Below are 111721 nucleotides of genomic sequence, written 5' to 3' on the forward strand. Positions count from 1 at the left end.
CAAAAAAGCACTAATGTACATTTTCCCGGCACCCTGCAAAAATAAGTTTTAGACAGACTAAATCAAATAAAAAACGGTAGACTAGGATGTGAGAATAAAATCCTAATCTGCCGTTTTTTATATATCATTTTATCTAAGTTAACCCTCATTTATTCTAGATAAATTTCGTTGATGACTGAATTCTAAAAGGAGAGAAAACTTAATGAAACTTTCAGGAAATACAATACTCATTACCGGTGGAAGTACTGGAATAGGATTAGCTTTTGCAGAACGATTTTTAAAAGCTGGAAATAAAGTCATTGTTTCTGGACGGCGTGAACATGTACTTCAACAAGCAAAAGAGAAATTGCCTAGCCTCATTACTCATGTAAGTGATTTAAATATGGAGTCCGAGCGCATAGCATTGTCGGAGTGGGTAACTGCCAACTATCCAGAAGTAAATGTGTTAGTTAACAACGCCGGTATCCAACAACGTTTTAATGTGTTAAAAACGGATGCAAAAAACAATTGGAATTATTTCAGCAAAGAAATTACCACTAACATTGAAGCACCTTTCCATCTATCCATGCTATTCGCTCCATACTTTGCAACAAAAGAAGAGGCGACTATCATTAACGTCTCTTCTGGGTTAGCTTTTACGCCGTTTGTGATTGCTCCGATTTACTCAGCAACAAAAGCGGCACTTCATTCATTTACAATTAGCATAAGACACCAACTTTCTGATACGTCTGTAGAGGTAATTGAAGTTGTCCCTCCGGCAGTGAATACAGATTTAGGTGGAGCAGGATTGCACACGCAAGGAGAACCATTAGATGACTTCGCAGATGGAATTTTCAAAGGATTAGAAGAAGGTAAAATAGAAATCGGATATGGTACTTCTGTGGCTCGCTTACGCATGTCACGGAATGAAGTCGACGAACACGTAGAAAATATGTACAAGGCAACGAAAAACTCAATTGAATAACTTGCTTAATGAGCCATCCTTTTGCGGGATGGCCCTTTCCTTTATTTCGCTTTTTATTGATTTACCTTGTAGAATTTGCTGGCACGTTATCATAATTCCCAAATCTCATTTCTCACGATTCGTCTTTGTCGAAATAATCATCTGGCAAATGCAGTTCTCGCAAACAACCGATAAATTTTTCTTTGAAATTCGGATTTTTTTTATATTCCGGCCATACCGCCTTATAGTAAGGCAGCAACTTCTCATGTGGAATAATGCCCCAGTATAAAATCATGTTTTTCAGAACCTGCGGGTCGCCCCCTATCAACATCTGTTCAATGATCTGCCAGCTTCCCTGCTTGTTTTCGCAACTACGCGCGGCATAGATGGCAGTGGTCTGCATTTTCGGGTCGGCGTGACACAGGAAAGGCGCAAAGTTCTGGAGCGTAATCGCATCGTAATTCTCCAGGATATATCCTGAATAACGCAACGTTTCCGAATCATGAATCCTGTCAAGACTTTGCAAAATCACTGGAATAAATTCCGTTAAATTTGCTGTTTTACTGGAAGCGTGCAGAATCGTTAAAGCTTGCAGAAAATCCCTATGTTCATCCGATTGCAACAATTCCAGAAGATATTTTCTACCCGTGTCAAAAGAAGTTTTGCAGATTAGCCAAACAGCTGTGGTCCGATTTTTTGGGCTTTGCTCCGCAATGTTTTTCAAAAAACCAAGGGATGGCTGGGCAACTTCCTTAAACTTGAACATTCCATCAAGCGCCTTTGCTTGGATTTCTTCGTTTGGAGCGCTCTGATACATCTGGATCAGTGCATTCTCATCACCCGGCATTCGACTGCCAAACCACCCGATATCATAATCCAAAATAATTTCATCCAGCCAGCGCTCGTACCAGTCCAGAAAGCTGTCTTCATAGACAAAGAAAAAGGGATGATCGGGATGAAAATCGGAGGTGTACACAATTCTCCCCCTGTATTTCCCTTCAAGTACGAGATACATGTCGTATTCGCAGCCTTGGGTACCTATGCACAACATGCCGCCCAGCACCTTGCTACGGGCGTCATCGTATTCCTCATCAGGGATGTCCTCATCCTTGGTCAAGGGCTCAATCAGATGGTTCCATTCCTCTTTGGCCATCCCGGGATGCAAAACGGATTTTGCCAGGAGTGCCTGGTGCTCGGTATAGGAAGTTGCCTTTTCAATCGGATAAATTCCATAATAGGGTCCGGCGCCTCCGTTGCCGATGTTTGTTAAAAACAGCGCGTAAGGCTCGGGTAGGGTGACTTGATTGTGGGCTTGCCAGTCCGCCAGCTCTTTTGCTGTAAGCTTCTCTTTAACCCTGTACTGATGTGAGGATGCTCCAAACACCGAGAAATCCTTGTCTTTGTGCATGGCCTGATTCAGTTTGTCTTTTATTCGATCCAGTTGCGTTTCTTTCTTCCCAAACCACATATTTGAACCCTCCAGTTGACTTAGCCAGTTTCCTTTATTTGCTTATCCAGCAATTTCATTCTTTATGGGTCTTACCTCTTTACATTGATATGTATCTTTTTAAGTAGGTTTTTATAATACGGTGGATACTGTTTAATTGAAGTATGAAAAGTGATCGCGCATAAAATGAGTTAACGTATCCTCCAAATTGTGATGCTGTTTCATATATTGGAACAAGATGGACGAGGTGAGCATGATTTCAGAATCCTCGATACTAATAATCCATGACGGTGGCTCCTCAGGATTGTAACTAAATTCGCTAACGATGCCGTATGCTATACCTAATTTATCCATTCTCTTGTGTAAAATTTGATAGATCTCGTCAGTCAGTTGATGAATATTAATATCATTCTGTTCCAAAACTTTCTCCCTCCTCATTCGTCAATCAATAGATAGTTTAAAATCAACAATCGTCTGTTCGGCCGTAACCTCATAGCCTAAACCCTTGTAAAGTTGTACAGCAACTTGGTTCTCCTTCAGCACTCCCAGATAGACATCTGATGCAAGCGTTCTGCCCAGTTTTGTAAGTTGGCTCGTCAAGTGCTTTGCTAGCCCTTTCCCTCTGTGAGCAGGGCTTGTATATATGTTTCCGAGCTCCACGAGCTTAGAATCATAAAAGTGGAAGCCACCTACGGCAATAAAATGACCACATTCCTTGATCCCAAGGAAAGGATATTGTTCGAGTTCGCTCCTCGTAAAAAATTTCATGCCCCCATTTCGTAAAAAATCCACTATTTCTGGAACTTCGTTTTCCTTAACTAACTCAGCCAAGTTAGAATCAAGCAGTTTCGATTGATCCATATGTTTCATCGTTAAGAAACGTTGTGGGTTACCCGTTATGAGCCCATGAGACTGAAGAAGTTGTAGGTCACGATCACACAGGATTGTACCACAAACGGCATTTTTCTTAAGTTGAATGATTTCCTTCGTAGAAGCAATAAGAGCTGTAAAGTTAAGTTCCTCTCGGTTTATACAGTAGAAAGAAAATGCAGGGAAGGAAAGCCCGCAAAAGTATGCTAAGACCCCTGTCAGCCTGTCATCTACATATTGACCGACAAATTTAGCTTGCTCCTTACGTTGACTTAAATAGCTATAGAATAACAAGTGTTGGTCTCTATGAATCTGGTCCGTTAATTGATAAATAGTTTCGTCGCTAAGCAGTCGATGAGAAATCATGTATTAATCCCTTTCATTCCCATGTGGGTAATATTCTTATTGGCATAATACCACAAATGGAAACGATCCTTCCCGCTTATCCCATGTAGCCTTAACAATCTTGAGTTATACGTTTCAAAAAATATAAAGATTGTTTGCTATCGAAGTATAAAAATCCATAATTTAAGGATGATTTTCTCCGAAATTCATTGTATGGTTCCTGCCTCGCCTCTAATTTATGATGAAATTAAAGAGAGGTGAGGTCCTAAAAAATTAATGACAAATATTGAAAACGCATACAAACGAAGAAAGAATGCTTAAAAATGCAAGCTGGTCCTGAATCACCTGTCATCGATTACTTCAAAGTGTACTTAATATGTACACACTAATGAAAGCGTTTTCCGTAATATGCGTTGCAGGTCAATCGAGCCGGTAACATCTACTAATTCAAGGAGTGAATAATATGCCAGATCCATGGAAAAGAAGGTCTTTCGGTATTCTCAGCTTTGTTCTCTTATCCTTTTTGTTGGTATCTCTCAGTTTAATTCCAAGCTTAGCAAAAGCAGAATCAGCTCCCTTGGTCACCGATGTTGAAGACCGAACGGTGATGAATGCAAGTCAAGATTTATCCACTAACGGCAATTCCTCTCCTATAGTCGTCAGCTCCAAAGATGCAATTCTTCAAGGTTACGGTGTAGAAAAACGGGATACACCCTATACCGGCGATACGCTTTATAAAGGCGATGGCTATGTATCCTTCTTTTATGACTATGACCCTAATTCCGGCAAGTCTGACGGGACGGCTACGTTTAAAGTGAACGTGCCTACAGCAGGTCTTTATAGGCTGAGCCTCGGCTACTACATTCCGGCGGACACCGGCTCCAAGGATACCAGCATCAAGGTCAATGGTACCATGGCTGAAAACATAACGCTGGCTGCTCCTCCGAAAGGTGCGGCGGTGAACGAGAACATGGTAACTAAGATCATGCTGAATGCTGGCACAAACGAGCTGACTTTTTCAAGAGGCTGGGGATATTACGGGATCGAGTATGTGAAGGTTGAATTCGCCAATCTGCCAGCTGCAATAAGCAAAATGGAAGCCGAAGACGGAGCCATTACTGGTGAGGTCAGCATCGAAGCTGCTGATACGGGTTATTCCGGTACCGGTTACGCAGCCTTTAAAGGCACAGGGTCGTTAACCTTTGCCTATAACGCAGCCTCAAGCGGGCTTTACAATCTTGCAATCGGTTACAGTAATCCCAATGGAGACAAAAAGACCCAATTGGTGGTCAATGGCCAGACCAGCGAAACATCACTCCCGACAACAGCAAGCTACACAGAGGTATCTGGCGGTAAACTGATGCTGAGTGCGGGAAACAATACCATACAGTTCAATGTCGATTCGGACCAATATCATATCGACTACGTCAAGCTGTCAGCAGTGTCCCCCCCGAAACTGCATCAGATTGAGAAAAAGCCAGTAAACCCGAATGCGACTGCGGAAACCAAGGCACTTATGGGTTATCTCATCGATAGTTACGGCAGCAACATTCTTTCCGGTCAGCACACTCTTGAGGATGCCCAGTGGATTAAAGACCAAACTGGAAAGTATCCTGCCATATTATCAACGGACATGATGGATTATTCCCCCTCTCGCATCGAACATGGCGCCACCTCAACTGAAGTGGAAAAGGCGATTCAATGGGCCAAAGAAGGTGGAATTGTCACATTCGCATGGCACTGGAATGCTCCTAAGGGACTGCATGATATTCCCGGCAAAGAATGGTGGCGCGGGTTTTACACGGACGCTACTACATTCGACGTTCAATATGCGCTTACTCATCCCGAGTCGGAAGAGTATCAGCTTATCCTAAGGGATATCGATGCTATTGCTGCTCAGTTGAAACGCCTCCAAGACGCTCACGTTCCGGTGCTGTGGAGACCGCTGCACGAGGCGGAGGGCAAATGGTTCTGGTGGGGCGCCCAAGGGCCAGACTCCGCCAAGCAACTGTACCATATCATGTACGACCGCCTAACAAACTACCATCACCTGAACAACCTGATCTGGGTATGGAACTCCGAGAGCCCCGAGTGGTATCCGGGAGACGATGTCGTCGATATTGTAAGTGTGGATATCTACAACCAGGCGGCTAATTATAGCCCAAGTATCGGCAAGTATGACAGCTTGGTGAATCTCGTGCAAGGCAAGAAGCTGGTTGGTCTGTCCGAAAACGGCCCGATTGGCGATCCTGAATTACTTCAAACATATTCAGCACATTGGCTCTTTTTCACCACATGGACAGGCGACTTCATCCGCAACGGACAATATAACTCCCTGGATCATCTCATAAAAGTGTTCAACAGCGATTACGTGATCACGAGGGATGAGCTTCCCCAAGACCTATTTACTTCATCCAAGAATGAAGCGGAGTAAGGCACTCTTATTTCGGATATTCGGACTTTGGGTATGTGATCGAATTCGATAACAACGGTGATAACTTGGTATTACTTTGAACGTGCCCATAACTGTACCGTCCCATCCAGCACCATGAAGCAGCGTAGAAGCCTGTCTCTAAAGAACAGCAGCCACCTCAGAAAGTAACCGGGGTGGCCGCTTTTGATTTATAACCTGAACGAATGCAGTCTATCGCAAACCTTAATGAAAAAGGACCGTCTCCTCTCCAATTGGAAAGTGGAAACGGCCCCGTTCTTTTATGCGAAACGAGTTAGTTAGTGGACCACAGCTTAATTCGGTCTTGGATATGCTTGGTAAAGGATTGTTCCATTTCTTGTACTCCGGCTTTCTCCAGTTCTGCCATATAGTCGTCCCAAACCTTGTCGAAGTTTTCCGGTTTAGTCATGACAGCTTCCGGAATCCGTTTCCATGTAATATCCTTCATCTTGGCTCCGAGAATAACAGCCGGATCGTCATTGGGAAGAGGCATCGTATACGCTGCTCCATATGCTCTCGGTTGGAATTCATCTTCCTTCGGGAATAGATCCTTCCAGTGCTCAATCTTATAGGCCTTAAGCACTTCCTTCTCCGACTTGTTATAAGTCGCTGTCAGCAGTTCCGGATAACTACGAGTAAAATAGTTGCCAGTTGAGTCCTTGATGCCATCACCATAATGGACCATCAAGTTCCAATATAGACCGATTCCGGACTCTTTTTGGAAAGCCGCATTGTCATTGTTCATCCGTTCAAGTACGGCCGGAATAATCGTCCGTTTGCCGTCTTTAACTGTGTAATGCTTGCCTTCAATCCCCCAATTATTCAGGACTTGACCCTCTTCCGATGCCAGAAAGTCGAGGAACTGGATAGCACGTACCGGGTCCTTACACTTGCTAGAGATCGAGATTCCGTATCCCCCATCAAAACCAGGCAGCCAGAAGTTGGTATCCTTGTACTCCTTGCTCATGGTAACTGGATAATGACCGTAAGTCTGATCGAATTTGCCCTCCGCTTTTAGTGCATTTTGTCCGTCTCCATAGTCCCACTCTGGATCAGCCAAGCCCAGTACGCGGCCTGAAGCTACCTTCGCCTTAAACTGGTCTGTCTTCTGTACGAAGCTTTCTGGGTCCAGCAATCCAATGGCATTCATGTGATTTAACCAACGGAAATATTCCTTTTCTTCCGGTCGGCGGAAATGATAAGTCGCTTGGTGAGTTTTTTGATCGATGAAGTATTCGCCGTCGTCTGGTCCCCCGGTCGTTTGAAATCCTGAATTCGTGACTTGGTACATATGCCAATCGTCGGCATTTAGGGACAGTCCGATATTTTTGTTGCCATTTTCGTCCGTCGGATGCTTGGTGATATAGTCCTTAATGACTTTTTCAAAATCCTGTACCGTACGAATGTCCGGGTATCCCGCTTCCTTGACGACACGGTGTTGGAGTTTAAATCCTACGTCGGGTTTGATTTTTTCCTCTTCGACAGCAGACCAGGTCGGAATAACATAGATGGATTGATCATCCAAACTGTACTTCGTCCGAACAAGCTTGTCTCCCAGCATTTTTTTTATATTCGGTGCATGCTTGTCGATCAAATCCGTCAGATCAATAATTGCACCAGCATCGACAAGTTTGCCGACATCCGCCTTAGCAGCGATTAAATCAGGGTAGTTTCCTGTGGCTGCAATCAATGAAATCTTTTGGACCGGGTCTCCGACAGCGAATTCAGCATCTAGTGTTACTCCGGTTTTTTCAGCGATGACCTTACCGACTTCATCCTTCATGTTATTCCAATTTGTACTGGAGTCTTCCGAAAAATAAGTAAGCGTGATGTCTCCTGTTGTTACGGCCTTGGTAGCCTCAGACGGATTATTACCACTACACCCTGCAAGGGTCGCCACTAAAGTTAGTGACATTACGAAAGGTACGATCATTCTATTTTTTCTTGACTTCATGGAGCTAAACCTCCCTGTATAATGAATGTTGCCTCGTTTTAGCTTTTTACCGCTCCAAGCGTCATACCTTTAACAAAATATTTTTGCAGAAAAGGATAGACGATTAGAATCGGTACGGTAACAATGATGGTGATTGCCATTTTGACGGATTCCGGCGAAACCTGTGCCATACGCTCCGCCATATTGGCAGCGTCCTGGGAATTGGTTGCGCTTGTTGTCGTACTTTGCAAAATTTTCATCAATTCATATTGCAGGGTCGTCAACGATTCGTTGGACCCATTAAACAGATAAGTATCGAACCAAGAGTTCCATTGTCCAACCGCCAAGAAGAGCGCTACGGTCGCTAATGCTGGTTTGCAAAGAGGAAGAATAACGCGCCAGTAGATCGTGAAATCGTTGGCACCATCCAGCTTAGCTGATTCCTGTAACGCATAAGGCAGACCATCAATGAAGGAACGAATAATGAAGACGTTAAACGCACTTACAAGGCCCGGTAAAATATAGACGGCAAATGTATCAATTAAATGCAATTCCTTCATCAGGATAAAACCTGGAATTAACCCTCCGGAAACATACATGGTAACAGCAAGAAAAATTGAGATGAACCTTCTGGCTTGAAAATCACTTCGTGCAAGCGTATAGGCAAGCATCGAGCCGCTGACCAAGCCCGCTACAGTGCCAATGACGGTCCGCAGAAAGGAGATTTTGAATCCAGTGATTAACCCCTCATAGGTGAAAATCAAATCGTAATTTTTCAAAGTAAATTGCCTTGGCCAGATGGTGATTCCACCTCTAATGGTGTCCACCGAATCGTTAAAAGAGATAGCCAGCACATTTAAGAACGGGTAGATCGTCAGAACGGTTACCACAATCATGAAAACATAAACAACTACCTCTAGGATTCGGTCTTGTAGTGATTTAGACTTAAGCTTGTTATTTAATCCGCTGACCGGCGTAGTGCTTTTGACAGCCTCCATGTCTATTCTCCTCCTTACATAATGCTCTCGTTGGTATAGCGCTTAAAGATTCCGTTAGCCGCAAACAATAGGACCAGGCTTATCACCGAATTGAAGATATTAATGGCCGTCCCGAAAGAGTAGCGTCCCATCGCCAGACCATAATTAAGCGCATACAAATCAAGTACTTCAGAGTAATCGATGACCAGGTGATTGCCCAACAGAAATTGCTTCTCGAATCCCGTACCGAGCAGATGGCCAATAGACATAATCAGGAGAATGATAATGGTCGGCCGGATCCCCGGCAGCGTAATATGCCACATTTGCTGGAATCGGCTAGCGCCGTCCACCCGTGCAGCCTCGTATAATTCAGGACCAATACCGGCGATGGCAGCCAGATAAATAATAGCGTTCCAACCGGTTTCCTTCCAGATGTCTCCGAAAGTTACAACCCACCAAAATAATTTACCTTGGGCCATAAACTGGACTGGCTGATCGATGATGCCTAGACCCATGAGCATATCGTTTACGACACCGCCATCCGCTGAAAGCATTTTGGTGACAATGCCTGCAGCAACCACCCATGAAACAAAGTGCGGCAGATAAGATACAGTCTGAACAAATCGTTTTACAACCTGAATACGGACCTCGTTGAGCAATAGAGCAAAGACAACCGGTACAATAAAACCAGCGACCAGTCCCATAAGACTCATAGCCAACGTGTTCCGCAGTACTTGGTAAAAATGATCATCTTGGAACAAAGTACGAAAATGCTCCAAGCCCACCCACTTCTGTTCAAAAAAACTCAAACCGGGTCTGTATTTCTGAAATGCCATTGTCCAGCCCCATAGCGGCAAATACTGAAAGATGAAGACCCAGATCACAAACGGAATGGACATATAATAAAGATACCTTTGGCTTTTAAATACCTTCCAAGCATTCCGCTTCGGTTTTTTGTATACGTTTTCCGAATTTACTGTTACCGCTTTCATTTTTTTCATCCCCTCTCTTAAATCCATCATAAAACAGAGGAGAGTCAGAGCCCATACAACGGATTTCGGGAAAAATCATCCACAAATTATGGATTTCTATATTCCGACGGTGAACAGCCTTCGTACCTTTTGAATTTGCTGTAAAAGTAGTTAACACTTGTATAGCCGACGCTTTCAGCGACTTCGTAAACTTTCATTCCCTGGTCCAGCAACTCCTTTGCCTTGTGAATACGGACTCTGTCCAGATAGGTGTTAAAGTACTCCCCAGTCTTGTTCTTGAATAGCTGACCCAAATAGGCAGTACTATAGTTTAGTAGTCCAGCCAGCGTTTCCAGCTTCAGGTTGTCTGTATAATGACTGTGAATGAAGTCGATCATTTTTTTGAATTCCTGCTCCTTTCCACGAGGTTCGGAGTCTTTCGCCAAAGCTAGCAGGAAACGGTAGGTCTCTTCCAAAAGATCATGTAAATGATCATGCTGGTATATCCCATTCAAAAAACGGGAAACTTCCTCCGTCTCTTTCAACTCGATACAGAAACCCGCGGTCAGCTTGTGAATGACCGCATTGGACAGAAAGAAGAACGACTCTTTGATCGACTTCTCATCTTGCCCCTGTTGGAGAAAAAATGCTGCCGCCTCGTTCAACAATGGAAGTATTACAGTCTGGTTCCCTACTTCCAGACTGTAATACAGGCGGAAGATGAATTCCTCCATCGTTTCTTCAGCTTTATCAGCAGATAATCGGGGGGAATCCAGCGCAGGAGAAAAGAAAGGATACGGACCTAGCAGTCGGTTCTTCTCACTGAAAAAGGATTGTTTTACCGCTTCCTGGGCCTTTAAAAAAGATTTACAAATATCTTCAGGAGCAGATACTGCCCCTCCGGTTGCAGCGACGAACCTAACATTATCCGCAGCATTACGAATCTCATTGTGCAGAATTTCACGCCGTTCTCTTCCGCGCAGCGGCGCGTTGAGCAACAGGACTGTATACGGTGGGATTACTGTGACAAGCCCTATCATCTGCCCCTCGATCTTTGCCTTTAATCCATTCGAAAGCTGGTATGCGACATCGGAACGGTCCACTTCAGAAACACGCGGGTAAACGACCACGACTTCGTAGCTGGTCCACAACAAATCCGCTTCTATTGCTTTACTTCTCAACTTGGCGGGATCTTCAGTTTTCTCTTGAGGGACGAGCAGACTGTGCAGGTATAAATCGCGATTAATAACTTCTCTCTTACGCCACTCCTCTTGAAGGCGCTCCTCTTCGATTCGCTCGCGTATCCGTTTTATACTGGACGTCATTTCATCAATGTCGACCGGTTTAAGGAGATAGCCGAACACCCCGTATTTAATCGCTTGTTTGGCATACTCGAAGTCGGCATATCCACTGAGGATAATAAAATGCAAATGATGACCACCGGACCTCAAGTGCTCAATCAACTGTAAGCCATCCATAACCGGCATGCGGATATCGACAATTACGACATCAGGAGCTTTTTCCTCGATGACTTCCAATGCTTCTTTTCCATTGGCTGCCGTAGCTGTAACGATACATCCGAGGCTTTCCCATGGAATCAATGTTTGAAGCCCTTGACGAAGCTTCGGTTCATCGTCAACGATGACTACCTTAATCATTTGGTTTCACCTCCAGGTATGAAAAACTGAATACAAGTGCCTTTTCCAGGCTCGCTCTCAATATGTAAGGCACTAGAGGTCCCATACAGTAAGACGAGACGATCATTTACGTTTCGTAGTCCAATTCGCTGGACCTCCTGTTCATGTACAGATGCAGCAAGCTCTGCTTGTACAAGGACGAGACGATCGTCCGTGAAACCGGCGCCGTTGTCACATACTATAACTCGAACCCCCTCCGGGATTTTCTTAACTTTCACTTCAATGACAGCTCCTTCTGCTTGATTATCCAGACCGTGTACAATAGAATTCTCCACCAATGGTTGAATAATCAGAGGTGGAACCAGTGTTTCCTCCAAATCCGGATCAACCATTAAGCGATACTCCAAACGGTCTTCATACCGGAATTTTTGAAGATCAAGATAACAGCACACTTGCTCAAGCTCTTTACGCAGTGGAATCTTGTCGTTACCGGCCTCCAGACTGCTGCGCAACAACGCGCTCAACTGCCATACGGCTTTAGCGATATCGTCCTGTTGGCGAATGTGGGCCTCCATTCTAATGGACTCTAGAGAATTGAAGAGAAAATGCGGGTTGATCTGGCTTGCCAGCATTTTGAACTTGATCTCGTTCTGTCTCTGCTCCACCAGGCTTTTCTGACGATTCGTTTCTTGAACCTCCTGGACCAAATGGTTTACGTTACTGACGAGCGCGTTAAATTCCCTCGATAGTAGACCAACTTCATCTTTTCCGTCGATATGGAGATAGGTTTCCCACGAGCCCGCTCCTACTTGGGTCATATGCTTGCTCAAGCGGAGAAGCCTTCTGGATAATAGCGAAGCAGAAGCATAGATAAGTAAGGCTGCAAATATTAGACTAGCTGTGATCACGACTCCGCCGAGCCATATCACTTGATTAGCATCTCGGGTAATTTCAGAAACGGTAAAAACGGAAATAATGCGAAGTCCATTCCAGCTGTTCTGTGGAGTTAGATTTCCGATCACCACTTTCGATGCTTTTCCGTTAATGAGTGTGTTGTAACTTCCTTCCTGTTGGAAAAGTATATTTTCGTCGGCATGAATTTCAGAAAGATTCTTCCCAAACAACTCTGCTTCATTGGACGCGACAATCTGATTCCGGTTATCCACGATCAAGGTAGGGAACGATTCCTGATTCAGAATTGAATTTAATTGGCGCTTGTTAACATTTATGACCAGAACCCCTTTGCGCCCTGGTGAATTTACTGAGAATGATCGAATCAGGCTGAGATAATCGGCATTGTACCTCTCATCCTTAATTAAATTCCAGCCAACCAATCCTTTCTGCTCTATGGCCTCCTTGTACCAACCTGCGGTTGTGATTCTTTCGTCCGGCTGGATAAATTCCCAATTATTAAGTGCTCCAGGATTAGGGACATAGACACGAATGCCGGATATCTCTTTGTACAATTGGAGGTAGTCACGAATACCTGTATACTCCCGGTAAGCCTGAATGACTTCGATGTAGCTGTCATACTTTTGGCTGGCCACCATTTTCATCCGATTGTCATTGGTTAGCCGATACGAGATGTCCAGCGGCACTTTAATCAGTTCTTCTGTACGATTTTGGACCCGCTCGACATTGTTGGATGCTTGCATAAAGGCGTCCTTAATGACGGACTCTCGAAGCTTCCCTGTCAGAAACAGGCCGCATAACAGCAAGGGAAGAACAGCTACCGAAATGAATGTAAGCGTCATCTTCTTTCTCAGTTTCATGTCATTCATCATTCGTATAAAAAACATGGCTTGTCCTCCCCAATCAGTACGCTGATGCGCGCAAAATGCCCCTTTTATACAAAAAGGGGCATGCATAACTCAATCAATTGTTTTCTAACTTTCGCCAATTGTACTGTTGTACTGATCCTTTAAGCCTTAAGCCTTGTTGGACCTTAATGCCCGAAGCCTGAACCATCCACTTTCATAGTCTTTCTGTCTGTAGACAAGAGGGAGGCCCAACTTCATAAGCCGATCCCCCCCATGGATAGACTTTTGCCCGCTATTTCCTGACTGAACTTCATATTCAAGCTCTGGATTTAGTCCATCAAGGCGCAGGGCTCGCCAAGGCGCGTTCGGAACAGCCATCACTTGGAAATAGTAGACGATGGCATCCTCTTGGTCTTCAGAAACAAACATCCAAGCCGATTCGTTATCTTCAAACGGGCTCTTTAGGCGATACAAGTCACCCTTCTGTACTAAGCCACGTATCTGCTTATATACTGCGATTTGGCGTTTGACCGTCTCTTTTTCCTCATCGGTGAATTTCGTGAGATCAAGCTCATATCCAAAATTTCCGGACATGGCCACATCACCTCGAAAATCAAGGGGTGTTATGCGTCCAACTTGATGGTTCGGAACTGCTGACACATGCGCTCCGGTGGCGCTTACAGGATAGACAAGGCTAGTTCCATATTGAATCTTCAGGCGTTCCACCGCATCGGTATTATCACTAGTCCAGACTTGAGGCATGTAGTAAAGCATGCCTGGGTCAAAGCGTCCTCCGCCACTTGAACAGCTCTCAAAAAGAATATGCGGAAATTCGGTGGTGACGCGCTCTAGCAGCTCATACAATCCAAGAACATAGCGATGCGCAGTCTCGGATTGACGTTCCGGCGGCAGTTCGGCGGAACCAATTTCCGTCAGACAGCGATTCATATCCCATTTCACATAAGAGACCGGGGCGCTGGAGAAAATGGCAGCCAGCGAATCGTAGATGTAATCGCGTACTTCCTTGCGAGTATAGTCCAGCACCAGCTGCCATCTGGCTTCGCTGCGCCGCCGTCCTGGAACGTGAAGGCACCAATCTGGATGCTTCCGGTACAGCTCACTGTCTGGGGAGATCATCTCCGGCTCGAACCAGAGCCCGAATTTAAGCCCCAATTGATTGATACGTTTCGCGACATCAGCCAGTCCGTCTGGCAGCTTCCGACGATCCTCGTACCAATCACCGAGAGACGAATTGTCAGAATCCCGTTTTCCGAACCAACCGTCATCCAAGACAAAAAGTTCGATGCCTAGCTCTGCCCCCTCTTTCGCTATCGATACCAGCTTATCTGCATTGAAGTCAAAATAGGTAGCTTCCCAGTTATTGACCAGAATAGGGCGTTCTTCATCCCGATATGTCCCTCGGCAAAGCCGAGTTCGATACAAGCGATGATATGTACGCGACATTTCTCCCAGTCCTTGACCAGAGTAAACCATAACGGCTTCTGGTGTCTGGAAGCTCTCTCCTGGGCTCAGTAACCATGAAAAGTCAAAGGAGTTTACGCCAATGCTAAACCGTGTAGAGCCAAATGAATCTAATTCCGCGCCAGCCTCAAAGCCCCCGCTGTACACAAGGCTAAAGCCGAATGCCTCACCATGGCGTTCTGTTGTCTCCTGCGTGACCAATGCAGTAAAAGGATTAAGTTGGTGACTGCTCATGCCCCTTTTACTATCAATTCGGGTTTCACCTTGAAGGATCGGTTTACGGGTAATATTCCCTTCCCGTGCCCATGCTCCCGAAAGATACATGAACTCTAAATCGCTTTTCCCCGAGAAATCGACACTGGCACTTAGCGCACGGAGGAGTCGAAGACTTTGTTCCCCCTCATTACTTAGACGAGCCGAACGAGCGATTACTTTTCGATCCGCAAAAACAGTATAAAGAAGAACCACTTTAAGACCTGAAAAGGCATCTTTTAATTCCAGTTCCAACGTATCCGCTTCAGCTTCATTCTCGGTATATACGGCCGGAAGGCCAGGTAGAGATGGCTTTCCCTTAATAATCCGGTAACCATCGTACTTTAATTCCGTGATGCGAGTTCCATCCTCCAGCTCTACTTGATACGCTGGGGTACGGAAGTCTCCACTTCCATACTGTGGGTATTCTTGCGGCAGCCGATCCAATCCAGCCGTCGTAGGAGTGTGAAGCAATAGATCAGCCATGGGCTCACGGTGCTTCAACCTGTCTCCCCAGTATACATGTACAGGAAATCCATCGACAATCTGAATAATATAACTCATGCCCGACGACTGCAAATGAAACAGCCCCGGTTGCTCTTGAACAATGATAGCCATTGGGAAAAATAACCCCTCTCTTAGATAATAATCATCAGAGATCCACACCAAAAAGGCACTTAGAAGAATCTTTATGTAGCAGGCGTCAACTAAGTTCATATGGTGTAAAGCTTGATAAGATCCAACAATATAGCAGTAGGTTCTACAGAAATCATATATTAACTTTAGATATGAAGTACATGGCATGGTGCTCACTATTTATGTTATAATGCTTGATAATTTACATAAGGAGATTTTACCGTGATAGAGTATTTGCCACGTAGTAAACAGCACTCTGAATTGTATCTAACTCAGTTTGGCATAGAGAAATGCATACCCAGTCACTTTTTTGGACCTGCTATAAGAGATCACTATTTGCTCCATTATGTTTTGGACGGAGAGGGTACCTTCGAGGTTGGCGGGTTCAGTTATCGCTTGCGGAAAGGACAGTGGTTTCTAATCTGCCCGCAAGTCATCACTTATTATCAAGCCGATGCCGTAAATCCCTGGTCTTATTGCTGGTTTGGTTTTAACGGGACACTGGCAGAAACACTCCTCAAGCAAGCAGGCCTCACGATGGCGTCCCCAATCCTCTACTTTGAAGGAGACCATTTGATTTATCAGTATTTGCAGCAAATGAACGAATCAAGTGGATGCCTTAAAGCTCGGGAAACTAGATTGACCGGGCTGCTTTACTTAATGTTATCGGAGCTTATAGAGTTCAGTCCGGCAGCGTCCTCCGAACAAAAAGAAGGTCGGGCAGAAATTTACGTTGAAAAAGTGAAGGATTTTATTGAAATGAATTATGCTCAAAAAATTACCATTGAGCATATTGCACATTTTATCGGTCTCAATCGAAGCTATTTATGTTCATTATTCAAACAACGAGTAAACACAAGCATTCAAGATTATTTGATTCGCTATAGAATCAATAAAGCCTGTGAAATGATGGGGAACGCCGAACTTTCGATAGGCGATATTTCCCGTTCAGTCGGCTATAATGATCCTTTGCTCTTCTCCAAAATTTTTAAAAAGGTAAAGGGATTCTCTCCCAAGCATTATCGATCCGAAACCCATGCTCAAATTCAAAACGACTACTGAAATTACAAGTAGAAACCTCTAACGAACAAAAGAGATCAACCAGAAAAACTGGCTGACCTCTTTTGTTTATTTTGCGGTTTGCCCTTCCAAATAAGAAACAGGTTCTTTAACCTCTACTTTGGTGCCCCCAAATTCATCCTTAATGTATTTTTGGGTATCCTCGTTATGATAGAGATCCGCTAATTTTTGTAGTCCCTTATCGTTTGCCTTATCCGATGAAGTAACCAGGACGTTAATATTGTTCTTTGTTGCCTGACTGATCTCTTCGTGGAACAAGGAATCCTTCAGTACGTTCAGACCGCCTTCTAAAGCAATCGTGTTCCCGATCAACACCAAGCCTACATCCTGAATCACGCGCGGACCTGTTTTGTCGTCGATTAGTTCAAATTTCAGGTTTTTAGGATTACTAGTAATATCATTGACTGTACCTAAAGCATCATTAAAGTCAGCTTTAAGCTTAATTAAACCGGATGCTTCCAACAGCTTCAAACCTCTTGCTGTATTCGCCGGGTTGTCCGCCAAAGCCACCAACGCTCCGTCAGTCACTTCATCGATGCTTTTGAACTTTTGCGAATAAATCCCCATCGGCTCCAGGTAGGTAGTGGCTATCGCCTTCAAATCGGCTTTGCTCTCTTTGTTATAGCTCACCAGATACGCCCATGATTGGAATGCATTCACGTCCACATCGCCTTGTCTAGTCGCATTGTTCGTTTCGATCCCACCGTTAATTTCCTTTACTTCAATATCCAGCTTGGCATCCTTGGCGGCCTGGGATTGGGCAATATGCTTCCAAATCTGCGCGTCAGACCCCATGGAACCAATGACTACTTTTTGCTTTTCCGCACCGGAAGCGGAGCTGGATCCATTACTGTCTGTGCTTTTATTACCGCATCCTGCGGCTACTAGTAACAAACTAATCCCTAATAGTAAAACGAACGATTTTTTCATGTTGTTTTCCCCCAGATCATGCTAGTATGCTAGTGCATCGTCATTCCACCTGTAACATTAATCGCTTGTCCTGTCATATATGCGGAGAGCGGACTTGCCAGAAACAACACCACATTGGCGACATCCTCTACCTCAGCCGTTCTCCCCAAAGGTACCTGCGAACAATCTTCTTCATATATATCCTGGGCGGTCATTCCGCGAATAACGCCCCCTTCAATCCGCTCGCGATGCTTCATCGGCGTTTCTACGATACCTGGACAAACCGCATTCACCAAAATTTGGTGCGGAGCAAGCTCAATGGCCATCACCTTGGTCAAGCCGAGAACCGCATGTTTGGATGCACAATATCCGCCCATGGCCCGATATCCATTTTTACCAGCCTGCGAAGCAATTTGGATAATTCGCCCTGGTTTACGCGCATCCACCATTTCCTTGGCAAACCGTTTGGACGCTACATACAGCCCAGTTGAATTAATCGAAAATACTTTTTCCCAATCAGCCAACTCACTATCAATGACATAATCCATCGTAGAAGTACCTGCGCAGTTCACTAAAATGTCAGGAACTCCCGATTCGCTGATTAGCAGATTGCACCATCTTTCGATATCACCCGGTTTGGATATGTCCAATTGAGTTTCAACTAGCTGTGAATTGTCCACTCTATACGGCTCTTCATAAGAAATATCAGCAGAAATGACTTTAGCTCCACTCTGAATGAACAGCTCTACAATCCCCTTGCCTATACCTGACTTGCCGCCTGTCACTACTGCTGTCTGATGAGATAGGTCTATTGAAATCATAGATTTTAAAATACTCTTTTGAAAGGATCGCGGCTAATGCCAGCCTCCAACACAATCTTCACATATTCCTGTGCTGAAAAAAGAGAATGATCCTTATAGTTCCCGCATTCCAAAGCAGTAACAGCCGGAACTTCTGTCGTTTCCAGAATTCTTTTCAAGGTTTTTTCCAAAGCAAGTGCAATTTCCTCAGGCTCGTGTTCATTCCATAAAATCAAGTAGAATCCCGTTCTGCAGCCCATAGGAGAAATATCAATAATGCCTTTGATTTCGTCTCTCAGATACGTTGCCAATAAATGCTCCAGCGTATGTACAGCTGCTGTTGGCAGTGCGTCTTCATTCGGTTGCAGAAATCTCAAGTCATACTTTTGTACCGTGCTTCCTTTTTCATCATGCTCTACTCCCGCTGCTCTTACATAAGGAGCCTTTACAATCGTGTGGTCTAATTGGAAGCTTTCTACTTTTGCCATTTTTCTCATCCTCATTTTCTGTAATTTTTATTTTTAGTCTAATGACGACTACTCAACATTTGTGCTATTTTTTTAAAAATTTAATGCTTTAAATCAGCATTTTTGCAATTATACATCGGATTACTCGGTTTTACCACTATAATTATTATTTTATTTCTCATTTCTTTGTCCGTCTCTCCTTTGCCTGTACGTTTTGACATAGTGTACAATATATACGGTAATCCATCTTTACGAAATAGATCGAGGACATCGTAAGCCTCATTTAGGAGAATGCTCTGTGAATGAACCGGATTGGAAGCACTTGAATGCTGTCCCTTTGCCCTTGCAGGAATTTCAGCTACAGCTGGACCAGAACAGTGTGGACGCCAAGCAACTAGAGGAGTGGAAAAAAATCCCCGTCCTTTATCAACTAGCTCTGGAGGAATTAAAGAACAAAATTAAGCTGATCCAGACGGAATGGAAGCTGATAGATGGTTTTAGCCCGATTGAGCACATTAAAACCCGGATCAAAGAACCCCACAGCATTGTGGAAAAAGTTCGGCGCAAAGGGCATGAGGTCACCCTGGACAATATATTGCGTGAAATTCATGATATCGCAGGCATGCGCGTGGTATGTGCTTTTGTCAAAGATATCTATCGTCTGATGGATCACCTCCGCACACGTGAAGACATTCGCATACTAGAGGTAAAGGACTATATTGCCCATCCTAAGCCCAACGGCTATCAGAGCCTACATGTTATTGTGGAAATTCCACTGATTCTGTTTGAGGGCACACGCTGGATTAAGGTCGAGATTCAATTGCGCACATTGGCTATGGATTTTTGGGCCAGTATGGAGCATATTTTGTACTATAAGTTTGATAAGAAAGTGCCCGAACATGTCGTTAACGGATTGACCGAAGCTGCACGTGCAACCTACGAACTGGATCAGAAAATGCTCAAGCTGCGCGGGGAAATTTTATCGCTTAGCGAGGAACAGAATGTGGAAGAGTCTCCAGGGAAACGAGCTGAAGAGTCAGCTTTGAAGACACTTTCCCTCCCTGCAGATCACGCCACTTCTCGGTCACAGACTTGCTAGGCACACAGGCACAGGATAACTAAACCATTCAATCGAGGCTGTTCCCCCTTGTGCTGGAACTTAGGAACTTATGTAAAATGTATAAATAAAGAGCCGTCAACACCACTATGATCATGGTTTTGACGGCTCTTTTACACTTTTTTTCAATCAAATCAAATATTACTGCTTCTCATGAATCTCTGTGCTGATTTTCTCAACGATGTCCGCAATGCTGAATGACCCCAGATCGCCTTCACCCCGTTTGCGCACGGCTACAGTACCGGTTGTTTTTTCATTTTCCCCGATAACGAACATGTATGGAACCTTCTCCAATTGCGCTTCACGGATTTTATAACCGAGCTTCTCATTCCGAGTATCCACTTCGACGCGCAGACCCGCTTTCAGCAACGCTTCCTGCACCTCATTGGCAGTCTCAATATAGTTCTCGGATACAGGCAACAGCTTCGCATGAACAGGAGCCAACCACAATGGGAATGCACCTGTAAAATGCTCAGTCAGGATGCCCATGAAGCGGTCAATTGAACCGTAGATGGCACGGTGAATAACGACCGGACGGTGCTTCTGGTTATCCTCGCCCACATAAGTGAGGTCGAATTTTTCAGGCATTTGGAAGTCCAATTGGATCGTACCGCACTGCCAGCTGCGTTTGAGCGCATCGAGAATGTGGAAGTCAATTTTCGGACCGTAAAATGCTCCATCTCCCGCATTAATACGGTAGTTGATGCCCAGGTGATCCAGCACGTTTTGCAGAGCTTGTTCCGCTTGATCCCACAGCGCTGGCTCGCCCATAAAGTCATCTGGACGTGTGGACAATTCCACTGTGAAGTCAAAGCCAAACACACTATACATTTCGTTAATCAGCTTGATTACGTCTGTAATCTCTTTTTCAATCTGACCTGGTGTAACGAAAATATGCGCATCATCCTGACAGAATGTACGAACACGCATCATACCGTTCAGCGCGCCGGACAGCTCATGACGATGCACTTGTCCAAATTCGGATATACGAATCGGCAGATCGCGGTAAGAATGAAGTTCATTTTTAAATACAAGCATATGCCCCGGGCAGTTCATCGGTTTCAAAGCAAATGTAGTTTCATCTACTTCGGAGAAGTACATGTTTTCCTTGTAATGCTCATAGTGTCCCGATTGTTCCCACAGACGGTTGTTCATCATCAGCGGTGTACGTACTTCCTCATAGCCATGCAGACGTTGAATGTCACGGGAATAATCTTCCAACGCAGTACGCACAACCATACCTTTAGGCAGGTAGAACGGCATACCAGGTGCTTCTTCGGAGAACATGAACAGCTCCAGCTCTTTACCCAGCTTGCGATGGTCGCGTTTTTTTGCTTCCTCCAGCAAGTGCAAATGCTCATCCAGTTGTGCTTTTTTAGGGAATGCTGTTCCGTAGATACGTTGCAGCATCTTGTTGTTGGAATCGCCTCTCCAGTATGCACCCGCTACACTTAACAATTTGAAAGCCTTGATACGGCCAGTGGACGGCAGATGCGGGCCACGACACAGGTCAAAAAATTCGCCTTGATCATAAATCGTAATTTCCGCTTCTTCTGGCAAATCACGGATCAGTTCCAGCTTCAATGGATCTTCCATTTCACCAAAAATACGAGTTGCTTCCTCACGGCTAACCACACGACGTGTAATCGGCAGATTTTCCTGCGTGATCTTCGCCATTTCCTTTTCGATCTTCGCCAGATCGTCAACGGACAGTGGGTTTTCGATATCAATGTCATAATAGAAGCCGCTGTCGATGACTGGACCAATACCCAGCTTCACATTTTTCTCACCGTAAATACGTTTGAGCGCCTGGGCCAGCAAATGCGCTGTGCTGTGACGGTAAATTTCCAGACCATCTGCACTGTCCAGCGTAACAATTTCAAGGTCAACGTTCTGATCCAAAACGGTGTTCAGATCGACAGCCTTCCCGTTCACTTTACCTGCTACTGCGTTCTTTTTCAGCCCGGAGCTGATCGAACCCGCCACGTCGGCGATAGTTACGCCCTGCTCGTACTCGCGTACGGCTCCATCCGGCAATTTCACTTGAATACTCACGATTAAAGCCTCCATTTCAAATTGTGTGCTATATCAAAATTGAACGCAAAAAAACGCCTCTCTCCCTCAAGGGACGAGTGCGTTCAGCTCGTGGTTCCACCCTAGTTCGGCCCGCTGCTGTACATACATTCATGTTCATCAAAACATGCTCATGCACGACCTGCGTGGCCCTCCATTGGTATCCGTTAACGGGGATAAATCGGTGGGCGCTTACTGATGTCACTGCCAGCTTGCACAGTTACACGTTCAACGTCACAGCTACAAAGGGGTAACTTCACATGCGGTTGCCGGAAAAGCTCTCAGCCTCGTCTTTTCTCTCTGAACGGCCCTTCAAGGAAATCATGTCTTTGGTCAATGCCTTGAATATTACTATATGCTACAGCATTATAGATCAAATTCGCAGGTATTTCAAGTGGACGTTTATGTAACTTTCTGTCTTATTTATCATCCAGCTATGAAGACGAATAAGCCTATATTTACACCCCACTAAAAACACTGTAGAATATTTCTCATCTAGACGATACCGTACAGAAAGAAGGCGAAAGAGATACCTAAGATCATTGTCACAGAAGAACAATGGATTCAAAAAGGAATGGAACGTTTTGAACAGGGCGGAATTGATCAACTCATTGTTGAAAAAATGGCTACTGCTTTAGGGTGCAGTAAGAGCAGTTTTTATTGGTATTTTACCAATCGCAGCAGCTATATTAGACAAATTGTAGAGACATGGAAGGCACAGACGACACAACAGGTGATGACCGCGTCCATCACCCATGCGACCGCAGATGAGCGAATCCAAGAGTTGCTAACCCAGATGTTTGGCAAGACAAAACGGGGTGATTTTCTGTTTTATCTGCGCAAGCTGTCATTGAAGGATGATAGTTACCGTTCCTTGCTCAATGAAGTCGAACAGATGCGAATGGAGTTTATGAAAGAGCTTTTAGTCCAGAAGGGAATGCAGCCAGAGAAAGCCTCTCAGAGATCATGGATGTTGTACCATTACTATTTGGGTTGGTATGAGCGTCACAAGCAAGAGACGTTAAGTGACGAAGCGATCCAGCAGCATATTCATAAGATTTGGACAGAGTGGATTTCAAATTAAGGGGGATATCAGATGTTGGAGTTACTTACATGGGCAGTTGGCGGAATTCTATTTGTACTGAGCGGTATGCACTTATATTGGGTATTCGGCGGACAAAAAGGTGCTAAGGCAGCGATCCCAAGCACGGGAACGGATTTGCTTTTTAAACCCTCCAAAATAGGGACGTCGATTGTTGCCATTTTACTAGCCTTAGCCGCTTGATTCGTTTTGGAGTTAGGGAGAGTCGTACCAATTCAGTTTTTCCATTTCTTCTATTTCTACGGTGCAGGCTTGTTGTCATGTTTATTTATTTTACGTTCTATAGGAGATTTCAAATGGGTAGGGTTCTTCAAGAGAAAAAAAGGAACGGTTTTTGCAAAATGCGATACTGTGCTCTATTCGCCCCTTTGTTTTCTCTTGGGAACAGCCATTTTAATGATGATGCTTTTACGTACGGCATAGCTCAAAGCTGATCTTTACCCGATTTGTTTCTTTCGTACGTCTCCACCAGTTTCTTTCTCAGTGAAATAGTACAGTAAAGCCAGCACAGGCAAAATGACTCCAATCAGAGCGCTGAAATTCCAACCACCCAACGCATAAGACCAACCACCTAATGATGATCCAATCGCTCCACCTATGAAAAAGATAGACATGAATAATCCATTCAGACGCCCTCTCGCTTCACTTCCCAAGGAGTAAATAACGCGTTGCCCAAGCACCAGGTTTCCCGATACAGCCATATCCAGTGTAATCGCTGAAACAAAGAGAAGGATGAGCGCAGCCGTCGAATGACTTTGGAAAATATAGATGACCAAAAAGGACAAGGCGGCAATGACCATAGCTAGCCCGGTTAAACCTTTGCTCCAACCTTTATCAGCCAATCTCCCGGCAATCGGAGCTGCTATTGCGCCCCCTACGCCTACTAGAGCAAACAGTGCAATTCCTTGCTGGGACATGCCGAAATCATCCGCCAAGCGTAGAGGAACAACCGTCCAAAACAGGCTGAAAGCACCAAATAGGCAGGCTTGATATAAGGCACGGCGGCGCAATGCAGGCGTTTGTTTGAAAAGAGTACCTAGCGAGAGAATCAGTTTACTGTAAGATACCGTAGGTACAGGCTTGCGCTCTGGAAGAGCCCGCGAGAGAAGAATCGTCAACAACGTCAGAACGATGGCTGACATAATAAATACTGCTTGCCATCCCCAAATGCTGGTTATGAAGCTTGCCAATGGACGTGCGAACATAATGCCTAGCAGGAGTCCACTCATGACATTCCCGACAACCCGGCCGCGCTGTTCTTCGGATGCTAAATAGGTAGCGTACGGTACCAGTATTTGGGCTACTACAGATCCAACTCCAATGAACAAGGATGCGGTCAGGAACGACGTGGCATTGGGGGCAAAGGCAGCAACAAGCAATGCACAGACTGTAATGATGAGCGATACGACCATGAGCCGTCGATTTTCAATAATGTCGCTAATGGGTACGATAAACAGCAGTCCCACAACATAACCGATTTGAGTTAAAGTGACAATGAAGCCCGCTGTTGTGGAAGAAAGGCCCATCGCTACATGAATAGGTCCTACCAGGGTTTGAGCATAGTAAAGGTTGGCAACAATAAGGCCGCATGCCGCTGCCAACAGAAACATCATCCAATTTGAAATACGGTTACCTTCTACGGCTTGTTGTTCTCTTTGCATGATAATCCTCCTCAATAATTTAAATACTGAACGTATAGTTCTTTAATTAGATAATCAAATAATATACTGAACGTTTCGTTTTGTAAATAGGCGAATTCAACTTTTTATTCTTACCTGATATTTGATATACTGAACGTATAGTTTATTTTAATGTTTTCTTATATCTATGTAAGAAGGTGAGCATTCCAGTGCAGAGTAAAAGAGGACGTCCGCGTAATGTCGAGTCGCAAAAATCTATCCTTACCGCCTCTTATGATCTACTGTTGGAGCAAGGCTTTGGGGCTGTTACGGTAGAAAAAATTGCTGAGCGAGCAAAAGTGAGCAAAGCCACCATATATAAATGGTGGCCTAACAAAGCTGCCGTAGTGATGGATGGTTTCCTGTCAGCTACCATGGCAAGATTGCCCGTGCCCGACACAGGTCGTGTATTGGACGATATTCTCATTCATGCTACGAATTTAGTGCGGTTCTTAATAAGTCGAGAAGGTAAAATCATTACGGAGTTAATTGGTGAAGGGCAACTTGATCCAGGATTAGCAGAGGCATACCGAACACGATATTTCCATCCTCGGAGACTTGAAGCCAGGCATCTAATTGAGCGGGGAATTGAGCGCGGGGAATTGAGGGAGCATCTGGATGTTGAATTATGTATCGATCTCATTTATGGGCCGGTTTTTTATCGATTGTTGGTAACCGGTTATCCATTAGACGATGCCTATGTACGACAATTAGTCATGAATGCGTTCAAAGGGATTAGCTTGGACTGAATTGCGAATGCCATATAGCGGGGCTGGCAGCCACCACAGAGTATTCTCCGTGGTGGCTGCTTATTTCTTTTTTCCTTTTTCTTTTACCCGCCGATCCTCTATGCTAACTCCTGCTTTATTTATTCGTCAGGATCTATACTAATCTTTTGCAGTAAGTCGATCAGAAGGTCCTCTTCCTCTTCGGATAAATTGTGGACAAGACCGGCATTGAGCTCGTCCAGTATTGCTTGTAGGACAGGAGCGAATTCTAATGCCTTGGCCGTGGGAGACACAAGTTGGGAACGACGATCATTCGGGTCCGTTTTACGTTCAATGTAGCCTGATTCCTCTAATTGTTTTACAGAGCGTGTCGTGGTTGCCTTGTCAAATTTAAGTTCATTCGTCAGCTGCTCCTGTGTAATACCTGGCCGCTGCAAAATAATCTTTAAAAAACTGTGTTGCCCCCCACTGCCGATTCCGTAAGGAGCCAGTTTTTTGGACAGTATTTTTTGATTTCGACGGTACAGGTGGGAAATTAGCTTTCCAATCGGTTTTTTCCTCATTAAATACACCTCATTGGCTTGAAAATGGCAATCCCCAGCTGGGACCAAAACAAAGTTTACAATACTATTGTTGCGCACGCAACTAATTTGCTGTACACTAGAACCGTTCATTTAGTTGCGTATGCAACTAAAGAGGAACTGTCAACGATAAAGAGGTGTTCATAATGAGTTCAACTGCTACAACTGCTGCAACCTATCAAGAGAATATCGAAGTTCAGAAGAAACGTTGGATGATTTTAATTGTTTTAAATCTGTTTACGTTTATGTCCACCTTGGATGGAAGTATTGTTAATATTGCTCTTCCTGTGTTATCTCGCACGTTACATTTACCTGTGGCACAGATTGAATGGGTGACAACCGCCTATTTAATGGCGATATGTACCGCTATTTTATTTTTTGGCAAGCTGGGGGATATGGTCGGTAAAATCAAAATATTCAAAATCGGCACCATCATATTCATTCTTGGCTCCCTATTGTGCGGTCTTAGCTCTTCACTCTCCCTATTGCTGATTTCGCGCATCATTCAGGCAATTGGAGCATCCATGACCATGGCGAACAGCCAAGGGATCGTAACAGATATCTTCCCGTCTACTGAACGGGGCAAAGCGCTTGGCCTCATCGGAACCTTCGTTTCTTTGGGTAGTATCGCCGGGCCGAGCTTGGGCGGTATTATTGTCTCCTCGCTGGGCTGGCAATACATTTTCTGGGTCAATGTACCGATAGGCCTGATCGCTGTCTTTCTGGGCTGGAGGCTTCTGCCTAAGGATCTGATCAAGGTGAAGGATAAGATCGACATTCCTGGCAGCCTGGTGTTTGCTATTTTTATTCTCACTTTATTCGTCGGATTGTTGCTGGGACAGCAGGTCGGGTATGGAGACCCACGTATTATTGCTTCGCTGGTAGTGGCCGTAGTTGCTTTTGCCATATTCATTTGGTTAGAATTGCGTCGTCCACGGCCGCTGTTACAGCTCGCTCTATTCAAAAATCCGTTGTTTTCGCTCAGTATTTTGTGTGCTTTTCTGGTGTTTGTCGCTAACTTCTGCTTTAACATCATTTCGCCTTTCTATGCACAGAATATGCTGAACTTGTCGCCTTTTTATGCCGGATTTCTGCTGATGTTGTTCCCCATCTCTATGGTTATTGTGGCCCCGCTCAGCGGCGCGCTTTCCGATAAAATCGGGTCTGAACTACTCACCTTCGCCGGGCTGGTGGTTATGGTCGTTGCCCAAATCGGATTAGCGGAGCTGCATGCAGGTAGCTCCATCCCGCTCGTCGGTCTGTGGATTGCCATGCTGGGTATTGGCAGTGGTTTATTCCAATCGCCGAACAATTCGCTGATTATGTCCAAGGTACCCCGTACACAGCTTGGCTCAGCCGGAAGTGTTAATTCACTGGTGCGCAACGTCGGGATGGTTGTAGGGATCACGCTGGCCACAACCATTCTCTTTAATGTTATGAGTAAAGAGGCTGGTTATCGAGTCACCGGATTGGTTCCGGGTCACCCTGAAATTTTTCTGGAAGGAATGCATGTAGTCTTTATGACGTCTGCCTCCATCTGTCTTGTAGCGGCATTGTTAACAGGCTGGAGGCTGATTGGGGCAAAACGGGCAAGAACGCAGCAAGAAAAGAGATAGAGCCTTCAGGATGCCAAACAGGCTAATTATAAAAAGATTACTATACTATCTCCTTATACTTCTACTAAACGTCCGTTCTCTCTCCAGGATTGCAGTATTTTCTCAAGTACCCACTGATTGTTGTATCCGTCATCGAACAATGGAGCTCGATCCACGAACTCCCCCCTTGCCAGCTTAACAAAATCGCCATCGGCTGTATGATTATAGATTGGTGGAACAGCCCAAGTCTCGTATTCGGCATCCGGGTGTTCTAGGTCACGCAACACAATGCGAATACTTTCCGGATTATTGAGACTTGCGTGCAGCGTACCGAGTTCGCCGTAGATATCCACTTCGATATCGTGACGTTTGCCGATGGCATTTTTGTGAGTGATGAAGGTACCCACGGTATTATCGCCAATGATGCCATGAAAGGCGGCGAGATCTTCCACATCCACTTTTACAGGCAGACCCGTGACCGGATCGGGCCGCTCAGGTGTAATGATATGTAGCAGCGCCGCGACGCTTTTAAATTCACCAATCAGAAAACGGGCCAGATCAATAATATGTGAGGCCGTATCCCCCACGACTCCAGAGCCGGCCCTGGCTAAATTGTGTCGCCATGTATACGGATGCTGACGATACGGTGAAAATGCATCCATTAGATAACGAAATTGAATATTATAGATTTTGCCCAGCTTGTGCTCATCCAGCAGTTGCTTGGTATATTGGAAGGCCGCGCCGTAGCGATGCTTGTAGTGAACCAGCAAAGGCACCGGATTCGCGGTATACAGCTTTTTCAACTGACCTGCCTCCGACCACGTGAGTGTCAATGGTTTCTCTGCCAGTACAGCTTTGTGTTCTTCCAGCGCAATACGAATAATGTCAAAATGCACATCATTGGGTGTCAGCGACAGAATCGCATCTACCTCTGGGTCACGGATTAATGCTTCATAATGGGAGTACCGCTTGGAGGCAGGCAGTTGCAATTGCTCTCCGATGGCTTGAAGGCGGTTCGCATTTACATCACTAACGGCCACAATCGATACCCCCGACATGCTGTGTAATGATCTGATGTGATATTCAGCGATCAGGCCCAAGCCGATGATACCCATCCGAATGGGTAGGGTTGGGGAGGTGGAGGTACTCATATGTTCAGAATTCCCTTCTCTACAATTTGGTTTGATATCTGGAGCACATTCCTTTTTGCTATGCAGTATCACCCGTACCTTTGTAGAATAGTCCCCATCAGAAGTGATCATCGTAAGTTTTACTTCCACAGACAGATAGCAGACAGTGAATATAATTCGCCATAAAAAAAGGATCTGCAGCTCCGTTGTCCGGTTTTGCAGATCCTTTGTACTTCTTTCTTTATACCGACTACATCGACTACATCAAAAATGTACCTACGACAAAAGATACCCCAATGATGATTGAGCGCAGCAGCTGTGCCAGAGCCACATTGCCTTTTGCAATTTCCTCACACACCTTGGTGCGCGGTGTCACCAGATCAAAAATCACATACACCAGGCACAGCACCACAATGCCCACGGCCGACCAGGTCAGCATATCGAGCCATGAATGGCTGCTATACGACACCATTCCCACGATGATACACAGACCTAGCAGCTTTGCCCCCATATAGATGCCTGCCGCTTCATTGCCGCGTGCGATTTCCTGATTATCGTTATAACGTGTCAGCAAGCTGAACACAAAATAACCTACGATTAAGATGGCAAACAAGATAAGCAGGCCGATACCTACATTGCCCAATGCGTTGCCCAAACTGATATGAGAGTCCAATTTTTTTCCTCCTTATGATACTTATGAATAGGAACAGATCTGTTCGAATATTTTACATTTTACAATTCAGCTTATACAGCGGGTGGATTAGAAGGTTCGTTGGCAACGGCGGCAGCGCAATAGTAGGCCATATCGCCTGTTACCTTTTCACCGATTCGCGGCAGAACCCCCGCAAAACGCCCCCCGATCACGAATATACCTGTCAGTACGTAGCCGTGAAATAGCCCTTCCTCAGTCTGCACCTCTGCGCTCTGCATGGGCCACAGCCGCTGATAAATCTTAGGCTGTCCCTCGTAATAAGCGGCAATATGTGCGGCTTCCTCCTGTTCAGGTGTTAGTGGAGCATCAGCTTGATGATGCAGATCAGGCTGGTCAGCCTTCGCATTTTGGGCCACTCCCAAGACACCTTCCAGTCTCTTCTCGGGCTCAGGCTGCTCAATCAAATGCGTGCCTTTACCCTCTCGGCCCCATATGCCTTTGGCGACATAAGGCTCTTTATTTTGCAGAAACACGGATGGCTCAAAATATGTAGGTAGCAGGTAGGTTCGTATCACCTCCAGCTCCCGTTCGTCAAACAAACGAAAACCGCAGAACGCTGGCGTCTGTTCATTGCGCTCGTACAGCGACCATACGGTTGCGGTGAACCCTTTGCTCTGCGTAATGATATGCTGCGGCGGATTGATTAGTCCTATTTTTCCGTCTGCCACCATATCCATTAACGCCTGCCCCACCTCAAGCCCTGTGTCCTCTTCCCGATCTTCAATCAGATATTCCAGCGGATACAGGCGATAGAGGATGTGAATCTGCTCTCCACGGTGATACAATCCTTCATTCGGGATAATTTCCAGTTCTTCCAATGGCGCATAAACCACTTCAAACCCGGCTTGTTCACATAATCGCATGATATATTTGGTATTCGTCTGATCCTCAATATGCCAATCATAGCAAGTGAAATACACCTTTGTCCCCAAACCCTTACGGCTATAAAAATGAATGAGCTCCGTCAAGGCAGACTGAATCGCCTCATCCATTCCAGATGAGGGTCCATGTAGAGCAATGTCATCCCCTGACATTCTCTCACCATGCAGCACCTCCAGCAGCTTTCCTTCGAGATAAGCCACCTCGGGAATCCCGGTCGGGGTATCGGTGTTATTCTCAATGCACTTGATCCCCGCTTCCCCCACAATCCAGTCCTGACGGGTGATCCCATCCGGCGCGGCTTCCATCCGTGCAGCACGCAGCAAGCCTGGATGAATCCCCAAACGCTCTACCAGATATTCATCCGGCATATAGCGCTGGATAAATTGCTGAACCTTGCGATAAATACGATGTACCGCCTCAGAAGCAGCCTGAAGCTCTGCCAGCTCGCTTTCCCGATACACCGTTAAGGCCGGCACGCAGTAGGACTTGCCGTACATGCGATGATACGGAATCATATGGCTGATTTCACCCTTAAAAAGCTCGTCATGTTCATAAGGTAATTGCCGAATCGTACGCATGCTCATTTTAACCCCCAGAAAAAAAGCCGCTGCGTGAGCCACTGCTGCCAAAACCACTGTGTGAACTGGAAGATGAGGACGAGCTTTTGCGATAAGAGCTGGAGGAAGAACGGCTGCTATGATATGAGGAGCCTCCACTATAATAGGTCGATCCGCCATAATAATACCCGCTGCTGCCTGAATCCCGACAGGCCGTTTGCTCCGATACAGGGAGCTCGTCGCAGTCATAATACTCGTCGTCACCGCAACCCGTCAGAGCGGCCGGGACAGCCAACATCAGGGCAAAGGCCGCCATCCGTGCACGAGAGCCGGGCTTGGATTTCATGGTTTCCCAAGAATGCTCCATCACAGATCGACCTCCTTCACAAACAAATGCACCTTTTTCAACTGAGGGTCCAATACCGAATATATAAATTCGTATGTTTTGCCACCCAATACCGTATAGTGATCCAATAGCCGTTGGGCTAGGTCTAAGGTAAATGCCGAACCTTCCCGCTGATCCATGCTACGGAACGCAGGCTCATGCCATACCCAGTACAATGCGCTGAATGTGGACGTATAGCCTCCCTCACTGGCTAGCACGAGGTCCGTGATCGACGCGCCGTAAGGCTGTGCACGTTCCCCTGTAAATTCGGTCACATAGACGGAATGATCCGTATGCTCCTCACTTTCATTCGAGGTATGCGCCCATAGTTTGTCATGGAGACGCGTAGCGTCTACAAGCTTGCGCAGAAACAGCTCATCTCCCGATACGGATTCCCGTGTCAGGCTGCGCAGTTCCTTTTGAGTGTCTTCTGACCATTCGCGATACGTTAATGAATAATAAATGATAATTCCCTTCCCTTCCTGTACGCTTCTGTCATGAGGTTTACTATAAATTCAAGCTTCTGTCGTCGTTCACTATACGAGATTCTACCTTGAAAAGGTTCAATTTGGAAGAAAAATACGACAAAAAGCCGCAATCCCCAGGATTACGGCTTGGTTGCAGCGCCTATAGCTTGATATTGTTTTCGTCGAAATATTCCTCCAGCGTCAACCCTTGCTTGGCTACATCCTCTGCAATGTCTACTCCCACATAACGGATATGCCAAGGCTCGTACACATAGCCGGTCACATCTTCCTTACCCTGCATATAACGAATAATAAAGCCGTATTCCGGTGCATGTTGTTCCAGCCATTGGCCTTCCTTGGAAGCTCCGAACGATTGCTCCAGCACATTGCCTACGCTGGGGCTGGATACGTCAATGGACAATCCCGTCTGATGCTCACTCGTACCCGGTACAGCGCTGACTTTAGAGGCATATTCCTGCCCCTTTGTCTTTACATTGTTGTCGAAAATAGACACCTGACGCTTATAGGAACGGTATCCCGATACCGCACGCAGCTCAATGCCGTCCTTTTTCGCACCGTCGAACAGCTTCTCCAGTGCCTCTGCCGCTTCCTTACGCAAATGCCGCTTCTCATGCGGTCCCTCAAAGGAAAAAGGCACCTGCGGCTCTACCAGATCATCCGGGACGTAGCCCACAGGCAAGCTGCGCTTTTTGTTCACAACGACTGTATCCGAAGTCGCATTGGTGACAACCGCAGTTCCATCCTCTTCCTTAACTGTGGCCTGCAATGCACTTTGGCTTCGCAACGCCATCACAGGATCAGCCTGTCCACTTCCTGTATCCGCAGAGGCTTGTCCAGCGCTAGTACTGCCATTCCCCGCATCCGTCTGGGTGGAAGGCTGTACATTCTCCTGTACCGTTGTGGATGATTTTAATGGCTCACTTTCCTGTCCACCTGATCCTCCTTGCTGGCAAGCTGCCAGCAATAGCCCTGGCAAGATCAACCCCGGAATGAGCGCTTTGGTCCATCGCTGAGATGTGCGCGTCTGTTGTATATGTCGTTTCATGCTGGTATCTCCTCCAATATTGCAATTGATACATGACTTGCAGTGACTTTTCCGTTCCTCATTGTAACTGAACTTTGGACACTCTTCGAAGCCGTTATCCTATCCAATGAGGGTGAACAGACTCGAAAAAGAAAGCATATACCCGAATTATTACGGATTATGACGTTTTTGCGGGATTGCAGCCTGGGCTCGCTCGGCTACCCGTTCACGTATGAGTTTCAATGCTTCTTCGGCACGGGGTAACCCTGGCAGCAAGGACGTAATATCGGTCTCCTTTTTGGAAGCAAGTTTCTGCGGTAGGCGGATTTCAATGGCATGAAAGCCTGCTCCGGGACGATGTAACGCTCCTTCAGCTGCAGATTCTGCAATCCACTCGCTAATCGCTGCCGTTCCGCTGCGTCCGCCCTCCGCGCGTGAGGTAGGCTCAAGCGCGGGGGATGTTCTCTGCATATGGGATAACTCTCCAGCCCAAGCACTAAACACGTATTCCAGCAGCTCTTCCTGCGTCATTCCGATCAACGCCGGACAGTGTTGTGGCTCGTTTTCCAGTCCGGCCTGAAGAGCTTTCTTCACGTCTTCGACTGCACCCAGCCCATTCTCTCTGCTGGAGATGGCGGTCTCAGCTGCGAGTTGAACAATCTCATCCAGCGACAGGCAAGCTTCCCCTTTCAGAAGACGGTAGATGTCCAAAGGCTCCGCTTTTAACTGCTCCAGCCATGCCCCTCGCTGTTCCAGGTTCAGTACAGGCACTGGGCCAGTCCATTGAACGGGATGTGCGAAAGGTACACCCGTCGATTTACCTTCTGGCCCATTGCCGTCTAATTCCACGATCCATCGACCGTCAGTTACTTTCAGCTTCACTTGCGGTCTCGTCATCGCCTTCATCCTTTCTCTGCTCACTCGATCCATACGTCATTTTGCAACGCAATCAGACCACGCAGTTCATCATCAGACATTTCGGTGAGCCAATGTTCTCCAGAGCCGACAACCTGCTCGGAAAGGGCCTTTTTGCTCTCGATCAGCTCGTCGATTCTTTCCTCCAGTGTCCCCTGACAAATCAGCTTGTGCACTTGTACATTGCGACTTTGGCCAATACGGAATACTCGGTCTGTCGCCTGATTTTCCACCGCAGGATTCCACCAGCGATCATAGTGAATGACATGGCTGGCACGCGTCAGGTTCAGACCCACGCCACCTGCACGCAAGGAAAGTACGAATATATTCGGCCCTTTTCCCTGCTGGAAGTTGTGAACCATTTCGTCCCGTCTGGTTTTCGCCAGTCCTCCATGCAGGAAATATGGCTCTTCTCCCAAAATCTTGGCCAAACGGGATACCAGCAGTTCTCCCATCGACACATATTGGGTGAAAATCAGCGCCGATTCATCGTTCTCGCGAATGGTTTCTACCAATTCCAGCAGTCGCTCCATTTTACCCGAGTTTTCGGTTTTACTGCTGTCAGCACGTCCTGGGATGATCAAACCCGGATGGTCACAGATTTGCTTCAACTTGGTCAGCGATGACAGAACAAGCCCCTTGCGGGCCATACCGACCTGCCCATCCAATGTTCCCAATAATTGATCCACCACACCGCGGTATAATCCGGCCTGCTCTGGTGTCAGTACACAATAGGACTTCAACTCCAGCTTCTCTGGCAAATCCTTGCGAATATCCGGATCGCTTTTGAGCCGACGCAGCATGAACGGGGAGACGAGACGATGAAGCTCACGCAACACGGACCCCCGCTCCTCTCCTGCCAGACTGTACCGCTGGCGGAATGAAGATGCCGTACCGAGGTACCCTGGATTCAGAAATTGAAAAATAGACCACAGCTCGCTTAGCCGATTCTCTACCGGCGTGCCCGTCATGGCAATTCGATGCGGGGCGGACAACTTCATGACGCTTTGTGCCTGCTTAGTGCGTGCATTTTTTATATATTGCGCCTCATCCAACACAATGGAAGACCAGTAGACCGCAGATAAATCGCTGCCGTCCCGGCCCGCCAAATGATAGGTAGTGAGGACGATATCATACTCTCGTACATTTTCCTGAAACAGCTCACCGTGGAGTCGCTGGTTGCCATGGTGAATATAAAGCGACAAATCCGGTGAAAAACGCTTCAATTCCCGCTGCCAGTTGCCAAGCAAAGACGTCGGACAGATAATTAACGCCGGACGCTGATCATCTGCGCCGATGCCACCATCGAGCAAACAGGTAATAACCTGAATCGTTTTACCCAGCCCCATGTCGTCGGCAAGACACACACCAAAGCCCAATCCGCGCATCGCAGCCAGCCATTGAAAGCCGCGCTCTTGATACGGCCGTAGTGCACCATGCAGCGTCTCCGGCACAGGCCGCGGCTCTACGGAACGGAGTACCCCGCCCTCAGCCAACGAGGCAAGCAATCCGGCGGATTCCGCGCCAAAGATGGACAAGCCCTTCCACGAGGCCTCGCCTGCACTTTCATTTTCCGCAGCCAAATGCATCCATTCGGACAAGCTCATTTCACCGTTTTCTCCGCGCTTGATAAACCGCAGCACCTGACGAATTTCCTTGGGATCTACCTCAATCCATTCCCCTCCGAGACGTACATAAGGCAAATTGGCCGCGACGATGCTTTCCAATTCCTCCATCGTCAAGGTCGTATCCCCCAGCACAACCTCGGCATCAAACGAAATCATGCGGTTAATGCCAACCGACGATGTATCGGCGATCACACCATCTGGCTTGGCACCCTGCTCTGTCGAGCGCATTTTAAGCCGCAAGCCTGCACGTCTTCGCCCCTCCCGGCTCCAGCGTGAAGGCATTTGCACAGTGATACCATTCTTTTGTAAAGAAGGTACGGCTTCCGTCAGGAAGCGGAAGAACATCTCCGGCTCCAGGGTCAGTCCCTCGGGATAAGGGCGGTTTAATGCTTCCTGCAATATAGGTGCCGCTTCAGCCGCCTGTCCGAGCCTCGTCAGCAGTTGCGCCTGTACTTGACGGTACACAATTTCACCGCGAACCAGATCACGTTCCGGATATGCCCACAATGCCAAAGCAGGCAGTCGTAATCCGGGCTCAGCATCGCTTTCTGCCCAAAAGGTAATGCGCCATTCCTGGATACTCTCTTCCAAAGAAGGCTCCAAACGAAGGCACAGACGCAATTGCCCTTCAATGGGTTCCTTGGCTTCCCGTTCCGTTACAGGCATCGTGCTTCCCTTAAGAGAGGACGCCTGAAGAACCAGCTCCTCCATCTCAGCAGGCGTTCCCTGAATCGCAACCTGGCGCGAACCTGTCAACAGACTGTTCCACCACAGCTCCGCCAGTGGTGATCCTCCGCGCCGATAATCTGCTCGATATCGTCCCAATTCACGATCTGACGCAGCCAGCACCGCGGTCGTTTCTGCATGAACGACCGCACACAAGAAGGAATACAGCACCATTCCAGCTGCATCCTCACGTGTTTCTGGCTCCTTGCCCGCAAAAACGGCCGGAGCTGCCATACAAACAGCCGGCATCGCAGCTGCCAGCTCATGAAAGCGGCGAATGTCCTCCTCTTCGCGAAGCCGAGGAATCCACACCCCTACCGCCGCATCCGGGCCGCGCCGTCGCGGTCCAGATGGACGCGCCTCTGTAAGTGATGGCACGATTTCGCCCCGCTGCATCAGCTCCAGCGCAAAATAAGCAGCCTTTTGCCAATATTGCATTTCCTCGCCAAGCGTAATGCCCGATGCCGCACAGCCCTTCTCGTCCATGCGAGTCAGCAGAGCCATCGTCTCGCGGGGTTCCAGTGCCAGACCCTCCAGCGTACGCCCCAGCATGGAGCGTCTCTTGCCACCTCTGCCTGCGGTTTCCACGCGAGCATTGTTAGGTATCCGCACCTCGGCAAGACGCAACGCAGCCTGCCGAAACGGCCGAAGGTCTCCCTTTAGCGTCAGCCTGCGGATTACACTGCTCCACGCATCAATACGTGGTTCCGACGTCTCACCAGAAAAGCAAAAAAACACATCTCCGAGCCATATTCCATAAAGCGGTTGATTCATATCTGTCTCCCGTCCAGCCTTTTGAATTATTACTCTTCATCATATACGAAAACGGGCTCATTTCAAAACTTTATCACAAAAATAAATGGAAAGTCATACGTTAATAACCTTAAATATTCATGTGATTAACTATAAGCACTGCCTCTTATTCTTCATTATCCTTCAGATAAGGATTCAGGCTGTCTTGCAGCAATTTCCTGACCAGCATACGCAGTTCTTGCGGATATACGACCTCGGCTTCTGGCCCATACTTTAACAAAAGTCTGGATACATACCTAAACTCTTCAACGGGGATATGTCCGTGCCATTCCTGACCCAGGCCTTCCTGATGGGAGACATTGTGGAAGAGGGTATCTGATTCGGCCAACCTAGCACCCAATGCGGTAAATTTTATTTTGGACGGAATTCCTACACGGGAATCCTCTGAAGCCAACCATGCTTGAAGGGTGGGGAGGCTGTCCAAGGTTTCATCTAGTATCGTGATGGTGATCACCCGATCTGAACGGTACAGAATGATGCGGTCTTTGTTATGCGCTGGCATATACCAATATCCGTGATCAAAATAAAGCCCAATCGGATATACCTGGGTCCACTTTGCCCCGGAAGCGGAGCGGTAGTGCATGTTCACCCTGCGCTTGTTTAGAGCAGCCTCCAAAATGAGTGAGGTGTAGGGTGAGTCTGCGTGAGTAGGTATCATACGAAAAGAAATGTAATCCTTTAATTGGTCAATGCTGTCCTGTACATCCTGGGGAAGCTCGGCATAGTAATGCTCGGACAAATGTCCACGAACCGATCCAAAAGGGATATCCGGAATGTCTTCCAGCAGTTGCAGCATGAGAAAAAGACCCAGTGCCTCGTCGCGCGCAAGATGAAGGGGAGGAAGAAGCCGATTGGGAAGTGCCCGGTATCCGCCATGAGGGCCCGTCTCGGTATACAGGGGTAACCCGGTTTGCTGCAAATAGTCGAGATCTCTTTGTATCGTTCTGACGGAGACGCCAAATCGTTCGGCCAACTCACGCGCCGTATATTTTTTTCGGGAATCCAGTATCCTCATAAGAGCAATTCTGCGTTCGTTCATAAGGTACTCCTCTAATCAAAAATAAAGTTTAGACGATCATTTAACTACGACAAAGTATGTCATAAATAGATTGTAACATAGAGATAGAAAGGAGTGATGAATGATGAAGGATTTGAAATCAAATGAAGTAGCGCTGTATATCGCCATGAGTCTCGATGGGTATATTGCGTTGCCTGACGGGTCGGTGGACTGGCTGTATGATGTCAAAGGAGATGGCGGGGACAATGGATACGCTGATTTTTACGATACTGTAAGTACAGTGCTGATGGGCAGGCTGACGTATGAGGAAGTGTTAAAGCTTTCGGATGATTTTCCTTATGCCGGAAAGCCGTGTTATGTACTCACCCGGTCATTGACGGAGCAACAGCAGGCACCACATGTTACATTTACGGACGAGGCTCTGTCTGAACTGGTTCCGCGTCTACAAAAACAATCGGAAGGTTTGGTATGGTTAGTAGGTGGGGGTCAGTTAGTTCAGGCCTTCATGCAGGCTGGGCTGCTGGAAAAGGCGATCATTGCGATCATTCCCAAAGTACTGGGACAAGGAATACCCTTATTCCCAGAAAGAACGCTGCCAAGTACTTTTGAACTCCAAGAAATCGAACGCCGCGGGGATATTGTTCTACTTCATTATCATTTATAATTATGTTCACAAAAAAACCTTCGTATGCTCAGGATCATGCAATCTCCCTGACATACGAAGGCTCTACTGCGTATTTCATTTCATTATTTGGTCTTTAAATTATCCCATGTTCTCTGGAAATCCTCGAACAGCTTCCCGGCATCCGATTTACCTGCCACATAGGCTTGCATCTGACTTCCGAATTCTTGCTGTGCTCCTTCAGGATAACGGCTAAAGAACCAGCCCAGCAGTTTATTTTCCTGACTATATTTCACTACTTCGGCACCCAGTTGACCCATATCGGCCTCTTCCCCTTTGATGCTCTTGAACGCCGGAATGAACTTAAACTCCTTGGTGATATACTTTTTCCCCTGCTCGGATGTCACTATCCAGTTTAAGAACTCTTTGGCCTCAGCTTTGACAGACGAATTTTTATTAACCACCCAGTTATTGGCAACCCCTACAAACAGCTTATCTCCGGCTGTTGCGTCTTCACCAATCGGCATAGGCAGGATACCCAGATTCAGCTTCGGATTAATTCCATCAATTTGAACCTGAGTCCAGTTCCCTTGCTGCATCATGGCAGCTTTGCCAGTGGCAAAGTTCGTTACCTGCGTATTGTAATCAGTCGTGAGCGGCTTCGAATTGCCATACTTGAGCGTCAGATCGAGCAGCTTAATCCATTCGGCGAACACAGCATTGCCTGGAATTTTGGCTGTACCATCATTCAGTCCCTTGACGAAGGCCGAGGGGTCTGGCTGATTGGCAAATGCCACGTTCAGCAAATGATTACCCAGCACCCAAAACTCCTGGTATCCATTGGAAAAAGGTGTGATCCCTGCGGCTTGCAGCTTTTGCGCAGCAGCCTCCAGCTCGGATAGTGTTTTAGGAGGCTCGGTGATTCCAGCCTTTTTGAACAAATCCTTATTGTAAATAAAGCCGTACCCTTCCAGATTCATCGGCTGACCGTACAGTTTGCCATCCTTGGTCATCGGTTCTTTGGCGACATCGACCACATCACCAACCCAAGGCTGGTCGGACAGGTCCTCCAAATATTCCAGCCACGTATCCAGCTCACGATAACCGCCGACATTAAAAATATCCGGCTGTTCGCCAGAGGCAAACTTGGCCTTCAACGCCGCCCCATAGTCACTCCCCCCGCCTACGGTCTGAATGTCGAGCTTGATCCCCGGGTGAGTCGCTTCATACTCCGCCTTCATGCGATTTAGCGCTTCTGCAATCTCTACTTTAAACTGAAAAATGTGAATGGTTTTTTCCTTCACTTCCTCATTGCCTGCATTTTGTCCACCACTGCTGTTACAGCCCGCCAAAACCAGAGCAAAGGCAGCAAAAAGCAAAATCAGTGCTTGGGCTTTCTTTTTAAAAGTATGCGTTTTCATATTTATGTTCCTTTCTATTCTAAATTTCAAAGTGTTCTCCGTTTGCGGAGTGGCACACCGTGCACATGTTTTCAGTACATCCCACACTCAGCCTTTGACCGAGCCTGCCATGATACCTTGTATAATATATTTTTGCATGGCTAGAAAGAACGCGATGACCGGCAAAATACCCAGCACCAGAGCTGGCAAAGCCAAATCCCACTGCTTCGTGTATTGTCCGAAAAAGGCATAGGTTGCAATCGGAATGGTGCGCAATTCAGCCTTTTGCAGTACCAGAGAAGGCAGTAGATAGTCATTCCAGATCCAAAGTGTATTCAAAATAATAACCGTTACCATCATGGGCAGCATCAACGGATATACAATCCGGAAAAACACCCCGTAAGGCGTGCAACCATCCACTGTAGCTGCTTCTTCCACCTCAACTGGCACACCTTTGACGAATCCGTGAAAGAGAAAGATGGACATAGGAGCCCCGAATCCCAGATAACAGATCACCAGACCACTAATACTGTTCATTAAATCGAGCGTACTTACAACCTTGACCAAAGGAATCATCACCGATTGGAAAGGAATGACCATCGCAGCCACGAACAGGCTGAACAGTACCCGATTGTAACGTGTTGGACGCCGAACCATTCGATAGGCAGCCATTGAGCTGATCAGTACGAGCAGCAGATTGCTGACCACCGTAACCACGAGTGAGTTCCATAACGCTTCAGGAAAACGTGTGATGCTCCAAGCTTTAGCATAGTTGCTCCATACAAAGGTTTGTGGCCAGGCCGCAGAGTCAGTGAGCAGGTCACCAAAGCTTTTGACCGAGTTCACGAACAAAAAGTAAAACGGGACGAGGAATACCAATGCGACGAGGATCATCACCAACTCGGTCGCCCAGGTTCCAACGCGGTAGCGATTGTTTGTTTCCATTTACGATTCCACCTCCCGGCTTTTCGTCAGGCGTACCTGAAGGCTCGTAACGAGAGCAACAATGATAAAGAAAATGAGTGCTTTAGCCGTTCCCAACCCATAACGATTATTGACAAACGCTTCATTGTATATATTGAGCGCCACTGACTCTGTAGAACCAAAGGGACCACCCTTCGTCAATGACAGGTTGAGATCGAACATTTTAAACGACCATGATATCGCCAGGAAGAGACATACCGTAATGGCAGGCATGATCAAAGGCAGTATAATCGACCGCAAGATTTGCATCCGACTCGCCCCATCAATCTCGGCTGCCTCCAGCATATCCCGGGGCACATTGGTCAGGGAAGAGATATAAATCACCATTAAATATCCGGCTGTTTGCCAGATAAACACGATCACAATGCCCCAAAAGGCCGTAATCTCATCTCCCAGCCAGGACAGGTTGAAGAAGGATAACCCCGTACTCTCGCCGATCGCTGCAAATCCCTTGACGAAAATAAACTGCCAGATAAAACCGAGCAACAGACCTCCGATCACATTAGGCATGAAAAAAATAGTTCGAAGCACATTTTTTGTTTTTAGCGGCTTGGTTAGAAAATACGCCAGCAGAAAACCAAAAATATTGGCAGCTACCACTCCAATCACCGTAAAACGGACGGTAAACCAGAACGCTGTCCCGAATTTGTCATCATTAAATAAAATGTGACTGAAATTATCCAGCCCGACCCACTTTGCCTGATTGGCTACCCCATTCCACTCTGTAAAAGAATAGTACATTCCTAGCATGAAAGGGATTACAATAATGATAACGAAAAATAACGTCGATGGCCCTACAAAAATCCATTGCTGGAGCCATTGCGACGACTTGGCGCGATTCAAACCGATCCCCCCTTTGTTCTCTTTGGTGTCTGGAACGCTCCTCTACGGCATCCTTGCAAGCAGTGTGGACGTTGAATCCGTATGGATATGCGATTCACATGTTCATTATGTCGAATAAGCGCTCTGGAGAACACGCAAGATCGTGAACCATTAGGGGGGAAAATATTGACCTCTGGCTTGCCTTGAATTGTGAAAGGAGCTACCTGCATGAAATTTCATAGCATTCGTTCTCGTCTAATCTGGTTTCTACTCATTGCGGTCACTCTTCCGTTGCTGCTTTCAATGACCATGACCTTCATCCTCACCAAGCAATCCTTACGGGAACAGGCCACCCAGGAAAATGAACGACTTATTTTTCAGGGAATTACGAATCTGGATAACTATTTGCAGGGATTAAATCGTGCATCGATCGGAGTCTATAATGACCCTCATTTTCTGCGCAACCTGGCTAAAATTCCGGATGATTACCGGGCCGTTGCCGAGATTTACACCACGCTGCAAACAATGATGAATGCTTCCTCAGGCATTGACCAGGTGTACTTGCATTCGTTTGAGGCTGGGCAATCTACACTGATTACCAGCACGGTCCCTCTACGGGAGTTCCGGCTGGAGCCCTTCACCGGTTCTATCCATTACGGCCCTTCCGGACTGTTCATACAACCCTCGCATATAAAGCATTTGTACGGCTTTTCGGCGGTTTCCTATGCGGAGCACAGCACAGAGCGGCAGGTATTTACACTCCACCGGGCGATTCGGAACATTCCGTCTTCAGAAACGCTTGGGGTACTGGCTATAGACGTTGATCTGGAGGCACTGCGCAGTATTTGCCGTCAATTGTATGATGCAGATACAGAGGAGCTGTTTTTAATTGATCGGAACGGAACGATCATCTATAGTGGAAAAGAATCATCCATTGGAACACACTGGAAGGAATCTGGCCTACTCAAGCGAATTTCTAAAGAAGACGAGCACGGTGTAATTGAAGATGATACAGCACTGCACGTATATGGCAAACTGGATGCCAACCTGTCAGGCTGGACACTCGTCAAGAAAATCCCTCATCGGACGCTTTATATGCGGGCTACCCAACTGACCCAGATCAATGCGGTCATTACAGGCGCAGCATTGCTGCTCGTTATTGTCGCCACGTTATGGATTTCAATAAAAATTACGGAACCGATTAAGCGGCTGACTCGCTACATAAACCAGATTCAGTCCGGTCAGCTGGATGTAGACATCCGGGCCATGAGCAACGATGAGATTGGAGTGCTGTCGCGTCGTTTCAGACAGATGATGGATACCATCAACAACCTCATTTTGCGGGAATACAAGCTGGAACTGGCAAACAAGACGCACCAATTGAAAGCGCTTCAGGCACAGATTAATCCTCATTTTTTATATAATACGCTACAGTCTATTGGAACACTGGCTCTACAGCATGAGGTGCCGCGAATCTATTCGCTGCTCTCTTCCCTTGCCAAAATGCTCCGCTATAACATGCGGGACCATACGATTGTTACACTCAAGGAAGAGGCTGAGCATGTAAAACAATATCTTGATTTGCAAAAGGAACGCTTCGGTGAGCAATTAGAGGTCACCTATCAATGGGATGATCAAGTTCTGAATGATCGGGTGCCTAAAATGATTCTCCAGCCGTTGGTGGAAAACTACTTTAAACACGGTGCCGATCCCCGGCTGGGACCCGGTAAGATTCGTATTACAGCCTGCCGAATCCGGGAAGGCATTGTGAGGATTGAAGTAGAAAATAACGGCGCTTCGATTCCACCAACCGAGTTGGAGCAGCTCCAGTATATGCTGCAACGTCCGCTGAAAGCCCATGAAGAATCAGACACTGGCGAGCAGAACTCTATTGGTCTTCGTAATGTTCTATTACGTATCCAGCTTCACTCGGATGATGGTTCTAATACCCTGTGTGTAGACAATATTCTGCCTCATGGCGTTCGTTTCACACTTGAAATTCGCACCGAGCCCCATACAGAAATTCATATTAAGGGAGAGTGATCTGTCAATGAAGGTCCTGATTGTGGATGATGAAAGGCATGTACGTCACGCCATTCGGATGCTTGTACATTGGGAAGCTTACGGTGTGAGCGAGGTGATTGAGGCTGAATCGGGCGATCAGGCGATTGAGGTTATTACCGCACTTTCTCCGCCCGTGGTACTTACGGATATGCGAATGCCCGGCAGGGATGGAGTAGCCTTGATGGAGTGGATTCAAGCGAATTCTCCAGCTACCAGAGTCGTGGTGGTCAGCGGCTATGATGATTTTGAATTGGTTCGGCAGGCCATTCGCCGGGGAGGCATGGACTACATTCTTAAGCCCGTAGATCCGGTAGAGATTAATGAGGCGCTCAGTAAAGCTACTCAAGCTTGGCGGACTGCGGAGCAAGACCGGAACAGGCAGACCATGCAGGCAATGGAGGTCAATCGGATGCGGCCTCACTATGCTGATAAGCTCCTGACCGAACTCATTTCCGGTACGGCCCTCTCCATCACCCCCTTACGTGAGGAGCTGCGTCTTCCGCCAGCTATTCAGGTCTGTAATGCGGCAGTGATGAGCACCACTCAGCTGGACGCCGATATCCTGAACAAATATAAAACGCGCCGCGCGCTTCTAGGCTTTTCCCTCATTAACATTTGCAACGAATTTCTGGGTACCTTTCAGTCCGGAGTTGCATTCCGTCATCTGGAGCGTACGGACGAAATTATCCTGCTGTATTGGGGCGAGCCGACTCGTTGGCCAGCGCTCTTACAGGACATTCACGCAGGAATTAGAACGGCGCTGCGGTGCTATATACACATTGGGGTTGGTTCTTTCGAAAGCTTTCCCGCAGGGGCAGCCACAGCCTACCAAGAAGCACGGCAAGCGCTCTGGAAACGGGATATGTTACAGGCCACCGACTGGATACATGAGAGTTCTCCGGTCCGGCAGACCGTTCGTCTTCCCCAGTTGTCTGAAATGGAAGAGGAACTTCGGCTTAGCGCACTCAGTTGTAATGCCAATCGTGTATCCACAGCGGTAGGCGACTGGGTGGCAGCCGTAGCCGTGCTGCCTTCGGTTACAGCAGAGCAGCTCGCTGGCTGGAATCAAGAGCTGGATTGGATGCTGGCTCGCTGGCTGAATGACAGACCTGGAGATGCCGAAGGCGAGGAGCTGACAGATGAGTCCAACTCCATACCTGCCCTGCCAGTCGACAACCGTGGGGTGCTTTCCCTACCTTTATGGAAAAAACAGATCGAAAATCGATTGCTGGCAGCCGGTCAGGCACTTACGCCAAGCCATAGCCCAAACAACCCGACGATCCGTGATATTGCCCGCTATCTGGATGCTCACTATGACGAGGATATTTCCCTACAGGATATAGCGAGCCGCTTTTACCTCAGCCGGGAATACATTTCTCGTAAATTCAAGCAGGAGTACGGGGTTAATCTGTCCGATTATTTGTGCCAGATCCGGATGAGCAAGGCAAAGCTGTTACTGCTGAATGACAAGCTGCGTCTTCACCATATTGCCGGTATGGTCGGATATCAGGATGAGAAATACTTTGGCAAGGTGTTCAAAAAGCTTGAGGGTGTCACGCCTGGCGAATTCAGAAGGCGCCATTCTGCAAATCCTCAGCCGTCATCGCATATAACACATGATCTTCCCACACACCATTAATCTTCAAATAGTTGAGAGCCAGCCCTTCGCGGCGAAATCCCGCCTTTTCCATCACTCGATGGGAGGGCGTATTTCTTGGCATGACTCCGGCTTGAATACGGTGTAATCCCAACTCATTCAGGGCGTAGCGGACGATATCCTTCACTGCGGATGTAGCATAGCCTTGTCCTTGATATGCAGGATCTACGAAGTAGCCCAGATTGGCGTTTTGAAAGGGCCCTCTAGCGACACCCAGACAGCTCCATTCTGCCGATTAGCTTGTCATTTTCCGGCAAAAAAAGTCCAAACGTATATCCCTGTCCGGCTTGTGCAGCTTCCAAGCCGTTGGAAATCAGACGCGCCTGTTCTTCCAAGGTAAAGTAATATTCAGGTCGTTCTGGCTCGAATGGTTTGAAAAACACAAAATACCTTCTCTCTGTGTTATTCCTATGTAATTGTAATTCACGGTCACGAAACAAGAAAATACCCCAGGCGCATAAAAGCAGCCTAGGGTATTGTTATTTAGAATTTATTCGGTTACAGGCATCCAGCCAGGAATAGTCGTCAGCGCACCCCACAAGTAGTCAGGAATAACCAGCTCCTGCTGGGCTTGCTTGGATAATGTCGTGCGAATAGTATCTTCTGTACCGTTTTGCACTTTCTGAACCCATTGCGGCTCCATCAGCAACGGACGTCCCAGTGAAACAAGCGGTACACCTGTCTCCAGTGCTGCGAGCGCGTCATCCGGAGTATTCAGGGAACCCACTCCCATGACTGGTACACGGTTCCCAACCTTCTCATGAATCAGAACCGTACGTGAACGTTCGTCACTACGGTCGCGGAACGAACCGCCGAAGAAATGATTTACGGAAATGTGCAGGTAATCCAGCCCTTCATCCGCCAGACGGTCTACAAGCACCATCGTATCATCCAGCGTGATGCCTGGCGTGTGTCCTTCCTCAGGAGACAAGCGGTATCCGAAGATAAATGGACGCTTCGCATGCTCTGCGATTACTTTCTTCACTTCGTGAACAATTGCCAGCGGAAAGGTCAAGCGTTTTTCAAGGCTTCCTCCCCATTCATCCGTACGAATGTTGGAATGCGGAGAGAAGAACTGCTGCACCAGGTAACCATTCGCTCCGTGAAGCTCTACACCATCATAGCCTGCTTCAATCGCGCGGCGAGTTGCTTCGCCATAGGCACGGATGACACGGTGGATATCGTCAGGTGTCATTTCACGCGGCACAGGTGCGCCTTCTTTTTCCTCGGCTACTGCGCTTGCACTAATTGGTTGTCCGTCTGGAATCTGATCCGGCGGACACAGACGGCCACCATGATAAATTTGCAGGATCGCTTTCGCGCCCTCCTGATGAATCGTATCTGCCAGACGACGTAAGCTAGGAATCATCTCATCCTTGTCCGCACCAAACTCATTAACAAATCCTTTACCATCTGGAGTTACATACACACAAGCGGTAATAACCGCTCCCACACCACCGGAGCGTTCACGGTAGTATGCCAGTTCCTCATCACTGACTTCGCCATTTTCGTGGGAAGCAAAGTTAGTCATAGGGGCCATCGTAATGCGGTTCTTCAATGTAACACCGGATGGCAGGGTAAAAGCTTCAAATAAAGGATTATATTTCGGATTCATTCGTTCTCTCTCCTTCAGTTTAAGTCAGAACAGATCATATAAGGCTTTTGAGCATGAAGCGAATACGAATTCGGTGTCATTTTCCTTCCATGACAAAGCCTATCTACCGTGCTTACTTAAATACAGTGGTTATAATAACCACAGTATAATGTTCCGCCCCTACAAAGTCAAATCTATCCTTTCTGATCTCCCTTAAACTGTCCGAAAAACCCGAATTTCAGCCACTTGTCATCAACTATTGACAGTCGCTTAATTGCCTCCGGCTATGCTATCTTTCTCCTCTCGGCGGGAGAACCAGGTCGCCAGCAACGAGCCGGAAATATTATGCCACACGCTAAAAATCGCACTCGGTACAGCAGCAATCGGATTAAAATGAGCTGCTGCCAACGCAGCGCCCAGCCCGGAATTCTGCATTCCCGTTTCCAGCGTAACGGCCTTACGTTTGGAAAGATTCATGCCAAACAGCTTGGCAAACCAATATCCGAGCAGAAAGCCGATACCGTTATGCAAAATAACCACAGCAAAAATAATCGGGCCTGTCTCCAAAATCTTGCCTTTGCTGCCTGCAACCACAATAGCCACAATGAGTACAATTGCCAATGTTGAAATGAGCGGCAGCGCCTTAACACTCGCTTCCGCCTGTTTGCGAAATAGCGACTTGACGATTACACCCAGCACAATCGGGACAATAACCACGATGAGAATATCCATGATCAGCGACTTTGCATCAATATTCATCCAGCGTCCGGCAAGCAGACTAATCATCGCCGGGGTCGCCAGTGGAGCAATCAGCGTCGACACTGAAGCAATCGATACGCCAAGCGCCACGTCGCCTTTGGATAAGAGCGTCATTACGTTGGATGCAGTTCCACTCGGGCAACAGCCGACCAAAATAACACCCACCGCAATATCCGGTGGAAGCTGTAATACTAATGCCAATACAAAAGCGAGAAATGGCATGATCAGATAATGCCCGACCACTCCTATAGCCACATCCACTGGACGCCGGAATACTTCACGAAAGTCAGCTGCAGATAAAGTCAGTCCCATCCCGAACATGACAATGCCCAGAAATAGCTGTATGTATCCTTTCAACCCTGTAAACGCCGTAGGAAAGAAAAATCCCAAACATGCAAACAAAAGCACCCAGATGGAAAAGGTCCCACCTACAAATTTACCTGCTTTCTCTAATCCTCTCATTCTACTAATCCCCTTATTTCTATATAAGCTGAATTTAAGTAAATTCACATCGGAAGCATCTTCCGTCTGCGTATTAGCTCCCCAATGTGAACTCTTCATTCAGCTCATATAGTGCTTAAAATTTTTACCATTGTACTACATATGAATGTATATACATACAACTTTTTATGATTATATTGGGTTCAAGAAACTTTTTCCCGTTCGGACATATTTGAAAGCAAAGTGGGTATATTCATAGTAGAAGATAGTGACCAGTCGGTCATTTTGAACATCATTCGTTGAGGAGGAGTTATTCCTATGTCACGAAGCCATCCGTATAAATGGTGGAATATTATCGCATTCATCGCTGTCGTTCTCGTTAACATTCTGGCTTCTACACTTCCTATTGGCGGAAGAAGCACTACTGCTGTATCCAACATGTATCCTACCTTAATTACGCCAGCAGGTTACGCTTTTTCCATCTGGTCGGTCATCTACGTGCTGCTCGCCTGTTTTGCCGTGTACCAAGCTACATCTACAGGGCAAGCCAAGACAAGCGTTCAGTCTATCGGTATTTTCTTTATTTTGAGCTGTCTCTTCAACATCATCTGGATTTTCCTATGGCAGTATGTATACGTAGAGCTGTGCGTGATCGTCATTATTCTATACTTGCTCTCCCTATTCGTCGTATATACACGTACCCGTACACCGCAACCAACTCGCGGAGAAATGTGGTTCGTCAAGCTACCTTTCAGTCTGAACCTCGGTTGGGTATCCGTTGCTACCCTCATCAACATTGCAGTAGCACTGGAAAAGAATGAATGGAGTGGCTGGGGGCTCAGCGATACGATATGGGCGATCATCATCCTGCTTATTGGCGCCGCATTAGCCATCTTGGTCAGCTTTCCTTATCGTGACAGCATCTACCCGCTTGTATTTGTATGGGCCTATGTCGCTATCGCCATCGAGCATCCGAACAATGAAAATGTACGGCTGGCTGCATGGATCTTGTCGGCAATCATCCTGGTATACGCGCTATGGCTATTTTTTGCCCGTAATCGAGACCGGGATTAAAGTCAACGAATATAATCTCCTAACAAGCACAAGCGAGCATGGGTCTGAATTATTTAGCCCAAGCTCGCTTGCTTCGTTTTTTATTAAATATGATCAGGCATAGACTTTAATCAAATCTAAAAGCTTGCTTGTCGATTGATCAGTATTTATTTTCTCCATATTACGAATGTAATCCGACCTTTTTTCATACAAACGAAGAATCATGTCGACAAATCGTTCAGATTCCAGATCTTCTTCTTCTAAAAACTCACACAAGCCTTGTGCTTTAAATGATTTTGCATTTAGAATCTGATCTCCCCTGCTGACTGCCTTTGAAAGAGGAATCAACAGCATAGGCTTGCGCAGCGTCAAGAATTCAAAAATGGAATTTGAACCTGCCCTGGAAACAACCATATCTGCCATCGTCATTACATCCGCCAATTCATCGTTTATGTATTCAAATTGCTGATAACCATTCGTACGAATAGATTCATTCACTTGGTCCTTACCACAAATATGCACGATTTGAAAATGAGCAAGCAAAGCCTCTAAATTTAACCAGACCAGCTCATTTATCTTCTTGGAACCTAAACTCCCACCCATGATCAGCATGATGGGCTTATTTCGAGTAAAACCGCAGTAGGCCAACCCTTTAGCTGCCTTCCCCTCTTTTAGTTCATCTCTCACAATAGCACCAATATACCGGGTATTCTTTGAGCGAAAATATTCAGTTGTTTCAGGAAAAGTAGTACAAATTTCGGTAGCAAACATGCTGGAAATCTTATTCGCTAATCCAGGAGTAAGATCAGATTCATGGATGATGACGGGGACTTTGTTCAGCCACCCAGCCAATACCACAGGAACAGAAACAAACCCGCCTTTTGAAAAAATAATATCCGGTTTTTCTTTCTTTATAATCCGGTATGCTTGAGAAATCCCCTTTAGCACTTTAAACGGGTCCTTAACATTATTCCAGTCAAAATATCTACGTAGTTTCCCAGTTGCGATACTAAAATAACACACATCTTCTAGCCCAGAGATCAAATTCCTTTCAATCCCTTGTTCTGAGCCTATGTATTGGACACTCCAATGTTGTTCCAGTAAGTGAGGAATCAAAGCTAGGTTTACTGCTACATGTCCTGAAGAGCCTCCACCAGTGAACATTATTTTTTTATTCATCATCTCCACCTCCACTTTGTATACAAAGAACAACACATATTACATTCAAAACAACCGGATGCCACTATAGTAGTGACACCCGGTTGTCATGCAAACTATATATTTTATGAACAAACCTTGCCAACTATTCGCCCTTCAGTGCAATGACTTCAATCTCCACCAGTGCATCCTTAGGTAGACGAGCTACCTCGACCGCACTGCGCGCTGGATACGGTTGCTCAAAGAAAGAACTGTACACCTCATTGACGCTGACAAAATCGTTCATGTCCTTCAGGAATACAGTCGCTTTCACAACCTGGTTCATGTTGCTGCCTGCTGCTTCCAGAATGGCTTGTACATTGCTCAAGGACAGGCGAGCCTGCTCCTGTACATCCTTGCCAAACTCACCTGTTGCCGGATTCAGCCCAAGCTGTCCTGAGGTGTAAATAAACCCGCCTGCCTCTACCGCTTGACTATAGGGTCCGATCGCACCGGGTGCTTTTTCAGTAGCAATTGTTTTTTTCATAAGGGTTGGATTCTCCTTCCTGATACTGGTTCACCGTATTATAGCATGTGAAGTCCAAAGCCACTATTCCGTGTGACGGTTTGCAATGGTGCTACATTTTTTTATTTCCGCTGTAACCTTTAACGCCCATGTAACATCTAATTCCTGTAACCTGCTACACAATAGATTGTACAAAATCAAATACAGGTACAAGTACAATGATTATAGCTAGTAGTATAGACGGGAAAGGAGTACCATCCTTTGAATCTCGAAACAATTTTACACCAAGCAAGGAATGAGGACCGCAAGGCGTTCGTCGCCTTGATGAAACATATGGAATCCGATATGTATGGCATGGCGCGTTCCATTCTTCGCAGCAATGAGGATTGCGCGGACGCAATGCAAGAAGCAATGCTCAAAGCATACAAGTCTCTGGGTGAGCTACGTGAACCTCGCTATTTTAAAACATGGCTGCTTCGTATTCTCATTAATGAATGCCATCTCATGATCCGCAAGCAAAAACGGGTTGTACCCGTCGCGGAATTTATAAAGGAACCGTCCACCTCGGGCGGATACGAAAAAATCGAACTGCGCGAGGCCATCGACCATTTGGAGGAATCCATGCGAACCGTGATTTCCCTGCACTATTTGCGCGATATGCCGATCAGGGAAATATCAGAGTTACTGGATCTATCAGAGGGTGCCGTCAAAACACGATTGCACCGTGCTCGCAGAACATTAATGGACCTGCTACAAAATCGCGGAGAAAGGAAGGTGACCTTTCAATGAATCCTTCAGGGGTTGAAAACCAGGATCAAGAGCTGGATGAGAAATTACAATCGGAAAAGGAAAACTTGGAAGCAGAAATGGTAGTAATCCCTGATTTGGTAAGGCAACGCCTAGATGCATTTTATGCACAAATGGAATCGTATCCGGAACTGCTACCCAACCGCCCATCCTCCCATCTATCCGTTAAAAGGTTTTTTCGGGGAACTGCAATTACCGCTGCTTCTGCAGCGCTTATTGGCGTTATGATCATTGGCAGCGCCTTTGTTTCGCCTACAATGGCGGAGTCATTGAAACAGGTCCCCCTTGTTGATAGTGTGTTCAAGCTAGCTGGGGATCTTGGGCTGCAAACCGCTGATCGGAAAGGATTGGCAACCTCCACAAATCTCAGCGTCACCCATGACGGCATTACGTTGAAAGTATCCCAAATTATTTTTGACGGCACCCGGCTGGTCGTAGCACTTGAAAAACAGGATGGTGGACAAAAAGTGCTGCCCTTGTTTACGAGAATAACTCCCGACGGAAATATACCCGAAGACAGTATCGAAAAATTCGACTTATTTATTAACGGAAAATCCGCGCTTAATCAAAATGGTGCATTTAGCTTATTGGATGGCGGTCCGGGCAAAGACAGCAACTCTATGATCATTTCCTATATGCGCGACCCTGCTGGTGGGCTGCCTGACTTACCAGAGCAATTTGATCTGAAAGTATATGCCAAGCTGAAGGGAGTGACAAAACCGTTCACACTGCAAACGACCGTTTACAAAACGAAGCTGGGGCGCAAGGTGTTTCAGCCACAGATCAGCAAGACGAATCAATATCTTAAATATACTGTAAATCGGGTAGAAATGACGCCGGTTACGACCAGAATCCTCACCACCTTCACCATGCTTGTGGACCTTAAGGATATGCCCGACGACTATGCAGTAGAACGTAAGTACATTTCCACAGAGGGACCGCACAAAAACTACACCAAAAAAGAAGTCAAACCTCTTAATTATGCGGTAATTGACGATCAGGGACGTGAACTGGAAATACTCGGCGGCTCGGGCCAGTCTATTTCCAAAAATCAGCCAGGGCAAATGGTCATGTTGTTTACTCCTTTTGTTGACCCGCCCAAAAAGATTACCTTTAAACCATATATTCTTCTTATGACTCCAGATGGAAGAGCTATTCTGGACGCTAAAGGCCAATGGGTCCGCCAATACCTTCCTGAATTTGAGATTACGATCGATGTGCCGCAAAATACAAACCATCCATAAAACACGAATAACGCCGCTGCTACCCGAGTCATTGGGCAACAGCGGCGTTATTGTCATTTTCTAATCCTAAGCATGGTTTTATACATTGTCATCAGGAGTCGTTCCTGTACCAGGTTCCTCATCATCGGAGGTTAGTTCCGCACCGATGACCCGAATGATGTCGTTCGGGTAAATATGTACACCGCTCGCCTGCGCGAGAGCAATTCGGACCATAGCTCGTGCGATGAACGAAGCGGGGATAGCGCGGTAGGAAGCGAGCCTGCCTGTCATCAGGCCGTCTAGCGCCTTCATGACAACCGTGGCGGCGGCTTCGCCAAAACGCCGTTCAGGCCTCGCTCCCAAAATGAGCGATGGACGGAACAAATGCAGTGCAGGCAACCCAATCGCGGCAAGCGCCTCTTCAGCTTCACCCTTGGTGCGGTTATAAAACACACGTGAATCCGGATCAGCGCCCATCGCAGAGATCGCAAGCATTTGTACCGCTCCAGCTTCTTTGCCCAACTGGGCTGTCAGAACGGGATAGTCCAGATCCACCTGTCGAAATCGCTCCTTGGATCCCGCCTTTTTCATCGTTGTCCCAAGGCAGCAAAACACATCATCTACCCCTTCGAGGGCGAAGGCCGACTTCTGTGGTTGTTCCCAGTCGATTAACGCCTGCTCCAGCTTAGGATGCTTGATATCCAGTGGACGCCTGCCCATAACCATGACGCGGGTGTATTCTTTTTGCACCAGCAGCTCACGTACAACATAACCCCCGACAAGCCCTGTGCCACCCACAACGACCGCTTTACGTTCCATATATACCTCCTAACGCTCCTTGTTCCCATGATTGCGATCAGGTTAATTTAAACGGCTGTTCGTCCGCCTCCTTGCTGTCGGACGGACACATAGGCAGGTACAGGGAAAAAGTACTTCCCTTGCCCTCTTCACTCTCCAGACGGATAAACCCGCCTAACAAGCGGGAAAAATCACGGCTGATGGACAACCCCAGCCCGGTTCCACCATATTTACGATTAATCGAACCGTTCGCCTGCTGGAATGCCTCAAAAATAACATGTTGCTGAAGCTTGGATATACCGATGCCTGTATCTTTTACAGCAAATACAACCCAATCTCCCTCCTGGCCTTTTCGATCCAAATGCTGTGTGCTGATTTCCAGCAATACACGTCCTTTATGAGTAAACTTAAAGGCATTGGACAATAGATTGCGTAAAATTTGCTGTACTCGTTTGGAATCGGATCGGATTTCATCCGGTATATGTTCATGCACTTTCAAGTTGAATTCCAGGTTTTTATCCTTCGCTGTGACTTCAAAATGCATCATCATCCCCTGCGCAATCTCACGAACACTGACTGGCTCACTTACGATTTCCATGTGCCCAGCCTCGACCTTGGATAAGTCCAGAATGTCATTGATCAGTTGGAGCAAATCATGCCCCGAGGCATAGATTAGATCACTGTACTGGTATAGCTCGTCCTCATCCAGCTCTTTTCCCTGCTCGTTGATAATCTGTGCCAGGTTAATAATGCTGTTAAGTGGTGTGCGTAACTCATGCGACATCGTTGCCATAAAATCCGATTTATACTGGGAAGCCATCATGAGCTGCTTGGCGCGTTCCTCTAAAATAACCTTTGCCTTCTGCAGCTTATCACGCTGCTCTGACAATAACTCATTCGCCTGTTGAATCTGATAGTTTCGCTGCTGCTCCATCTGAAAATCACGTAATATCAGTGCAAATAAAAAGCTGAGGATCACGCCAATAGGCAGTGTAAGAGGAACAACCTCTGCTACATAATAGCGCCAGGGAATGACGCCCAGGAAAGCAATATTTAACGTATTTACAATATTAACCGCTAAAATGGTTACGGATGCCTTAATAATCAAGCGCCAGGTGGAGCGGCGCATCCAGTAGTTCAATCCGGCACACAATACACCCAAAATGCTCATATTCAGAAAGCCGACCCACGCCGCCATATTCAGACCGAAAGTAAATCTTGTAAGACCGATCGCTACCCCAATAATAATCAGCGTATAGGAACGGGGATACACCAACGCTGCGATAATTAGCGGAACAAAACGCAGATCAAAAATAACGGTTTCATTGAAGTTGAAACCAAAGCAAGAGCTGACCCATCCGCCAAATACCACCAGCAACACCGAACTGACATATTTGAACCGCGTAGACGTACGACTCAAACCATATTTATAAATCACGTTCGCCACATAGGCAACAGCAATCAGCATCCCCAAATTCATTAGAAACATCATTGAAAATTGCATGGATTCACACTCCCATTGCGCAAGAAATTGGATGCCAGGCCTATGCTAGCCGATTTTGCCTTACTCGTACATCATAACATGAAGCCCCATCTTTCGACATATCCAAAGAGGCTTGCATGTATGTATAAAAAAAAAGCGAACCGCAACGGCTCGCCCTAGTGGGAGTATCTATAGTGTCAGCTTAGAATGCCTTTGTTCCGGCGCCACTCCTTGACAAATAATTCGGCAAAGTAAGGGTCCCACTGGGTTCCTTTACCCTCTTCCAATATCATAACCGCCTTCTCTTCCTTCATACCTTTCCGATAGGGGCGATCCGACGTCATCGCATCATAGGCATCTGCTACGGCTATGATGCGCCCAAATAGGGGAATATCTTCCCCGGAGAGCTGATCAGGGTATCCCTTGCCATCGTAACGCTCATGATGCGAGCGCACCCCAGGCAGATAAGGGGCCATAGCATAAGCAGGCTCCACTTGCCGAAGAATACTCTCCCCCATAACCGGATGCATTTTAATCTGGTCAAACTCCTCGTCCGTCAGCTTGCCATCCTTAAACAGCACAGCGTCAGCCACACCGATTTTACCGATATCATGCAGCAAGGCTGTTTTACGCAGCAAGTCAAGGTCCGTCTCGCTCAAACCGCCCTTTCGCCCAATGAGTACAGAGTATTCAGCCACGCGCAACGAATGTCCTGCGGTATAGGCATCCCGCGCATCCAGCGCTGCAGCCAAAGTGGCAAAATAACTGTCTAATAGCTGACCGTTCTTTTCCTCTCGTTCCTTCAGGCCCTCGATCATCATGTTAAATCCTTCGACAAGCTCCGCAAATTCGTCCGAATACAAGTCACTGGCGTTACTATTCAGGCGGCCTTCCTTCACTTCATTCATTTTTTCCAACAAGTGATGGATGGGCTGTTCGATCTCACGGGTCAGCAATCTTCCCCCCAGATAAGCAAAAGCTACACCAAATATTAAAATCGTACCCGCCCATGCCCAATAGGAGCCGGAATCCGTCGCTTCCAAACGTTCCAGCCGAATCTGTGTAGCTAAACAAAACAGAAACAGAGGAAAAGCACCAATTAACGTTGCACTTAACTGAAACTTATGCCGAAGTGATAGCAGAACTCGTCCTCGCAGGGAAAGGTTCAATCCATATTGCTGGTAGGTCCGATCCCGAATTTCCTCCAGTAGCGGTTTGATTGCTCTCATGGTCAGAAAAAATTCAACCAGTGCATGCATGGAAGCGACCAGACAAGCTCCTATACAGGCGATTCCTACATAATAAAAGGGAAAGGTAAGTTGTCCAGTATGTATCATCCATAATGCAATAACGGCTGCCGGGATAGAGAAGCCTAACAAATGCGGCCCAACAATACGCAAAACTGACAAATTAGGCAGATGGTGAACCTGAATGTACACCGCTTCTACATCCTTGAGCGTCTCCTGGTTTCCTTGAAAAAAACGATGAACAGGTCTTAAATGCATTCGAAACACTATGGTTTCACAAACAATCATAATGACGCTGGAAAATGCAACAATTTTGACAAGACCCAGAAGCTCATAGTGGGCTACATTTAACGTGGAAAATACAAAAATCATACATACCAGTAGTACAGCAATAAATGAACCTATAATATAGTTCAGGATAACATGCTGAATAAAGCGCTTATAGATCGGCAAAATGCTACCCCTCTTTTCATCCGTACGCTCATAAGATATCTTTGTATTCAATATCGGAGTCCAGCCGTCAAAAGTTAACCTTCTTGCTTGAGCAATTTGCATAGATCTTAGGAAAATAACACTAGCGAGCGGTCCGCATCGGATTGCGGCTTTCGCAGGGCACCTTGGTCTGGCAAAGTCCGCAGCCGGCACCCGATTTAGCCTCACCGCCGTTTAACACGGCCCACTTTCGGGATTCCTCACCATACACAAATTTCATGCAGGCGATTTTGTCATGACCACCTTCCTTGCTGATGGCCTGCACAGGGCAGCGAGTAATGCACACACCGCAAATGCCTTTGCTGCACAGCAGGCAGTTTCCGGTGTGGCTCAGGTTCGAGGACACCCTGACATCAGGCGGCACCTGCAGATCCGTTACTACAGACAGCAGACGGATGGCAATTCCTTTCTCGGTGATAAAGCCATCGTTGATACTGAAGGTGCCGAGACCAGCTGCATACGCGATATGCCGTTCCGACCAGTTAGAGACCGGACCACCTGCGGCACCGTGGATGCTGTACCAATCCGTATCCAGCGGCGCCACAGCTCGGTAACCAAGCCCGATCAGATATCCCGCCAAATGCTGCCTTGCCGAACGCACAAAATATTCATCGCCAAAGGTCCGTAGCAACGCCCACTCTCTGGAGGCTCTTGCTTTTTGCACACGATTGGCCTTGCGGATTGTCTCACTGATCGGCAGCACAACACTGACAACGGTGCCTCCACCAAAACTTCCTGTGCCGAAGGTCCGTTCGAAGGCTTCCTGCGGCGTAGCATGGTCGGGTCCCACCACTGTTTTATACTGCTCAAACAAAGGATCATTGGCCTCTGCAAATTGAATAATCGGTTCCTCGTAGTACGGGCTCTGTAATTCTTCGCAGAAATTGCCCTTGTCTTCGCTCACATAGGCTTTCATCTCGGCTGCGATAAGTTCTTTCATGTCCGGTACGGGCGTTACCATCTTGTCCACATCCCTCTTCTTAAGTTATTGTGACTTCTCTCGACTTCCTTGTGGATACCTGTTGACCGATGAATGGCTGCGTTACACATCCGAACCCTTTTCGTGTATATACACGAATGAGTCGGCATACTTCCCTTATTAGGCAAAAGCTAATCACAGTCTCAATTTTTCAATTTTAGATAACAGTGTAGTCAATATCTGCAAATCGGCGCTTCCCAGTGACTCCTGTAAAAATAACTGCGCCTCCTCCCAGAGCTCTGCTGCATCGTTATATAGTGCTTTTCCACTCTCCGTCAGGGTAAGGCAGCGGTTCCGGCTTCCCTCGGCGGATGTATCCTCCACATACCCGCTTTGCTCCAGTGCCTTCAAATTGCGCACAAGCGTGGTTCGGTCGAGTCGCATCTCCAATGCTAATTCGCTTACGCTTACCGGTCCCAGTACCGTTAAATGCTTGAGCAGCGAAAACTGGCTGATATTGAGTCCGCTTGGAGCCAGATACTGGTCATACAGCCCTGTTACAGCCATCGAGGCACGACGCAGATTAATGCATGTGCAGACTGAGGGCGAGTTATTCTGTGATGTTTTTTTGTCTTTCCTTGAGGCAGTCATAGTTCTTAATTTCCTTCCATCTTTTCGTGTAACTACACTATTTCAAAATTCGGGTGCTTTGTCAGGGCAATTTATCACAGTCTCCATTCTCTGCAAATGCAAATAAGTCTAATTCATTGCAGAAAGTGCATCATTTCCAGTCTACAATCAAAAAAAACCATAAATACCTTGCGTTTTAGAATTAAGCTTGTTATACTAATAAAGTATGTATTAACCCCATAGGATTCCACGCAAGAAGCTATACTCCTAATACCGCATGGAGCTTCTCCAAATTTTATGTATAACCCTAATGTAGAATTTTGAGCTTTTGCCGAAGATTTTCACATTCACACTGGCGCGGTCATCGGAGCCGCAAGGACGAAAGAGAGGTAGGGCTTTTGTCGTTTGGAAAATGAACAGAGGAATCAGACTGCCCCTTATGAACATGCTGACCATATAATACAAGGTAGCAGGGGTTAAATATATATTATGCCGTCAAACGATGAAGTTTGAGCAGGCCGTGCAGTATACGCAAGCTGCACACATCCTCCGGATGATCCCCGGGGGATTTTTTATATACGGAAAACGTATCTATGAACAAAAAAGTGACCCTGCCGATACATCGACAGGGCCTATAGCTTGATCAAAAAGGGGTTAATAGGGTCATTATAGTCTTGCTTTCTTAAAACCAAATGATATGCACCTTAAAAACTCATTAATTTTCCAGCTATATATCGCTGCTAATAATTCGTCCAATAATCCGTACTACCAGACTGTATCGTTTGGGTAGTAGGGCGTCCAGCTTCCACTTGGGCAGGCTTGTAGGTGGAAGGACGCTCCCATCCTTCCAGTAACACAATATGCTGGGTACCTGTGTTATTTTCCCATGTGATATAGCGCTCTTGTTCCATATGCCGCAATGCGGCTGTAATTTCAGAATCTCGCCTACCCGTTTTTGCTGACAATTCAGCCATTGTAGGCATGTGGCGATGCTGGGCAAAATAATTATACAAAATACGCAGTAACTTCCGTTCCAAATCCGGCAACATCATCTATCCCTCCTGAAAAGAACATATGTTCCTATTATAACATATAAAAATGCACCCTCCTACTGGAAGATGCATACGGGCTTGTATGCCCATGCTGAATTTAGTTTTTTTCCTTCTCCTGACGACCGATAGAGCGCAACCACCAAGAGATTCCTCCAACACTTCCAAGTGCCAGAACCGTCAAGAAAATAATATAAAACAAATGAAATGCACGATCACTCATGGCAATCGCCTCCTCACTTTATGTATACACTTTCCAGCTAAGCCTGTAAACCTCTTTTTGACCCCACAATCACATTTTCGCCAAACATTTGACAATACATACTTGCTTGGGATACACCGGTGCACACTTATTAAAAATGGTTAATATCAAATAGGAGACAGATCAAGGAGGTTATCGAATATGAAGTTTCTATTGATCGTGATCATCATTGTGCTGATCGTTGTTTTGCTCATGAGAAGACGTAGATGAACGAAAACATCCTGTATCGTTAACTAAGAATACAAAAAAGGCTTTCGGTACATCACCGAAAGCCTTTGTTCATCTGAGGTTAAGGCTAAACTACGCCTTGTTCCTTTTGCTATATTTAATAAAAGCAATCACAAGCGCTACAGCAAACAATATTCCGCTGACTACCCATGTGGTCAGAAACGCCATACCCAGACCGACATTAGCCCCCATGGTCGGGTGCTTCATAGCAGTAAACACCGAGCCCTGCATCATAAATATGGTACAGAACAAAACAACGGGTGCCAAAATAATCGTGCTTGCGGTCTTACGACTACCAGATACTGCAATCACACACAGAGCAGAAATCACCAAGATTACCCAATAGATAACTGCTTCCCAAATCGCTGAAGTGCCCACCTGTTCGACCTCTTTTCTATCCATCATTTATGCCTCTTCTATTGTAACAGACGTCACACAGTGAACCAAGCCATAAATTTAATCAGAAAAGGGGTAAACCCTGCCGACAATGTAAATAATGTATGTTAGCAGACAGCCCTACATAGAAGAAATGAGAGGATTGGATCCCATGAGAAGTGCAAGTCCTTTTGTCATTGTAAACGATGTGCAGCAATCGGTTGACTACTACCAATCTGTTTTAGGCGGGAAAATCAAAGTACTGAACAAGCAAGAAGGCAAGCTTTTACATGCCGAACTGCACCTAGGTAGCAGTCATATCCATTTCTCCGACTCCTACGGTAAACCGCAGAAAGCACAGCATGTCCAAATCATTCTCGACTGCGAGAGTGAGGATGAGCTTAAACAGGCTTACTATTCACTATCAGAAAAAGGTACCATCACCGTAGAGCTACAAGATACCTTCTTTGGTGCGCTGCACGGGGAAGTAACGGATCATCTTAATCAGATTGGATGGGTGATGAACTATTTTAAAAGATGACCACGTTTAGCCATAACCGAATATGTTTTGTAGCCACCATCAACGTTCCTTACCCGATAGCCCGATTGGGTCAGAATTCTGGCCGCTAGATAGCCACGCAGCCCGACTTGGCAGGATACCGCGATCTCCAGATCACGAGGAATTTCCGACATCCGCTCTCTGATCTCGGCCAGAGGAATATGAATGGAACCTGGAACGGTTCCTCCCTGTAGCTCCACCGCATCCCGGACATCAATTACAAGACCACCATTGCGGTGGAAATCGTCAACTTCATGCCATTGTATCGTCTGGACCAGTCCATCCATGATATTCGAAGCCACGTAACCCGCCATATTCACAGGATCTTTAGCTGAAGAATAAGGAGGTGCATAAGCAAGTTCGATATCTGCCAATTCACGGACATTCAAATGACCGCGAATCGCCGTCGCAATAACATCAATCCTTTTGTCCGCGCCATCAGCCCCAACAGCCTGCGCCCCGTAGATCATCCCGGTCTCCGGATGAAAGAGCAGCTTCATCGAAATGGGTGACGCGCCAGGATAATAACCGGCATGTGAACCGGGATGAATATGAATAGCCTGATAAGGAACAGCCAGTCGCTGCAATGTTTTTTCATTGTTGCCTGTAGAAGCTGCGGTCAATGCAAAGGTCTTAATTACGGATGTTCCGAGCGCACCATCATAGGAAATCGCCTGACCATTAATATGATCTGCGGCCAAACGCCCCTGCCGATTGGCTCCCCAGGCCAGCGATACCATCGTTGCAAACCCATGATTGCGGTCTTTGACCTGGATGGCATCCCCTACCGCATAAATGGACGGATCACTGGTTTGCAGCTGTGCATTCACCTGAATGGCACCGCGAAAACCTAGTTCCAATCCGCATTGCTTGGCCAGCTCATTTTCAGGCACAACACCAATCGCCAGAATAACCAGGTCCGTCTGAAGCATCTCCCCGGAAGTCAAACGGAGCTGTGTACCCTGTTCTTCAAAAGCTGCGACTCCTTCCTCTAAACGCACCTCCACCCCGTTCAGCTTCACATGCTGTTCCACCAGTTTAGCCATTTCGGGGTCAAGCGGATTCAACAATTGTTGTCCCTTATCCATGATGGTTACTGCAAGTCCACGCTCCCGCAAATTTTCAGCCATCTCCAGCCCAACAAACCCGGCCCCGATTACCGTGGCATGCTTGGGATGCCTTTCATCTACATATGCCTTAATAAGGTCGGTGTCATGAATGTTTCTTAACGTAAATACATTTGTAGCTTCATGTAATCCGGGAATATCCGGTATCATCGGTTTGGCTCCTGGCGATAATACCACAATATCGTATGGCTGCTCATCCGTCTCTCCAGTGATCATATCGCGGTAACGCACAAGCTTATGCTCGCGGTCTATTTGTATTACTTCTTTTTGCACCCGTACATCTATATTAAAACGGTCTCTAATGCCTTGAGGCGTCTGGAGAAACAGCTTCTCCCGCGCCTGGATTGTCCCCCCAATATAGTAGGGAAGACCACAGTTTGCAAAAGAAACATGCTCACCGCGTTCAAATAAAATAATCTCGTCTTCCTCACTCCATCTACGCAATCTCGCCGCAGCAGAAGCTCCACCTGCGACCCCGCCAATAATAACTATCCTCTGACCCATTTCTTTCCCTCCCAATATACCCTATGGGGTATAATATATACCTATGGGGGTATGATGTCAACAAACAAAAAAGGCGAAGGTTGCCCCCCGCCTGATCAAACTCTGAATGAAAACCGATCGGAATCAAAAATCACTTGCGAATGCTACAAAACTTCCCTATCTCACTGGGCCTAACAAGACGCCAACTACTGTTTGTTATTGTTGACTGGCCGCGATTGCCTGCTCCAGATCATACAAAATATCGTCTATCGCTTCGGTCCCAACAGATAAACGTAACAGCTCCGGTTTGACTCCGGCAGCCACCTGTTCCTCTGCATTCAGTTGCTGGTGAGTCGTGCTTGCCGGATGAATAATCAAAGACTTGGAATCGCCTACATTCGCCAGATGAGAAAACAGCTTTACATTCGCAATCAGCTTGCTTCCCGCCTGGCTCCCGCCTTTGATACCAAAGGTCAGGATTGCCCCTTGTCCTTTTGGCAAGTATTTTTGGGCTAACTCATAGGATGGATGGCTCGGCAATCCAGAGTAGCTAACCCACTCCACATCCTTGTGACTTTCGAGATATTGCGCTACCTTCAGGGCATTCTGACTATGTCTTTCCAGCCGCAGATGCAATGTTTCCAAGCCTTGAAGCAGCAGCCATGAATTGAACGGAGAAATGGCTGCTCCCAAGTCACGCAGCAATTGCACCCGTGCCTTGATAATGTACGCGATAGGCCCCACTGCCTCGGTGTATACAACCCCATGGTAGCTCGGGTCCGGCTCAGTCAGTCCTGGAAAACGGCCACTCGCTTTCCAGTCAAACTTGCCGCTGTCCACAATCACTCCGCCAATAGACGTACCGTGTCCGCCAATGAACTTCGTTGCCGAATGCACAACAATGTCCGCTCCATATTCGATAGGACGCAATAAATAAGGGCTCGGGAACGTGTTATCCACAATCAGCGGAATACCATATTCGTGCGCAATCGCAGATACTGCTTCCACATCCAGCACATTGCCCTGTGGATTGCCAATCGTTTCGGCAAAGATGGCCTTCGTTTTATCCGTAATGGCATGACGGAAATTCTCTGGATCATCCGAATCGACAAAATGCACCTTAATACCCAATTTGGGCAGTGTGGTAGAAAAAAGATTATATGTACCGCCATACAGGCTGGAGGCTGATACAATTTCATCTCCAGCTCCCGCAATGTTCAGAATGGAGAAGGAAATCGCCGCCATTCCCGAAGCTGTGGCCAACGCGCCAGCCCCGCCTTCCAGTGCGGCGATCCGTTGCTCGAACACATCCGTGGTCGGATTCATCAGACGCGTATAAATGTTGCCAAATTCTTTCAGCGAGAACAAATCAGCCGCATGCTCGGCATCCCGAAATCCATATGAAGTGGTTTGGTACAACGGAACGGCGCGGGAAAAGGTAGTAGGATCAATCTCTTGTCCGGCATGGACAGCGAGGGTTTCGAATGACAGCTTGCGTTCTTCTGACATGATTATTTCCTCCCTTGTTATACGTGCTGTATGAATCGTCTCTTCCTGTATGCGTAGTCATGGATGATTTTTCAATTATTCTCGCACAAAAAGAACGATTTGGGAAGATAATTCTCATTATTCAGGTAGGATATTATTATTTTATTTAAAGCATCAGGTTTCGGCTCGGAAGGTTTTGCCCAAATGCTCACCCAAACCAAAATAATGGCGGAAATTATAGATGAGTGGGCTCCACTTTGCCGGATCAATATGATTCTCACCGAGGATGATATCCTGATGAACATGCACCTGTATGGCTTGGGTTTCGACGATCGCAAAATAAGGAGAGTGGTCAGGAATCCGGACTTCCTTCACCTTGGCTTCGATTTGAATAGGGCACTCCCTGATTCGGGCCGGCTTGACCCTATTCGAGTCAATCGCAATCAGTCCGCTGATCTCATACTTATCTTTTTGATATGTAAATCCATGTTTCTCTTTTTCCACTGGAACGGGATTCTTGCCTGTAAAAGGAGCCAAACGCTCTACATTTTCCCACATGGAAGGCCCAGGAACATTGATTACACATTCGGGATGCCGCTCCATATTTTCTAATGCTTTGCCACCTGTTCCAATGCCTAGTACCACACAATCTCCTAATGCCCACGAGGAGGAAATAGGGCTAATATTGGTCGTTCCATCCTCATTCAGCGTGTTGAGTAAAATCACAGGGGTTCCGTAATATAAAATGCTAGGGGTTATCGTTTTTATACTTGGGCTGTAGTTCATCTGATTTATTTGATTTATTTGATTCATTTGGTCCATGTTCTCTTCTCCTTCTGTTCAGATCTGCCTCCTTATTGTAAAATGTAAACATTTCAACCTTCATCGAAGTATGGATTACAAAGGGGGATGACCGTGCCATGAGCACCAAATCAAATGTAGCCATGATTGCTTCTCTCGTCAGTGAGCCTTCCCGTGCGGCCATTCTCACCGCTCTATTAGACGGCAGATTTCACACGGCAAGTGAATTAGCCCATATGGCAGGTATCAAACCGCAAACCGCCAGCTTCCATCTGGCTAAAATGATCGAGGCACAAGTCGTTACCGTAGAAAAACAAGGTCGGCACCGTTACTATGGCATTCAAGACCCCGAGGTTGCCCAGGTGATGGAGTCACTTTTATCCATAGCTCCACCTGTTCCAATCAAGTCATTCAAACAAGCCTCCGAAAACGAGGCCATACGGTTGGCAAGAACTTGCTACGATCATGTTGCGGGTCATTTAGGCGTACAAATCATGAGTTTTTTCATTCAAAGGGGGATTCTTTCCGAGGATCAGGACGGACTTCATATTACCCAACAAGGAGAGATTTTCTTCGCTGACTTTCAGATAGACCTCAAGAACACAAGACAAAAGCGTCGCTCCTTCTCACATAAATGCCTGGATTGGAGTGAACGACGCCATCACCTTGCCGGTGCTTTAGGAAGTGCTCTTCTGGACAGATTATTCGAATTACATTGGGTCGAGCATCTGCCCACAACCCGAGCGATACGCATTACAGCCGAGGGTAAAAGAGGTTTTAAAGAGGTATTTTCGATAGAGATCGGCTAGATAATCATAGTCTAATGCTTTTCTTGTTCTGTATTGGATGTTATGACCGGAGACAAGGACCTTTGTTTTCTGGTCAATGGCCGGACATAGGCATAATTGTTTTTTGGAGCCTTTCCTTTTGCCACACCTGCCTTATATCCTCCAGCAGCAGCCGGAATGGCAACCAAAGTCCCATAGGTTCTCATCGCCCGTTCAATTGGGAAAGATACAGAACGCGTTCCATCGGTAGATCCGGCAAAATGAACCGCGGCTGCATAATTGTTCAACCGATCGTTACTGTCATTCAGCCATACGGAACCCGAATCTCCAGGTCCAGTTCGCCCCTGGGTAAAACGAATGACGGTTTGATCACGGAAAATCTTGATTCCCGAATCGCCCCTCACTCTTTGCTCCACGCCAATCGCCTCCACAACTCCTCTGGCGAAGCCGTTTGTTTTAGCCATTCTTTTAAACGTCATCCCCAGACGATAGCTCAATAAGTGCCCAGGTACGGTAATGAGACCACCACTTTGGTTAATCAGATACCTCGGATTAAGCAGACTATTTGAATTGGCAATAGCTATGGCAGAGTCCTGAAAGTTAACACCTGTCGTAGTAAGCGGGACAAATTGAAAAGCTCTCCCGATCTGATCCGCCGTTCTACCCCCATCTGCCGGAGAAGGCTGAATGGTATTGTGAAATTGGCTTGTATTCGTTGGGACTAGAACATGGGCATTACTCAAAATAAACAAAGTATTATTCTTAATAACAATGAGTCCTCCGGTCCCTCCTGCAGTGGCGGGAACCGTTGTTCCTACACTGACTGCACCGGGCACGGGGCGCCATCTTTGGCGAGGGTTTGTTTGGGTAGGCGTCGCCGCTTCCCTTTTGAAGGAACCCACACCTAAAATTCGGATAGGTACCGCAGAAGCCCGACTTATATTTTGGGTTACTGCTTGTAATTTGGTTTGCGACACAGCCGAAAGATTTCTCAAGGTGTATAACACAATCGCCGCACCCTTTGCCGGTCTATTGGGATCAGCATAACCTACTCCAATTCCTGTTACTCCGTTTCGCTTTAGCATCGTTCGCCAAATCCGACTCTTCAACTTGAAAGCTTGATAAAAGGTAGCCACAGCCACATGCATCTCCTTTTCATAGTCAATGATTTATATACATATGACTAATCGGCACATCATGACTGTGCGTTTCCCCAGAACAGTGAAAAAGGTGTGGGCTAGAAGCAAACGACTGCTTTTATTGATCAATCTTCCTGAAGAACTCTACCATTTCGTTAAATGATTGCTGCGCTGAGTGTACGTGATATCGGGTAGAGTAGGGGTCACTGAATCCGTGCTGTCCGTTGAATTTATGTACCCGGATATTATAGTTGTCTAAAGTTGAAATGAGCTCATCCACATTAAATGATTTTTCTTCCTGCGGGAAAAAAAGCAGTGTTGGACAATGTGGAGTTATTTCCAAATAATTTCGAATACGAGAGCCATAGTATCCTACGATTCCATCAGCATATTTTTCTTTGCTACACAACCAGGCAATCGTTGCCCCGATGCTAAATCCGACGATAAATACCTTTTTATAACGAGCTCGAATACTTAATAATACACTTTCGATATGATAGGAAGCGCGTTCAAATCCTACATTCCCCATAAAATGGGCATAGGCAGCCTCCTCTTGCGAATAATCAAAAGGCGTTTCTTTGCCTATCAAATTTGGACAAATGACGTCATAACCCTGACCCGATAATAAACTACAAAAATTTTGTATATGCTGGTTAATCCCATAAATCTCATGCAGCACGACAATTAGGGTGTCCGATTTTTTATCTATGCTTATCATGTTGCTCCCCCAAACAGGTTTGAATATGGTAAAACAAATCCTCCGGATACATATATTTATACTTAGCGCCACTTCTAAGGATAACCGGTTGAACAGTTCAATGGATACAACCAGTGCTGCTCGAATATACGCTCCTCGAGCACTTGGTAAGCATTATTCATACTTTCCAGCCTCCCTTTTTTAGAAAATACTATATCCAATATGATCATTTCGCTATATATTTTTGGTTAAAATTCAGAGAAATGCTTCTCATATACATACTCATCAAGTCAGTTTCTGCATCCTCATCCTATGATATAATTCCTTCAATATCATCGTATGAGAAGGATGGTGCAGATGTCGGAACAGCAAGTATACGTCCGATTCCCAGAAGAGGTGGACGTCACAGAATTGACAGCGATGTACAGACGCAATCGCGAGTTCTTTGATAAGTTTTCGCCAAACCACCAAGAAGAGCACTATACGGAGGAGCACCAGCTCCAAACGATTATTAAGAGTAAGGCTGACATGGTGGAGGATCGGAAATATTCCTTCGTGGTATGCCACAAGGAGGACGACCGGATTATAGGTAGCATAGGCCTATCGTTTGTGGTGAGGGGACCCCTTCAGAGCTGTATGATCGGATACAGCCTAGACCAAGCTTATAACGGCAAGGGTTATATGACAGAGGCGGTGAAGCAGGTGGTTCGCTACGCTTTCGATGAACTAAAGTTTCATCGGATCGTCGGAGAAGCCTCCCCTCGGAATCCAGGATCCATCCGTGTGCTTGAGAAGGCTGGCTTTCACAAAGAAGGCATTTCTCGAAGCAACGTAAAAATTAATGGAAAATGGGAGGACCATCAGGTTCTGGCGATTATAAATCCATCAGAGGATATCTAAGTTTAGTGAACGCTAGTAGAGCCGAGAGGTGTAGTAAATACCGGAGGATCGGAGTCAGAATTAACGGCAGCCAATAATATTGGACAACCTAACAGAATACGTTAGTGGAATAACAACAGCGGCAGTCTAAGACTTTATTTTTTTAGTCTTAGTCCGCCGCTGTTTGATTTTTTTGCTCAATCTAAAACTTTATTTCCAATGCACATTTCACAGAAACTGTATTCGTTTTGCAGAGGAATCTCAGTGCATGATTTCATTTTTATTCACCTTAACACCGGATAAGGACTGATCAAACATATCGAGAATAAAAAGAAACCTCTCAGCCTCACGAAATACATGATCAGCTAATAAAGGATGGATAATGCTTTTTATTCGACACTCGTCGATCAAATCACGCGCTGTTTTCTTAAAATCTCGCAAGGACTTCACAGAGATACGGTTTTCATCCACAAATTGACTCAGAAGTGGAACCGTCTGCGACTGTGGGCGCATATAACTTAAATCAATCGCTTGAAACATCAGTGTATCAAAATCATTACTAAACTCCCTAGCTTGTTCAACCAGTTTACGTTCGGAGGGATCCAGCAGATGGCCTATGAATTTTGCGTGATCGGCCATAATCTTTAAGAAAAATACATTTTCGTCAATAATAGCATCAGGTAAGGGTTCAAGCGTTCCTGAATTGAGTTCCCCTAAACGATTTCTGAAGTAATTTGCTTCCCGGCTTACGTGATCTACCAGTAAGGGAAAATTGGTTTGCCCAGGAAGTTTGCATTGTAATATAAGGCCCAATACCATTCTCTTAAATGCCCAAATATTCGTCGCCGCGTTCTGAACTTCCGTATTAAACTCTCTAATTGTATAAGGATCTGTGTCAGTCTTAAATTCATACGATCTTTTCTCAATATCCTCAAAAATGGAGTAAAACCGATTGGCTTCTGTTTTAAGCTGAGTATCTTCTGCTCTAAAACCTAACCCCAGAAAAAAGGAATGCTCCTTCATGATCCTCGACCAAAACCGTATTTCATCTAATGAGCGCGCCACAAATGCATCCAATCATATCCCTCCTCTATGTGAGCCAAAAAGCACCTACTTAGTCATATGGGATATGCCAGGTTATTATGAATATCAAGCTCCACGTCTCATACGAATCTAATTCCGAAAATTGAGCCGGAGTTATTAGATCATTCAGGGTTTTCTCCTGCTATCAGGTCTACCCGAAACTCAAGCTGGTTTCTCATAAAAATTTTACCTGCTATCTTGACTGATTCTGGCTTAATCTCCTCTACTATTCCCCCATAGTCCTCAAATGTCACGCGTAATTCCTCATCAACGGATACCACATATACATGCGCCTGGACCAAAGCAGCTCCAAACAACTCCATGTCTGTCTTCAATATTTTATATGTACGTTTCACAACGATCACCTCAACTATTTTCATTCAGTAAATTATAAATATCTTCCTTCTGCAATAAACATTTCTGCGTATGTTACTTATGTTCCTCCGAAACAAATTAATTTCCACAATTATACTCATATTTGAATATATATCATTTAATGTTTGGACAATTATCCCAATCCAGTTCTATAATTCACTTGTTATTACATAATTTTAGGAGGAAGTCATGAAAAATATTTATAAAAAACTAGGATCAATAGCGTTAGCCTTTCTTATTGGGATTTCGGTGTTCTCATTGTTCCCGACCGTTACAAAAGCGGAGACTACAAATGTGACTTGGACGAATGGATCTTTAGTAAGAATTCTTGGGAGTAACGGTGATGCCGACAAAGCAACTGTTGGGAAAACCTCAGGAAAATGGTACTGGGAAGTAGGCGTAAATGATAATAGATACGATTCTATAACTCTAATAGGAATTACTGGCGAAACAGGTACACTACCCACATCGTCATGGGAAATGATGGCTAAATATGGCATGGATGGTCAACTGTTAATTAGAACAAAAAACACATCGAACAATATTCAAAGAACTGCTTATGGTAGTATATTTGGCGGCAATGACGTCATTGGTATAGCTTTAGATTTGGACAACGACAATGTTACATGGTATAAAAATGGAGTTTCCCAAGGAACAAGCATTGCAAAACCTTCAGAGCTTGCTGGATCACAAGTGTTCCCACTGATCTACAATGGCACTGGATCAGAAAAAAAACTTACTGCTAATTTTGGGGCAAGTGATTTTAAATATCCAATTCCTGAAGGATTTTTGCCTTACCAAGAATCAAATACATCAACAACACCTAATCCGTCCACAACACCGGATCCATCTACAAAACCTGGATCATCTACAACACCTGATCCATCTACGGCGCCTGGTTCATCTACAACACCTGGGTCGTCCACAACGCCAGATCCATCGGATACAGATGATTCCTCACAACCAGCTGGTGATCGCGCCATTCTGACTGTAACGATGGACAATGGATTTGATAAAGAATTCGATCTGAGTAAGAAAGAATTGAATGCCTTCATCGCTTGGTACGACGCTAAAGATGCCGGCAGAGGTGCTTCATTCTTTGCCATCGATAAACATAATAATAACAAAGGTCCTTTCAGCAATCGCAAAGACTATGTAATCTTCAACAAAATTCTCACATTTGAAGTAAGTGAGTATTCAACCAAATAAACATTATGAAGGACTTCATATCGGCTAATATGCTAATGAAGTCCTTTTTTTATATACTTTTCAGGCAAAAAGTTTGCCACCGCTTAATTCAAAAAAAAGCGCAGCTTCCAAAAAGCATGGAGGCTGCGCTTATGTTTTATAAACTGCTCTTGAATGAATGTCAATAACCAAACTACACTTGGCTTCCAACTTGGTTTGGATTAATATCCATATTTTTAGTGTACACCTTGTTATTAATGAGACTGATGATACTGTTAACAATAATTGAAGTAAGTACTGTTAACAATGTTAACCACAACAAGATCAAGATAGATACCTTGGGGAAGAAAACAATACTCTGAAAATAATAATAACAAAAAAAGGTGTGGGTTAACCAAATATTCATTGAATTTTTACCCAGGTAAGCGAAAGGTCTGGTTAGTTTTAATTTATTCATTAAATGAATACTAACGAGGATAACTACAGGGGCTATGATCATATCAATCGTTGTCTTCTCAAACCATTGACTCGTAGTACGAAAACGGAATAACAGCACAAGAACAACAATATCAAATAGTATATTATTGAAAATAATAGAATTATAAATCTTATTCATCCATGAGTACAATTTATATTTCGCAAAGAACAGCCCTATCATAAACGGCAACTGCCAATACATAATGCTGTAATAGTTTCCTTGTGAATATGAATTATAAAAAACTAGGCCAGCAATTAGAAGGGTTACCCATGTGTTACGTTGGAAGGCTTGGAAGGTGACCGGAAAAATCAATAGCAGTAGAATATAATCATATAAAAACCACCACTCACCATTATATGAACTGGATAGCGCTATAAAATTTCGCAAAAAGTCCATGATTGAATTATGTTGAAATCTATCGGAAGTTCCAAAGAAGTACAAACCCACCGGAATAAAAAGTAAAAAAACAACCCAGTAGTTTATCATAATTTTGCTTAATCTTGTAAAGCTTTTCTGCATTAAATGCTGTGGATTTTGAACATTGCTCTTATATAAACCATAACCACTTAAAAATAAAAAAATAGAAATAGCGATCTGGCCAAAATGCCCTAAATAGAACTCTCCTCTTTCATGAAATAAACTAAATAATGAAACATAGTCGTACTTTAATCTGTCAGGAAAAGCAAAAAGATGATGAATCAAAAGTAGTATTACAGCAATCCCTTTCGCAATATTTGTTTCTACAAGCTTTAATTCCTTGTCATGGTGCACAGAATATCCTCATTTCTAGTTGTATTGGAATAGAGATATATTAGCACAAACAAATAATATAAAATATTTATTTTTTTGAGCACCATATCACATCCCATTTTTATACAAAAAAAAGCTTTCCATAGCCACCCTTGGGGTGATTATAAAAAGCTAATCTGCTTTGCGGCGTCTATAGCGCTCGCTTAAAATTTTTCAGGGAACTGTTTGACAATGCCTTCTGTCAGGATGTCCGCTAAGTGAATCATATGGATCTCATTTTTATCGGTTGCTGCAATATCTGCTTTCCAATCTCCTTTGAGACAGTTAAGGACTATTTCCGTAATCAACTGAAGGTGCGTATACAGCATATCTTGTAGTGTTTTGAACTGCCAGTTCGGATTCGCTTCACTTAAAAATTTGGCAATATCGTCGGCGTTTGCATGCCAATCCGCATCTAGCTTTTTCATATCCGTCTGATTGCCCGCTTTGGCAGCGGCTACAATTTTTCCTGCGATCAGAATATGCTCTCTCAGAAGGTCAGCCAGCTTATTACAGGCAGCTTCCCCATAAAAAGGCTTGATCACATTGCCTATATCCTGCTGATTCCGTAAAAGCCGGTTTAATACGTCCTTTTGGTCTGGGCGATTAAATATGGCGCTGACAATATAGCTTCTCGTCCATATCGTATGGTCGATCCATACCTTCTGCATATCTCCTTTCAATTGCACCATTTTGGGACTTTGGCAAGTGGAACCCTTTTCCTCACCCGCCTTCGCTTGCGCGAATACTACCGGAGTCATGCTAAAAACGAGCGCCAACGTTAACGGAATGCCAGTAGCCTATTTTTCACATTCATCTGGTCCCCTTACACTTATGAATAAAACAGGCTGTCTTATTATGTTTGAAATATCCGATTTTATACACAGGAGTATTTACAGCTTTCAGCCGTTTCCATCTAACATACTGATTACACTTGTATATATCTTCAACACACAAAAAAGGCCTGCCGGCGCTTAGCCAGCAGAGCCCATGATTCCATGGTCCAAGTAAAAGAAGCAATGCTGATGAACAAAGCTACGTCCTGAAGTAGCCGTATACTCGTTTCGATGCTAGATCCTTTTGGAGAATAGGCCATGCCGATGGGCATGAACTATTTTGCCCGGTGGACCGTCAGGTTGACCCGATTCGTCTCACACATAAATGTGGAGAGATGAACAGGCTCATCGTTTGCGTCAAAAGCAATTTTCAATATCCGGAACAAGTTCGCCCCAATATCACATTCAAGCAATTTCGCATAATCTTTGGTCGCACCGATAACATCAATGATCTTATCATTGCTCACGATCTCGGTGTTATAATCCTCCGACAGAATCTTGTAAGTCGATTCTTTCATTGCGATCTTCTTTTCCAAATCTGGAAACCGGGTGAGTGAATAATGGGCTATATCATAGAAAAGCGGGCGGTCATCTACATACATCAACCGTTCAAGCTCCAACACAGGGCTGCCTTCTTCAATAAGAAGATGTCCGGCCACCTCTCCAGACGCCGGGATTACTTCGCTTCTTAATATCCGTGAGTTTGGAATCATGCCCAGCTGGTGGCTGAACTCTGAGAAACCGCTTACGGATAACAGTTCATTATGAAATTTGTTGGAGGCCACAAAGGTGCCTCTACGAGGAATTCGCGTCAGGGTTCCTTCCCGCACGAGCTCCTCAATCGCTTTCCGTATGGTGATTCGGCTTACACTATAAGTATCACAGAGCTCTGCTTCCGTTGGAATCTGTTCATCCGGTTTGTATCGTCCGTCCTGGATATCGTTCTTCAACATTTGCCTGATCTGCATATACAGCGGCTGGGGGGTTGAAGGATTCAAATTCATGGTAAATTCATCCTTATCCATCAATGATTATAATAAGTATTATACATTGATGATCATCTCCAGTCACCATGCACCGAAATAACCTATCGTCTTCCCGGCTGTGATTGCCCCAAGCTCCAGGCAGTTCTCAGTTGAAAACCCTTTCAATCGGCCGTAAATGAACCCGGCAATGAAGGAATCCCCAGCTCCCATCGTATCCACGACGTTCACCTTACCCACGCCGTGCGGAAAGAATTGTTCCCCATCGTAAGCAAGCGAACCGTTCTCTCCCAAGGTAGCTACAGCAATCTGCGCTCCTCTTTGCTTGACCTCTACCAAGAGCTGGCGGATATAATCATCATCCTGAGTGTACGAAAAGAATGGATAGTCTATATAGGGCGTTAACGTCTGTACCCGATCATCCTGCAGTTGATCTGAAAAATCAAAGGAAGTGATCAGGCCCTTTTCCTTAAAGAGAGGAAAGTACGGATCGGCATGGCCCCATATCCCCGAGTGGACAAGCTGATAATGGCCAGCAAAATCGAGCTCTTCTGCTGTAAGGAAGAACTGTGTCATAACTCCCTCGTCGTAATCGCCGAACTTCCGGTCATTCTCCACCATCTCTACGTGGGTTACCGCTGTTTTTCCGTCCTTTTTTGAAATCCGGGAAGTATCCACGCCCTTGTCCTGAATAGCCTGGATCATGATCTCCCCATAAATGTCGGTGCCCACCCAGCCCAGATAGGCCGTCTTTGCACCCATTTCAGTTAAATAGACGGCCACATTCACCGGATTGCCTCCAGGATAGGCTTTGCCGCTTGCTTGATAGACATCCATGCAGTTATCCCCGACTGTAATGATTCTCATCTTGCTCCCACCTTCCCTGCTATTAAAGAATGAGCACTACAAAGTAGTGCTCAAATCAAATGCATCAATATAGAATGAACTAAAGACTGCACATCTTAATATTCCATTTGACGATAGTATCTTCTAAGTGTTAACGGATGATTTCTCTCACGCTCCAGGTAGGCGCTGATACGGCTTAGTACAGACCAGTTGATACTTACGGCAAAATGCTTTCTGAACTCCTCGCTAATGCCTTCCATGGCAAAGTCTTTGGTATCAATAATGGTCAGCTTCTTCGTAATCTTCTCAGCGAATCTCTCTACCCGATCCATCAGAGGTCTTGTCTCATCTTCGCCTTTCAGCAGAATAACACTGGTATCTTCAACCACAAGCTCAAGCGTGCCATGGAAGAATTCCGCCGCATGAATCGACTTCGCATGAATCCACTGCATTTCTTCCAGGATACACATCGCGTAGGAGTACGTATTCCCCCACAGGTTGCCGGAGCCAACCATCATATGATAGTCAGTATCTTTATGCTCTTTTGCAAAAGCTTCCGCTTTAGGGTCAAAGGTCTTGACTGCGTCCAGAATCGCACGCGGCAATAAGGCAACTTCCTTCGTGAACTGCTCATATTGAGGGAACTCATTGTTGTTATACATGAACCGGAACACAACCATGTACAGGAGCATGAAGAATGTATCGAAGGAATGTTTCTCCGAGCCAGTAGTGATGCAGTGATCTACAATTTTGGTTAACGGAGTGTCCCTTTCTGCCACAAGTGCAATCGTAGTCGCTCCCCGTTCCTTACAGAACTCGGCTGCCGCAACGGTCTCCTGCGTGGTTCCCGACACAGATGTAAAAATACATACGGAATCCTTACTGAAATGTCTGTTGTTCATCACCATAAACTCAGCGGCAATCGCCGCATGCACATCAATGGTCGAGTTTGATTTCAGAATATACTCATAAGGATACATCATCGCAATTGTGCCACCCGCACCAATCAGAAAAATATTGCTGTACCCTTTCTTGGCGATCTCGTCTACAATCTCTTCAATTTGTCCTCTAAAGGCCAGGCCCTCTTGCTCCACAAGCTTAAGGAATAACTGTTCGTCAAAATTCAACATTTACGTTCCCTCCCTAATACTGGAGCGGTTCCTCTCCAATATCATCCAATTTTATTTGTTATATACAGTAGTATAACCAGGCAATACAATTAAAACAACTCTTTTTGTACAATCTGAAGGAAATCAGTAAGTTAGAGTTCGCTCCCTTCATTTCATCCGGGCTAAATGACTATATTGCTGCTGTCATGACTGCTTTTAGATCCATACTTCTTCTCCCAGTAGTAATACACAGGCAGACCCGTTGCGATGACTATCGCCGCGGCAATCATGCCCTGCACTGGAGCCCACGTAAAGGTTCCCCAAGCCAGCCATCCTGCCCCAAGGATAGCCAGAATAGTGGTTACTCTCCACATTGGCATGCGGTAAATCGGGTTATAATCCTCTCTCTTACGGCATTTATAGACTGCGGCAAAATCCATAATGTTAATGACCAGCTGAATCAGCGTGAAATAACCAAGCAGTTCAGTTAAATTGCTGAAGAACACAAGAATACAGGCCAACGTAACCTGAGCAATGATCGAAAAGCTTGGTGTTTCGAATTTGGGATGAACTTTCGCAAAACGCTGAAAGAACAGGCCATCCTTCGCCATGGCATACTCCAGGCGAGGCTGAAACATAATGCAAGAGCTCAAGGAACCCAGAATAACAATAATCGCGGTAACGGCTACAAAGGATGAGGCCATGCCGGATAATCCGGGAATATACTTGACGGCGTCGGACACAGCGGAGCTGGAACCCATCAGTTTATCGAACGGCATTAGGCCGGTGACACATACCGCAAGCAGCGTATATAGACCCAATACAATCAGTACCGAACTAATTAATGCCCGAGGGAGAACTTTCCCTGGATTTTTGAATTCTCCAGCCATAAAACAAATGGCGGCCATTCCCGTGTAAGCCCACGTCGTGGCAGATACGCCACCGATTAAGCTTGAACTTGTCGCTCCTGCGGCGGGTGTGTAAGCAAAGTTGTCAAAGTTCATGTACATGAGGCCCAGCACAATGACAATCAGGAAAGGGATGATTTTGATAGCCGTAATAATGACTTGAAAACTACCGCCTGCCTTGACACTTCGATAATGGATGGACGTGATGATCAGAATGATCGCTACTCCTAGCAGTTTACCGGCAATTCCAACGAAGAAAGGGAAGAAATTCGCCAGGTATGCAACAATGGCCAGAGCCATGATTGAAATGGACGGAGGATCGAGTGCCCAGAAGGTTGCCCATCCGTATAGAAAGGCCAAAGGCCTCCATCCTGCTTTATTCAAGTATACGTAACCGCTTCCATTTTGCGGGTAGGCAGTCGCCAACTCAGCCAGCACCATGACCTGCGGAATCGCAATAACTCCACCAATAATCCAGGCTAAAATTGAGATCGAGGGCATACCCGCAGCTTTTGCGACATCACCGGAAGAGACGAAGATTCCGGAACCTACCGTAGTTCCAACAGCGATGGCTAGGGCCGACCAAAAGCCCAGTTTTCGTGTAAGTGAGTCATTACTCATAACGAGTTCCTCCAAATCAAGGTGATAAGAATTCCATTCCCCTTATTTTCCTGACCGATTCCCTAAGTGCTTCCTGCGGATTCTGATAATAATTGAACCCCATAATCTCTAGTGTACAAGCTCCCTCGTAATTATGGCTCTGAAGACTGGTTAGATATTCCCGCCAATTCAGCCCCCCATCATCGAGAGCCAGATGCGCATCAGACGAGCCGTCACCGTCGATCAGATGAAAATGAACCATCTCCGGGAGTAAGGAGAAATAATCCTCGGGTGTCTCGTTAGCGAGTTGCATCGCTACGGTGTCGATCATCCCTTTTAATGACGGGGAACGGATCTCCTACAACATCCTCTTGATTCCCTTAGCATCGATAATTAGATTCGATTCGAATCGGGTCAGAGGCTCCAACGCTAAAGTCATCCCTTCCTTCTCAGCCACCCTGGATATCTGATAGATGGAGTCGCTCGCATATTTCCATGATTCCAATTGCGGTACAGCGAAGTCTCCTATTCCTGAAGTCACAAGCATCATATCGGTCTCCAGCTCCAGCGCCGCGTACAGATTATCTATGAAGTAATCGATGCTCTTCTGCCGTAGCTGGAGGTCAGAAGCGGCAATATTGAAGGGATAGACACACTGTTCCGGCGTATAACAGACGACCTTCATGTCTCGGGATTTCAGCTGCTGCCTCATGTGCCTCAAGTTGCCAAGAACATTCCGATAGACGTACAAATGAGGCTCGCTCGCCCACAACTCGATGTGCTCGATCCCAAGCTCGGCGACTTGGTCCAGGAAGTGCTCGAAAGGAAAATGCCTATACGTAATATTCATTCCCGCAATCTTCATTTGCTTCACCCCCTCTCATGTAAGCGCTTTTAATTGTTATGTCTTGTATTATAACTAGGAGTAACAAAGATTTCAATGTCTTTTTGAAAATAAATTAAAAAGTCATTCATCCGGTTTTTATGTAGGTTGCTCAGCTCTTATAGGAGCAAAAAAAGCAAGCCTCAACGAGTACATTTGCTCGTTTGGCCTGCTTTTTTGTCCTGTCCAGGGATTAAGTGCTCTTGTAATCGCGCCCACATTACTTTCGCTGAAGCACTGGCTTACTTATCATACCCCTTATACCTTACACTTGAGATGTGGGGCGAATCACGATCTCATTCACATCAACGTCAACCGGCTGCTCAATCGCGTACGCAATGGCACGGGCAATCGCCTCCGGTGGCAACGCGAACTGGTCACGAAGCTCTTCGAGCCGGGCCCTCACCTCAAGATTCGTCACACCTTCAGCGAAATTCGTCCGAACCAAACCGGGTGAAATGATCGTTACCCGCACCTTATCACCGGCTTCCTGTCGCAAACCCTCAGAGATGGCGCGGACAGCGAATTTCGTGGCAGAATAAACAGACTGGTTCGGTACAGTTTTATGTCCTGCTGTAGAAGCAATGTTGACGAAATGTCCGGAACCCAGCTTGCGAAAGACAGGCAGTGCTGCGGCGATGCCGTACAAAACACCTTTAATGTTGACGTCGATCATGTCCTCCCAATCCTCAACACGCAAGTCGTCAAGGGGAGAAATCGGCATCACGCCGGCGTTGTTCACGAGAACGTCAATCGTGCCGAATCGCTCACATGCCAAATGGATGAGCTTGGTTACATCCTCCCGCCGTCTGACATCTGTGCTAGCATACACGACTTCACCGCCAACCTCCGCGATGCGGGCCGCAAGAGCTTCAAGGCGCTCAGGTCGCCGTGCCCCAAGTACGACTTTTGCCCCATGCTCAGCCAGTAAAAGCGTAGTCGCTTCACCAATCCCACTGCTTGCACCCGTAATGACAACAACTTTATCTTTGATTCCGGACAGGGTTGCATTCTGGATTAATCTCATTGCCGAATCCTTCTTTCATCTGGAAATTTGTCTTTCGCCTTGAATTATAAGAAATATCAAAATAAAGCAGATAGACGATTCATACGCGTTCCTTGCCTATTCCTGTCCGGTTTGAGTTACAATATTCATATCAGATTAAATGAAAAAGGATTGGTGAATAAGTTTGAACCAACTCATTACGGAGTTAGCTAAGCAAATAGCACGGCATACGCCTAAGGATGGTTTACACCAAACAGCGATTCCAGAGCTTTGTTTCAGGCGCGCATCCGCGGAGTCGAAACCGACGCATACCCTCAACATGCCCTCTCTTTACATAATTGCCCAAGGCTCTAAAACTGCCACATTTGTCGGGGAAAGCCTCATGTGCGATTCGTCCAGTTATATGGTTGCATCCGTACATCTACCAGTGATTGGGAAAATTACTCATGCTTCTCCACAGTTGCCGTACCTAAGTTTACAATTAACACTTAGCCCTGATGTCATTATAGATATATGCACGAAATCTAGTTTGCAGAAAAAGGGAGACACGGGAAGGGGCATTTTGGTTAATCCGTCCACTTCCTTTCTGTTAGATGCGATTTTACGCCTCGTCAATCTTTTAGATTCACCCACGGATATCGAGATACTAGCTCCACTCTACATCCGGGAGATATTTTATCGTGTGCTGGAGGGAGAGCAAGGAGCGTTACTCAGGCAGTTCGCCGTGATCGGAAGCTATGCACAAGGTATTTCAAATGCAATACATGTAATCAATCGTGACTATTCTGAACAGCTAGTCATTGAAGAGTTAGCAAAAAAAGTGAACATGAACCCAACAACCTTTCACAAGCACTTCAAAAGAGTAACGGGAATGAGCCCCCTTTCAAAAGATCATTCGATTGCAGAGCGCACGTCGACTGATGCTCACGGAAGGCTACGATGCTGCAACGGCAGGATTTCAGGTCGGTTACGAAAGCCCTTCTCAGTTCAACCGAGAATACGCTCGTTTATTCGGACGCCCACCGATGAGAGATATCAGTCATCTACGTGACATAGAACTACCATCCCAGCTAATTTAGAAGTTTACGAACGTCAGGCAGATAAGTTAGCTGATGATGTCTTTTATCTACCTTAAATAGAACATAAATAGCCCATCGCCCTGTAAATTGGAAGTAAAGAAGCACTGCCAGTACACTGTTAAGCTAACGGGGATCTCCACAATAAACATAGCTGCAATGGATTGATATGCGACCATCTTTTGACAAGACAGTACATATAAACTGTGGAATAGCAGCATATTACAGTTGACCGTTATATAGAAGGGAACTATATGGCCATGGTTGACAAGTTAAAAAAATGGCTGTTTAAACAGCCTTCACGATCTAAAAATGGCAGCAGCCCTAAGCCAGCTAATGATGAAAAATCGTCTGAATTATCCAAAGAGCTGAGTGGTACGCTTAAGGACAACGTGACCATGCTGAAGCAGAAAATAGGACATAGCACGGATTTCATTCTTCGTTGTTTGAACGATAAACAGGGCAATCCGGTTCTCGCCGTAGGCTTTCTTCAAGGTTTGATTGATCAGCAAATTTTAACGACACTGTTGGAGGAGCTCACTGCAGGTATTCGAAATGGAGATGTCTCTGATCGTAATGTTGAAAGTTGGTTGATGGATCATATCCCTATTGGGGGGATCACTGGCCTTGACAATGAGCAATCGCTTATCCATGCCGTTCTTTATGGACAGGTTGCTCTCCTTGTCGATGGCAGCACTAAGGCCTTTGCTGCTTCTATGAGCGGGGGGGCTAAAAGAGCAGTTGAGGAGCCAACATCGCAGACAGTAATTCGCGGCCCTAAAGAGGGGTTTACAGAGGATATATCCACCAATATCGCACTCCTCCGGAGAAGGATCAAATCAACTGAACTCCACTTTGATTCTCGAATTATCGGATCATACACGCAGACGAAGGTATCGGTGGCATATATTCGAGGCATTGCAGATCCAGAGGTGGTTAAGGAAATCTCCAGACGATTAGATTCCATTAACACTGACAGTATTCTCGAAAGTGGATATATCGAGGAATTTATTCAAGATGGGGTATGGACACCCTTTCCAACCATATATAACACTGAGCGCCCGGATACTGTAGCAGGCAGCTTGCTTGAAGGATTAGTAGCGATATTGGTTGATGGGACTCCATTTGTACTGATTGCTCCCGTAGCTTTTTTTCGATTTATCGCCTCCAGTGAGGACTACTACCAACGTTATGATTTGGCATCTTTTCTTCGGATCGTTCGGATGTCATCCTTTTTCTTGGCATTGCTGTTACCCTCGTTCTTTATTGCAACAACTACATTTCACCAGGAAATGTTGCCTACAACACTGCTTATCACTCTGGCTGCGCAGAGAGAGAGTACACCATTGCCAGCTTTGCTTGAGGCATTGCTAATGGAGCTGACCTTTGAGGTTATCCGCGAAGCAGGTGTACGAATGCCACGTGCCGTAGGACCTGCAATCTCTATTGTCGGGGCATTGGTTCTTGGACAAGCTGCTGTTCAGGCGGGATTGGTTTCCGCAGCTATGGTGATTGTGGTATCATTCACAGCCATCTGCAACTTTGTACTACCTGCGATCAATATGGCGGGGGCTGTTCGTCTGCTCAGATTTGGACTTATGCTGTTAGCGGGTTTATTTGGATTGTACGGCGTTTTGGCGGGAATGGTCCCCATCCTCGTTCGATTAGTATCTATAAATTCGTTCGGCATTCCTTATATGGTACCGATCGCACCTTTCTATAAGAGCAATATGAAAGACATGTTAGTGCGTGTACCTTGGTGGAAAATGAAGAAAAGACCGATAATGATTGGGGGTTCCAATCCAGTAAGGCAGACAACAGAGCAGGAATCATATGCAGAACAAGCGGGCGAACACGGCCGAGATCCCATGGCGTAAGGAGGAGCAGATATGTCCCAATTAGGCAGGTTTATTTGGGTCTTGATCATATTATTCATTTTGGCAGGTTGCTGGAACCGAGTCGAACTGAATGAGCTATGGGTAACCGCAGCTACAGGAGTAGATATGATGGACGACGGACAGTGGATGGTTTCCTATCAGATTATTGTTCCCTCCGCCCTTGCAAGTGGAACCGGAGGAGGATCGGGAGCGACTTCTCAACCAGCATCCCATGTATTCTCTGTAAAGTCCAAAACCTATAATCAAGCGTTATCGTACAGCAATTTGGAAACATCCAGACGAATTTACGTAGCACATAATCGTGTTGTATATATCGGTAAGAGAGCGGCTGAGAAGGGAATGGACCGTTTAATCGATTTTTATCTTCGTAATACGGAAGCGAGGGAAATGGTATCTATGATTGTTACGGACGGACTAGCATCCGATCTATTAAAGAAATTATCGCCACCTGAAAAACTTCAAGGCGCCGCCATGGCTGATTTGGTCGACAAAGAGAGCGATATTTTATCGTTGTTTCCAAAAGTTAGGGTTTATGATTTCGTATTAAGCATGAACTCGGATTCCAAATCTATTGGAGTACCGGTCGCCGAGTTGACCGGAGAAAGGGACTATCAGGACGAGAAGGAAGCAGAGAGTCTGGATGTCTTCAAAAAAACCTCGGTCCCACTCAAGCTGGCATTGACTAAATTGGCGATATTCCAAAAAGGAAAGCTTAAAGGGTTTCTCAACAAGGAAGAGAGTCTGGGTGTATCTTATCTGTCTCAAAAGGTTAACAACACCGAAATTTCGTTCCCATGCAACGAACAACCCGGTAGGGATATTTACTCTTCCCTACTAGTAAATTCTGCTAATGTAAAGCTTACACCCAGAAAAACCAGTTCTCATTACACTATGCAGGTTAGAGTGAAAATTAACGGGACTTTAAATGAAACTACATGCACTAAGGATATTTCCAAGACGAAGACCATACATGATCTGGAAGAAGAGATTGCAAAAGAAGTGACCAAAACGATAAATGAGGGCTGGACTAAACTTCAGGAATTTGGTGCAGACGCAACTGGTTTTGCTGACCGGATTCACCGGAGGTTCCCAAGGGAGTGGGAGACGGTGAAAAAAGACTGGGAGCAAGAATTCAAGAGGATAGAACTAGACATTCGAGTGGATGCACGGATTCAGCGTCCTGGCCTCCTACAGAAGCATATCGGAAGTCAAACCTAACCCATTTTGTATAAAGGGGCTTTGAAAGTATGAGTAAAACTGTCACCAAGGTATCCGGGTTAGCAATCGCTTTTTCCTTGTTTCAGGTAGGCAGTACAACATTATTCCTATTGGGAGCTACAGCCAAGCAGGATGCATGGCTGGCCATGCTGATCGGTGCGCTTGCAGGCTTCGTACTGCTAATTATGTATTTATACATGCATAAGATTGACCCACACCGGGACTTATATGAGCTCCTATGCCATTATTGGGGAAAATGGATAGGTAGTCTGGGGGGACTTCTGTTCATCAGTTACTTTGCTTATGAAGCTTCCAGGAGTGTCAGGGACATTGGTGAGCTCGGCGCACTGACATTGCTGAACAGAACCCCTACCGAAGTTATTACGTTTATAGCGTTAATTGTCTGTGCCGATGTGGTGCGGTTTGGACCGAGGGTCTGGTTCCTTCTATGTCATATATTCCTCCTTCTGTTGATTTTTGGTTATGGGACTCTATTATTGCTTACTCCTTTTACAGGACTCATTCACTTTGAATTTTTGTTCCCTGTATTGGAGAACGGTTTAACTCCCGTATTGAAGGCTGCCATTCCCGAGATCGTGTCTTTTCCCTTCGGGCAGACGGTTCTTTTTCTTGTGCTATTCAAAATCATCACGGATAAACGTAAATTAAAGCGGTCGATCGTCATTGTTTACTGGATCACTGCTGTGTTCCTTATCGTTATGAATGAGCTATCAGTCCTGGTTCTAGGTCCAGAATGGGCGGCATCAAGCACCTATCCCTTGTTTGAGGTTACTCAACTAATTCAGCTTCCGAAAATCGTTGAGAGAGCTGATGTCCTGTTTACGATGATTCTATTTATTGGAATCGGAGTCAAAACGGCGGGTTTTATGTTTGGTGCTGTCATAGGGCTTCAAACGATAACCTCCTTAAGATATAAGCCTGCGTTACTGTTGCTAAGCATCATCATATATGCTCTTACGTTTCTCTCCCCTAGGTTAACCGAATTTTTGTGGTTCGGTCTTCATGTAGTCTTGGTTCAAGTCTGGCCTATCTTTCAAATTGCTCTGCCTGTCCTCCTTTTCCTGACCATGCTAATTCGGAAGAAAAAGAGAAGGGCTTATAGTTAGTACCTATTTTTTCTTTTGGTTAATAAGCAGGTAAATAACCATATTATTGAAGCGCACCCCCTCGACTATTTATCTGATCTTTATGATTACTTTGTCTTAACCTGCCAATTCAATTAATCATAACAGACAGCTTATTTTGTATACATTATTTGTAATGCAGCATTGCTTTTAATTACACATTAATTCATCACTTCTGAGAATCATAAATTTGTACAAGGGGTACTGTACAATACACTGTCCTTAGATTGTTCAACAAAAATTCCCGCCGACCAGTTCAGGTTAGCAGGGATTTGCTTTGCTTACGTTTAAGCTCCTCCAATGGTAACCTGAGGCTGGATACTATGGTGGTTAAAGGCTTGATCTGGAACAGTTATAATAAACAACAAAAAGCTAGCCGCGATAATCAGCAGTACCGTTTTTTTTAACATTAGTCATCCACATCTTTTCAATAAGATTTTAAAAACAGCTTTGGTTTCAGGACTGCATGATTCCGAAAATGTAAAAATAGCCCCGCCTTTACTAGACTAAAGGTTAGAAAAATGGTAGAAGATTGTCCAAAATCACAAAAAAAGCGCGACCTCCAAAAAGCTTGGAAGCCGCGCTGTGCTTGAGTTTTATAGAATGCTGGTGAAGGGAATTGAACCCCCGGCCTACGCATTACGAGTGCGTTGCTCTACCCCTGAGCTACACCAGCAGGTCAGTATGACTGACAACAAAAACTATTATACTCTTAGTTACATAAAAATCAATCACTTACATCAACTTTATCAACTAGGATTTGGATTTAATTCTGTAACATTTCCTGTCGTGGTTCCGGATAGTTTATCTGCGACGGATCTGAGCTTTTGGCGACTGGATGAAGGCTTATCACGGCGATCATCAATTTTGACTGAGGTGGAAACACGTTTGACTCCTGCTAGGAATGGCGCTTCGTGCAGCGCAGCAATAGCGGTGAACACATCATCCAACGACCCCTCAATAATCGTACTCATGGAGGTAAGCTCATAGGTAATTCCTTTTTGCGTCTTCAACACTTTTTGCATTTGAGCAACATAGTCGCTCAGGCTCGTACTCCCCGTTCCAATCGGGATCACTGTCACTTCTGCAATAGCCATCACCAAGTTCCTCCTTTAATTTAAAAAAATCTTCTTTTTTAAGATTCTAAAACCCAGTCCATAAAGCAACCTTGTTTTGCAAGAAAAGTTCCATATGTATACTGCTTGTTTCCGTAGGAAACCTCTATATTATTTATTGTACCGTTCACTCCGTCTCAATTCAAATACGGCTCGCGACTTCTCTGCATATTTTGATTTTCCATTCCTTTTCCTTTACGTATGGCTTCGAATGTTGCTATAATACTCCTTGCACTTATTTGAAATTTTAAGTTTATACACACAATATGTTGGGTTAAATATTCATAACACCTCTAAATATAGTGATGTAGCCGATGAGCCCTACGGGAACCATCTTTTTCCCCTTCATTGGCAGGCGCATCGCTATTTCTATGTTATTGGATTACATACAGCCCCAAAATGCTGTCTGACCATCGCTTTTTTCATCATTTTCTTTTCTCAGATCATTTTCATGCCTATTCCCTAAGTATGAATTCCAAATCAAGAAAGCGAGGAATTAATCCTATGCCACAACTCGTAACCAAACCAAACAATCGCCAGTTGGCTTTTGATGAAATACGTATATCCGTATATGCTGACCGTGTGCTCAGCGGGCTGGACAAGCTGGATAAAGATCGACTCATTCGCGGTGTAACCAGTAAGCTGCGCCGGGATGAAGTCACGGGGGATGAAATTAGCAACGCATTTGCAATGGCTGCCCTAGAACTGGTTAGCAAGGAAGAACCGGACTGGAAATTTGCTGCTGCGCGTGCTTTGCTCACTTCTTTATATAAAAAAGCAGCTACTCACCGCCGTTACAAATCGTATGCAGACGAGCCTTACGGCGCTTTTTACCCACTGATCACCGATTTAGTTCAAAAAGGAATCTACCGTCAAGAACTGCTTGACTGCTACACCAAGGAGCAGATTGATGAACTCGGCGATTCCATATTGCCGCAGAATGACCTGCTGTTCGACTATATCGGACTGTTGACGCTGTCTGAGCGCTATCTGGCCAATGATTTTGACGGACGCGTAATGGAACTTCCACAGGAACGCTACATGATTATTGCAATGTACCTGATGCATCAAGAGCCTGCCGACAAGCGTATGGAGCTGGTCAAGGAAGCATACTGGGCGATGAGCAACATGTACATGACAGCAGCTACACCAACCATGTCTAATGCCGGAAAAAAGGTGGCGGGACAGCTTTCCAGCTGCTTTATCGACACCGTAGACGACTCATTGGAAGGTATTTTCGATTCCAATACCGACGTAGCCCGTCTTAGCAAAATGGGTGGCGGCATCGGCGTATACCTCGGTAAAGTACGGGCACGCGGCTCCGATATCCGCGGACATAAAAATACAAGCTCGGGTGTTATTCCTTGGATTCGCCAGTTGAACAATACAGCTGTTAGCGTGGACCAACTGGGTACACGCAAAGGCGCAATAGCCGTTTATCTGGACGTATTCCACAAAGACATTCTGGCATTCCTGGACCTAAAGCTGAACAACGGTGATGAGCGGATGCGTGCGCATGACGTGTTCCACGGCGTATGTCTACCCGATCTGTTCATGGAGCGGGTCGAAGCACGGGGCGAATGGAATCTGTTCTGTCCGCATGAAGTGAAGAAGGTCATGGGCTGGAAAGATGACAAGGGTCGTCCACTGGGACTGGAAGATTTTTATGATGAAACCTTCGGTTCAGGCTCCTTCCGCGAGAAGTATGAGGAGGCGTCACAGCATCCGATCCTTTCTCGTATTACGGTGCCTGCCATTGACATCATGAAGCGTCTGATGAAATCACAGTTGGAAACAGGTACGCCGTACATGTTCTACCGCGATACGGTAAACCGGGCTAACCCGAACCGTGCCCATGGTATGGTGTATTCCTCCAACCTGTGTACGGAAATTATGCAAAATCAATCTGCAACGGTAGTAGAAAAAGAAGAACTGGTCACCAAGGACGGACAAACACGCATTGTTATTTCCAAAATTCCTGGCGACTTTGTGGTGTGCAACCTGAACTCCATTCATCTGGCTCGTGCTGTTCCGGCAGGTGTGCTGGATCGTCTCGTACCGATTCAGGTACGTATGCTGGATAATGTTATTGATATCAACAACATTGAGGTGCTGCAAGCACAATACACGAACAGCCAATATCGTGCAGTCGGCTTGGGTACATTTGGGCTGCATCATCTGCTCGCACTTGAGGGCATCCGCTGGGAGTCCGATGAAGCGGTAATCTATAACGATCATTTGTATGAAAAAATCAACTACCTGGCTGTAAAATCCAGCATGGAGCTGGCGAAAGAAAAAGGCCGTTATGCCAAATTCGAGGGTTCCGACTGGGCGACCGGGCATTATTTCACTTCCCGTGGCTATACAGATGGTACACGTGAAGGCAAATTCGTCACTACATCCGAGTGGAGCGAGCTTGCGGAAGAAGTCCAACAAAACGGTGTCCGTAACGCATGGCTGTTCGCCATCGCGCCTAATGGTTCCACGTCCATCATTGCAGGCTCTACCGCTAGCATTGATCCACTGTATGAGTTGCTTTCCTATGAAGAGAAAACAACCTACAAGATCGCTAACCCTGCACCAGACTTGAATGAAAAAACCATCTGGTACTACAAAACAGCTTTCTTGCTGGATCAACATGCTTCGATCAACATGGCTTCTGCACGTCAGCGTCATATTGACCAAGGTCAAAGCTTTAACCTGTATGTGCGCCCAGATATTAAAGCTACCGAATTTTTAGAGCTGCACATCCATGCTTGGAAATCAGGTATGAAGTCGACCTATTATGTACGCAGCCGCGCACTGACGATTGAAGAATGCGAAAGCTGCGCATCCTAAACTAAAGGAGAGAGCCTCTCATGCAGTTACAAAAGATTTTTAACACAGAAGCGCCTAACCGCTCTACCCGTATTATTGAAGGCGAAAACTCCGGTATTCTGAACTGGAACGATATTCGGATGCCGCATATGTACAAACTATATAAAGTATTGCTACTGAACCACTGGATTCCGGATGAAATTCCGATGTCCAAGGATGCGTCCCAGTTTCCTATGCTGGATGCCGAAGAACAGCGCACCTTCAAAATTAATATCGGCCTGCTGGCCGTGCTCGACTCCATGCAGACCATGTTTGTCGGAGATGTAAAACGATATTTTACCGATTCCTCGCTGGAAGCCATTTCGGCCATTATCGGACAACAGGAAGTCGTGCATAATCAGTCCTACTCTTACGTGCTGTCTTCCTTGGTATCGGAGCAGGAGCAGAAGGAAATTTTTGAATACTGGAAAAACGATCCTGTCCTGCTGGAGCGCAACACATTCATCTCGGCGATCTACCAGGAGTTCCGCGATGAGCAGAATCCCCAAACCTTCTTCCAAGCGATGGTAGCGGATTTGATTCTGGAAGGTATTTTCTTTTACAGTACGTTTGCCTTCTTTTACAATTTGGCCCGTGACCAAAAAATGATGGCTACCAGCCAGATGATCTCGTATATTCAGCGCGATGAAAATCAGCATTGCTACTTCTTTGCCGAAGTGTTCAAGCAGCTTTTGGCTGATTTCCCTGAGCTGAACACGAAAGAGAACATGGACTACGTCTATCGTATGATCAACCGCGCTGTGGAGCTGGAAACGAATTGGGCGCATTACACGCTCAAGGAGGTTCGTGGCATTGACTTGAACGAGCTGAGCGATTATATCAAATACATGGCAAACATGCGCCTGAGACTTCTGGGTATGGACAAAGCCTATGAAGGTGTAGATGTAAATAGTATGCCTTGGATCAAGCCATTTTCGGATGAAGCCCTGAATGCAACAAAAACGGACTTTTTTGAAGCAAAATCACGCAATTATGGCAAAGTCGGAGATGACAACGGATTTGACGATTTGTAAATCATACGCTACAAGCCTTAACTCGGTTATTACTGAGTTAAGGCTTTTTTCTATGGGATGAAATTTGCACAAATGCGCAGAATTTTCATGAAACATATGAATTACTATTCATATTTCCCTACTTGAACACGATATTATATGAAGGCGAAATAATACAGTAAGGAGCATATTATGAAAAGCAAAGTCAAAAAAAGAATGGGATTACAAACCAAACTCTACTTCATCTTGCTCATTCCTTTAGTTGTGATTGGCGTCATGATTCTGTGGACGACCAAACTATCTATTCAGAATGCTTCTCTATCAACCATGCAGCTAAACAATGAAGCGTTGGCGGTGAATACGGCTAAGCTACTGGACAAATCAGCCGTCAAAAGCTTAAACACAAATCCATCCGAGCAGAGCAGTGAGTATAAAAAACTTCGGAACGAGTTAAATACGCTCAGGCTGCAAAGCGGAGTCCTGTATATGTATATGTACAATCGTGTTGGCGATGAGTGGAAGCTTACAGTGGACGGAGCTGCTTGGGACGACAAAGACTACAGTCCTTTTGGAAGCCCTGTTAGTTTCACCCGTAAAGAAACGGCAGATAGATTGAAACAAGGGGAGACGGTCACTCAGATATCACAACGGACCCTGATTGGGGAACGTTGTTTTCTTCCTTTACACCCATTAAGGATACAGATGGAACCATCATAGGCTATCTGGGAATTGACAGATCCCTTGCCTCTGTAACTGAAGTATACGAGAAAACCCTGCCTGAGGCCTACCGGCTAGTTATCCCTGTGGTCTCCATCATTCTGATCATTTCCATTGCGGCAATGGTGCTGGTAACCCGTCGAATACTGCGTCAGGTACGATTCATTAAAAATACACTGGAGCAAGTAGCCGACGGCAATCTTACGGTTACATCGCAGCAAGTTACGTATGATCAGCTAGGTGAAATCAGCGGCTTGACGAACCGAATGGTGGAAGCCATGTCCAATATGATTGTGACATTCAAAGCAGTTCAAGTACACTTCAGCAAGCATCAGAGAATATCGTCGTGACAACAGAAGGAACACTCCATCAGACTGAGGAACTGTCCCGCACACTTCAGCAAATTGCCGATGTATCTACAAACCAAGCGGATCAAACGTTAGAATCGGTTCAGCAATCTGACCGCTTAGGGCAAACGCTGGATGAAGTCGGAAGCCATGTGCACCAGTTTACGGATACGGCGCGCCATCTCAATGAGGTCCGTAACCAGGTAGCCAGTGAACATAAACAGCTATTGGAGAAGGGACGAGAAAGCGCCCTGCGAATCAAGCAAATGCAGCGTATGTCACACGCACTAACTGAAAAATCCCGCGAAGCAGCTAACATCGGGCAGCAGGTACAGGGCATCGTAAAGCAGACGCAGATTTTATCCTTTAATGCCTCGATTGAGGCCTCCCGTGCAGGGGAAGCTGGTAAAGGCTTTTCTGTCGTAGCTCATGAGATGGGACAACTTGCCCAACAATCTGCCATGTCCATTCGTGAAATCGACCAAATCCTAAGCAGCTTTGTCGAGCAAATTGAGCAAATGGGCGATCAATTTGATCAAAATATAAACACTGTCAATGAACAAGAAAAACAAATTGCATTATGTTTACAGTCTGTTGACAAAGTCACCCAGGTTTCAGAGGAAGTTCAGGAACTTGCTGCACATTTGGCCCAATTGACGACAGAAATGCACGAGGTACGTCACAGCGTAGATCAACATCTGAATCACACAGCCAGCGCGGCGCAGCAAACTGCCGGAATGACGGAAGACGTATCCGCAAGCGCACAGAAGCAGGCTTTAGCGGTAAAAGAACTATCCGCAGTAGCACGTAATCTGACTACACTATCAAACAATCTACAGCGTCATGCTGATCAGTTCCGGGTGAAGAGTTCAGACCAATAATGATTTCGGTGAACTGTGACCCGTAAGATGGACACTTGATCTAAAGTGTCCATCTTACGGGTCATTTTACAGACGAAAAGGAGTACACTCAAAAGGAGCATTCGCTAACATAGCGAATGCTCCTTTTGAGGTTAGAAAGCCAAGCTGAGTACACCTTTATCCAGGTAGATGCATACATATATAACCTAGAAGGTCAATTTAAGCACTTAAGAGTTATAGCCGTTATTCTCACGATGGGGGAATCGCAACTGTTTTCATTGGCTTCATATAAGAAGGATAGCCTCCCGTATGCTGGAGCATTTCAATTTCACGCAAAATACGCGGCAAGTCAGCGACCGAGTTCATCACGATGTGGGCCCCTGCCCTTTTCAAACCATATATACTTTGTCTGCGTCGTTCCTCGGCTACTCTATCGTCCACTTCACAGCTTGTAGTGTGGTTCGCGGCCAAAGCACTCTCGTTATGGTTCAACACACCAATCGTCCAAACGCCGGCATTCCGTCCTTCTTGCATATCGGCTGCTGTGTCTCCTACCTTTACAATATCGCTAAGCGGGAATACCTGCAGGCGATGTGCAATTTCATAGATCATCCACGGATAAGGCCTCCCCTGCGAAACTTCACATGGGGCTACCATACAATCCAGCGTATAGGGTGACTGTGCAGGCGTGAATACATGACTCAGCATTTCCATCGGGCAGGATGCAGTAGCGCCTGACTGAATGTTGCGATCTTGAAGCTCCTGCAACGCCCTATCTATACCGGTAGCAGTCTCAGCCCCTTGGATCAAAGAGCGAAGAACAGGGACAAGCTCAAGATAAATATGCTCAATATCCATTCTGCCAGGATGCGCACCAAAGCACTCCAACCATTTTCTACGAACCTCTGAAAGTCCAAGCACATTCGCAATATGATCCCGGATGGGCAGTCCTCGTCCATGAGTTACCTGCTCTTCAGTTACCTGTATACCCTTCCATCTAAAGATGTCGCACATTCCCTGGATTAAGCCCCGACCTCCGGGGTCTAACAATGTACTTTCCAGATTAAAAATAACCGCCTGTATCAAGCAATCCCCGCCTTTCCGTACCGCGGCTATCCGCAATCTTTATTTTGCTTAGGAACATGATACACAGCTAACGTAAACTCAAATGTCTCAAACGGTAAGCGGATTGTAATTGAGAATAAAATCCTTGAATGTTTTGATTTACCGATTGAAATGAGGAGGGAATCGCAATATGAGACAGCCTTGGAATGAATTTAATTCCAAAATGCCTTGGCGAATGGAGCTTGGTTGTTATGCACTGAATAAGCTAGCCTGTGGAGGATTGGTTTTTGGTCTCTTATGGGTCTACTGCTATCTGACAGAGGAAATAACGGGATTGCCTGTGAGTATAGCAGGCAATAGCGGTGAACTGACCGCGCAGTTGTGGGCCTATGGCTTTGCCCTTCCGGCGGCTCTTGCCGCTGATGCGCTACGTGATCTTTTACCCTGGCTTCGCAAGCCTGAGCAGTTCACGCTATACCTTGCCGTAGGGTTCAGTGTCTTTCTCCTGCTAGGCTCTTTGATGTCGCCTGCTGGAACGGGCATATCATGGAGCAACGGCATAGCAGGTGCAGGGATTACACTGCTTTATTATGGGGGAAGGCACTGGCTGAACCGTGAATATGGAGTACAGATCATGCTGGCCTTCCTCCTGCCACTACTGCTATGGATTATAGGGCTTCAATAATATCGCCAGCTACCACTGAGGCGGGATGCCGGCGTTCGCGCGCGGCCGTTTCCCCAGCCGCGCCATGCAGATACACGCCAAAGGCTGCTGCCTGCGAAGCGTTCAAGCCTTGGGCCAACAACCCTGCGATGATGCCTGTCAGCACATCGCCGGCACCGCCTGTCGCCATGCCGGCATGGCCTGTGGTATTGACGTAGGCCGTTCCATCGGGACACGCGATGACCGTGCGTGCTCCCTTGAGCACCAGCGTGACTCCGCGTGCCTGGGCGTATTCCCGGGCATGGCTGATACGGTCACGCTGCACCTCTGCTGTCGGTATGCCCAGCAGGCGAGCCATTTCACCGGGATGCGGCGTTAGCACGACCGCCGCATCCCTCGACTTCCAGGCATCCAGCTCAGGCCCCGCCGAGGCAAGGATGTTCAAGGCGTCCGCATCAAGCACGAGCGGACCGCTGTATTCCTCCCACAGCCGGCGCAGCCAGCCAGTGTCCCCTGCGAAGCGGCCGAGGCCGGGCCCGACGGCCAGCACATCGCCCGCCTGCGCGAGCTGTAGCAGCTCGGCTGCGGAGTCGGCGTTCCATTCGCCGTCTCCGTCTGTTGCTGCGGCAGCGAGCATCAGCTCCGGCGCGGCACCAATGACGTGCGGAAGCAGTGCCTCGGGCACCGCCCACGTCACAAGGCCGCTGCCGATCCGCAAGGCGGCGCGTGCGGCCAGCAGGCCCGCACCGCTCATGCGTAGACTTCCTGCTGCGACCAGAACGTGGCCGTAGGTGCCCTTGTGCCCGTCCGGCACCCGGCTACGGCTGACATCCACGTCCAGCACGTCGCGCAGCGTATCGCTGGTCAGGAGCCGCAGCTGTACGCCGCGCTCACGGGCAAGTCTGGGCGGAATACCGATGTAGCGTACCACCACATCACCAGCGTTTCCGGCGCCCGGATATTGGGCGAGCCCACACTTCAAGTAGGCGAGGCATACGGTGACACGCGCATGAATGCACGGCTCGTGCAGTGCACCTGTGTCGGCGTCGAGGCCGCTAGGCACGTCTACCGACACGATTGGCGCGCCGCTGGCATTGGCCTCGCGGATTAGCGAGGCATAGGGTTCACGCGGTGGACCTTGCGTGCCCGTGCCCAGCAGGGCATCGACGATGCCGGAGGCACCGTGCAGTTCGAGGTTGTCCCGACTATAGAGGATAACCGGGATATCCAGCGCCGCGATGATGTCGCGCTGGGCAGCCGCTTCACCGCGTAGCGTTTCAGGCGACTCGGCATACACAACGGTGACGCGCAGACCTGCATCGGTCAGATGGCGGGCTGCCACCAGTCCGTCACCGCCGTTGTTTCCTTTACCAACGAGAATAAACCAGTGTGCTCGTTCACATACATCATATCGCCCTCGGCTCGATGAATTCGTCCGTATAACACTGCCATGTCCCGGTACATCCCCCGCTCCTGTGTGTGTAACCTCATTTATGCCACCGCTTTTTCCACGTCTCTCAGCACAAAGTTTCAGTACCTCGTCAGCTACTGCTCGCCCGGCATTTTCCATCAAGGTCAGGGCCGGGATCCCCAGCTTATCAATCGTGTACCGATCCAGTTGCCGCATTTGTTCGGCGGTCACCATATACATGCTTATTCGCCTCCCATATAGCCATCCCTGTGATTAATATCCGACGGTAAAGCGGGAATTGACAAATTCCCCTTCTACTAACTCATCAATCAGGGCTACCGCATAATCCTCGACGGAGATGCGACTATGACCTAATTCATCAACCACCAAATGATCCAAGCCAATACGAAACTGTCCTGTACGTTTACCCGGTTCAATAATTCCGGCAGGACTACAATATGTCCAGTCTACATCCGCAGCACGGTATAACTCCAGTGCATCAGCGTGCGCCGCCGCCAGTGGCTTCACTTCCTCTGGAAACTCAGCGGTATCCATGAGACGCTCACCGTTTTCTGTTTTCAGACTACCCGCTCCGCCAACGACAAGTATGCGCTCCGCACCGGAACGCCGAGTTCCTTCCAGTAAAGAACGAGTCGCTTCGAGCAATTCCTCCTCAGCTCCAAACTTGGGACCATAGGCGCTAATGATAGCATCGTGCCCTTTGGCTACCTCCGTAACGGAATTCGGGTTTAGAATATCCGCCTGAACCACCGTCAAATATTCATTTTGCTCTGTCACTCGTTGCGGATCGCGCACTGCCGCCGTCACCTCATACTTACGCTTGATTGCTTCCTTTACTAACGCTTTGCCAATTGTTCCTGTTGCTCCGAAAATAATCACTTTCATAGTAACGTGCCTTCTTCCTATCTATAATTTTCTTACTTTTATTTATCCGTTTTATAACCAGCTCAAACTCGTGCAGGATTTCAGCTTACAGTCCTCCCGGCTGTCGCCAATACATCCCTTCCGACCTTGGACTGACCAGTTGGAAGCCGAACTGCGCATATAACCGGTCGGCTGGCTTATCCGCAATCAGCGTTGCAAAGCTGCCCGCCGGAACCTCCCGTTTCAAATACTCCATAATCTCTTCCATAAGCTTACGTCCATAGCCCTTCCCCTGATGGGAAGGCTTGACTGCAATATCCGTAACCAGAAAAAACACACCGCCATCACCGCTCACCCGGCCCATCCCGATCAATTCCTGTCCAAGCCGTAGCGTTACAGCAAATAGGCTGTTCGGCAAGCCCTTAGCTGCCGCTTCTTCCGTAATTTGCGACAAACCAGCCTCCTTGCGTAAAGCCCGATATTCCTCGACGGCTGGAATGGCGTAATCTACGCGAAGCAGCTCGTACGGTTGATTCGATGTCTCATGATGTTCTGTTGCAAAATCTATATTTTTATTCATGCCGAATCTCCCTTCCTGCTGTAATCTTGTCTATTTTACCAAAAAATACTTCATAGTTCTTGGTTTAGAGATATACAAGCCCTTGAAATGCCTGTGTGGTCTGTGCAATAGTGTAGAAAGAACAATGGAAGGAGGGATTGCGGGTGTCCCCGACGGACTTCGCGGCATTAGCCGCATATATCTCACCCGGTCTGATCGCCTTCCTGCTGGCGTTATCCTTGCTGGTATGGCTGTATGTTCATAGTGCAGCCCAGCTTCGGGATTCGCGTCAGCAGCGGCTCGAAGAATTACAGGAATCACTGCGTATCTATGGGCGGTTAGCTGGTTATCTCCAGACTGCTACCCAGAACGCGATCAACAACAGCGAAAAGCAGCAGCACCAGCATGGACTAATCCATGCTCTTCAGGAGGCTAAAGCAGCCCCCTATTTGACCCCTCACCTTCAAGAGCAGGTTCAAGCATCCCTTCGGGAATGTGATCCATTCCGCCGGGAATTGCTTCTCAAGTCACTGGAGCGTGAAATGAACAAACTGATCGAGGAACGGCGACTTGTTCTGCTGGAATCCCATGCTCCAGGCTGGGGAACAGCATTATGGAAGCTATTGCGCCCAGCGGCCGGTCCGCTGACGCTGGCGGGAATCGTCTGGTTGACCTCAAGACTGGTTGTGGAACTGATGACTTACAGTCATGTCGATGTTAGTCTACCCGACACCACACAATCTGTATCATGGCTTATAGGGTATGCATGGATAAGGTTCGTTTCTGGCTTGATCGCCTTGCTGTATGTCTATCGTCTGATGACCCTGCGTAGACAAAATGATCTGGACGTGACGGCATCCCATTTCCCAACAAGCCTGTTATGTATGGTCATTGCCGTTGTCGCCCTGTTTCAGTGGCTTGGGCCAGAAGCGTCTCCCTACATACTGGCTGCACAGCTTGTGCTGTTCTTGATTGGCTTCCGACTTACCCGAGGCCGCTCGCGAAGTGATCGTCCTTATGTGGGTCATCCCAGCTTGATGAAGGCTGATGCTTCGCAGCATCAGGAATTACACGCAACTGACAAAGATACAACCGCTGATTCTTCTGTGGCTGATGAACATATGCGGTCCTAAACACCCGTTGCGCCTGAAATTAGATCCCGTATACATCCTGCAAATCACATACCATCACAGGACATCCCGACACACAAAGAAAGAGTTTATGGGGTGTCCTGTTTTTTGAACAATTTTTGGCTTTTTACGGGGTTAGGCTTGTGCCAACGATCAAGGAAAGGGTATATTGTTTATATAAATGTAAATCATATCGTTTTATATGTATGAATATTGAAAAAATCCATATATGTTAAACTACCATCAATTTATGATGTGCGTTAGAATTGGAGGAACTATGCAACTGGACATTTCTGAAAAATCACTTCCCGTTTATGAAGCGCTGGCCAGTGAGGTTCGGCTGAACATGATTGTTCTGCTTGCGGAGAAGCCTATGAATATACGTGAGCTGGCGGAAGCCCTGGGACTCAGTAGTGCGATTATGACCATGCATGTTAAGAAACTGGAGAGAGCATCCATTATTTCGACTAAAATGCTGCCCGGACGAGGCGGGGTTCAGAAGGTATGCTCATTGGCTACGGACAAAATTGAAATCGCCATGCCACGCTATCAGCAGGATGTACGGCAATTTCATCAGACGGAGATTTCCGTCGGACACTTTACAGATTTTGAAATTCAGGCAACCTGCGGCCTAGCCACCGTCGAAAAGATTATCGGAGAATTCGATGAGCCTCGTTCGTTCTTAGACCCTGAGCGCTTCAATTCCAAAATTCTGTGGTTTAGCCAAGGGTATATGGATTATAAAGTGCCGAATTTCCTATTGTCCAGTCAAAAAGCTGAGGAACTGGAAATTTCGATGGAATTATCATCGGAGGCCCCTTTTACCAATGATAATTGGCCTTCAGACATCACGTTTTTTCTAAATGATGTGAATTTGGGCACTTGGACCAGCCCGGGGGATTTCGGTGATAATCGTGGTAAATATACACCTTCATGGTGGCCTGATTTTATCAATCAATATGGTCTGCTTAAGAGACTTCGCGTTACATCCGAAGGAACCTTTATGGATGGCAAGCAGATATCCGATGTGACCCTAAGCGACGTGCTGATTGATCAGAAGCAATGGAAATTCCGTATTGCCATTTTGGATGATGCCCAGCATATTGGCGGGGTAACCCTGTTCGGTACTGGATTTGGTAACTACAACCAGGATATCCTGTTCCGCTTGTACTACAAACCTGCCGAAAACCATACCAAAACAGCAACGGTAGAAGCTGGCGATAGCAGCAAGTAATAATTAGACCCCTTCAAAACCTGAACACGGCGTTTTGCCATGCCTTTCGTGGGAGACAAAGCGCCGTGTTTTACTTTCTCTTCCTCTTTTACTGGCCTCTTTTTGCCATGCGCTGTGTAATTAGCGTACAGATTCAATACAAACTGGTGAAGGAACCTCCAATACATGTCCCGTTCGGGTCAGCCTTCCATCATCCCCATGAATAGCAAAGGATACGACGTTGTTTCCCTCTTGATTCGCCACTAGCAAATAACCAGACAAGATGTTGAAGTTACGCGGCGTACTGCCGAAAGTCTCGACCCATTCAATCGTCTTCAGCTTGCCGCTGTCTAGATCGACATGGTAGAGTACGATGCTGTCATGTCCTCGATTGGATACATACAGAAAACGTCCACAGAATGTAATTCGAATATCCGCTGCTGTATTTTCTACATCTATAATGCCTTCTGGCAGTGTGGACAGACTTTGCAGCAAGGTAAGCTTACCATTACGTTCGTTATAACCAAACACAGTAACGGTATTATTCAATTCATTGGCGACAAAGGCATATCGACCTGAGGGATGAAAAACCAGGTGGCGTGGGCCGGAACCAGGTGGCAAACCTGTCTCACGGTGGGTCACCAGTTTCCCATCCTCGGTCAAACGATATACTATAATCTGATCCAGCCCCAGATCACATACCATGGCATACTGTCCTGAAGGATCAGGAATAATCGAGTGTGGATGTGGCGCATCCTGGCGGTCCTGACGAATCCCTGACCCCGTGTGCTGAACCTGCCCCGACATGTCTCCCAATCCTCCTGCTTCTGTCGCAGGGAATACAACGGCATTGCCCCCAGAATAGTTAGAAGCCAGCACATATCGTCCATCTGTTGTTACGGATACATAGCAAGTATGTGCGCCCTCCGTTCCTTTTCGATCCAAAGGATGCAATTCCCCCGTTTGGGTGTTCACCTGATACGTGTACAGTTCGCCTGGTTCTGTTTCACTGGCAGCATACAACTCTGCCCCATTCGGATGCAGTGCCAGAAAAGAAGGTCTCTCGATTCCTTCCACACCTCCAACCATACGCAAATCACCATTGTCCGTATGCAAAGCTCCTATATAAATTCCTCTTTCCTCACGAGACGCATAAGTTCCTATATAAAATAACTGCTCATTCCGCTCTTTCATCCGATCTCAGCTCCTTTTAGCGTATTCCTCACAAGTTATCCGACTTTTAAGTTCTACTTTCTAACTGGTTATAAACTTATCATGCATTATTACCCAAGATTCTGCCGTTTCATTAACATTTGGCTATGTATGCAAAAAAATAGCCTCTTCCGCTGTAATCTGTAGTAGTTCATAAGAACGCCACAGTTCACACCAAAAGAGACTATTTTACAGAAAAAATAATATTAAACTGCTGTGGATTGCGTATCTCTGCTTTTCCATTTTACAGCCAGCCCCAAACTAAGCATGAGAATGACCGCTCCAAAAATGTACGGCAAATTGATATGCACCTCAAACAGTGTACCGGCGAGCGCAGGTCCCAAGATATTACCAATACTCATATAAGCATTGTTCATCCCGGCTGCAACTCCCTGCTCATCCCCTGCCATTTTGGATAAAGCAGTATTAATGGCTGGTCGCAGCAACGACGTAGCGGTAAAGAAGATAAGCGATACTCCGAGTACATAATAGAAGTTCCCTGAGAGCAGCATAAGCACAAGGGAAATCGCGGAAAACAGAAAAGAACCGATAATCACACCTTTTTCACCAAAACGGTTCAACATCGGACTAATGACCACAGCTTGAATTATAGTTCCGACCAACGCACCTACGGTAATAATGATAGCAATATCACGTTCATTGTAATGAAACTTGCCTGTTACAAAGAACGGAAACATCGTTTCAAAATGCGTCAGGCCAAAGGTTAACGTGAATATCATAATCAACAGCATAAAGTACGGCTTGCGGAAAGACAGCGCAAACTGTTTAATCACATTGTCCCGTTTCACCTTAACATTTCGAAACTTCAATTGCTTCTCCAACGACAAGGTTTCGGGCAGTAAAATCAATGAAATCAGTGCCGCTAAACCTGATACCGCCGCCGAAACGTATAAGGGTGTACGAAGCGAGATATCTGCCAGCAAACCACCTACACCAGGACCAATCACAAAACCAAGCGACATCGCGGCCCCCAACAGCCCCATTCCTCTGCCTCGGTTATGGACTGTTGTGATGTCGGCAATATAAGCCATCATTGGAGGGATCATAAATGCCGCTCCTGCGCCTCCAAGCAAACGGGAAATATACAGCATGGTCAATGAGTGTCCAATTGCAAACAATACAGAAGACACCGTCATGATGACCAGACCGATAATAATCATTTTTTTACGTCCGTATTTATCGGACCATTCCCCCGCTAACGGCGAAAATATAAACTGGGTCAAGCCAAACACGGCAACCAGATAGCCTCCCGTTTCACCACTGCCTCCCAAGGAACCCATGAACTTGGGGAGAATCGGAATAATGAGTCCAATTCCCAGCATGGCAATAAACATATTAATCATCAAAATGACGAGCGGCCCCATTTTCAATTGTTGTGAATCCGACATGTTGCGTTTTGTCCTCCTCAGGTTCTTTATTTCGTATACGAAATTCTTATTTTGCAACCATTTCAGTAAAACTCTTCATTATATTAATAGAGTGGGAGGCAAATAACAATCATAAAATACTTCCGATACCCCTGAATGTTACCCCTTTATTTTTGTACAATAGCAATCGCAATATCATAATCAAATTTCTGAATTTCTGCGGATGGAATATCAAAAGGATTCACCGGCTTTAGTCGATTCGACTCGATCCAATATACCCCCTCTGTCGTATTACGCTCATAGCCATTACGGTCCAACCAAGCAAATAGATCATCATAAATCGTATTTAATCGTTCTCGATCTCCCTGAAAACGGGTCACTGCATACTCTCCTTCGGGCACCTCGATGCGTTCAAGACTATCCGGTACTTCATTCCACGAGGACACTTTAACGCCCACCTTGACCGCAGTACTTCCGTTCTCCTCAACAACTGTCCATTGGGGAGTTAACACATAGCCCATATCCGCGTTCAGACGACCGGAGTGGTTCTCTGGGACGTTCTGTTGCACTTGTTGCCACTGTCTGCGTACCTCATCACCCAATTCGGCAAAAGGGGCTCGCGCAGTCAGCGCTGCTACCTTGAAAGCCGATATCCGCTGAATAACTACATCGAGATTTGAACTCATACGGTTTCCTCCTCATCAAAGTGGATACTACCAAACTTACTATATCCTTATGGTGAATCTTCGAATAGCTCCTGCAATAACCTTTCCTTGTTATTCAGAAATTGTTTGGTAATGATAAAATGATCGGTTTCCTCTAGCGTCCGTGTGTCGATCCCTTCATGTGTCAGATGATACAGGACCGAATCTGGATAAGACATCAAGATGGGAGAATGGGTAGAAATGATAAACTGTGATCCCTGCTGCACAAGCTCATGAATCCGGGCAAGCATGGCCATCTGACGCAAAGGCGATAGCGCTGCCTCTGGCTCATCCAAAATATACAATCCTTGTCCCCCAAACCGATGCACAAATGCAGCAAAAAAAGACTCGCCATGCGACTGCTCATGCAGCGACTTCCCCCCGTACGAATCCCGAATGGGTCGCCCTCCTCCTTCTCGATCCAGCTCGTCAATATGAGTCGCCACATTATAGTAGCTCTCCGCCCGGAAAAAGAAGCCATCCCTCGGTTTTTCAACCCCTCTCACCAACCGGATATGCTCATGCAACGAGGAATGCGTGGCTTGTGTAGAAAAGTTGAAATTTTTAGTGCCACCCTCTGGATTAAACCCCCACGCGACCGCGATTGCCTCCATAAGCGTTGATTTACCTACACCGTTTTCTCCAACAATATAGGTAACGGAAGGATGGAATTTGAGTTCATTCCACTGTTGAAGAGCCTTTAAGTTAAAAGGGTATTGGCTCCTGTCAGCATCTGGAGGCCACAATAGCTCCAATCGACGTATAAAAAGATTGCGATCCCATATACTCATGTTCAGTCAGCTCCATTGCCAAGCAATTTACTAGGTATTCCATCATTATATTGGAATTATTTACAGCAATCAATCTGAACTCCCATTTCGTAACCCTTCTGTTGTTATTCAAGCTATTATTACAGGTATAATATAACGAAGCCTTTTATTTGGGCAGGAAGTTTTCGCGCATTATCAGTCTCAATCTTATCCTTTTCAAGCAGGTGAATCTATGAATTCAAATCACAAACCGTTCCAATCCTTTAAAATCGTACAGTACATGATGACCATCTACAGGCAGCGATTGACGCGTATTTTGCTACCGCTGGCTGTACTGGCTTTTATTATATGGGAGGCTGGACGAGAGCTAAAAGACTTTAATCTGGCACGGATGCTTCATGAGCTACGGCGAATGGACGCCACGTTTCTCATCGAAATTGGCTTGTTCTCCGTGGTAGCCGTGGCTGCTATGAGTGCTTACGATTATGTAATCAGGCATCATTTCAAGCTTCAAGTCAAGCCTGGAACGACATTCCGGTACGCCTGGATATCCAATACCTTCAATAATGTCTTCGGCTTTGCAGGCTTTACGGGAGCTGGACTGCGCACTGTGCTGTATAAAAAGAGCGGTGTGCCATTGGGTGTCATTACCTCGGCAGTCGTATTTCTTTCGCCTGTCGTCATTACCGGACTATCTTTGCTAGCTTGGGGTGCTATTGTCCATCTGTATCCGGTGCAGCCTGTGCTGGATGCTCACCCATGGCTTCATTGGGCGCTATGGGGAATGGCACTTTACCTGCCTCTATTTCTGATCATGCAGCGCTCCAAAAGGTATGCCACATGGTTCAACAAGGGAGAAGGACAGCTCTCCTGGTTCACCATCTCTGCCTCCATTGGCGCCTCTCTGCTGGAATGGCTGCTGGCTGGTCTTACCTTTGCATGGATCGGCTCGCACTTGCTCCATGAGCTGCCGCTCCATGCTGTGTTCGGTATTTATGTAATAGCCGCAATTGCGGGGTTAATCAGTCTTGCACCCGGAGGAGTCGGTGCATTCGATATTATCGCCCTGCTCGGGCTGCAAATGGCAGGAGCCAACTCGGACCGGGCGCTGGCTGTGCTGCTGGTCTTTCGCGTCTTTTATTACATCATTCCGTGGCTCATCGGCTTGGTATTAGCCGCGCTGGAAATGATTCCGCGTAATGAGCGCTTGAGCCAGCTCGCTGAGACAGGCTGGGATTACTCCCTTAATGCCTGGCAGAAGGTATGGGGCTGGCCTGGTCAATTCCGGTTTTTGGCCGATCTGGGGGTATGGGCACTTGGGAAACTGGTACTCATCTCCGGCGTGGTGCTTCTGTTGTCGGCCGCTACGCCTGGTCTGTTGTATCGGCTCCGTTTTGCTGAACATTTGCTCAGCCTGCCCGTTATGCGCTTATCGCACGAAATCTCGGTCATCATCGGAATTATGCTTGTCGTTCTGTCCCACGGAATCTCTCTGCGTATTCGCAGAGCATTGCGGCTGACCTTGATACTGCTGCTGACAGGAGCCATTTTCACCTTCACTAAAGGTCTGGATTTTGAAGAAGCCTTTTTCCTGCTGTTCGTGGCATTAATGCTGTGGATTTCGCGTTCACGGTTTTATCGGGTCAGTGCGCCGCTGAATCGGCACAACATTTTAATATGGGGCGGATTATCTCTACTCGTAACCGGCGCTTATTTTATGATCGGGGCAGGCTCCAATACACCATTTATGCGTCATATACATGCCAAGGTCCATCTGGACTTTTTTATGAACCGCAGCGATTACGGAGTTACAGCCGTATTTAGTTTGATTTTGGCATGGGTATTCCTGACGGTGTATTTCTTTCTTCGTCCTCAGCGTAGCATCAGCAATCTACCCGACGCACAGGAGCTGGTTAAGCTAAAGGAATTTTTGGAACGACAGGGTGGTAACCTCGTTTCTCATATGCTTTTTCTGGGCGATAAATATCTGTATTGGACCAAGGATGAACAGGTGGTTCTCCCCTATGCTCGCAGCCGGGACAAACTGATTGTATTAGGTGACCCTCTCGGTCCAAAAGAACGTGTGAGTGAAGCCATTCAGGAATTCCAACGGTTCGCGGATCGATATGCATTGACGGCTGTATTTTACCAAGCATCACCGGAATATTTGTCCATCTATCACGAGAACGGCTATCGCTTTTTTAAATTGGGCGAGGAAGCGCTCGTGCCGCTGGAGTCCTTTACACTAACGGGCAAAAGCAATCAGGCGCTGCGCAGCGCCAAAAATCGCTTTGACCGCGAAGGCTATTCATTCGAAATGGTCCAGCCGCCTCTAGAGACGTCATTAATTGAGGAGATGCGTCATATTTCGGATATTTGGCTGGATGGGCGCAAGGAGAAGGGATATTCTCTCGGCTGGTTCAAAGAATCTTACCTTCAGTTGGCTCCAATTGCATTGCTGAAGGACTCTGAAGGGAAGGTCATTGCTTTCGCTACGATGGCCCCAGCTTATGATCATGGGCAGACGGTCTCTATCGACCTGATGCGTCACCTGCCCGACACACCCAATGGAACGATGGATTACTTATTCACACGGGTCATTGAGTGGGCCAAGGAAAGTGGATATACGACATTTAACCTGGGCATGGCCCCGCTGTCCCAGGTAGGACAAAGCGAAAAGGCATTGCGCGAGGAAAAGCTGGCTCGACTCGTTTTTCAATACGGGGGGCATTTTTACGGCTTCCAGGGACTTCGACGCTTTAAGGATAAATTCAAGCCGCAGTGGGAGCCGCGCTATCTGGCCTATCCAGCTTCTGTTTTTCTGCCGATCCTGACGCTGGAGCTGGTATATCTCGTGTCCAAACGCTCGGACTAAACAAGGTACGATACAAAAGGATTTTGACAGTTTAAAACGACGTAAAAAAGGGTGTTCCCCACCACAAATGGTTGCAGGAACACCCTTTTATATTCACTATTCTTCTTAGAAGCTGCCTTTTACAACAACGTCAGACAGTGGGAAACGTCCTGATGGACGTGCTGGCACTTGTGCCTTACCTACACTAATGAGCATGGTTGGCAGGTATCGTGCTGGAATATTGAATTGCTCGATCAATTGTGCTGGAATAAATCCGCCCATTGCGCAAGTATCGTAGCCCAAAGATTTAGCAGCCAGCATAATGTTTTGTGCTGCAAGAGCAGAGTTCAGGATCGCTGCATCGCGAGCTACCTGCGGGTTTTGATAAGCACCATTGATTTGACCTACCAATGCGTCACGGATTTCCGCTGGCAATGCGCCTGCTTCTACTGCTTGATCATAAATGACAGCATTGCGGTTGGCTTCCAAATCACCCAGTACGGCAATCGTAACAGAGCTCTCTGCTACTTGACCTTGGTTGTAGGCGATAGGCAGCAATTTTTGTTTGTCCGCTTCACTTTCGATAACAAGGAATTTCCAATGTTGAAGGTTCCAAGCGGAAGGAGCTTCTACCGCAGCAGTCAAGATAGCTTCCAGATCTTCCTCTGGCATTTTAAAATCCTTTACATAGCTTTTTACCGCGTGTCTTTCACTAATAACAGATAGGGTTTCATTTTTCCGGCTGCTCGACATTCTGGGCACACTCCTAATTTCTTAATATATATCTTGAATCTTTATTAACTTCCCAAACTACTGCAATTATAAAAATGATAGTGAATGATGTCAATATGTTTAAGTATGACCCCGCACTCAAAATACAGTACAATACGGATAAAGACATGCATATCGGCAAATGCCTGCCGATGGGACAAGACACGATGAGTTCATACTGTTCTCATTTGAATTTAAAAAGGAGCGTTACTATGATCGGATCGTTTAAAAAAACGGATATTGCTTTATTTGCCGCGTGGGTAGTAGCTTGTGTGGCGACATTGGGCAGTCTGTATCTCAGCGAAATCTTGGGGTATGAGCCTTGTAAGCTGTGCTGGTTTCAGCGCATTTCAATGTATCCCCTGACCCTTCTGCTCGGAATCGCATATTTTCGAGGCGATACGAAAATACGTGTTTACGTTATGCCATTAGCTGTCATCGGTGGTGCGATTTCGGCCTATCATTTTATTATTCAGCGCATCCATGCAGCCGCCAAAGCTGCCACACAAACTTCAACGGCCTGCGGCAGAGTGTCCTGTGAACAGGATTATTTGAACTGGTTGGATTTCATCACCATTCCGTTTCTCGCACTCATTGCTTTTATCCTTATTATTGCAGCGATGGTTTATATCATGCGCCAAGAGAAAAAATCAGCCGCAGGTGAGGTACAAGCACAAGAACTCGCATAAGATGAAAGAGACCCGATTATAGGGCCGGTTACCACCAAAAGGCGTATAATCCGCTTGCCGGAGGAAAGACTGTAACTAAATATATCCATTGCATATGTGCTATAATGTAAAAGGTTTGCAGTCTGTCCAATAACGCTTATATTCCTTATAGAGGGGGCCAGTCCATGTTTCATATCAGCACCCCATTGCTGCAATATGGCGCAACTTTCGGTATGATCTTAATCGCTATATCGGCTATTTTCATCCGTATGAAGACAGGTCATCGCCCGATTAATGCCAAAAAAATCATCATTCCTCCGCTCGGCATGAGCACTGGCTTTATGATGTTTGTGGTGCCAGAAGTACGGGTTCCCTGGCTTTGGGCGCTGGGCGCTTTTCTGATCGGCTGGTTTATTTTTTCCTACCCGTTGATCCGCAGCACCAAATTTGAGTTACAAGAAGGGCTGGTTTTCGTGCAACGCTCGCGCACCTTCTTTTTTATCCTGATCAGCCTGCTGATCGTCCGATTGCTGCTGCATGAATTTATTCAGCATTACATTACCATCCCGCAAACAGCAGGGCTATTTTTCATACTAGCCTTCGGGACGTTGTTACACTGGCGGCTCCGTATGTATTTTCAATATCGTCAGTTCGTTCCGGACGAGACGGAAGTCCGCATCTGACCAACCGATATTTAACGAGCATACTCGCATGTTGCTGCGTAGACCCAAAAGACCCGTTCTCCTAACAGGAGGTCGTGTCTTTTGGGTCTTTTTAGTCTATCAGGGGCCAATTCATTAAGGTGGTGCTTTTTGTTGTCGTTCTTGAAAACGTCCCACTCTCCCAAGGCTCTGCGGTCAGCTTGGGATTAACGCCTTGATGCCGTGCTGCCTGGACGCCGGGCGCTAGGCACTTACTGGGAGCTCTCCTTTGTAAACAGCACGCTGCCGTTTGTGTTATTCTGCGGAGCATAAGCGCCATCCCAGGTGATAAAGAAGCTTGCTCCAGTGTAGACTTCATTCAGGGCGTTGTTCCAAAGCGAATAATCGAATTCCTTGAGCTGATTATTGTTGCGATCCACATGGTCGCCACCCACGGCTGGTCCAATTTCGCAAAAGCCGTAAGTTTTGCCAAGTCCTTTAATGTCATTGTAAGCCATCTTGATTTCATTGTCATTGGACGGATCATCGCTGTAAGCATCGATGCCAATCCATGTGACATAGCTAGAGCCGGGGTAATAAGCAGCCGCGTTAGCTCCTTTATTTGGGGCATAGACAAAATTGACGCTGGACATGCCATTGGTCGTCACGATGTAATTGTACAGATTGACGTACAGGTTCTTATAGTCTGTCGTATTCTTGTTTCCCCACCAGAACCAGCCTCCGTTCATTTCATGGAAGGGTCTGTAGTAAACGGGGGATGAGTTAAACTTTTGCAGACCGGTCACAACATTGTCAACCTGGGCCTTATAATTTTGCAGCCATGCAGGGCTGGACGAATTGATGGATGAAATGTCTGTATTGGCCAAGATATTAAAATCGGACTCAGACATCGGGGCGTTTACATTTCCACCCTGGGGATTGGGCATGTGGGTGGAAACGGTGACTATTTTTCCTAGGTCTTGGATGGCAGAGGCGCTATTAGAGGTAATGGAGGCTGCATCGGTGCCCCCCTGGTTCCAGTTCAGCAGATCATAGGAGACAATGTCAGGGTTGTAGGTCCAGACAGGGCTGGTGTTTACACTTCCGTCATAGCCCAGGAACATGCCTGTATAGTTGATATTGCTCTCCGCGCCTGCCGTTATTGGTAGTGAGAATAATAGTGCAGCCCCGGTCAGGGCGCTGATCAAGCTCTTCGTTTTCTTGAATGAATTCATATTGATTATCCTCCTAATGTTTATACCTTGCTGCTTGTAATCGCAAGACTTATGGTCAATCACTTCATCCAGCAACTTTTATCATTCTTTTTGTCCATAACATAACCTCCGTTTTTCCTCAATTCTGAGTTTCGTAATGAGTCTTTTTTCTAGTACACCCCTCCTGTTCAATAAGACAATTCTGATTCGCAACCTACATATTTTTCGTTTTAGCGAGTTGATCTCCATTTGCCTAAAAGAATACACTTTTGTGACCCTCAATTATATCGACATCAAGGGAAAAGGTTGAAATAGTTCTATTAGATCAAAAAATAATTCGTATAACAATAAATAAACAACCTTCGCAAAGTGTGGTAGAGACTAAGTGTGTAATAAAGGAAATACTTTTCTTTCACTCTTATGAATTCAGATTCAAATTATTGCTATTTTTGGACTATGTAGAAGATTCATAATCACACACTTAACGTATCCTGTTATCAGCAGGTCTAGAGAATAAACACACGTGCAGAATAATTAGCAACGGTGGATCACTAGCGTCTATTAGAACTAAACTGATCACTCTGAAAACATAGCGTTTATTTTCTTTAAAATGTTGGCTTGGCACTCATGAAACAAAAAAACCGATATTCGGCCTTTGGGCCAAATTCGGTTTTTAGAGGTGAAACTATTATTCCCCAGTTTCCTATTCTTCTTCCTGCAATTTATGTGGAATAATGTAATGCCATTACTCCGTTTCGTTCCAGCATTCGTACAACCAAACAATCAGGAAATGGTCTAACAAAGCTTGTACTCACCAACTCTATTCAAAGTGGGACGGATCCAAAGAAATCAAATCTTCAGAGAAATCATACAACTACAATCGTGCTATCGAGTTATGGGATTGGAGCTCCGAGCGACTTGAATTAGAAAAGGAGTTTTAAAATAGTGGGGCAACTAACGGGGCATGTTAGCTTAGTAAGGACGATGAGTAACCAGTCTGTGTAAATCGATGAAGTATAACAATTGCAATCTCATCGATTTAGACTATAATGTTCTAACTCTTGAGCTTTATTGACTAGAACACGATATTTTTTAAAAGTACAAAAAAAAGAGATGGCATAAGCCGTCTCTTTTTTCATCTATATAAAGCGGGTGATGGGAATCGAACCCACGCTACCAGCTTGGAAGGCTGGAGTTCTACCATTGAACTACACCCGCAAAAAAATGGTCGGGATGACACGATTTGAACATGCGACCCCCTGGTCCCAAACCAGGTGCTCTACCAAGCTGAGCTACATCCCGTAATAGATGCCGGTGAGAGGACTCGAACCTCCACGGTTTCCCTCACGATTTTGAGTCGCGCGCGTCTGCCAATTCCGCCACACCGGCTTATGAAATTAATGGCGCGCCCTGAGAGATTCGAACTCCCGGCCTTTTGATTCGTAGTCAAACGCTCTATCCAGCTGAGCTAAGGGCGCAAATATGGAGCGGACGACGGGAATCGAACCCGCGACCCTCGCCTTGGCAAGGCGATGCTCTACCGCTGAGCCACGTCCGCAAAAACAATATGCGCGTGGAGGGACTTGAACCCCCACGTCAAAGACGCTAGATCCTAAGTCTAGTGCGTCTGCCAATTCCGCCACACGCGCATACAATGATAATGGTGAGCCATGAAGGACTCGAACCTTCGACACCCTGATTAAAAGTCAGGTGCTCTACCAACTGAGCTAATGGCTCTTAATGGCTGGGGATATAGGATTTGAACCTATGCATGACGGAGTCAAAGTCCGTTGCCTTACCGCTTGGCTAATCCCCATTATGTATTTAACAGGGCGATCAATGGGCCTTGGACCCACGAATGCCGTAGCCACAATTCGGTACGTTAATCCATTTGTCACGACCACCATAATAATAAAACTGGTGGAGGATGATGGATTCGAACCACCGAACCCGTAAGGGAGCAGATTTACAGTCTGATGCGTTTGGCCACTTCGCTAATCCTCCAAAATGGTGCCGGCGAGAGGACTTGAACCCCCAACCTACTGATTACAAGTCAGTTGCTCTACCAGTTGAGCTACACCGGCATATTAAGTTAAATGGCGGAACTGACGGGATTCGAACCCGCGATCTCCTGCGTGACAGGCAGGCATGTTAGGCCTCTACACCACAGTTCCAGAGGCATTTCCATCAGGAAATTAATTGCGGGGGCAGGATTTGAACCTACGACCTTCGGGTTATGAGCCCGACGAGCTACCGAACTGCTCCACCCCGCGACATTGAAGGTACTTCTCAATATTATTAATGGTGGAGGCTGAGGGGATCGAACCCCCGACCCTCTGCTTGTAAGGCAGATGCTCTCCCAGCTGAGCTAAGCCTCCATACTACTATGACCCGTAGGGGATTCGAACCCCTGTTACCTCCGTGAAAGGGAGGTGTCTTAACCCCTTGACCAACGGGCCACATATCTATTATAAGAGCTGGCGGAGAGAGAGGGATTCGAACCCTCGAGACGCTTTTGGCGCCTACACGATTTCCAATCGTGCTCCTTCGGCCAACTCGGACACCTCTCCATATGGCTCCCCGAACAGGACTCGAA

The 111721-nt window shown here is 46.3% G+C and carries 96 protein-coding genes, 16 tRNA genes and 4 pseudogenes; 33 read left to right on the forward strand and 83 right to left on the reverse strand.

The features are described from left to right. Positions 1 to 202: 202 nt before the first annotated feature. Positions 203 to 964 (forward strand): SDR family NAD(P)-dependent oxidoreductase, encoded by a 762-nt coding sequence (locus tag OIU26_RS21975; RefSeq protein ID WP_264218020.1) that lies wholly within the window; start codon positions 203 to 205, stop codon positions 962 to 964. A 112-nt stretch (positions 965 to 1076) separates the two neighbouring features. Here OIU26_RS21975 and OIU26_RS21980 read toward each other — a convergent pair whose 3' ends face one another. The 3 genes from OIU26_RS21980 to OIU26_RS21990 form a co-directional block, all read right to left on the reverse strand. Continuing rightward, complete coding sequence (locus OIU26_RS21980; RefSeq protein WP_264218021.1) at positions 1077 to 2411, reverse strand: SMI1/KNR4 family protein; 1335 nt, start codon at positions 2409 to 2411, stop codon at positions 1077 to 1079. A 132-nt stretch (positions 2412 to 2543) separates the two neighbouring features. Continuing rightward, positions 2544 to 2810 carry a hypothetical protein gene (locus OIU26_RS21985; RefSeq protein WP_264218022.1) on the reverse strand — a complete coding sequence of 89 codons (267 nt, stop codon included), beginning with the start codon at positions 2808 to 2810 and terminating at the stop codon, positions 2544 to 2546. A gap of 21 nt (positions 2811 to 2831) precedes the next feature. Next, positions 2832 to 3626 carry a GNAT family N-acetyltransferase gene (locus tag OIU26_RS21990; protein WP_264218023.1) on the reverse strand — a complete coding sequence of 265 codons (795 nt, stop codon included), beginning with the start codon at positions 3624 to 3626 and terminating at the stop codon, positions 2832 to 2834. A 442-nt stretch (positions 3627 to 4068) separates the two neighbouring features. Here OIU26_RS21990 and OIU26_RS21995 point away from each other — a divergent pair, with 442 nt between their 5' ends. Then, positions 4069 to 6039 (forward strand): glycosyl hydrolase, encoded by a 1971-nt coding sequence (locus tag OIU26_RS21995; RefSeq protein WP_264218024.1) that lies wholly within the window; start codon positions 4069 to 4071, stop codon positions 6037 to 6039. Positions 6040 to 6331: 292 nt separating this feature from the next. Here the strand turns inward: OIU26_RS21995 and OIU26_RS22000 are convergent, their stop codons facing one another. The 6 genes from OIU26_RS22000 to OIU26_RS22025 form a co-directional block, all read right to left on the reverse strand. Then, positions 6332 to 8011 (reverse strand): ABC transporter substrate-binding protein, encoded by a 1680-nt coding sequence (locus tag OIU26_RS22000; RefSeq protein ID WP_264218025.1) that lies wholly within the window; start codon positions 8009 to 8011, stop codon positions 6332 to 6334. Between the two features lie 38 nt (positions 8012 to 8049). Beyond that, a complete protein-coding gene (locus tag OIU26_RS22005) occupies positions 8050 to 8988 on the reverse strand; it encodes a carbohydrate ABC transporter permease (RefSeq protein WP_264218026.1) in 939 nt (312 codons plus the stop codon). A gap of 14 nt (positions 8989 to 9002) precedes the next feature. Further along, a complete protein-coding gene (locus OIU26_RS22010) occupies positions 9003 to 9959 on the reverse strand; it encodes an ABC transporter permease (RefSeq protein WP_264218027.1) in 957 nt (318 codons plus the stop codon). Positions 9960 to 10045: 86 nt separating this feature from the next. Further along, positions 10046 to 11596 (reverse strand): response regulator transcription factor, encoded by a 1551-nt coding sequence (locus tag OIU26_RS22015; protein WP_264218028.1) that lies wholly within the window; start codon positions 11594 to 11596, stop codon positions 10046 to 10048. After that, positions 11593 to 13374 (reverse strand): sensor histidine kinase, encoded by a 1782-nt coding sequence (locus OIU26_RS22020; RefSeq protein ID WP_264218029.1) that lies wholly within the window; start codon positions 13372 to 13374, stop codon positions 11593 to 11595. The genes OIU26_RS22015 and OIU26_RS22020 overlap by 4 nt, the downstream gene beginning before the upstream one ends. Before the next feature lie 129 nt (positions 13375 to 13503). After that, on the reverse strand, positions 13504 to 15687 hold the full coding sequence (locus tag OIU26_RS22025) for an alpha-galactosidase (protein WP_264218030.1): 2184 nt from the start codon (positions 15685 to 15687) through the stop codon (positions 13504 to 13506). Between the two features lie 240 nt (positions 15688 to 15927). Here OIU26_RS22025 and OIU26_RS22030 point away from each other — a divergent pair, with 240 nt between their 5' ends. After that, positions 15928 to 16767: an AraC family transcriptional regulator gene (locus OIU26_RS22030; RefSeq protein ID WP_264218031.1), complete on the forward strand. Its 840-nt coding sequence runs from the start codon at positions 15928 to 15930 to the stop codon at positions 16765 to 16767. A gap of 66 nt (positions 16768 to 16833) precedes the next feature. Here OIU26_RS22030 and OIU26_RS22035 read toward each other — a convergent pair whose 3' ends face one another. The 3 genes from OIU26_RS22035 to OIU26_RS22045 are packed head-to-tail and all read right to left on the reverse strand — an operon-like array spanning position 16834 to position 18982. Next, complete coding sequence (locus OIU26_RS22035) at positions 16834 to 17715, reverse strand: MetQ/NlpA family ABC transporter substrate-binding protein (RefSeq protein WP_264218032.1); 882 nt, start codon at positions 17713 to 17715, stop codon at positions 16834 to 16836. 29 nt (positions 17716 to 17744) lie between these two features. Next, a complete protein-coding gene (locus OIU26_RS22040) occupies positions 17745 to 18515 on the reverse strand; it encodes an SDR family oxidoreductase (RefSeq protein ID WP_264218033.1) in 771 nt (256 codons plus the stop codon). Between the two features lie 5 nt (positions 18516 to 18520). Continuing rightward, the gene (locus OIU26_RS22045) at positions 18521 to 18982 is read right to left on the reverse strand and encodes an S-ribosylhomocysteine lyase (RefSeq protein WP_013369209.1); all 462 of its coding nucleotides are present in this window, start codon (positions 18980 to 18982) and stop codon (positions 18521 to 18523) included. 277 nt (positions 18983 to 19259) lie between these two features. Here OIU26_RS22045 and OIU26_RS22050 point away from each other — a divergent pair, with 277 nt between their 5' ends. Continuing rightward, positions 19260 to 20060 (forward strand): GTP pyrophosphokinase, encoded by an 801-nt coding sequence (locus OIU26_RS22050; RefSeq protein WP_025675679.1) that lies wholly within the window; start codon positions 19260 to 19262, stop codon positions 20058 to 20060. A gap of 159 nt (positions 20061 to 20219) precedes the next feature. Here the strand turns inward: OIU26_RS22050 and thrS are convergent, their stop codons facing one another. After that, positions 20220 to 22133: a threonine--tRNA ligase gene (gene thrS / locus OIU26_RS22055; RefSeq protein WP_025675680.1), complete on the reverse strand. Its 1914-nt coding sequence runs from the start codon at positions 22131 to 22133 to the stop codon at positions 20220 to 20222. A 592-nt stretch (positions 22134 to 22725) separates the two neighbouring features. Here thrS and OIU26_RS22060 point away from each other — a divergent pair. Beyond that, on the forward strand, positions 22726 to 23235 hold the full coding sequence (locus OIU26_RS22060) for a TetR/AcrR family transcriptional regulator (RefSeq protein ID WP_264218034.1): 510 nt from the start codon (positions 22726 to 22728) through the stop codon (positions 23233 to 23235). 12 nt (positions 23236 to 23247) lie between these two features. After that, a pseudogene (locus tag OIU26_RS22065) lies at positions 23248 to 23676 on the forward strand (DUF3995 domain-containing protein). 14 nt (positions 23677 to 23690) lie between these two features. On the opposite strand, the gene OIU26_RS22070 reads toward OIU26_RS22065, so the two are convergent. Continuing rightward, positions 23691 to 24914, reverse strand: coding sequence for an MFS transporter (locus OIU26_RS22070; RefSeq protein WP_040102235.1), 1224 nt, complete (start codon positions 24912 to 24914; stop codon positions 23691 to 23693). A 188-nt stretch (positions 24915 to 25102) separates the two neighbouring features. Between OIU26_RS22070 and OIU26_RS22075 the strand changes: the two genes are divergently transcribed. Continuing rightward, positions 25103 to 25681: a TetR/AcrR family transcriptional regulator gene (locus tag OIU26_RS22075; RefSeq protein WP_264218035.1), complete on the forward strand. Its 579-nt coding sequence runs from the start codon at positions 25103 to 25105 to the stop codon at positions 25679 to 25681. Positions 25682 to 25800: 119 nt separating this feature from the next. Here the strand turns inward: OIU26_RS22075 and OIU26_RS22080 are convergent, their stop codons facing one another. Then, positions 25801 to 26223 carry a MarR family transcriptional regulator gene (locus OIU26_RS22080; RefSeq protein WP_264218036.1) on the reverse strand — a complete coding sequence of 141 codons (423 nt, stop codon included), beginning with the start codon at positions 26221 to 26223 and terminating at the stop codon, positions 25801 to 25803. Between the two features lie 164 nt (positions 26224 to 26387). Here OIU26_RS22080 and OIU26_RS22085 point away from each other — a divergent pair, with 164 nt between their 5' ends. Further along, a complete protein-coding gene (locus OIU26_RS22085; protein ID WP_264218037.1) occupies positions 26388 to 27857 on the forward strand; it encodes an MFS transporter in 1470 nt (489 codons plus the stop codon). A 53-nt stretch (positions 27858 to 27910) separates the two neighbouring features. Here OIU26_RS22085 and OIU26_RS22090 read toward each other — a convergent pair whose 3' ends face one another. The 9 genes from OIU26_RS22090 to OIU26_RS22130 form a co-directional block, all read right to left on the reverse strand. Continuing rightward, a complete protein-coding gene (locus tag OIU26_RS22090; RefSeq protein ID WP_264218038.1) occupies positions 27911 to 28987 on the reverse strand; it encodes a Gfo/Idh/MocA family protein in 1077 nt (358 codons plus the stop codon). 238 nt (positions 28988 to 29225) lie between these two features. Further along, positions 29226 to 29639, reverse strand: coding sequence for a DUF350 domain-containing protein (locus tag OIU26_RS22095; protein WP_016819503.1), 414 nt, complete (start codon positions 29637 to 29639; stop codon positions 29226 to 29228). Between the two features lie 71 nt (positions 29640 to 29710). Further along, a complete protein-coding gene (locus OIU26_RS22100; protein WP_216976461.1) occupies positions 29711 to 31144 on the reverse strand; it encodes a glutathionylspermidine synthase family protein in 1434 nt (477 codons plus the stop codon). Position 31145: 1 nt separating this feature from the next. Continuing rightward, positions 31146 to 31484, reverse strand: coding sequence for a hypothetical protein (locus tag OIU26_RS22105; RefSeq protein ID WP_013369194.1), 339 nt, complete (start codon positions 31482 to 31484; stop codon positions 31146 to 31148). Then, complete coding sequence (locus OIU26_RS22110; RefSeq protein ID WP_264218039.1) at positions 31484 to 31777, reverse strand: hypothetical protein; 294 nt, start codon at positions 31775 to 31777, stop codon at positions 31484 to 31486. The genes OIU26_RS22105 and OIU26_RS22110 overlap by 1 nt, the downstream gene beginning before the upstream one ends. Positions 31778 to 32129: 352 nt before the next feature. Further along, positions 32130 to 33035 (reverse strand): M15 family metallopeptidase, encoded by a 906-nt coding sequence (locus OIU26_RS22115; protein ID WP_013369192.1) that lies wholly within the window; start codon positions 33033 to 33035, stop codon positions 32130 to 32132. Positions 33036 to 33185: 150 nt separating this feature from the next. Next, entirely contained in the window at positions 33186 to 33911 is a 726-nt protein-coding gene (locus OIU26_RS22120) for a hypothetical protein (protein ID WP_058710970.1), read from the reverse strand. Positions 33912 to 33931: 20 nt separating this feature from the next. Next, positions 33932 to 37057 (reverse strand): DEAD/DEAH box helicase, encoded by a 3126-nt coding sequence (locus OIU26_RS22125; RefSeq protein ID WP_264218040.1) that lies wholly within the window; start codon positions 37055 to 37057, stop codon positions 33932 to 33934. A 145-nt stretch (positions 37058 to 37202) separates the two neighbouring features. Continuing rightward, entirely contained in the window at positions 37203 to 38135 is a 933-nt protein-coding gene (locus OIU26_RS22130; RefSeq protein WP_137077744.1) for a helix-turn-helix transcriptional regulator, read from the reverse strand. A gap of 103 nt (positions 38136 to 38238) precedes the next feature. Here OIU26_RS22130 and OIU26_RS22135 point away from each other — a divergent pair, with 103 nt between their 5' ends. Further along, positions 38239 to 38778 carry a dihydrofolate reductase family protein gene (locus OIU26_RS22135; RefSeq protein ID WP_264218080.1) on the forward strand — a complete coding sequence of 180 codons (540 nt, stop codon included), beginning with the start codon at positions 38239 to 38241 and terminating at the stop codon, positions 38776 to 38778. Between the two features lie 83 nt (positions 38779 to 38861). Here OIU26_RS22135 and OIU26_RS22140 read toward each other — a convergent pair whose 3' ends face one another. The 3 genes from OIU26_RS22140 to OIU26_RS22150 all read right to left on the reverse strand — a co-directional run bounded on the left by OIU26_RS22140 (position 38862) and on the right by OIU26_RS22150 (position 41963). Further along, on the reverse strand, positions 38862 to 40157 hold the full coding sequence (locus OIU26_RS22140) for an ABC transporter substrate-binding protein (protein WP_040102243.1): 1296 nt from the start codon (positions 40155 to 40157) through the stop codon (positions 38862 to 38864). Between the two features lie 87 nt (positions 40158 to 40244). Then, a complete protein-coding gene (locus tag OIU26_RS22145; protein ID WP_264218041.1) occupies positions 40245 to 41081 on the reverse strand; it encodes a carbohydrate ABC transporter permease in 837 nt (278 codons plus the stop codon). After that, a complete protein-coding gene (locus OIU26_RS22150; protein WP_013369185.1) occupies positions 41082 to 41963 on the reverse strand; it encodes a carbohydrate ABC transporter permease in 882 nt (293 codons plus the stop codon). It abuts the gene before it with no gap. A 207-nt stretch (positions 41964 to 42170) separates the two neighbouring features. On the opposite strand from OIU26_RS22150, the gene OIU26_RS22155 reads away from it, so the two are divergent. Together OIU26_RS22155 and OIU26_RS22160 are read left to right on the forward strand one after the other, a co-directional pair. Next, positions 42171 to 43985 carry a cache domain-containing sensor histidine kinase gene (locus OIU26_RS22155; protein WP_264218042.1) on the forward strand — a complete coding sequence of 605 codons (1815 nt, stop codon included), beginning with the start codon at positions 42171 to 42173 and terminating at the stop codon, positions 43983 to 43985. Between the two features lie 7 nt (positions 43986 to 43992). Continuing rightward, a complete protein-coding gene (locus tag OIU26_RS22160; RefSeq protein WP_264218043.1) occupies positions 43993 to 45645 on the forward strand; it encodes a response regulator in 1653 nt (550 codons plus the stop codon). Here the strand turns inward: OIU26_RS22160 and OIU26_RS22165 are convergent. From OIU26_RS22165 to OIU26_RS22175, 3 genes and pseudogenes are all read right to left on the reverse strand, one after another. Continuing rightward, a pseudogene (locus tag OIU26_RS22165) lies at positions 45575 to 46103 on the reverse strand (GNAT family N-acetyltransferase). The gene OIU26_RS22160 and the pseudogene OIU26_RS22165 sit on opposite strands and share 71 nt — an antisense overlap. 50 nt (positions 46104 to 46153) lie before the next feature. Further along, positions 46154 to 47278 carry an NADH-dependent flavin oxidoreductase gene (locus tag OIU26_RS22170; protein ID WP_264218044.1) on the reverse strand — a complete coding sequence of 375 codons (1125 nt, stop codon included), beginning with the start codon at positions 47276 to 47278 and terminating at the stop codon, positions 46154 to 46156. A gap of 249 nt (positions 47279 to 47527) precedes the next feature. Continuing rightward, the gene (locus OIU26_RS22175) at positions 47528 to 48478 is read right to left on the reverse strand and encodes a bile acid:sodium symporter family protein (RefSeq protein WP_040102248.1); all 951 of its coding nucleotides are present in this window, start codon (positions 48476 to 48478) and stop codon (positions 47528 to 47530) included. Between the two features lie 297 nt (positions 48479 to 48775). Between OIU26_RS22175 and OIU26_RS22180 the strand changes: the two genes are divergently transcribed. Beyond that, on the forward strand, positions 48776 to 49531 hold the full coding sequence (locus tag OIU26_RS22180) for a tryptophan-rich sensory protein (protein WP_264218045.1): 756 nt from the start codon (positions 48776 to 48778) through the stop codon (positions 49529 to 49531). Positions 49532 to 49624: 93 nt separating this feature from the next. Here the strand turns inward: OIU26_RS22180 and OIU26_RS22185 are convergent, their stop codons facing one another. Continuing rightward, entirely contained in the window at positions 49625 to 50689 is a 1065-nt protein-coding gene (locus OIU26_RS22185) for an undecaprenyldiphospho-muramoylpentapeptide beta-N-acetylglucosaminyltransferase (RefSeq protein ID WP_264218081.1), read from the reverse strand. A gap of 124 nt (positions 50690 to 50813) precedes the next feature. Next, positions 50814 to 51194 (reverse strand): RidA family protein, encoded by a 381-nt coding sequence (locus tag OIU26_RS22190; protein WP_013308546.1) that lies wholly within the window; start codon positions 51192 to 51194, stop codon positions 50814 to 50816. Positions 51195 to 51434: 240 nt separating this feature from the next. On the opposite strand from OIU26_RS22190, the gene OIU26_RS22195 reads away from it, so the two are divergent. Together OIU26_RS22195 and OIU26_RS22200 are read left to right on the forward strand one after the other, a co-directional pair. Further along, positions 51435 to 51962, forward strand: a complete 528-nt coding sequence (locus tag OIU26_RS22195) for a sigma-70 family RNA polymerase sigma factor (protein ID WP_264218046.1) — start codon at positions 51435 to 51437, stop codon at positions 51960 to 51962. Continuing rightward, positions 51959 to 53224: a DUF4179 domain-containing protein gene (locus tag OIU26_RS22200; protein ID WP_264218047.1), complete on the forward strand. Its 1266-nt coding sequence runs from the start codon at positions 51959 to 51961 to the stop codon at positions 53222 to 53224. Before OIU26_RS22195 ends, OIU26_RS22200 begins: the two co-directional genes overlap by 4 nt. A gap of 78 nt (positions 53225 to 53302) precedes the next feature. Here OIU26_RS22200 and OIU26_RS22205 read toward each other — a convergent pair whose 3' ends face one another. From OIU26_RS22205 to OIU26_RS22240, 8 genes are all read right to left on the reverse strand, one after another. After that, positions 53303 to 54022, reverse strand: a complete 720-nt coding sequence (locus tag OIU26_RS22205) for an NAD(P)H-binding protein (RefSeq protein WP_264218048.1) — start codon at positions 54020 to 54022, stop codon at positions 53303 to 53305. Positions 54023 to 54059: 37 nt separating this feature from the next. Further along, positions 54060 to 55505 (reverse strand): ATP-binding protein, encoded by a 1446-nt coding sequence (locus tag OIU26_RS22210; protein WP_013369173.1) that lies wholly within the window; start codon positions 55503 to 55505, stop codon positions 54060 to 54062. A gap of 176 nt (positions 55506 to 55681) precedes the next feature. Beyond that, the gene (locus OIU26_RS22215; RefSeq protein WP_264218082.1) at positions 55682 to 57184 is read right to left on the reverse strand and encodes an HD domain-containing phosphohydrolase; all 1503 of its coding nucleotides are present in this window, start codon (positions 57182 to 57184) and stop codon (positions 55682 to 55684) included. A 121-nt stretch (positions 57185 to 57305) separates the two neighbouring features. After that, positions 57306 to 58184, reverse strand: a complete 879-nt coding sequence (locus OIU26_RS22220; RefSeq protein WP_436449190.1) for a (Fe-S)-binding protein — start codon at positions 58182 to 58184, stop codon at positions 57306 to 57308. Positions 58185 to 58337: 153 nt separating this feature from the next. After that, positions 58338 to 58793 carry a MarR family winged helix-turn-helix transcriptional regulator gene (locus OIU26_RS22225; protein WP_014599429.1) on the reverse strand — a complete coding sequence of 152 codons (456 nt, stop codon included), beginning with the start codon at positions 58791 to 58793 and terminating at the stop codon, positions 58338 to 58340. A 719-nt stretch (positions 58794 to 59512) separates the two neighbouring features. After that, on the reverse strand, positions 59513 to 59821 hold the full coding sequence (locus tag OIU26_RS22230) for a hypothetical protein (RefSeq protein ID WP_337684207.1): 309 nt from the start codon (positions 59819 to 59821) through the stop codon (positions 59513 to 59515). A 100-nt stretch (positions 59822 to 59921) separates the two neighbouring features. Continuing rightward, positions 59922 to 60044 (reverse strand): hypothetical protein, encoded by a 123-nt coding sequence (locus tag OIU26_RS22235; RefSeq protein WP_255305280.1) that lies wholly within the window; start codon positions 60042 to 60044, stop codon positions 59922 to 59924. 339 nt (positions 60045 to 60383) lie between these two features. After that, positions 60384 to 60716 carry a hypothetical protein gene (locus tag OIU26_RS22240; protein WP_192442979.1) on the reverse strand — a complete coding sequence of 111 codons (333 nt, stop codon included), beginning with the start codon at positions 60714 to 60716 and terminating at the stop codon, positions 60384 to 60386. Between the two features lie 142 nt (positions 60717 to 60858). Between OIU26_RS22240 and OIU26_RS22245 the strand changes: the two genes are divergently transcribed. After that, entirely contained in the window at positions 60859 to 61227 is a 369-nt protein-coding gene (locus tag OIU26_RS22245; protein WP_264218051.1) for a VOC family protein, read from the forward strand. Here OIU26_RS22245 and OIU26_RS22250 read toward each other — a convergent pair. The 3 genes from OIU26_RS22250 to OIU26_RS22260 form a co-directional block, all read right to left on the reverse strand. Then, positions 61212 to 62876, reverse strand: a complete 1665-nt coding sequence (locus OIU26_RS22250; RefSeq protein ID WP_264218052.1) for an FAD-dependent oxidoreductase — start codon at positions 62874 to 62876, stop codon at positions 61212 to 61214. The two genes, OIU26_RS22245 and OIU26_RS22250, sit on opposite strands and share 16 nt — an antisense overlap. Positions 62877 to 63071: 195 nt before the next feature. Next, positions 63072 to 64364, reverse strand: coding sequence for a homocysteine synthase (locus OIU26_RS22255; protein ID WP_264218053.1), 1293 nt, complete (start codon positions 64362 to 64364; stop codon positions 63072 to 63074). Positions 64365 to 64517: 153 nt separating this feature from the next. Further along, the gene (locus OIU26_RS22260) at positions 64518 to 65156 is read right to left on the reverse strand and encodes a flavin reductase family protein (protein ID WP_264218083.1); all 639 of its coding nucleotides are present in this window, start codon (positions 65154 to 65156) and stop codon (positions 64518 to 64520) included. 107 nt (positions 65157 to 65263) lie between these two features. Between OIU26_RS22260 and OIU26_RS22265 the strand changes: the two genes are divergently transcribed. Beyond that, a complete protein-coding gene (locus OIU26_RS22265; protein ID WP_264218054.1) occupies positions 65264 to 65953 on the forward strand; it encodes a winged helix-turn-helix domain-containing protein in 690 nt (229 codons plus the stop codon). Between the two features lie 11 nt (positions 65954 to 65964). Here the strand turns inward: OIU26_RS22265 and OIU26_RS22270 are convergent, their stop codons facing one another. Both OIU26_RS22270 and OIU26_RS22275 read right to left on the reverse strand, forming a co-directional pair. Continuing rightward, a complete protein-coding gene (locus OIU26_RS22270) occupies positions 65965 to 67074 on the reverse strand; it encodes a hypothetical protein (protein ID WP_264218055.1) in 1110 nt (369 codons plus the stop codon). 115 nt (positions 67075 to 67189) lie between these two features. Continuing rightward, positions 67190 to 67789, reverse strand: coding sequence for a dienelactone hydrolase family protein (locus OIU26_RS22275; RefSeq protein WP_264218056.1), 600 nt, complete (start codon positions 67787 to 67789; stop codon positions 67190 to 67192). 336 nt (positions 67790 to 68125) lie between these two features. Between OIU26_RS22275 and OIU26_RS22280 the strand changes: the two genes are divergently transcribed. Further along, positions 68126 to 68668, forward strand: coding sequence for a GNAT family N-acetyltransferase (locus OIU26_RS22280; protein ID WP_025676229.1), 543 nt, complete (start codon positions 68126 to 68128; stop codon positions 68666 to 68668). A gap of 240 nt (positions 68669 to 68908) precedes the next feature. On the opposite strand, the gene OIU26_RS22285 is transcribed toward OIU26_RS22280, so the two are convergent. Together OIU26_RS22285 and OIU26_RS22290 are read right to left on the reverse strand one after the other, a co-directional pair. After that, positions 68909 to 69724: a DUF2935 domain-containing protein gene (locus OIU26_RS22285; RefSeq protein ID WP_013369156.1), complete on the reverse strand. Its 816-nt coding sequence runs from the start codon at positions 69722 to 69724 to the stop codon at positions 68909 to 68911. A 128-nt stretch (positions 69725 to 69852) separates the two neighbouring features. Beyond that, on the reverse strand, positions 69853 to 70110 hold the full coding sequence (locus OIU26_RS22290) for a hypothetical protein (RefSeq protein WP_264218057.1): 258 nt from the start codon (positions 70108 to 70110) through the stop codon (positions 69853 to 69855). A 184-nt stretch (positions 70111 to 70294) separates the two neighbouring features. Between OIU26_RS22290 and OIU26_RS22295 the strand changes: the two genes are divergently transcribed. Then, positions 70295 to 71314, forward strand: a complete 1020-nt coding sequence (locus OIU26_RS22295; protein WP_264218058.1) for an SPRY domain-containing protein — start codon at positions 70295 to 70297, stop codon at positions 71312 to 71314. Positions 71315 to 71486: 172 nt separating this feature from the next. Here the strand turns inward: OIU26_RS22295 and OIU26_RS22300 are convergent, their stop codons facing one another. The 8 genes and pseudogenes from OIU26_RS22300 to OIU26_RS22335 all read right to left on the reverse strand — a co-directional run bounded on the left by OIU26_RS22300 (position 71487) and on the right by OIU26_RS22335 (position 79752). Then, positions 71487 to 72542 carry an acyltransferase family protein gene (locus OIU26_RS22300; RefSeq protein ID WP_040102263.1) on the reverse strand — a complete coding sequence of 352 codons (1056 nt, stop codon included), beginning with the start codon at positions 72540 to 72542 and terminating at the stop codon, positions 71487 to 71489. Positions 72543 to 72724: 182 nt separating this feature from the next. Then, positions 72725 to 73321 carry a glycosyltransferase gene (locus tag OIU26_RS22305; RefSeq protein WP_264218084.1) on the reverse strand — a complete coding sequence of 199 codons (597 nt, stop codon included), beginning with the start codon at positions 73319 to 73321 and terminating at the stop codon, positions 72725 to 72727. A gap of 350 nt (positions 73322 to 73671) precedes the next feature. Continuing rightward, the gene (locus tag OIU26_RS22310; protein ID WP_025676235.1) at positions 73672 to 74400 is read right to left on the reverse strand and encodes a GntR family transcriptional regulator; all 729 of its coding nucleotides are present in this window, start codon (positions 74398 to 74400) and stop codon (positions 73672 to 73674) included. A 63-nt stretch (positions 74401 to 74463) separates the two neighbouring features. Beyond that, the gene (gene frlD / locus OIU26_RS22315) at positions 74464 to 75246 is read right to left on the reverse strand and encodes a fructoselysine 6-kinase (RefSeq protein WP_165083472.1); all 783 of its coding nucleotides are present in this window, start codon (positions 75244 to 75246) and stop codon (positions 74464 to 74466) included. Positions 75247 to 75341: 95 nt separating this feature from the next. Beyond that, on the reverse strand, positions 75342 to 76355 hold the full coding sequence (locus tag OIU26_RS22320; RefSeq protein ID WP_264218060.1) for an SIS domain-containing protein: 1014 nt from the start codon (positions 76353 to 76355) through the stop codon (positions 75342 to 75344). A 161-nt stretch (positions 76356 to 76516) separates the two neighbouring features. Beyond that, complete coding sequence (locus OIU26_RS22325) at positions 76517 to 77863, reverse strand: amino acid permease (RefSeq protein WP_264218061.1); 1347 nt, start codon at positions 77861 to 77863, stop codon at positions 76517 to 76519. A gap of 16 nt (positions 77864 to 77879) precedes the next feature. Continuing rightward, positions 77880 to 78707, reverse strand: a pseudogene (locus OIU26_RS22330) (TIM barrel protein). A gap of 283 nt (positions 78708 to 78990) precedes the next feature. Next, positions 78991 to 79752 (reverse strand): SDR family oxidoreductase, encoded by a 762-nt coding sequence (locus OIU26_RS22335; RefSeq protein ID WP_264218062.1) that lies wholly within the window; start codon positions 79750 to 79752, stop codon positions 78991 to 78993. Positions 79753 to 79915: 163 nt separating this feature from the next. Here OIU26_RS22335 and OIU26_RS22340 point away from each other — a divergent pair. From OIU26_RS22340 to OIU26_RS22355, 4 genes and pseudogenes are all read left to right on the forward strand, one after another. Then, positions 79916 to 80810 (forward strand): annotated as a pseudogene (locus OIU26_RS22340) (AraC family transcriptional regulator). Between the two features lie 257 nt (positions 80811 to 81067). Further along, entirely contained in the window at positions 81068 to 82684 is a 1617-nt protein-coding gene (locus OIU26_RS22345; RefSeq protein ID WP_436449191.1) for a spore germination protein, read from the forward strand. 12 nt (positions 82685 to 82696) lie between these two features. After that, a complete protein-coding gene (locus OIU26_RS22350; protein ID WP_264218064.1) occupies positions 82697 to 83923 on the forward strand; it encodes a Ger(x)C family spore germination protein in 1227 nt (408 codons plus the stop codon). Positions 83924 to 83952: 29 nt separating this feature from the next. Next, on the forward strand, positions 83953 to 85050 hold the full coding sequence (locus OIU26_RS22355; RefSeq protein WP_165083462.1) for a GerAB/ArcD/ProY family transporter: 1098 nt from the start codon (positions 83953 to 83955) through the stop codon (positions 85048 to 85050). A 305-nt stretch (positions 85051 to 85355) separates the two neighbouring features. On the opposite strand, the gene OIU26_RS22360 is transcribed toward OIU26_RS22355, so the two are convergent. From OIU26_RS22360 to OIU26_RS22370, 3 genes are all read right to left on the reverse strand, one after another. After that, positions 85356 to 85478 carry a hypothetical protein gene (locus tag OIU26_RS22360; protein WP_255305602.1) on the reverse strand — a complete coding sequence of 41 codons (123 nt, stop codon included), beginning with the start codon at positions 85476 to 85478 and terminating at the stop codon, positions 85356 to 85358. Positions 85479 to 85672: 194 nt separating this feature from the next. Next, positions 85673 to 85744: transfer RNA gene (locus OIU26_RS22365), tRNA-Thr, on the reverse strand. A 73-nt stretch (positions 85745 to 85817) separates the two neighbouring features. Next, positions 85818 to 86165 (reverse strand): MTH1187 family thiamine-binding protein, encoded by a 348-nt coding sequence (locus OIU26_RS22370; protein WP_264218065.1) that lies wholly within the window; start codon positions 86163 to 86165, stop codon positions 85818 to 85820. Positions 86166 to 86687: 522 nt separating this feature from the next. On the opposite strand from OIU26_RS22370, the gene OIU26_RS22375 reads away from it, so the two are divergent. From OIU26_RS22375 to OIU26_RS22395, 5 genes are all read left to right on the forward strand, one after another. Continuing rightward, entirely contained in the window at positions 86688 to 89021 is a 2334-nt protein-coding gene (locus OIU26_RS22375; protein ID WP_264218066.1) for a ribonucleoside-diphosphate reductase subunit alpha, read from the forward strand. 20 nt (positions 89022 to 89041) lie between these two features. Next, positions 89042 to 90073: a ribonucleotide-diphosphate reductase subunit beta gene (locus OIU26_RS22380; protein WP_025676245.1), complete on the forward strand. Its 1032-nt coding sequence runs from the start codon at positions 89042 to 89044 to the stop codon at positions 90071 to 90073. 171 nt (positions 90074 to 90244) lie between these two features. Further along, the gene (locus OIU26_RS22385) at positions 90245 to 90769 is read left to right on the forward strand and encodes a hypothetical protein (protein WP_238791114.1); all 525 of its coding nucleotides are present in this window, start codon (positions 90245 to 90247) and stop codon (positions 90767 to 90769) included. Continuing rightward, positions 90721 to 91119 (forward strand): HAMP domain-containing protein, encoded by a 399-nt coding sequence (locus OIU26_RS22390; protein ID WP_264218067.1) that lies wholly within the window; start codon positions 90721 to 90723, stop codon positions 91117 to 91119. Before OIU26_RS22385 ends, OIU26_RS22390 begins: the two co-directional genes overlap by 49 nt. Then, complete coding sequence (locus tag OIU26_RS22395; RefSeq protein ID WP_264218068.1) at positions 91116 to 91997, forward strand: methyl-accepting chemotaxis protein; 882 nt, start codon at positions 91116 to 91118, stop codon at positions 91995 to 91997. Before OIU26_RS22390 ends, OIU26_RS22395 begins: the two co-directional genes overlap by 4 nt. Before the next feature lie 228 nt (positions 91998 to 92225). Here the strand turns inward: OIU26_RS22395 and OIU26_RS22400 are convergent, their stop codons facing one another. Then, positions 92226 to 93062 carry an HAD hydrolase-like protein gene (locus OIU26_RS22400; RefSeq protein WP_264218069.1) on the reverse strand — a complete coding sequence of 279 codons (837 nt, stop codon included), beginning with the start codon at positions 93060 to 93062 and terminating at the stop codon, positions 92226 to 92228. Between the two features lie 169 nt (positions 93063 to 93231). Here OIU26_RS22400 and OIU26_RS22405 point away from each other — a divergent pair, with 169 nt between their 5' ends. Continuing rightward, positions 93232 to 93726 carry a hypothetical protein gene (locus OIU26_RS22405; protein ID WP_264218070.1) on the forward strand — a complete coding sequence of 165 codons (495 nt, stop codon included), beginning with the start codon at positions 93232 to 93234 and terminating at the stop codon, positions 93724 to 93726. Here the strand turns inward: OIU26_RS22405 and OIU26_RS22410 are convergent. The 3 genes from OIU26_RS22410 to OIU26_RS22420 all read right to left on the reverse strand — a co-directional run bounded on the left by OIU26_RS22410 (position 93710) and on the right by OIU26_RS22420 (position 96581). Then, positions 93710 to 95356 carry an NAD(P)H-hydrate dehydratase gene (locus OIU26_RS22410; RefSeq protein ID WP_264218071.1) on the reverse strand — a complete coding sequence of 549 codons (1647 nt, stop codon included), beginning with the start codon at positions 95354 to 95356 and terminating at the stop codon, positions 93710 to 93712. The two genes, OIU26_RS22405 and OIU26_RS22410, sit on opposite strands and share 17 nt — an antisense overlap. A gap of 33 nt (positions 95357 to 95389) precedes the next feature. Beyond that, complete coding sequence (locus OIU26_RS22415) at positions 95390 to 96022, reverse strand: NAD(P)-dependent oxidoreductase (protein ID WP_013369130.1); 633 nt, start codon at positions 96020 to 96022, stop codon at positions 95390 to 95392. 85 nt (positions 96023 to 96107) lie between these two features. Next, entirely contained in the window at positions 96108 to 96581 is a 474-nt protein-coding gene (locus OIU26_RS22420) for a GNAT family N-acetyltransferase (RefSeq protein ID WP_264218072.1), read from the reverse strand. A gap of 143 nt (positions 96582 to 96724) precedes the next feature. On the opposite strand from OIU26_RS22420, the gene OIU26_RS22425 reads away from it, so the two are divergent. Continuing rightward, positions 96725 to 97693: a hypothetical protein gene (locus tag OIU26_RS22425; RefSeq protein WP_264218073.1), complete on the forward strand. Its 969-nt coding sequence runs from the start codon at positions 96725 to 96727 to the stop codon at positions 97691 to 97693. A 274-nt stretch (positions 97694 to 97967) separates the two neighbouring features. Beyond that, positions 97968 to 98924: an ArsR/SmtB family transcription factor gene (locus tag OIU26_RS22430; protein ID WP_025676046.1), complete on the forward strand. Its 957-nt coding sequence runs from the start codon at positions 97968 to 97970 to the stop codon at positions 98922 to 98924. Between the two features lie 120 nt (positions 98925 to 99044). On the opposite strand, the gene OIU26_RS22435 is transcribed toward OIU26_RS22430, so the two are convergent. The 4 genes from OIU26_RS22435 to OIU26_RS22450 all read right to left on the reverse strand — a co-directional run bounded on the left by OIU26_RS22435 (position 99045) and on the right by OIU26_RS22450 (position 102998). Further along, the gene (locus OIU26_RS22435) at positions 99045 to 100097 is read right to left on the reverse strand and encodes a lactonase family protein (RefSeq protein WP_264218074.1); all 1053 of its coding nucleotides are present in this window, start codon (positions 100095 to 100097) and stop codon (positions 99045 to 99047) included. 224 nt (positions 100098 to 100321) lie between these two features. Beyond that, positions 100322 to 101524, reverse strand: a complete 1203-nt coding sequence (locus tag OIU26_RS22440; RefSeq protein ID WP_013369125.1) for an MFS transporter — start codon at positions 101522 to 101524, stop codon at positions 100322 to 100324. Positions 101525 to 101670: 146 nt separating this feature from the next. Further along, positions 101671 to 102189 (reverse strand): GyrI-like domain-containing protein, encoded by a 519-nt coding sequence (locus tag OIU26_RS22445; RefSeq protein ID WP_137077714.1) that lies wholly within the window; start codon positions 102187 to 102189, stop codon positions 101671 to 101673. 47 nt (positions 102190 to 102236) lie between these two features. Then, positions 102237 to 102998 (reverse strand): AAA family ATPase, encoded by a 762-nt coding sequence (locus tag OIU26_RS22450; protein ID WP_013369123.1) that lies wholly within the window; start codon positions 102996 to 102998, stop codon positions 102237 to 102239. Between the two features lie 211 nt (positions 102999 to 103209). Between OIU26_RS22450 and mprF the strand changes: the two genes are divergently transcribed. Beyond that, entirely contained in the window at positions 103210 to 105852 is a 2643-nt protein-coding gene (mprF, locus tag OIU26_RS22455; RefSeq protein ID WP_264218075.1) for a bifunctional lysylphosphatidylglycerol flippase/synthetase MprF, read from the forward strand. Positions 105853 to 105957: 105 nt separating this feature from the next. Here mprF and OIU26_RS22460 read toward each other — a convergent pair whose 3' ends face one another. Next, the gene (locus OIU26_RS22460; RefSeq protein WP_013369121.1) at positions 105958 to 106584 is read right to left on the reverse strand and encodes a nitroreductase family protein; all 627 of its coding nucleotides are present in this window, start codon (positions 106582 to 106584) and stop codon (positions 105958 to 105960) included. A 230-nt stretch (positions 106585 to 106814) separates the two neighbouring features. On the opposite strand from OIU26_RS22460, the gene OIU26_RS22465 reads away from it, so the two are divergent. Then, positions 106815 to 107291, forward strand: coding sequence for a disulfide oxidoreductase (locus tag OIU26_RS22465; RefSeq protein WP_264218076.1), 477 nt, complete (start codon positions 106815 to 106817; stop codon positions 107289 to 107291). A 164-nt stretch (positions 107292 to 107455) separates the two neighbouring features. Then, positions 107456 to 107953 (forward strand): CcdC family protein, encoded by a 498-nt coding sequence (locus tag OIU26_RS22470; protein WP_040102282.1) that lies wholly within the window; start codon positions 107456 to 107458, stop codon positions 107951 to 107953. 230 nt (positions 107954 to 108183) lie between these two features. On the opposite strand, the gene OIU26_RS22475 is transcribed toward OIU26_RS22470, so the two are convergent. The 16 genes from OIU26_RS22475 to OIU26_RS22550 form a co-directional block, all read right to left on the reverse strand. Further along, a complete protein-coding gene (locus tag OIU26_RS22475) occupies positions 108184 to 109146 on the reverse strand; it encodes a glycosyl hydrolase (RefSeq protein WP_264218077.1) in 963 nt (320 codons plus the stop codon). Between the two features lie 1126 nt (positions 109147 to 110272). Beyond that, a tRNA-Gly gene (locus tag OIU26_RS22480) sits at positions 110273 to 110343 on the reverse strand. 7 nt (positions 110344 to 110350) lie between these two features. After that, positions 110351 to 110427: transfer RNA gene (locus OIU26_RS22485), tRNA-Pro, on the reverse strand. Positions 110428 to 110434: 7 nt separating this feature from the next. Continuing rightward, positions 110435 to 110514 (reverse strand) — tRNA-Leu (locus OIU26_RS22490). A 12-nt stretch (positions 110515 to 110526) separates the two neighbouring features. After that, a tRNA-Arg gene (locus OIU26_RS22495) sits at positions 110527 to 110603 on the reverse strand. A gap of 5 nt (positions 110604 to 110608) precedes the next feature. Continuing rightward, positions 110609 to 110683, reverse strand: a tRNA-Gly gene (locus OIU26_RS22500). Positions 110684 to 110693: 10 nt separating this feature from the next. Continuing rightward, positions 110694 to 110774 (reverse strand) — tRNA-Leu (locus tag OIU26_RS22505). 12 nt (positions 110775 to 110786) lie between these two features. Then, positions 110787 to 110862, reverse strand: a tRNA-Lys gene (locus OIU26_RS22510). Between the two features lie 4 nt (positions 110863 to 110866). Beyond that, positions 110867 to 110941, reverse strand: a tRNA-Gln gene (locus OIU26_RS22515). Positions 110942 to 111043: 102 nt separating this feature from the next. After that, positions 111044 to 111129, reverse strand: a tRNA-Tyr gene (locus tag OIU26_RS22520). A 4-nt stretch (positions 111130 to 111133) separates the two neighbouring features. Continuing rightward, positions 111134 to 111209, reverse strand: a tRNA-Thr gene (locus OIU26_RS22525). 13 nt (positions 111210 to 111222) lie between these two features. Beyond that, positions 111223 to 111299, reverse strand: a tRNA-Asp gene (locus tag OIU26_RS22530). A 25-nt stretch (positions 111300 to 111324) separates the two neighbouring features. Beyond that, positions 111325 to 111398 (reverse strand) — tRNA-Met (locus OIU26_RS22535). Between the two features lie 29 nt (positions 111399 to 111427). Beyond that, positions 111428 to 111503: transfer RNA gene (locus OIU26_RS22540), tRNA-Val, on the reverse strand. A gap of 9 nt (positions 111504 to 111512) precedes the next feature. Continuing rightward, positions 111513 to 111584, reverse strand: a tRNA-Glu gene (locus OIU26_RS22545). Positions 111585 to 111603: 19 nt separating this feature from the next. Beyond that, a tRNA-Ser gene (locus OIU26_RS22550) sits at positions 111604 to 111695 on the reverse strand. Between the last annotated feature and the right edge of the window lie 26 nt (positions 111696 to 111721).

The sequence above is a fragment of the Paenibacillus sp. BT-177 genome, from assembly GCF_025846815.2.
GTDB classification, from domain to species: domain Bacteria; phylum Bacillota; class Bacilli; order Paenibacillales; family Paenibacillaceae; genus Paenibacillus; species Paenibacillus polymyxa_C.

Coding starts and splice junctions, on each gene's coding strand:
- OIU26_RS22250 (WP_264218052.1), bottom strand. CDS start 62,876: ATGGGTCAGAGGATAGTTATTATTGGCGGGGTCGCAGGTGGAGCTTCT.
- OIU26_RS22355 (WP_165083462.1), top strand. CDS start 83,953: ATGAGTAAAACTGTCACCAAGGTATCCGGGTTAGCAATCGCTTTTTCC.
- OIU26_RS22080 (WP_264218036.1), bottom strand. CDS start 26,223: ATGAGGAAAAAACCGATTGGAAAGCTAATTTCCCACCTGTACCGTCGA.
- OIU26_RS22145 (WP_264218041.1), bottom strand. CDS start 41,081: ATGGAAACAAACAATCGCTACCGCGTTGGAACCTGGGCGACCGAGTTG.
- OIU26_RS21990 (WP_264218023.1), bottom strand. CDS start 3,626: ATGATTTCTCATCGACTGCTTAGCGACGAAACTATTTATCAATTAACG.
- OIU26_RS22275 (WP_264218056.1), bottom strand. CDS start 67,789: ATGATAAGCATAGATAAAAAATCGGACACCCTAATTGTCGTGCTGCAT.
- OIU26_RS22220 (WP_436449190.1), bottom strand. CDS start 58,184: ATGGTAACGCCCGTACCGGACATGAAAGAACTTATCGCAGCCGAGATG.
- OIU26_RS21975 (WP_264218020.1), top strand. CDS start 203: ATGAAACTTTCAGGAAATACAATACTCATTACCGGTGGAAGTACTGGA.
- OIU26_RS22475 (WP_264218077.1), bottom strand. CDS start 109,146: ATGAATTCATTCAAGAAAACGAAGAGCTTGATCAGCGCCCTGACCGGG.
- OIU26_RS22130 (WP_137077744.1), bottom strand. CDS start 38,135: ATGAACGAACGCAGAATTGCTCTTATGAGGATACTGGATTCCCGAAAA.
- OIU26_RS21980 (WP_264218021.1), bottom strand. CDS start 2,411: ATGTGGTTTGGGAAGAAAGAAACGCAACTGGATCGAATAAAAGACAAA.
- OIU26_RS22160 (WP_264218043.1), top strand. CDS start 43,993: ATGAAGGTCCTGATTGTGGATGATGAAAGGCATGTACGTCACGCCATT.
- OIU26_RS22120 (WP_058710970.1), bottom strand. CDS start 33,911: ATGACGAGACCGCAAGTGAAGCTGAAAGTAACTGACGGTCGATGGATC.
- OIU26_RS22100 (WP_216976461.1), bottom strand. CDS start 31,144: ATGAGCATGCGTACGATTCGGCAATTACCTTATGAACATGACGAGCTT.
- OIU26_RS22290 (WP_264218057.1), bottom strand. CDS start 70,110: ATGAAAATAGTTGAGGTGATCGTTGTGAAACGTACATATAAAATATTG.
- OIU26_RS22440 (WP_013369125.1), bottom strand. CDS start 101,524: ATGTCGGATTCACAACAATTGAAAATGGGGCCGCTCGTCATTTTGATG.
- OIU26_RS22350 (WP_264218064.1), top strand. CDS start 82,697: ATGTCCCAATTAGGCAGGTTTATTTGGGTCTTGATCATATTATTCATT.
- OIU26_RS22265 (WP_264218054.1), top strand. CDS start 65,264: ATGAGCACCAAATCAAATGTAGCCATGATTGCTTCTCTCGTCAGTGAG.
- OIU26_RS22415 (WP_013369130.1), bottom strand. CDS start 96,022: ATGAAAGTGATTATTTTCGGAGCAACAGGAACAATTGGCAAAGCGTTA.
- OIU26_RS22010 (WP_264218027.1), bottom strand. CDS start 9,959: ATGAAAGCGGTAACAGTAAATTCGGAAAACGTATACAAAAAACCGAAG.
- OIU26_RS22060 (WP_264218034.1), top strand. CDS start 22,726: ATGGAACGTTTTGAACAGGGCGGAATTGATCAACTCATTGTTGAAAAA.
- OIU26_RS22115 (WP_013369192.1), bottom strand. CDS start 33,035: ATGAAACGACATATACAACAGACGCGCACATCTCAGCGATGGACCAAA.
- OIU26_RS22070 (WP_040102235.1), bottom strand. CDS start 24,914: ATGCAAAGAGAACAACAAGCCGTAGAAGGTAACCGTATTTCAAATTGG.
- OIU26_RS22185 (WP_264218081.1), bottom strand. CDS start 50,689: ATGAATAAAAAAATAATGTTCACTGGTGGAGGCTCTTCAGGACATGTA.
- OIU26_RS22295 (WP_264218058.1), top strand. CDS start 70,295: ATGAAAAATATTTATAAAAAACTAGGATCAATAGCGTTAGCCTTTCTT.
- OIU26_RS22320 (WP_264218060.1), bottom strand. CDS start 76,355: ATGTTGAATTTTGACGAACAGTTATTCCTTAAGCTTGTGGAGCAAGAG.
- OIU26_RS22305 (WP_264218084.1), bottom strand. CDS start 73,321: ATGACTCCGGTAGTATTCGCGCAAGCGAAGGCGGGTGAGGAAAAGGGT.
- frlD (WP_165083472.1), bottom strand. CDS start 75,246: ATGAGAATCATTACAGTCGGGGATAACTGCATGGATGTCTATCAAGCA.
- OIU26_RS22410 (WP_264218071.1), bottom strand. CDS start 95,356: ATGTATATGGTGACCGCCGAACAAATGCGGCAACTGGATCGGTACACG.
- OIU26_RS22230 (WP_337684207.1), bottom strand. CDS start 59,821: ATGTTGCCGGATTTGGAACGGAAGTTACTGCGTATTTTGTATAATTAT.
- OIU26_RS22005 (WP_264218026.1), bottom strand. CDS start 8,988: ATGGAGGCTGTCAAAAGCACTACGCCGGTCAGCGGATTAAATAACAAG.
- OIU26_RS22280 (WP_025676229.1), top strand. CDS start 68,126: ATGTCGGAACAGCAAGTATACGTCCGATTCCCAGAAGAGGTGGACGTC.
- OIU26_RS22025 (WP_264218030.1), bottom strand. CDS start 15,687: ATGGCTATCATTGTTCAAGAGCAACCGGGGCTGTTTCATTTGCAGTCG.
- OIU26_RS22380 (WP_025676245.1), top strand. CDS start 89,042: ATGCAGTTACAAAAGATTTTTAACACAGAAGCGCCTAACCGCTCTACC.
- OIU26_RS22375 (WP_264218066.1), top strand. CDS start 86,688: ATGCCACAACTCGTAACCAAACCAAACAATCGCCAGTTGGCTTTTGAT.
- OIU26_RS22255 (WP_264218053.1), bottom strand. CDS start 64,364: ATGTCAGAAGAACGCAAGCTGTCATTCGAAACCCTCGCTGTCCATGCC.
- OIU26_RS22000 (WP_264218025.1), bottom strand. CDS start 8,011: ATGAAGTCAAGAAAAAATAGAATGATCGTACCTTTCGTAATGTCACTA.
- OIU26_RS22175 (WP_040102248.1), bottom strand. CDS start 48,478: ATGAGAGGATTAGAGAAAGCAGGTAAATTTGTAGGTGGGACCTTTTCC.
- OIU26_RS22260 (WP_264218083.1), bottom strand. CDS start 65,156: ATGAATCAAATAAATCAAATAAATCAGATGAACTACAGCCCAAGTATA.
- OIU26_RS22310 (WP_025676235.1), bottom strand. CDS start 74,400: ATGAATTTGAATCCTTCAACCCCCCAGCCGCTGTATATGCAGATCAGG.
- OIU26_RS22460 (WP_013369121.1), bottom strand. CDS start 106,584: ATGTCGAGCAGCCGGAAAAATGAAACCCTATCTGTTATTAGTGAAAGA.
- OIU26_RS22360 (WP_255305602.1), bottom strand. CDS start 85,478: ATGTTAAAAAAAACGGTACTGCTGATTATCGCGGCTAGCTTTTTGTTG.
- OIU26_RS22245 (WP_264218051.1), top strand. CDS start 60,859: ATGAGAAGTGCAAGTCCTTTTGTCATTGTAAACGATGTGCAGCAATCG.
- OIU26_RS22200 (WP_264218047.1), top strand. CDS start 51,959: ATGAATCCTTCAGGGGTTGAAAACCAGGATCAAGAGCTGGATGAGAAA.
- OIU26_RS22015 (WP_264218028.1), bottom strand. CDS start 11,596: ATGATTAAGGTAGTCATCGTTGACGATGAACCGAAGCTTCGTCAAGGG.
- OIU26_RS22450 (WP_013369123.1), bottom strand. CDS start 102,998: ATGAGTATATGGGATCGCAATCTTTTTATACGTCGATTGGAGCTATTG.
- OIU26_RS21995 (WP_264218024.1), top strand. CDS start 4,069: ATGCCAGATCCATGGAAAAGAAGGTCTTTCGGTATTCTCAGCTTTGTT.
- OIU26_RS22040 (WP_264218033.1), bottom strand. CDS start 18,515: ATGATTTCAATAGACCTATCTCATCAGACAGCAGTAGTGACAGGCGGC.
- OIU26_RS22105 (WP_013369194.1), bottom strand. CDS start 31,484: ATGGAGCATTCTTGGGAAACCATGAAATCCAAGCCCGGCTCTCGTGCA.
- OIU26_RS22170 (WP_264218044.1), bottom strand. CDS start 47,278: ATGAATCCGAAATATAATCCTTTATTTGAAGCTTTTACCCTGCCATCC.
- OIU26_RS22225 (WP_014599429.1), bottom strand. CDS start 58,793: ATGACTGCCTCAAGGAAAGACAAAAAAACATCACAGAATAACTCGCCC.
- OIU26_RS22020 (WP_264218029.1), bottom strand. CDS start 13,374: ATGTTTTTTATACGAATGATGAATGACATGAAACTGAGAAAGAAGATG.
- OIU26_RS22335 (WP_264218062.1), bottom strand. CDS start 79,752: ATGAGATTAATCCAGAATGCAACCCTGTCCGGAATCAAAGATAAAGTT.
- OIU26_RS22210 (WP_013369173.1), bottom strand. CDS start 55,505: ATGCAATTTTCAATGATGTTTCTAATGAATTTGGGGATGCTGATTGCT.
- OIU26_RS22385 (WP_238791114.1), top strand. CDS start 90,245: ATGAAAAGCAAAGTCAAAAAAAGAATGGGATTACAAACCAAACTCTAC.
- OIU26_RS22430 (WP_025676046.1), top strand. CDS start 97,968: ATGCAACTGGACATTTCTGAAAAATCACTTCCCGTTTATGAAGCGCTG.
- OIU26_RS22370 (WP_264218065.1), bottom strand. CDS start 86,165: ATGGCTATTGCAGAAGTGACAGTGATCCCGATTGGAACGGGGAGTACG.
- OIU26_RS22135 (WP_264218080.1), top strand. CDS start 38,239: ATGAAGGATTTGAAATCAAATGAAGTAGCGCTGTATATCGCCATGAGT.
- OIU26_RS22325 (WP_264218061.1), bottom strand. CDS start 77,863: ATGAGTAATGACTCACTTACACGAAAACTGGGCTTTTGGTCGGCCCTA.
- OIU26_RS22345 (WP_436449191.1), top strand. CDS start 81,068: ATGGTTGACAAGTTAAAAAAATGGCTGTTTAAACAGCCTTCACGATCT.
- OIU26_RS22180 (WP_264218045.1), top strand. CDS start 48,776: ATGTCACGAAGCCATCCGTATAAATGGTGGAATATTATCGCATTCATC.
- OIU26_RS22205 (WP_264218048.1), bottom strand. CDS start 54,022: ATGGAACGTAAAGCGGTCGTTGTGGGTGGCACAGGGCTTGTCGGGGGT.
- OIU26_RS22240 (WP_192442979.1), bottom strand. CDS start 60,716: ATGATGGATAGAAAAGAGGTCGAACAGGTGGGCACTTCAGCGATTTGG.
- OIU26_RS22155 (WP_264218042.1), top strand. CDS start 42,171: ATGAAATTTCATAGCATTCGTTCTCGTCTAATCTGGTTTCTACTCATT.
- OIU26_RS22445 (WP_137077714.1), bottom strand. CDS start 102,189: ATGAGTTCAAATCTCGATGTAGTTATTCAGCGGATATCGGCTTTCAAG.
- OIU26_RS22465 (WP_264218076.1), top strand. CDS start 106,815: ATGATCGGATCGTTTAAAAAAACGGATATTGCTTTATTTGCCGCGTGG.
- OIU26_RS22090 (WP_264218038.1), bottom strand. CDS start 28,987: ATGAGTACCTCCACCTCCCCAACCCTACCCATTCGGATGGGTATCATC.
- OIU26_RS22190 (WP_013308546.1), bottom strand. CDS start 51,194: ATGAAAAAAACAATTGCTACTGAAAAAGCACCCGGTGCGATCGGACCC.
- OIU26_RS22470 (WP_040102282.1), top strand. CDS start 107,456: ATGTTTCATATCAGCACCCCATTGCTGCAATATGGCGCAACTTTCGGT.
- OIU26_RS22140 (WP_040102243.1), bottom strand. CDS start 40,157: ATGAAAACGCATACTTTTAAAAAGAAAGCCCAAGCACTGATTTTGCTT.
- mprF (WP_264218075.1), top strand. CDS start 103,210: ATGAATTCAAATCACAAACCGTTCCAATCCTTTAAAATCGTACAGTAC.
- OIU26_RS22085 (WP_264218037.1), top strand. CDS start 26,388: ATGAGTTCAACTGCTACAACTGCTGCAACCTATCAAGAGAATATCGAA.
- OIU26_RS22435 (WP_264218074.1), bottom strand. CDS start 100,097: ATGAAAGAGCGGAATGAGCAGTTATTTTATATAGGAACTTATGCGTCT.
- OIU26_RS22045 (WP_013369209.1), bottom strand. CDS start 18,982: ATGGCAAAAGTAGAAAGCTTCCAATTAGACCACACGATTGTAAAGGCT.
- OIU26_RS22125 (WP_264218040.1), bottom strand. CDS start 37,057: ATGAATCAACCGCTTTATGGAATATGGCTCGGAGATGTGTTTTTTTGC.
- OIU26_RS22235 (WP_255305280.1), bottom strand. CDS start 60,044: ATGAGTGATCGTGCATTTCATTTGTTTTATATTATTTTCTTGACGGTT.
- OIU26_RS22405 (WP_264218070.1), top strand. CDS start 93,232: ATGAGACAGCCTTGGAATGAATTTAATTCCAAAATGCCTTGGCGAATG.
- OIU26_RS22035 (WP_264218032.1), bottom strand. CDS start 17,715: ATGAAAAAATCGTTCGTTTTACTATTAGGGATTAGTTTGTTACTAGTA.
- OIU26_RS22420 (WP_264218072.1), bottom strand. CDS start 96,581: ATGAATAAAAATATAGATTTTGCAACAGAACATCATGAGACATCGAAT.